Source organism: Hungatella sp. L36, from assembly GCF_014288035.1.
Map to the genome: position 1 here is coordinate 749,349 of NZ_JACOPC010000001.1, position 115,343 is coordinate 864,691.

The 115,343-nt window shown below is 49.1% G+C and carries 102 protein-coding genes, 1 pseudogene and 1 riboswitch (1 of these 104 only partly in view); of the genes and pseudogenes, 88 read left to right on the forward strand and 15 right to left on the reverse strand.

Annotated features, from left to right (window positions below; all coding sequences use genetic code 11):
* The 4 genes from H8S80_RS03235 to H8S80_RS03250 all read left to right on the forward strand — a co-directional run.
* Positions 1-724, forward strand: partial view of a glycoside hydrolase family 38 N-terminal domain-containing protein gene (locus H8S80_RS03235; RefSeq protein WP_117630224.1) — the 3' end only. 1,874 nt of this gene lie to the left of the window's left edge; the window shows 724 of its 2,598 coding nt (coding positions 1,875-2,598); its start codon lies off the left edge, out of view; the stop codon is at positions 722-724.
* A gap of 43 nt (positions 725-767) precedes the next feature.
* Positions 768-1,700 carry an ROK family protein gene (locus H8S80_RS03240; RefSeq protein WP_117630225.1) on the forward strand — a complete coding sequence of 311 codons (933 nt, stop codon included), beginning with the start codon at positions 768-770 and terminating at the stop codon, positions 1,698-1,700.
* Between the two features lie 166 nt (positions 1,701-1,866).
* Complete coding sequence (locus H8S80_RS03245; RefSeq protein ID WP_002600334.1) at positions 1,867-2,676, forward strand: Cof-type HAD-IIB family hydrolase; 810 nt, start codon at positions 1,867-1,869, stop codon at positions 2,674-2,676.
* 88 nt (positions 2,677-2,764) lie between these two features.
* Positions 2,765-3,064, forward strand: coding sequence for a YerC/YecD family TrpR-related protein (locus tag H8S80_RS03250; protein ID WP_002600333.1), 300 nt, complete (start codon positions 2,765-2,767; stop codon positions 3,062-3,064).
* 282 nt (positions 3,065-3,346) lie between these two features.
* On the opposite strand, the gene H8S80_RS03255 is transcribed toward H8S80_RS03250, so the two are convergent.
* Positions 3,347-3,961 (reverse strand): DUF1836 domain-containing protein, encoded by a 615-nt coding sequence (locus tag H8S80_RS03255; protein ID WP_117630226.1) that lies wholly within the window; start codon positions 3,959-3,961, stop codon positions 3,347-3,349.
* Positions 3,962-4,138: 177 nt separating this feature from the next.
* Between H8S80_RS03255 and H8S80_RS03260 the strand changes: the two genes are divergently transcribed.
* The 13 genes from H8S80_RS03260 to spoVAE all read left to right on the forward strand — a co-directional run bounded on the left by H8S80_RS03260 (position 4,139) and on the right by spoVAE (position 12,791).
* Positions 4,139-4,522: a RidA family protein gene (locus tag H8S80_RS03260; RefSeq protein ID WP_117630227.1), complete on the forward strand. Its 384-nt coding sequence runs from the start codon at positions 4,139-4,141 to the stop codon at positions 4,520-4,522.
* Positions 4,523-4,800: 278 nt separating this feature from the next.
* A complete protein-coding gene (locus H8S80_RS03265; RefSeq protein WP_117630228.1) occupies positions 4,801-6,123 on the forward strand; it encodes a bifunctional folylpolyglutamate synthase/dihydrofolate synthase in 1,323 nt (440 codons plus the stop codon).
* Positions 6,116-6,256, forward strand: coding sequence for a hypothetical protein (locus tag H8S80_RS03270; protein ID WP_002600329.1), 141 nt, complete (start codon positions 6,116-6,118; stop codon positions 6,254-6,256). The genes H8S80_RS03265 and H8S80_RS03270 overlap by 8 nt, the downstream gene beginning before the upstream one ends.
* A gap of 11 nt (positions 6,257-6,267) precedes the next feature.
* Positions 6,268-7,581, forward strand: a complete 1,314-nt coding sequence (locus tag H8S80_RS03275) for a tetratricopeptide repeat protein (RefSeq protein ID WP_002600328.1) — start codon at positions 6,268-6,270, stop codon at positions 7,579-7,581.
* A 265-nt stretch (positions 7,582-7,846) separates the two neighbouring features.
* Complete coding sequence (locus tag H8S80_RS03280; RefSeq protein ID WP_002600327.1) at positions 7,847-8,188, forward strand: STAS domain-containing protein; 342 nt, start codon at positions 7,847-7,849, stop codon at positions 8,186-8,188.
* Positions 8,189-8,198: 10 nt separating this feature from the next.
* Entirely contained in the window at positions 8,199-8,633 is a 435-nt protein-coding gene (spoIIAB, locus tag H8S80_RS03285; protein ID WP_002600326.1) for an anti-sigma F factor, read from the forward strand.
* Between the two features lie 5 nt (positions 8,634-8,638).
* Positions 8,639-9,352 (forward strand): RNA polymerase sporulation sigma factor SigF, encoded by a 714-nt coding sequence (gene sigF / locus H8S80_RS03290; protein WP_025530535.1) that lies wholly within the window; start codon positions 8,639-8,641, stop codon positions 9,350-9,352.
* A 63-nt stretch (positions 9,353-9,415) separates the two neighbouring features.
* The gene (locus tag H8S80_RS03295) at positions 9,416-9,577 is read left to right on the forward strand and encodes a hypothetical protein (protein WP_002600324.1); all 162 of its coding nucleotides are present in this window, start codon (positions 9,416-9,418) and stop codon (positions 9,575-9,577) included.
* Positions 9,574-10,200: a stage V sporulation protein AA gene (locus H8S80_RS03300; protein WP_002600323.1), complete on the forward strand. Its 627-nt coding sequence runs from the start codon at positions 9,574-9,576 to the stop codon at positions 10,198-10,200. Before H8S80_RS03295 ends, H8S80_RS03300 begins: the two co-directional genes overlap by 4 nt.
* Entirely contained in the window at positions 10,190-10,615 is a 426-nt protein-coding gene (locus H8S80_RS03305) for a stage V sporulation protein AB (protein WP_002600322.1), read from the forward strand. Before H8S80_RS03300 ends, H8S80_RS03305 begins: the two co-directional genes overlap by 11 nt.
* Before the next feature lie 23 nt (positions 10,616-10,638).
* Entirely contained in the window at positions 10,639-11,091 is a 453-nt protein-coding gene (locus H8S80_RS03310; protein WP_002600321.1) for a SpoVA/SpoVAEb family sporulation membrane protein, read from the forward strand.
* Between the two features lie 303 nt (positions 11,092-11,394).
* Positions 11,395-12,408, forward strand: a complete 1,014-nt coding sequence (gene spoVAD, locus H8S80_RS03315) for a stage V sporulation protein AD (protein ID WP_117630501.1) — start codon at positions 11,395-11,397, stop codon at positions 12,406-12,408.
* 29 nt (positions 12,409-12,437) lie between these two features.
* On the forward strand, positions 12,438-12,791 hold the full coding sequence (spoVAE, locus tag H8S80_RS03320; RefSeq protein ID WP_002600319.1) for a stage V sporulation protein AE: 354 nt from the start codon (positions 12,438-12,440) through the stop codon (positions 12,789-12,791).
* 464 nt (positions 12,792-13,255) lie between these two features.
* Here spoVAE and H8S80_RS03325 read toward each other — a convergent pair whose 3' ends face one another.
* On the reverse strand, positions 13,256-15,943 hold the full coding sequence (locus H8S80_RS03325) for a transglycosylase domain-containing protein (RefSeq protein ID WP_002600318.1): 2,688 nt from the start codon (positions 15,941-15,943) through the stop codon (positions 13,256-13,258).
* A gap of 197 nt (positions 15,944-16,140) precedes the next feature.
* On the opposite strand from H8S80_RS03325, the gene H8S80_RS03330 reads away from it, so the two are divergent.
* The 22 genes from H8S80_RS03330 (at position 16,141) to H8S80_RS03440 (ending at position 42,894) form a co-directional block, all read left to right on the forward strand.
* Positions 16,141-16,836 carry a YigZ family protein gene (locus H8S80_RS03330; protein ID WP_117630229.1) on the forward strand — a complete coding sequence of 232 codons (696 nt, stop codon included), beginning with the start codon at positions 16,141-16,143 and terminating at the stop codon, positions 16,834-16,836.
* Between the two features lie 211 nt (positions 16,837-17,047).
* Positions 17,048-22,672, forward strand: a complete 5,625-nt coding sequence (locus H8S80_RS03335; protein ID WP_243007799.1) for a polysaccharide lyase family 8 super-sandwich domain-containing protein — start codon at positions 17,048-17,050, stop codon at positions 22,670-22,672.
* A gap of 163 nt (positions 22,673-22,835) precedes the next feature.
* A complete protein-coding gene (locus H8S80_RS03340; RefSeq protein WP_110324804.1) occupies positions 22,836-23,345 on the forward strand; it encodes a DedA family protein in 510 nt (169 codons plus the stop codon).
* 13 nt (positions 23,346-23,358) lie between these two features.
* Entirely contained in the window at positions 23,359-24,618 is a 1,260-nt protein-coding gene (locus H8S80_RS03345) for a glycosyltransferase (protein WP_117630230.1), read from the forward strand.
* A gap of 226 nt (positions 24,619-24,844) precedes the next feature.
* On the forward strand, positions 24,845-26,686 hold the full coding sequence (gene typA, locus H8S80_RS03350) for a translational GTPase TypA (RefSeq protein WP_002600313.1): 1,842 nt from the start codon (positions 24,845-24,847) through the stop codon (positions 26,684-26,686).
* A 408-nt stretch (positions 26,687-27,094) separates the two neighbouring features.
* The gene (locus H8S80_RS03355) at positions 27,095-27,721 is read left to right on the forward strand and encodes a single-stranded DNA-binding protein (protein ID WP_002600312.1); all 627 of its coding nucleotides are present in this window, start codon (positions 27,095-27,097) and stop codon (positions 27,719-27,721) included.
* Positions 27,722-27,850: 129 nt separating this feature from the next.
* Positions 27,851-28,357: a cob(I)yrinic acid a,c-diamide adenosyltransferase gene (locus tag H8S80_RS03360; protein WP_002600311.1), complete on the forward strand. Its 507-nt coding sequence runs from the start codon at positions 27,851-27,853 to the stop codon at positions 28,355-28,357.
* 20 nt (positions 28,358-28,377) lie between these two features.
* Positions 28,378-28,555: riboswitch (Lysine riboswitch) on the forward strand.
* Positions 28,556-28,739: 184 nt separating this feature from the next.
* The gene (gene dapA / locus H8S80_RS03370; protein ID WP_117630231.1) at positions 28,740-29,624 is read left to right on the forward strand and encodes a 4-hydroxy-tetrahydrodipicolinate synthase; all 885 of its coding nucleotides are present in this window, start codon (positions 28,740-28,742) and stop codon (positions 29,622-29,624) included.
* 112 nt (positions 29,625-29,736) lie between these two features.
* Positions 29,737-30,492: a 4-hydroxy-tetrahydrodipicolinate reductase gene (gene dapB, locus H8S80_RS03375; protein ID WP_002600309.1), complete on the forward strand. Its 756-nt coding sequence runs from the start codon at positions 29,737-29,739 to the stop codon at positions 30,490-30,492.
* A gap of 13 nt (positions 30,493-30,505) precedes the next feature.
* Positions 30,506-31,036: a GNAT family N-acetyltransferase gene (locus H8S80_RS03380; protein WP_117630232.1), complete on the forward strand. Its 531-nt coding sequence runs from the start codon at positions 30,506-30,508 to the stop codon at positions 31,034-31,036.
* A gap of 203 nt (positions 31,037-31,239) precedes the next feature.
* Positions 31,240-32,031: a class I SAM-dependent methyltransferase gene (locus H8S80_RS03385; protein WP_181987852.1), complete on the forward strand. Its 792-nt coding sequence runs from the start codon at positions 31,240-31,242 to the stop codon at positions 32,029-32,031.
* A gap of 91 nt (positions 32,032-32,122) precedes the next feature.
* On the forward strand, positions 32,123-32,905 hold the full coding sequence (locus H8S80_RS03390; RefSeq protein ID WP_117630234.1) for a sugar phosphate isomerase/epimerase family protein: 783 nt from the start codon (positions 32,123-32,125) through the stop codon (positions 32,903-32,905).
* A 70-nt stretch (positions 32,906-32,975) separates the two neighbouring features.
* The gene (locus tag H8S80_RS03395; RefSeq protein ID WP_181987853.1) at positions 32,976-33,749 is read left to right on the forward strand and encodes a carbon-nitrogen hydrolase family protein; all 774 of its coding nucleotides are present in this window, start codon (positions 32,976-32,978) and stop codon (positions 33,747-33,749) included.
* A complete protein-coding gene (locus tag H8S80_RS03400) occupies positions 33,730-34,302 on the forward strand; it encodes a GNAT family N-acetyltransferase (protein ID WP_117630236.1) in 573 nt (190 codons plus the stop codon). Before H8S80_RS03395 ends, H8S80_RS03400 begins: the two co-directional genes overlap by 20 nt.
* Positions 34,303-34,429: 127 nt before the next feature.
* Positions 34,430-34,741, forward strand: coding sequence for a hypothetical protein (locus tag H8S80_RS03405; RefSeq protein WP_002600304.1), 312 nt, complete (start codon positions 34,430-34,432; stop codon positions 34,739-34,741).
* A 109-nt stretch (positions 34,742-34,850) separates the two neighbouring features.
* Entirely contained in the window at positions 34,851-35,519 is a 669-nt protein-coding gene (locus H8S80_RS03410; RefSeq protein ID WP_034533972.1) for a SanA/YdcF family protein, read from the forward strand.
* Positions 35,512-35,931 (forward strand): hypothetical protein, encoded by a 420-nt coding sequence (locus H8S80_RS03415; RefSeq protein ID WP_117630237.1) that lies wholly within the window; start codon positions 35,512-35,514, stop codon positions 35,929-35,931. Before H8S80_RS03410 ends, H8S80_RS03415 begins: the two co-directional genes overlap by 8 nt.
* Positions 35,932-36,098: 167 nt before the next feature.
* Positions 36,099-36,806: a phosphoribosylaminoimidazolesuccinocarboxamide synthase gene (purC, locus tag H8S80_RS03420; protein ID WP_002600301.1), complete on the forward strand. Its 708-nt coding sequence runs from the start codon at positions 36,099-36,101 to the stop codon at positions 36,804-36,806.
* 23 nt (positions 36,807-36,829) lie between these two features.
* Positions 36,830-38,272: an amidophosphoribosyltransferase gene (purF, locus tag H8S80_RS03425; RefSeq protein WP_117630238.1), complete on the forward strand. Its 1,443-nt coding sequence runs from the start codon at positions 36,830-36,832 to the stop codon at positions 38,270-38,272.
* Between the two features lie 561 nt (positions 38,273-38,833).
* Positions 38,834-40,264 carry an adenylosuccinate lyase gene (gene purB / locus H8S80_RS03430; RefSeq protein ID WP_207729782.1) on the forward strand — a complete coding sequence of 477 codons (1,431 nt, stop codon included), beginning with the start codon at positions 38,834-38,836 and terminating at the stop codon, positions 40,262-40,264.
* Between the two features lie 145 nt (positions 40,265-40,409).
* On the forward strand, positions 40,410-41,315 hold the full coding sequence (locus tag H8S80_RS03435) for a LysR family transcriptional regulator (protein WP_110324789.1): 906 nt from the start codon (positions 40,410-40,412) through the stop codon (positions 41,313-41,315).
* 304 nt (positions 41,316-41,619) lie between these two features.
* On the forward strand, positions 41,620-42,894 hold the full coding sequence (locus tag H8S80_RS03440) for an adenylosuccinate synthase (protein WP_002600297.1): 1,275 nt from the start codon (positions 41,620-41,622) through the stop codon (positions 42,892-42,894).
* A 78-nt stretch (positions 42,895-42,972) separates the two neighbouring features.
* Here H8S80_RS03440 and H8S80_RS03445 read toward each other — a convergent pair whose 3' ends face one another.
* Positions 42,973-43,188 carry a hypothetical protein gene (locus tag H8S80_RS03445; RefSeq protein WP_002600296.1) on the reverse strand — a complete coding sequence of 72 codons (216 nt, stop codon included), beginning with the start codon at positions 43,186-43,188 and terminating at the stop codon, positions 42,973-42,975.
* 185 nt (positions 43,189-43,373) lie between these two features.
* Between H8S80_RS03445 and H8S80_RS03450 the strand changes: the two genes are divergently transcribed.
* Positions 43,374-44,585, forward strand: coding sequence for a cell wall-binding protein (locus tag H8S80_RS03450; RefSeq protein WP_117630239.1), 1,212 nt, complete (start codon positions 43,374-43,376; stop codon positions 44,583-44,585).
* A gap of 470 nt (positions 44,586-45,055) precedes the next feature.
* Entirely contained in the window at positions 45,056-45,817 is a 762-nt protein-coding gene (locus tag H8S80_RS03455; RefSeq protein WP_002600294.1) for an SDR family NAD(P)-dependent oxidoreductase, read from the forward strand.
* Positions 45,818-45,899: 82 nt separating this feature from the next.
* Here H8S80_RS03455 and H8S80_RS03460 read toward each other — a convergent pair whose 3' ends face one another.
* Positions 45,900-47,837 carry an ABC-F family ATP-binding cassette domain-containing protein gene (locus H8S80_RS03460; RefSeq protein WP_117630240.1) on the reverse strand — a complete coding sequence of 646 codons (1,938 nt, stop codon included), beginning with the start codon at positions 47,835-47,837 and terminating at the stop codon, positions 45,900-45,902.
* 349 nt (positions 47,838-48,186) lie between these two features.
* On the opposite strand from H8S80_RS03460, the gene H8S80_RS03465 reads away from it, so the two are divergent.
* The 8 genes from H8S80_RS03465 to H8S80_RS03500 all read left to right on the forward strand — a co-directional run bounded on the left by H8S80_RS03465 (position 48,187) and on the right by H8S80_RS03500 (position 57,610).
* A complete protein-coding gene (locus H8S80_RS03465) occupies positions 48,187-48,888 on the forward strand; it encodes a redox-sensing transcriptional repressor Rex (RefSeq protein ID WP_002600292.1) in 702 nt (233 codons plus the stop codon).
* A gap of 175 nt (positions 48,889-49,063) precedes the next feature.
* Positions 49,064-50,578 (forward strand): NAD(P)H-hydrate dehydratase, encoded by a 1,515-nt coding sequence (locus H8S80_RS03470; protein WP_117630241.1) that lies wholly within the window; start codon positions 49,064-49,066, stop codon positions 50,576-50,578.
* A gap of 30 nt (positions 50,579-50,608) precedes the next feature.
* On the forward strand, positions 50,609-51,793 hold the full coding sequence (gene alr, locus H8S80_RS03475) for an alanine racemase (RefSeq protein ID WP_117630242.1): 1,185 nt from the start codon (positions 50,609-50,611) through the stop codon (positions 51,791-51,793).
* Between the two features lie 153 nt (positions 51,794-51,946).
* Positions 51,947-52,294, forward strand: coding sequence for a type II toxin-antitoxin system PemK/MazF family toxin (locus H8S80_RS03480; RefSeq protein WP_002600289.1), 348 nt, complete (start codon positions 51,947-51,949; stop codon positions 52,292-52,294).
* 370 nt (positions 52,295-52,664) lie between these two features.
* Positions 52,665-54,071: a hemolysin family protein gene (locus H8S80_RS03485; protein WP_117630243.1), complete on the forward strand. Its 1,407-nt coding sequence runs from the start codon at positions 52,665-52,667 to the stop codon at positions 54,069-54,071.
* 84 nt (positions 54,072-54,155) lie between these two features.
* Positions 54,156-54,884, forward strand: coding sequence for a YebC/PmpR family DNA-binding transcriptional regulator (locus tag H8S80_RS03490; protein WP_002600287.1), 729 nt, complete (start codon positions 54,156-54,158; stop codon positions 54,882-54,884).
* 78 nt (positions 54,885-54,962) lie between these two features.
* A complete protein-coding gene (locus H8S80_RS03495; protein ID WP_243010327.1) occupies positions 54,963-57,005 on the forward strand; it encodes a M28 family peptidase in 2,043 nt (680 codons plus the stop codon).
* Positions 56,978-57,610: a GNAT family N-acetyltransferase gene (locus tag H8S80_RS03500; RefSeq protein WP_002600285.1), complete on the forward strand. Its 633-nt coding sequence runs from the start codon at positions 56,978-56,980 to the stop codon at positions 57,608-57,610. The genes H8S80_RS03495 and H8S80_RS03500 overlap by 28 nt, the downstream gene beginning before the upstream one ends.
* A gap of 74 nt (positions 57,611-57,684) precedes the next feature.
* Here H8S80_RS03500 and H8S80_RS03505 read toward each other — a convergent pair whose 3' ends face one another.
* A complete protein-coding gene (locus H8S80_RS03505; protein ID WP_117630245.1) occupies positions 57,685-58,446 on the reverse strand; it encodes a GNAT family N-acetyltransferase in 762 nt (253 codons plus the stop codon).
* 176 nt (positions 58,447-58,622) lie between these two features.
* On the opposite strand from H8S80_RS03505, the gene pepF reads away from it, so the two are divergent.
* Both pepF and H8S80_RS03515 read left to right on the forward strand, forming a co-directional pair.
* Positions 58,623-60,404 carry an oligoendopeptidase F gene (pepF, locus tag H8S80_RS03510; protein WP_117630246.1) on the forward strand — a complete coding sequence of 594 codons (1,782 nt, stop codon included), beginning with the start codon at positions 58,623-58,625 and terminating at the stop codon, positions 60,402-60,404.
* A 19-nt stretch (positions 60,405-60,423) separates the two neighbouring features.
* On the forward strand, positions 60,424-61,188 hold the full coding sequence (locus H8S80_RS03515) for a nitroreductase family protein (protein ID WP_002600282.1): 765 nt from the start codon (positions 60,424-60,426) through the stop codon (positions 61,186-61,188).
* 175 nt (positions 61,189-61,363) lie between these two features.
* On the opposite strand, the gene H8S80_RS03520 is transcribed toward H8S80_RS03515, so the two are convergent.
* Positions 61,364-61,777, reverse strand: a complete 414-nt coding sequence (locus tag H8S80_RS03520; protein ID WP_002600281.1) for an Hsp20/alpha crystallin family protein — start codon at positions 61,775-61,777, stop codon at positions 61,364-61,366.
* A gap of 240 nt (positions 61,778-62,017) precedes the next feature.
* On the opposite strand from H8S80_RS03520, the gene pyrF reads away from it, so the two are divergent.
* The 8 genes from pyrF to H8S80_RS03560 are packed head-to-tail and all read left to right on the forward strand — an operon-like array spanning position 62,018 to position 68,389.
* On the forward strand, positions 62,018-62,935 hold the full coding sequence (gene pyrF, locus H8S80_RS03525; RefSeq protein ID WP_002600280.1) for an orotidine-5'-phosphate decarboxylase: 918 nt from the start codon (positions 62,018-62,020) through the stop codon (positions 62,933-62,935).
* An 8-nt stretch (positions 62,936-62,943) separates the two neighbouring features.
* Complete coding sequence (locus H8S80_RS03530) at positions 62,944-63,720, forward strand: dihydroorotate dehydrogenase electron transfer subunit (RefSeq protein WP_002600279.1); 777 nt, start codon at positions 62,944-62,946, stop codon at positions 63,718-63,720.
* Positions 63,720-64,622, forward strand: a complete 903-nt coding sequence (locus H8S80_RS03535) for a dihydroorotate dehydrogenase (RefSeq protein ID WP_002600278.1) — start codon at positions 63,720-63,722, stop codon at positions 64,620-64,622. The genes H8S80_RS03530 and H8S80_RS03535 overlap by 1 nt, the downstream gene beginning before the upstream one ends.
* Before the next feature lie 27 nt (positions 64,623-64,649).
* Complete coding sequence (gene pyrE, locus H8S80_RS03540; protein ID WP_025529316.1) at positions 64,650-65,324, forward strand: orotate phosphoribosyltransferase; 675 nt, start codon at positions 64,650-64,652, stop codon at positions 65,322-65,324.
* Between the two features lie 12 nt (positions 65,325-65,336).
* A complete protein-coding gene (locus H8S80_RS03545; protein ID WP_002600276.1) occupies positions 65,337-65,486 on the forward strand; it encodes a hypothetical protein in 150 nt (49 codons plus the stop codon).
* An 11-nt stretch (positions 65,487-65,497) separates the two neighbouring features.
* Positions 65,498-65,989 (forward strand): VanZ family protein, encoded by a 492-nt coding sequence (locus H8S80_RS03550; RefSeq protein ID WP_002600275.1) that lies wholly within the window; start codon positions 65,498-65,500, stop codon positions 65,987-65,989.
* The gene (locus H8S80_RS03555) at positions 65,958-66,278 is read left to right on the forward strand and encodes a DUF6142 family protein (RefSeq protein ID WP_002600274.1); all 321 of its coding nucleotides are present in this window, start codon (positions 65,958-65,960) and stop codon (positions 66,276-66,278) included. The genes H8S80_RS03550 and H8S80_RS03555 overlap by 32 nt, the downstream gene beginning before the upstream one ends.
* Before the next feature lie 2 nt (positions 66,279-66,280).
* Positions 66,281-68,389, forward strand: a complete 2,109-nt coding sequence (locus tag H8S80_RS03560) for an aminopeptidase (protein WP_117630247.1) — start codon at positions 66,281-66,283, stop codon at positions 68,387-68,389.
* Between the two features lie 203 nt (positions 68,390-68,592).
* Here H8S80_RS03560 and H8S80_RS03565 read toward each other — a convergent pair whose 3' ends face one another.
* Both H8S80_RS03565 and H8S80_RS03570 read right to left on the reverse strand, forming a co-directional pair.
* Positions 68,593-69,081, reverse strand: a complete 489-nt coding sequence (locus H8S80_RS03565) for a hypothetical protein (protein WP_002600272.1) — start codon at positions 69,079-69,081, stop codon at positions 68,593-68,595.
* Positions 69,082-69,084: 3 nt separating this feature from the next.
* The gene (locus H8S80_RS03570) at positions 69,085-69,282 is read right to left on the reverse strand and encodes a helix-turn-helix transcriptional regulator (RefSeq protein WP_002600271.1); all 198 of its coding nucleotides are present in this window, start codon (positions 69,280-69,282) and stop codon (positions 69,085-69,087) included.
* A gap of 265 nt (positions 69,283-69,547) precedes the next feature.
* Here H8S80_RS03570 and purE point away from each other — a divergent pair, with 265 nt between their 5' ends.
* From purE to H8S80_RS03600, 6 genes and pseudogenes are all read left to right on the forward strand, one after another.
* Positions 69,548-70,066, forward strand: a complete 519-nt coding sequence (purE, locus tag H8S80_RS03575) for a 5-(carboxyamino)imidazole ribonucleotide mutase (RefSeq protein WP_025529317.1) — start codon at positions 69,548-69,550, stop codon at positions 70,064-70,066.
* Positions 70,067-70,153: 87 nt separating this feature from the next.
* Positions 70,154-71,179: a phosphoribosylformylglycinamidine cyclo-ligase gene (gene purM, locus H8S80_RS03580; RefSeq protein WP_117630248.1), complete on the forward strand. Its 1,026-nt coding sequence runs from the start codon at positions 70,154-70,156 to the stop codon at positions 71,177-71,179.
* Positions 71,173-71,772, forward strand: a complete 600-nt coding sequence (gene purN / locus H8S80_RS03585) for a phosphoribosylglycinamide formyltransferase (protein WP_055655285.1) — start codon at positions 71,173-71,175, stop codon at positions 71,770-71,772. Before purM ends, purN begins: the two co-directional genes overlap by 7 nt.
* A 146-nt stretch (positions 71,773-71,918) precedes the next feature.
* On the forward strand, positions 71,919-73,193 hold the full coding sequence (purD, locus tag H8S80_RS03590; RefSeq protein WP_117630249.1) for a phosphoribosylamine--glycine ligase: 1,275 nt from the start codon (positions 71,919-71,921) through the stop codon (positions 73,191-73,193).
* Between the two features lie 239 nt (positions 73,194-73,432).
* Positions 73,433-73,873, forward strand: a complete 441-nt coding sequence (locus H8S80_RS03595) for an AlkA N-terminal domain-containing protein (RefSeq protein ID WP_117630250.1) — start codon at positions 73,433-73,435, stop codon at positions 73,871-73,873.
* Positions 73,874-74,090: 217 nt separating this feature from the next.
* Positions 74,091-74,361: pseudogene (locus H8S80_RS03600) on the forward strand (methylated-DNA--[protein]-cysteine S-methyltransferase); the annotation flags it as partial.
* A 172-nt stretch (positions 74,362-74,533) separates the two neighbouring features.
* Here H8S80_RS03600 and H8S80_RS03605 read toward each other — a convergent pair.
* A complete protein-coding gene (locus H8S80_RS03605; protein ID WP_117630251.1) occupies positions 74,534-75,742 on the reverse strand; it encodes an ROK family transcriptional regulator in 1,209 nt (402 codons plus the stop codon).
* 13 nt (positions 75,743-75,755) lie between these two features.
* Positions 75,756-77,762, reverse strand: coding sequence for a DUF4838 domain-containing protein (locus H8S80_RS03610; protein WP_147338518.1), 2,007 nt, complete (start codon positions 77,760-77,762; stop codon positions 75,756-75,758).
* A gap of 174 nt (positions 77,763-77,936) precedes the next feature.
* On the opposite strand from H8S80_RS03610, the gene H8S80_RS03615 reads away from it, so the two are divergent.
* The 6 genes from H8S80_RS03615 to H8S80_RS03640 all read left to right on the forward strand — a co-directional run bounded on the left by H8S80_RS03615 (position 77,937) and on the right by H8S80_RS03640 (position 83,341).
* The gene (locus H8S80_RS03615; protein ID WP_117630253.1) at positions 77,937-78,842 is read left to right on the forward strand and encodes a carbohydrate ABC transporter permease; all 906 of its coding nucleotides are present in this window, start codon (positions 77,937-77,939) and stop codon (positions 78,840-78,842) included.
* Between the two features lie 19 nt (positions 78,843-78,861).
* Complete coding sequence (locus H8S80_RS03620; protein WP_347562413.1) at positions 78,862-79,701, forward strand: carbohydrate ABC transporter permease; 840 nt, start codon at positions 78,862-78,864, stop codon at positions 79,699-79,701.
* Positions 79,702-79,723: 22 nt separating this feature from the next.
* Positions 79,724-81,205 (forward strand): ABC transporter substrate-binding protein, encoded by a 1,482-nt coding sequence (locus H8S80_RS03625; protein WP_117630254.1) that lies wholly within the window; start codon positions 79,724-79,726, stop codon positions 81,203-81,205.
* 71 nt (positions 81,206-81,276) lie between these two features.
* Positions 81,277-82,587, forward strand: a complete 1,311-nt coding sequence (locus H8S80_RS03630) for an RICIN domain-containing protein (RefSeq protein WP_117630255.1) — start codon at positions 81,277-81,279, stop codon at positions 82,585-82,587.
* A 260-nt stretch (positions 82,588-82,847) separates the two neighbouring features.
* A complete protein-coding gene (locus tag H8S80_RS03635; protein WP_117630256.1) occupies positions 82,848-83,135 on the forward strand; it encodes a hypothetical protein in 288 nt (95 codons plus the stop codon).
* The gene (locus tag H8S80_RS03640; RefSeq protein ID WP_117630257.1) at positions 83,135-83,341 is read left to right on the forward strand and encodes a hypothetical protein; all 207 of its coding nucleotides are present in this window, start codon (positions 83,135-83,137) and stop codon (positions 83,339-83,341) included. Before H8S80_RS03635 ends, H8S80_RS03640 begins: the two co-directional genes overlap by 1 nt.
* A gap of 296 nt (positions 83,342-83,637) precedes the next feature.
* On the opposite strand, the gene H8S80_RS03645 is transcribed toward H8S80_RS03640, so the two are convergent.
* Positions 83,638-84,465 carry an AraC family transcriptional regulator gene (locus H8S80_RS03645; protein ID WP_118090513.1) on the reverse strand — a complete coding sequence of 276 codons (828 nt, stop codon included), beginning with the start codon at positions 84,463-84,465 and terminating at the stop codon, positions 83,638-83,640.
* A gap of 224 nt (positions 84,466-84,689) precedes the next feature.
* Here H8S80_RS03645 and H8S80_RS03650 point away from each other — a divergent pair, with 224 nt between their 5' ends.
* The 3 genes from H8S80_RS03650 (at position 84,690) to H8S80_RS03660 (ending at position 87,561) form a co-directional block, all read left to right on the forward strand.
* Positions 84,690-86,171: a sulfatase family protein gene (locus H8S80_RS03650; protein ID WP_117630258.1), complete on the forward strand. Its 1,482-nt coding sequence runs from the start codon at positions 84,690-84,692 to the stop codon at positions 86,169-86,171.
* 84 nt (positions 86,172-86,255) lie between these two features.
* Positions 86,256-87,038, forward strand: a complete 783-nt coding sequence (locus H8S80_RS03655; RefSeq protein WP_117630505.1) for a helix-turn-helix transcriptional regulator — start codon at positions 86,256-86,258, stop codon at positions 87,036-87,038.
* A gap of 85 nt (positions 87,039-87,123) precedes the next feature.
* Entirely contained in the window at positions 87,124-87,561 is a 438-nt protein-coding gene (locus tag H8S80_RS03660) for a hypothetical protein (protein WP_243007801.1), read from the forward strand.
* 268 nt (positions 87,562-87,829) lie between these two features.
* Here the strand turns inward: H8S80_RS03660 and H8S80_RS03665 are convergent, their stop codons facing one another.
* Entirely contained in the window at positions 87,830-88,525 is a 696-nt protein-coding gene (locus tag H8S80_RS03665; RefSeq protein ID WP_243006254.1) for a Crp/Fnr family transcriptional regulator, read from the reverse strand.
* 78 nt (positions 88,526-88,603) lie between these two features.
* Between H8S80_RS03665 and H8S80_RS03670 the strand changes: the two genes are divergently transcribed.
* From H8S80_RS03670 to H8S80_RS03720, 10 genes are all read left to right on the forward strand, one after another.
* Positions 88,604-88,954: a TIGR04076 family protein gene (locus tag H8S80_RS03670; RefSeq protein WP_002600260.1), complete on the forward strand. Its 351-nt coding sequence runs from the start codon at positions 88,604-88,606 to the stop codon at positions 88,952-88,954.
* Between the two features lie 47 nt (positions 88,955-89,001).
* Positions 89,002-90,207 carry a response regulator gene (locus H8S80_RS03675; protein ID WP_025529328.1) on the forward strand — a complete coding sequence of 402 codons (1,206 nt, stop codon included), beginning with the start codon at positions 89,002-89,004 and terminating at the stop codon, positions 90,205-90,207.
* Positions 90,208-90,381: 174 nt separating this feature from the next.
* Positions 90,382-91,449, forward strand: a complete 1,068-nt coding sequence (locus H8S80_RS03680) for an ABC transporter substrate-binding protein (protein WP_002600258.1) — start codon at positions 90,382-90,384, stop codon at positions 91,447-91,449.
* 80 nt (positions 91,450-91,529) lie between these two features.
* Positions 91,530-93,059, forward strand: a complete 1,530-nt coding sequence (locus H8S80_RS03685) for a sugar ABC transporter ATP-binding protein (protein WP_002600257.1) — start codon at positions 91,530-91,532, stop codon at positions 93,057-93,059.
* Positions 93,043-94,074: an ABC transporter permease gene (locus H8S80_RS03690; protein WP_002600256.1), complete on the forward strand. Its 1,032-nt coding sequence runs from the start codon at positions 93,043-93,045 to the stop codon at positions 94,072-94,074. Before H8S80_RS03685 ends, H8S80_RS03690 begins: the two co-directional genes overlap by 17 nt.
* The gene (yjfF, locus tag H8S80_RS03695; protein WP_002600255.1) at positions 94,071-95,051 is read left to right on the forward strand and encodes a galactofuranose ABC transporter, permease protein YjfF; all 981 of its coding nucleotides are present in this window, start codon (positions 94,071-94,073) and stop codon (positions 95,049-95,051) included. The genes H8S80_RS03690 and yjfF overlap by 4 nt, the downstream gene beginning before the upstream one ends.
* A 65-nt stretch (positions 95,052-95,116) precedes the next feature.
* Positions 95,117-96,898, forward strand: coding sequence for a cache domain-containing sensor histidine kinase (locus H8S80_RS03700; protein ID WP_117630259.1), 1,782 nt, complete (start codon positions 95,117-95,119; stop codon positions 96,896-96,898).
* 9 nt (positions 96,899-96,907) lie between these two features.
* On the forward strand, positions 96,908-98,764 hold the full coding sequence (locus tag H8S80_RS33990; protein ID WP_207662618.1) for a substrate-binding domain-containing protein: 1,857 nt from the start codon (positions 96,908-96,910) through the stop codon (positions 98,762-98,764).
* 421 nt (positions 98,765-99,185) lie between these two features.
* Complete coding sequence (locus tag H8S80_RS34105) at positions 99,186-99,746, forward strand: hypothetical protein (RefSeq protein ID WP_243007802.1); 561 nt, start codon at positions 99,186-99,188, stop codon at positions 99,744-99,746.
* Between the two features lie 256 nt (positions 99,747-100,002).
* Positions 100,003-100,335 (forward strand): sporulation initiation factor Spo0A C-terminal domain-containing protein, encoded by a 333-nt coding sequence (locus H8S80_RS03720; RefSeq protein WP_002600251.1) that lies wholly within the window; start codon positions 100,003-100,005, stop codon positions 100,333-100,335.
* Here the strand turns inward: H8S80_RS03720 and H8S80_RS03725 are convergent.
* The 3 genes from H8S80_RS03725 to H8S80_RS03735 form a co-directional block, all read right to left on the reverse strand.
* Positions 100,332-100,706, reverse strand: coding sequence for a hypothetical protein (locus H8S80_RS03725; RefSeq protein WP_002600250.1), 375 nt, complete (start codon positions 100,704-100,706; stop codon positions 100,332-100,334). The two genes, H8S80_RS03720 and H8S80_RS03725, sit on opposite strands and share 4 nt — an antisense overlap.
* Positions 100,707-100,817: 111 nt before the next feature.
* Positions 100,818-101,918: an O-antigen ligase family protein gene (locus tag H8S80_RS03730; RefSeq protein WP_243010326.1), complete on the reverse strand. Its 1,101-nt coding sequence runs from the start codon at positions 101,916-101,918 to the stop codon at positions 100,818-100,820.
* A gap of 663 nt (positions 101,919-102,581) precedes the next feature.
* Entirely contained in the window at positions 102,582-103,178 is a 597-nt protein-coding gene (locus H8S80_RS03735) for a TetR/AcrR family transcriptional regulator (RefSeq protein WP_002600248.1), read from the reverse strand.
* Positions 103,179-103,322: 144 nt separating this feature from the next.
* Here H8S80_RS03735 and H8S80_RS03740 point away from each other — a divergent pair, with 144 nt between their 5' ends.
* The 4 genes from H8S80_RS03740 (at position 103,323) to H8S80_RS03755 (ending at position 115,169) form a co-directional block, all read left to right on the forward strand.
* Entirely contained in the window at positions 103,323-103,847 is a 525-nt protein-coding gene (locus H8S80_RS03740; RefSeq protein ID WP_055655264.1) for a nitroreductase family protein, read from the forward strand.
* A 140-nt stretch (positions 103,848-103,987) separates the two neighbouring features.
* Entirely contained in the window at positions 103,988-104,698 is a 711-nt protein-coding gene (locus tag H8S80_RS03745; RefSeq protein ID WP_117630261.1) for a LytR/AlgR family response regulator transcription factor, read from the forward strand.
* Between the two features lie 31 nt (positions 104,699-104,729).
* Positions 104,730-106,094 (forward strand): ATP-binding protein, encoded by a 1,365-nt coding sequence (locus H8S80_RS03750; protein WP_181987854.1) that lies wholly within the window; start codon positions 104,730-104,732, stop codon positions 106,092-106,094.
* A gap of 330 nt (positions 106,095-106,424) precedes the next feature.
* Entirely contained in the window at positions 106,425-115,169 is an 8,745-nt protein-coding gene (locus H8S80_RS03755; protein WP_117630263.1) for an InlB B-repeat-containing protein, read from the forward strand.
* Positions 115,170-115,343 lie beyond the last annotated feature (174 nt).

The window sequence follows — 115,343 nt, forward strand, 5'->3', positions numbered from 1 at the left end:
GGAATCCATTTACTTCGCATTTCCCCTTAAAATGAAAAAGAATTGGGACTGCAGTTTCGATACGATGGGGACGTATGTGCGTCTGGATGAAGAGCAGCTCGGAAATGTCTGCCGGGACTGGCTGACTGTGGATAAGAGCATTTCCATGTATGATGACTCGGTCTGTATGACCCTGTTTTGTCCGGATGCGCCTATGGTTCAGCCTGGCGGCTTTCATTTTGGACATGAAAGCCGGGTAATTGCGAGGGAGAAAGATCCTCTGCTTTTAGCATGGCCGTTAAATAATTACTGGGATACAAATTTTAATGCCGACCAGTCAGGAGCCATGGAGTTTTCGTATGGGTTTGAAGCATTTGATCATTTTGAGCCTGAACGAATCTATGGAGAAAGTCTGGCAGCGGAAAATGCCTGTGTGATAGGCGCGGCAGTTCAATGTAAGGAATCAGAAGGCTGTCTCTTAAAAGGTAAGGGAGATGTGGCCGTTCTCTATGTACACCCATCGCGGTTTATCCAGGCAGGCAGAAAAACAATGGTGGTTTTGTTGAAGAATATGACGAAGCAGGATCAGAAATATGAATTTACCGTACCGGATTGTCTGGACTTAAACGCATGGGAGGTTACAGTGCAGGAGCGGGAAAAAGAAGTCCTTGAGGTATGCGGACTTACTGGAACGATTGAAATGCCGGCAGGTGCGCTTAAGCTTATACGGATCAGCTGCAAATGAAATATATCAATGGCAGAATAGAAAGAGAGAAGGGAGGCAGCAGATGAAGATAGGAATTGATTTGGGCGGAACTACCATGACTGCTGGTCTTGTAGACGATGCAAACTGTATCAGGCTAAAAACTGGCACGGATACGCTGAGCCTGCAGGGTGCAGACAGTGTAATTCAGAGAATGGCAGGGCTGGTGCGTACTGTGATGGATCAGAGCGGAGGAGAACCTGTCACTCATATCGGAATCGGTTGTCCTGGAATGCTGGACCGTGCTAAAGGGCGCGTTATTTACTCCAACAATCTGGATTGGGGGGATTTGGATATCTGCGACAGAATGCGGACTATATTCGGTATCCCTGTTTATCTGGAGAATGATGCAAACAGCGCGGCAATCGGAGAATATATTGCAGGCGCGGGAAGTGAATATTCTCTGATGGTCATGATTACCCTGGGAACGGGGATTGGTGGCGGCATTATCATAGACAAAAAACTCTACCGGGGCAAAAGCGGAAATGCAAATATTCTGGGCCATCTTCTTCTTCATTCAGGAGGACGGCTGTGTACCTGCGGCAGAAAGGGCTGCTGGGAGGCGTACGCATCGGTGACGGCTTTTATACGCATGGCAGGCGAGGCGGCGGATCAAAATAGGGATTCCCTTCTCTGGCAGCTCAGAAACGAGGAGGATTTAGACGGGAAGAATATATTTACGGCCGTTAAGAAAAAGGATCCGGCGGCACTCAGGATGTTTGATCAGTATACCGGTTATTTGGCGGAGGGGATTACAGATATAGTAAACATGCTGGAACCGGAAGCAGTAATCATCGGGGGCGGAATCAGCCGCGAAGGGGATTTGCTCCTTGATCCGGTCCGCCGGATGGTTGCCCGGAATATCTACTGTGGTTCCGCAGCAATGCCCGTTATCACGGCCGCCCGTCTTGGCAACGACGCAGGAATTATCGGTGCTGCGTGTCTGGATCAATATTAGGAAAAATTTTATAGACGTGCCAGTGTAATAATGCTGTGCGGATATCAGTGCCAGATCCGTACAGCATTATTTTTTGATATATAATTGAAATTTCTAAATTTTGCATTTTACCCCGAAGTATGATATACTTTTCACGGAGAATTTTACGAAAGCAGGAGAAGGAATTATGGCATATCGAATGATCGTGCTGGATCTGGATGGCACACTGACAAACCGGGATAAAGTGATCACACCGAGGACGAAGGAAGCGCTGATGAAGCTGAAAAGCCAGGGGGGAACCATCGTGCTGGCCTCCGGACGGCCTACCTACGGGGTGATGCCGCTGGCGAAGGAGCTGGGACTCACAGAGGATGGCGGTTATATCCTGTCCTTCAACGGAGGGCGGATTATCGAATGCAAAACGGGTGAGACCGTGTTTGCAAAGGAGCTTCCTGTAACATCGAATAAAAGGATCATTGCGCTGGCCAGGGAGCACGGCGTGAACATCCTTACATACGAAGGGGACTGCATCATTACGCCGGACCCTGGAGATATCTATGTAAAAAAGGAGTCCGACATCAATAAACTGGAGGTCCGGCGGGTGGAAAACTTCGAGCAGTACGTGGATTTCCCGGTGGTAAAGTTTCTGCTTCTCGACGACGGGGATTACCTGGCTCTCGTGGAACCGAAGGTGAAGGCCGCACTGGGGCGTGATTACAGTGTGTACCGTTCGGAACCCCACTTTCTGGAGGTTCTGCCCAAGGGAATCGATAAAGCGGCGTCTTTAGAGCGGCTGCTTACGCGCCTTAACATGACGAAGGACGAGATGATCGCCTGCGGTGACGGATACAACGATTTGTCCATGATTCAGTATGCCGGTCTGGGCGTGGCCATGGAGAACGCGGTCCTGCCCGTGAAAAATGCGGCGGATTACGTGACGCTTTCCAACAACGACGACGGCGTTGCTCATGTCATCGAAAAATTTATGCTGTCATAAGTGTCCGGGGGTGGACTTTATGACTTTAATATGTTAAAATACTCCATAGATGAAGTAACAGCAAAAATAAAGGGGACTGATTGAAACCATGAATAAAAAAATTAAGACAGATGCGGTTGACCATCTGTTTCAGGCAATACTGACACTGAAGACACCGGAAGAGTGCTATACGTTCTTTGAGGATGTGTGTACGGTCAACGAACTGCTCAGCTTATCTCAGCGGTATGAGGTAGCCAAGATGCTTCGCGAGGGCCGCACGTATCTGGAGATTGCGGAAAAGACCGGGGCTTCCACAGCCACGATCAGCCGTGTGAACCGTTCCCTGAATTATGGAAACGACGGATATGATATGGTATTTAAGCGTCTGGAGGATACAGAGGCGAACTAGTACTGCTTTGCATAAATTCCTAAGTAATAGCACCCGCTATCTACGCCAGGAGCACGCCTGCGAAGCTAGCCGTAGGGTCCACTACGCCGTCGCTTCGCAGACGCACACCTGACGCAGATATCAGGCACTATTACTCAGTTATTTATGCAAAGTAGTACTAGTACCGCCCGGAGAGGCCGCAGCTTCAGACAAAATGGAGAGATAAATGCAACGCTCCCTTTCATGGGAACAGATTCCGCAGGGGACTGTTCCCATGAAAGGGAGCGTTTTATCTTCGCTTACTTACTTTTTCTTTTTGGACGGGTTCGCTTCCCGAAGCTCGTCGATCATCTGTTCCACCATCTGCTTCTTTAAATAGACGTCAAAGGATAACTCGCAGATTAAGGCGAAGAGCCGTAAGTATTCCCTGTCTTCCTCAGCCAGGTTCTCGTCCGTAAATGTATCGCCCGCGCGTTCATACTTTGCTATCACGTCTTCCCGCAAATGTTCCATCTCCTCCGATTCCAGGGAGAAGATCTCTTTGTAGATGTCCTCCAGTAAAAGGCCGTCCTTCAATGCGAAATGTCCGGTGGTGATCGGCCGGAACAATTCTTCGATGTCGTTGATGGAAAGAATATTCTTAAAATAATAGATAAAAATCAGAAGCAGGATATGCTCTCTGGAATACTTCTTTTTGTTGGGCGCAGGCAGCAGGTTGTTCTTGGCATAGTTGTTGATCATGGTTTTCGTCAGCACCTTATCCTCGGGGTAGCGCTTCGTGTTCTTCAGATGTTCATCCATAAATGTAGTAACCTGGTCCATGTAAAGATCAATGCCCGGAATCTCTTCAGGCCTGATATAACTTAAGGTATCCAGACGTTTTAGGATATCCTGTATTCTTTCGTCATTCGTCTTCATAGTTTCACCTCATATCCTATTATATAGTATTCAATACTAGATGACAAGAGGTAAATAAACGAAAAGAAAAACAGGTAAACTAAATATTTTTAAGATAACCTAAAAAACTTTCTTGACTTTTGCGGAATGTGTGATAATCTAGATATATAACGTGAAGAACGAAAGGAGATACATAGAATGAAAAAAGTATTGGCTACAGAAAAAGCACCGGCAGCGATCGGACCATATTCCCAGGCAGTGAGAGGCGGAGATTACGTATACGTATCCGGCCAGCTTCCGATCGATCCGGCAACAGGAGCATTTGCAGGCGAGGATATCGCTGCCCAGACGAAGCAGTCCTTAACCAATATCAAGGCGATCTTAGAGAGCGAAGGCTTATCTATGGCAAATGTGGTAAAGACAACTGTATTATTACAGAACATCGGCGACTTCGGCGCTATGAACGAAGTGTACGCAACCTTTTTCGAGGGTGCATGCCCGGCCAGAGCTGCATTTGAAGTAGCTGCTCTTCCAAAGGCAGCGCTTGTTGAGATCGAAGCGATCGCATACTGCGGAGAATAAATTGACAGATGATAACAGGGGTGTCCCGGATTGTGGTTCCGGAATACCCCTGTTTTTCGTTTTACAGGAGCGTTTGTCCCGGCGCTTTGTCCGCGTTTCCGTGAAAGAACCAGAGTAAAAATGTAGAAATCCGTCTGTATTTGCGAAAGAAAGAGGTTGCATAATGGCCGAGTTATATTATAATAAATAAGAAAGCCCGAATTGGCGTGCGGGAAAAGGCGCGCAGTAAGGCAGCATAAGGATTAAGATTACATAAAGAACGAAAGCCGGGGCGTAAGATGAGTTTGGAAAAAACTGCGGAAGAATATCTGGCCGATATCCCCATGTGGGCCAGAAAAAAGAATTCCCTGGAAGATATCAGGGCTTTTCTGGAGCGGATGGACAACCCCGACGAGAAGAGAAAGATCATTCATGTGGCCGGGACCAATGGAAAGGGTTCGGTCTGTGCATATATAACCTCCATGCTGATGGCAGGGGGATACCACACGGGAGCATTTATCTCGCCTCATCTGACCGAGGTGCGGGAGAGGTTTTTATTCGACGGTAAGCCGGTCGAATATGGGCCGTTTGAGAGCAGCTTTCGTGAAATCAGGGATTTATCGGAACGCATGACGGAAGAGGGATACTGCCATCCATCCTATTTTGAATTCCTGTTTTACATGGGTATGAAGCTGTTTGACCAGATGGACAATGATTTCACGGTTCTGGAGACGGGACTCGGCGGAAGGCTGGACACGACGAATGTGATCCGTCATCCGCTGGCAGTGGTCATCACTTCCATAAGTCTGGATCATACGGAATATTTAGGCGATACCGTGGAAAAGATCGCTTATCAGAAGGCCGGTATCATAAAGCCAGGCGTTCCCGTCATATATGAGAGAGGCGACCAGGGGACAGCCGCTGTGATCGAGGAAGAGGCCGCTGCCAGCCACAGCCCGCTGTATCCGGTGGACAGGCAGGACTATGTGATAGAGGCATGGGAAGAGCAGGGAATCCGGGCGGGACTTAAGCGGCTTGACGGCAGCGTTCTCCGCGTGCTGATTCCATCCCAGGCGGAATATCAGGTGATGAACGCTCTGACTGCACTCAGGACGGTGGAAGTACTGATGCGGCAGAGGGAAGATATACGCTTATCAGAAGAGGAGCTTAAGGCCGGACTGGAGTCCATGAGATGGCCGGCGCGCATGGAAGAGGCGGTGCCCGGGCTGTACCTGGATGGAGCGCACAATCCAGGCGGAATCGAAGAATTTATCAAGACAGCCGCGCGCCTCTGTGAGAAGAGCGGGAAGCGGGCCTGCCTTCTGTTTTCCTCGGTATCGGACAAGGCCCACGATACCATGATCCGTGAGATCGCGGCGGGTCTGCCGCTGGATTCGGTTGCGGTAGCCCATATCCATTCGGATCGAGGAATGGCGAAGGAAGTGCTGGAGGCGGAGTTTTTAGCCGTTTCCGATTGCAGAATATATGGTTTTGATACGGCAGAAGAGGCACTGAAGGCACTGCTCACATGGCAGGATGGGGAACATCTGCTGTTCTGCGTGGGATCCCTGTATCTGATGGGAGAGATAAAGACAATTCTTGGAGGTATAAAAGATGATTGATTTTGAAACCGAGATAAACGATTACAGACCGAGTCTGGAAGTAGATGCCATAGAGGATGCGATCGTGAGAAGCGATCTGACGGATATGAATGATTTGATGATGGAACTGATCAAGGAAGTCGGCAAGGAATAGGCAGGTAAGATATGGATTATGTAAGAAAAACCCGTGTCATTGCCAACAGCTATTATAACATGGGATTAGAGCGGGCGCGGCTGCGGGATTTGTCCGGCGCGGCCGAATGTTTAAAGAAGAGCCTACATTTTAATAAGTATCAGACGGATGCCAGGAACCTTCTGGGTCTCATTTACTATGAGGTCGGGGAGGTCGGGGATGCGCTTGTTCAGTGGGTCATCAGCATGAACCTGCAGCCGCAGGAGAACCGGGCGGACTACTATCTGGGTGAAATCCAGAGAAAAAAGGGGAGTCTCGACACGGAGCGCCACATGATCCGGCGGTTTAACCAGGCCCTCGTCTACGCCCAGAACGGCAGCGAGGACTTGGCGATCCTTCAGCTCGTCAAGGTGGTGGAGGCGAAGCCGAACTACGTGAAGGCCCAGCTGCTGCTGGCTATTCTCTGTATTGCGAGAGAGGATTACCAGAAGGCGGGAAAATCAGTCTACAAGGTATTACAGATAGACAGGAATCACCCGAAGGCGCTCTGGTATAAGTCGATCGTCAAGGCGAATACAGGCAGCCGCACCGAGCGTGAGCCTGAAAAGAGGAAGCTGAAAAATGTCCTGTCCCACCGGCAGATGGAGGATGACGATGTCATCATTCCGCCCAGCTACAGAGAGAATACGAAGGATATGGCGGTCGTCAATATCCTCGCGGGCCTGCTTTTGGGGGCGGCGGTCGTCTTTTTCCTGGTTATGCCGGCGAATACGAGGGCGATCAATGAAAAACATAACCAGGAGATGCTTAAGTACAGCGAGAGCTTAAGCCAGGCGAATCAGAAGGCGGACAGCTTAAGTGATCAGATCGCCGGCCTGGAGGCAGATAAGAAAACGGCGGAAGATTCCCTGTCCACATTTACCAATGACTCGGACAGCGTGCTGGCTCAATACCAGAACGTGATCGGAATTCTGCAGGCGTATAAAAAGGATGATTTCACCGCGGCGGTAAAGCTTTACGCCGATTTGAAGACGGAACTCATCGCGTCACCGGATGTGCTGGCCATCGTCGGAGAGATTAAGGCCGACATGGAGGAACGGGGATATCAGGTGCTGGAAAGCCTTGGAGACGAGGCTTCGGGCGCGGGAGACAGCCAGACGGCTCTCGATTACTATTTAAAGAGCCTGGCTGTGAAGCCGGATTACTGGGCTGCCAAGTATAAGGCGGCCGTCATTTACAAGGGAATGAATCAGAAGGAACAGGCGAATGAGATGTTTACGGACATCATAAATAACAGCAAAGATGAAACATTGATAGCGCAGGCCAGGACGGAACGGGGATTCTAGTACTGCCTTGCGTAAAAAGGAAGACACGACAGAAGAGAAAGAGAGCTCTTTTGCCGTGTCTTTTTTTGTGCAGCAGGAAAGTGCTCCTGTTACATAAAAAGCCCTTAGGGCAGGATGCGCACTCCGCGCTAAGGAAGTATGGTTGCTGAAGCAGCCGTACTCCGGCGCGAGAGTCCGGCGAGCCGGACTCTTTCTTGCTATAAAAAAGAGCTCTGTGATAGAACAAAGAGTCCGGCAAGCGGGATTCTTTTTGGAAAGGAGAACTATGAACAAGCCACTATTTACCTATGAGGCGGACGGCCATGTGCTGATTGTCCACCTGCCGGAGGAGTTGGATCACCACAACTGCACCGGCTTAAAATATGAAACCGATCTGATCCTTTCGGAAAATTATATTAACCGCATTGTGTTTGATTTCTCGGGAACCGGATTTATGGATTCTTCAGGGATTGGAGTGTTGTTAAACCGATACAAGCAGATGGCCCGGAGCGGAGGAAAGGTGACGATCTACGGAGCGGGAGCCCAGGTGCTCAGAATACTGAAAATGGGCGGCATTTTAAAATTAATGAAATTATATGACTCAAAGGAAGATGCAGTCACAGGTTGAGGAGGAAGACATGTTAGAAGAAAACAGACCAGAAGTTTTGAGAATGGAAATTGAGAGCCTGTCCCGGAACGAAGAGTTTGCAAGGGTTGTGGTGTCCGTATTTATGGCTCGGATGAATCCGACGCTGGAGGAGTTGGACGACGTAAAGACCGCGGTGTCGGAAGCTGTGACGAATGCGGTGATACATGGTTATCAGGGAAACGGCGGGATCATCTATCTCGAGGTGGAGATACTGAAACAGGAGCTGACCGTGACTGTGAGGGATACGGGAATCGGGATTCCCAATATTGTGCAGGCGATGGAACCGATGTTTACCACCGATCCAGAGGGAGAACGATCCGGCATGGGATTCTCCTTTATGGAAGCGTTTATGGACGAGGTGCGTGTGGAGTCAGAACCGGACAAGGGTACCGTTGTGACCATGAAAAAGAAGATTAACGGGTGAGTCCTATGGATGAGACCATGAGATTAATAGAAATGGCTCACGAAGGAGATAAAGAAGCACGCGACCGTCTCGTCACCGAGAATATGGGACTGATCTGGAGCATTGTGCGAAGATTTACAGGACGGGGATATGATCCGGAGGATTTATTTCAGATAGGAAGCATCGGCCTCATGAAGGCCATCGACAAGTTCGACATGTCTTTCGAGGTTAAATTCTCCACCTATGCGGTCCCCATGATAACAGGAGAGATCAAGCGCTTTTTAAGAGATGATGGCATGATTAAGGTCAGCCGCTCCATCAAGGAGATGGGCACCCGTGTAAAATGTGTCAGAGAGGCCTTAAACTTTACCCTTGGACGGGAACCGACCATCGAAGAGATTGCCGGAGAGATCGGGGCCAGCAAGGAGGAAGTGGCGGCGTCCATCGAGGCCGGAGCGGAGGTGGAATCGCTCTACCGGACGGTCAATAAAAATGATGAAAACAGCATTCTTCTCATCGACAAGATCGAGGAGGAAAATTCTGCCCAGGAGGAGCTGTTAAACCGTATGGTGCTGCGGGAGCTGCTGACAGAGCTCTCCGATAAGGACCGGGAAATCATTGTCAGGAGGTATTATTATAATGAAACCCAGAGCCAGATTGCAACGCGCCTCGGTATTTCACAGGTCCAGGTTTCCCGTCTCGAAAAAAAGATTTTAAAGCAGATGCGCGAAAAAATATAGAATAAAATACTTCATACGGCTCATACTACTCATGAAAAGTGAAAGAAAAGGATGTGAGCACGTATGGAATCCATGAAACATAAGCTGGGAATTGCACTCCTTGTCGTATGCCTGATCGCTGTGGCCGCCATTGTATGGTACTTAATCGCCGCGGTGCCGGACGGCGGCGAAATGGATGGAACGCTGGTAGAACTCATCCGGAAAGCGGGGCAGATGAGAATATGAGCAAGACTGTCTATCTAAACATCAGCCAGATTACTGAGGTCCATCATAAGGAGATTCAGTTAAAGGATGTGGCGACGGTCTACAGCGATGATTCCGCCGTAACAAACAAGTGCAGCGCCCTGCGCATTAAAACGATTCATTTGGACAGAGATAAACGTTACGTGGAGAGCACGCTGGATGTGATTAAGAAGATCACGGAGATGGATCCGACGATCACCGTCAATAATGTGGGTGAAGTGGATTTTATCATCGATTACCACCGGCCGAAGTCCCCGAATTGGGCCTGGGAATGGATCAAGACCATATTTGTCTGTATTATCTGTTTCTGCGGCGCGTCCTTTGCCATCATGACCTTTAACAACGATGTCAGTGTGACGGATGTCTTCAGCGAGATTTACCGGATCATCATGGGAAAGGAATCCACCGGATTCACGATCCTGGAGGTGAGCTATTCCGTAGGACTGGCGCTGGGGATCGTAGGATTCTTTAACCATTTTGCGAAGTTCAAGATCAATACGGATCCGACGCCGCTGGAGGTGGAAATGCGCCTTTACGAGGACAATGTCAGCAAGACCCTGATTCAGAATGACGGCAGAAAGGAGCAGGACATTGATGTTTCTTAAGCAGTTATTTCTCGTGTTTCTGGGGCTTAGCGCCGGCGGCGTCATAGCAGCCGGCGTTTTTGCATTTCTGGCAATCATCGGCGTTTTTCCGCGGCTGATTGGAAAGACCCATACAAATAAACACATTTTTCTGTATGAGACGGTCATTATTATAGGCGGTGTACTGGGAAACGTATCCGATATCTATGAGATCCCGATCCACATGGGCGGGAATGTGTTCCTTGGGATCTACGGGCTGGCGGTCGGAATCTTTGTCGGCTGCCTCGTCATGTCTCTGGCGGAGACTTTAAAGGCCCTGCCGGTTATCAGCAGGAGAATTCATCTGGCCGTGGGACTTCAGTACGTGATCCTGGCCATCGGTCTTGGCAAGCTCATAGGTTCACTCGTATATTTCACGGGCAATTTCGGACAGTAGAAAACAGGAATCGGAGGTAAAATATGGAGATTAACAAACAGGCATACGATGCCTATGTAAAAGAGGTCACACCGGTCCACAACAAATGGCTGAGTATCGTGAAGGCTTTCCTTGTGGGAGGCGCTATCTGCACCATTGGACAATTGGTGAGCACCTGGTTCATGAACAGCGGGATGGACAAGGATACCGCGGCCTCCTGGACGCTCCTGGTCTTAATCGCGGGAAGCGTTATTTTAACGGGGCTTAACATTTACCCGAAGATCGTGAAATTCGGCGGCGCAGGCGCCCTCGTCCCGATCACGGGCTTTGCCAACTCGGTGGTGGCACCTGCCGTGGAATTCAAGGCAGAAGGCCAGGTATTCGGTATCGGCTGCAAGATATTTACCATTGCAGGACCTGTTATCTTGTACGGAATCCTAAGCAGCTGGGTCCTCGGCATCCTCTATTGGATCGGCCGGTGGGTGGGCATTTTTTAGTCTTGTAAGCGAAAGCGGCTTCGTTATCAGCAGTCTCTGTCCCGGCGGTCCCGCCGGGGCATTTTCTTTTGGAGCGAGTGAAGTGAGACAGCCGGCTTTTTATGACTGGTTTATGGTGAATGATTTGCGGCGGATGAATAGAAAAAAAGGAAAATGGAGAAAGTAGCAGGGAAGAGAGAAACAGCGTACTGCCGCGCTGAGGAAATATGGCCGTTTAAGCGGCCGCGCTCCGGTGCAGGAGTCCGGGAAGCAGTACTCTTTTTTGAAAAATACGGTTTACAGAGAAATGGAGTGAATGACAGAATGCAGATAGGAAAAGCGAGTATCAAATTTGAGGAACCTCCGGTCATAGAAAGCATGGCCTCCATCGTAGGAAAGAAGGAGGGAGAAGGTCCTCTGGGAAAGCTGTTCGATGTGGTGGAGCAGGACGACATGTTTGGTGCGGACACCTGGGAGCAGGCGGAGAGCGCGCTGCAGAAGCAGACGGCAGATCTGGCCATTGAAAAGGGAGATATCCGGAAAAAGGATATCCGGTATCTGTTTGCCGGAGATTTGCTGGGACAGCTGATCGCCACCTCCTTCGGAACGGTGGATTTGGAAATCCCGCTGTTCGGACTTTATGGAGCGTGTTCCACCATGGGCGAGGCCCTGAACCTGGGCGCAATGACCGTAGCCGCCGGATACGCGGACAAGATCATCGCAATGGCCTCCAGCCACTTTGCGACAGCGGAAAAGCAGTTCCGTTTTCCACTGGCCTACGGGAACCAGCGGCCATTTTCAGCTACATGGACGGTGACAGGCTGCGGAGCCGTCGTGGTATCGAAGCATAAAAACGAGGGCATTGCGGCTATCACAGGCATTACCACGGGCCGAATGGTGGACATGGGATATAAGGATTCCATGAACATGGGAGCTGCAATGGCGCCGGCGGCGTTCCATACCATCGAGCAGAACTTTGAAGACTTTGGTGTGGATGAATCGTACTATGACAAGATCATCACAGGGGATTTGGGAGAAATCGGACGCACCATTCTCCTCGATTTTATGAAGAATAAGGACCACTTGCTGGAGGAAATCCATACGGACTGCGGAATCGAAATCTACGATCAGGAGACCCAGGACACCCATGCGGGCGGAAGCGGATGCGGCTGTTCGGCGGCCACACTGTGTTCCTACATTCTTCCAAAGATTAAAGATGGAACCTGGAAACGGGTGCTGTTTGTACCAACGGGAGCGCTGCTTTCCACGGTCAGCTTTAACGAGGGACAGCCGATTCCGGGTATTGCACACGCAGTTATGCTGGAGCATATCGGTTAAAACAGGCCTTTGGCAGAAAGGAGATAACGATGGAATTTGTAAAAGCATTTCTTGTAGGCGGAGTAATCTGCGCCCTGGTTCAGATCCTGATGGACAACACAAAGCTGATGCCGGGCCGGATCATGGTGCTGCTGGTGGTGAGCGGAACAATTCTTGGCGCTCTGGGCCTCTATCAGCCGTTTGCGGACTGGGCAGGCGCCGGAGCCACAGTACCACTGCTCGGCTTCGGAAACACGCTCTGGAAGGGCGTGTGGAAGAGCATGGGAGAGGATGGACTTCTGGGAATCTTTGAAGGCGGCTTCACCGCCAGTGCGGTGGGGATCTCGGGAGCGCTGATCTTTGGGTATCTGGGGTCGGTGATTTTTAAGCCGAAGATGAAATAGGCGATGAATTTTGAAGAAATATTCCAATCCCGCACAAATTGGACAGATTGTCCAGATGAAAAAAGAATAAAGTAAGAAGCAGGCAGAGCCGACAGGATTTAAGATCCTGCCGGCTCTGTTTCCGTATCTGTCCCTATTCCAGTCAATCGCTCTAAGTGTGAAAAAGGGAAGAAAAAAGGACGAAACAAGCTAAAAACAACGTATTTCCAAGGTTTTATGAGAATTACAGTTAGATTCTGTATCTGTCTCTAAGGGTAAATCTGAATCTGAAAACAGGAACGGAATCAGAAACAGAACCGGAATCGGACACATCTAAACATCTAAGAATCTGAAATAAGAAAGTCTATTTTAATCTGGACAAAAGAGCGGTTTTAAATCGCACTTGAACAAGAAAATAAAAAACACTGGAGAACAGCCGGGATTCGGACTGATAGTCTCCAGTGTTTTTTGTTGTATAAAAGTACTTACTGCGCCCCCGGACTCACCTGCATCGGAGATCCCGTAGTAGGTGCCGGACTGGTCTGTGTGTTTGGCGACACATAGCCGGGTCCGTAAGGCAGTGTTCCCGGAGCTACCGTCTCCGGCAGTCCGGTGTCATCCGTAGGCGGGATAATGACAGACGCCTCGGTGTGGATCGGGCAGTAGCCCGGCATTGCAAATACGGAATCGTCCGTGGTACCTTCTTCGCCGGCCGGCAGCGCCATGAATACGGCGGTCGTCCGTTCCGGACAGAATGGGGTGGGCAGACAGTGGGATTCCGCGCATACCGTGGCGCGCACGTGATTGTTGCACACGTCCGTGGGAACAGTTCCCTTGGCGAAATATTCCGTGTATACCGCGTTGCCCCTCGGGTCGTTGGTGCAGACACCGGAGACGGGGAGTTTGCCGGATTTACGGCAGATCTGTGCGGTCTCCACGCTGTCCGGAACCGTAAATCCGGGATCGGACATTCCTTCGTGAACACGGGTCATAATCTTTTTCCAGATGGCCTTATGGAAGGTCGTTCCGCCGTTTTGCTTGGTCAGCTTCTGGTTGCTGTCACAACCGCCCCAGATTCCGGCGGTGTAGTACGGAGTATATCCGACGAACCAGATATCATTGTTGGAAGTAGTCGTTCCGCTCTTACCGGCGTTGGACATGCCGGGAATATTGGCCGACGAGCTGGTGGAGCTGGGGCCGGCACCCGGACGGGCAAACTTTCGGCTGCTTTCCATGGAATCCGCCATGGCATCCGTCAACAGGAACGCCGTGGAATCTTTTAACACGCGGTGGGTCTCAGGCGTGTTGTCGATCAGCACCTTGCCGTCGTGATCAATAATCTTCGTAAAGAACACCGGCTTTGTGTAGACGCCGCCGTTGGCGATAGTGGCATAGGCCGCCGTCATCTCCAGGTTGGACACGCCGTCGGTGATTCCGCCCAGGGCCAGAGCCGCGTTGTAGTCCGTATCGGTCAGCGATGTGATGCCGAAGTTCTTCGCGTATTCCACACCGAGCTGCGGTGTAACGGTCTCCATCAGACAGCGGACCGCAATGACGTTCATGGAATAGATGATACCGTCCCGGATGCTGGAATAGCCCTGATAACCGGAGCTGTACCAGTTGGAGAAGGTCTTCTTGCCAACCGTGAAAACCGAATCGTAATAGACAGTACCCAGCGTCGCGCCGCACGTATCCATGGCGGGGGCAAACGCAGTCAGCACCTTGAAGGTGGAACCGGGCTGACGAAGGGTGTTGCTGGCACGGTTTAGGGTAAGACTCGCGGTCTTTTCCCCGCGCCCTCCGGCGATGGCCTTTACCTGCCCCGTCTTCTGATCCATGATCACGAAGGAGGCCTGAGGCTGAAGCGTCTTGTGAAGGGATTCACCGATGACAGTGTCGCCTTCCTTTAAAATACTGTTCTTGTAATTGTCTATATCGGCCTGTATCTTTTCTTCGCTGTCGTACAGACCGTCATAGCCGCTGTCCCCGTTGTCACGGTGGTAGCGTTTCAAATTCTCTTCGGAGTAGTGGGTGGTGGTACCGTCTGCCCCGGTGACGGAAAGTCTGTATTCGATGGAATAGCGGGCCGCCGAATAGTTGTCGGGGTTGTTGATCTCCTCATCTACGATGGACTGAATCGTGGGGTCCTGTGTCGTATAGATGGAGAGGCCGCCGGAATACAGCATGTTGTGGGCCTGGGTGTTGGTGTAGCCAAGCTTTTCCTTCATGGCATCCTGCACCTGTTCCACCAGCTCATCCGTGAAATAGCTGTAAGGTGTGGAAGTCTCTTTGGTGACGATCTCCACATCCTGAATCCTGGAATAGACGTCGTCCGCCAGCGCTTCCTCCTGCTCTTCCTTGGAGATATAGCCCTGATCCACCATATACTGCAGGATGACCTTCTGCTTGTCGGAGTTGGCCTTCTGTCCGGTAACCGGATTGAATTTTGATGGGTTCTGGGTGATGCCCGCGAGCACGGCGCATTCGGACAGCGTTAAGTCGGACACCTCTTTATTAAAATATCTCCTTGCCGCTACCTTGACGCCCAGAGAATTCTTTCCCAGGTTGATCGTGTTTAAGTAGTTGGTAATGATCTGCTCTTTTGACATGGCGCTGTCCAGTTTGACGGCCAGATACCATTCCTGCATCTTCCGTTCCAGCCGTTCCCCGAAGCTTTTTTCCATTCCCCCGCCAAAAACGCTGTTTTTAATCAGCTGCTGGGTGATGGTACTTCCGCCGCCGGCAGAGGAATCGCCTGTCAGCACGCCTTTTACCGCACGCATGATGGAGCGCAGATCAATTCCGTTGTGCTCCCAGAATCTTGCATCTTCATATGCTACGAACGCATTGATTAAGTTCTTGGGCAGTTCGTCGTAGCTTGCCTCCTCACGGTTGGAACCGGCGGTGACGAGAGTCTCGGTCACATTGCCGGCACTGTCATACACCGTAGTGGCGTATTCGTTTGGAACAATGGTTGCGATATCGACGTCAGGAGCATTGTCTATGATTCCTTTAACCATGCCAAATCCGATACTCCCGGCGACTACCAGGCAGAACAGGCACAGCACGAACAGACTCTTTAAAAAGGCAAGAAAAACCCGGCTGGTGTATTTCTTCGCTTTTGAATTGACGGATTTGATCTTTTTCTCCGTCTCATGTTTGCCATAGTTCATAGGAAACCTCCTTTACCGAATCATTATACCAGAGATTGAAAATCAATTCAACACTTACCAGTTTTGGAAGAAATTGCAAAGATTATACGTGGATCAGAAAAAAGAGTGGGGAAAACGTGCTTGATTAAGTCTGGAATTTTACCTATAATTATGAAAAAAGAAATACGCTGAAAAGGAAAAAAGAAACGAGGAATCCTATGAGAAATCCATATAAGATATTATACCAGGGCGGAACCGCCGAAATTGTGGAGAAGAAATCCAGATTCATTGCGTCTCTGCGCCCTGTCAAGACGGAAGAGGAGGCGCTTCTGTTCCTGGAAGAGACACGGAAAAAGTATTGGGATGCGCGCCATAACTGCTACGCCTGGATCATCGGAGAGCATGGGGAGCAGAAGCGGTGCAGTGACGACGGAGAACCTTCCCAGACTGCCGGCCGTCCCATGCTTGATGTGCTGGAAGGCGAAGGCGTATGCAACGTCTGTGCTGTTGTTACCCGTTACTTCGGCGGAACCCTGCTGGGAACCGGCGGATTGGTGCGGGCCTATTCTTCCGCTGTCCAGGAGGGGCTTAAAAACAGTACCGTGCTCTCGGTGATGCCTGCGGTAAAGACGGCTGTCACTACCGATTATAATGGAGTCGGCAAGCTTCAGTATCTGCTTGGACAGAGGGATATTACCATTCTGGACAGCCAGTATTCAGACCAGGTGATACTCACGGTGCTGATCCCGGAGGAGCAGAAAGAACGGATGCTTGCGGAGCTGACTGATTTAACCAATGGAAAGGCCGGGATCGAGGTGCAGGACGAGGTAGCTTTTGGTATTTTGGACAAACATGTGATTCTGTTGGACAACAAAGAAAGCGCAGCGGTAAATTCTGAATCGATGAAAATATAAAACATGGAATAATTTGACAATAACACGCATATAAGTATGAGACACAACTAAAAATAGTATTTTTATACAAATAATATAAAAATCTGAAAATAGTAATAGAATTATCGGGTGAAATCCTGAAATTTTATAAGAAATATAAAAATGTTCCATTTCGTTTTACATCAGAACTTTCTATAATTTTTTTATCTTATAGAAGGAAAGAGGGGATTGTGTGAAACGAAGGGGTAAAAACAAATGGAAACAGGCCGTCAGTATGTGTCTTGTATTTCAGATGGCGGTGACGTCGCCGGCCGCTGCGGTGACTCTGCCGGCGGGAAAACAACAGTCAAAGTTTAACACAGGGCAGTATGCTGCGGTACTCGATCCATCGGCAGGCGGCGGGAGTCTTGCCCTGTTTAACGGCAGCCAGCCGGATCAGGCCTGGAACACCATGGACGAAGCACTGGTTCCGGGGACGACGATGCTGTGGGACGGCAGCAGCGGTTTTAGGAAGCTGCAGATAACACCGGAGGCAGTCATGAGTGCAGGCTTAAACAGCGGCGCGGCCACCGGGATCAGGCTGGGAAATGAAGCAGAAGGGGTGAAATCCTGGTTCCTGTTTGAGGATGAGATCATCTGTGCAGGAGCAGGCGTAAAGGTGCGAAAGGAAGAAAGCGGCAGGCTCGTGACGATAGTGGATACCGTTCCGGTTACCGACACCACGAAGCTGGCACTGACAAATCCGAAGAATGGATTCCGGTTTGTACGTGCAGCCAGTAAAAAAGGCGGTTTGTGGGAATCGCTGATCGACACGGTGACCCAGGGGGTCCATACTGAGCGGAACTGGCTCAGCGCGTCTTCCGGATCAGGAGCTGCCAACAGTCTGGACTGGTCCTATGTATTCGGCAACGGTGAGAGCGGGTCCTATTTAACGAAGGAATCCGTTTATTACAGGCTCAATACAAAGGAAACAGATGCCGCTCAGCTTGCAGAACTGTTCCTCGCACCGCAGGAAACGTACCAGTATACGATGGTTGCCGGCGGGACGACGGATGATTATTCCAACAAGAGCCTGTATCAGACGGATGCCAGACTGCTCATCAATACGACTGCGGTCCAGGCGGCCGCCGATGTGGGGGAAGGCGCAGTAGCCATTACAAAGTGGGAACCGGGAAGTGTCCGGGTGGACAATCAGGTCGTTCCTGTTACTATGGATTACCCTGCGGCACTGGAACTGAAGAAGGATTCTTCCACAGGAAACATCGAACTCACGGCGGCAGTTATGCCGTCACAGCAGGATGGGATTCTGGAGGTGATCCTTGAGACCGCTGGTAAACAGATTTTAGCGAATTCGAATCCGGATGCGCTGCAGGAAGCGGTTATGGGAGAAAAGGTAATACTTAAGTTTGACACCGCGGCCATGAAGGGCAATGCGGCGACTGTAACCATTGAGGGAAAGGTTCCGGATACATTGACGGGCGAAGAGATTACTCTGGTCCGGGGATCGGATGGCAGAATAAAAGCGCCGGAATCCCTGCAGGGGGCGATCCGGTGGGAAGTAAAGATTCCGAAGCCGGATGGAAGCTTTGTCCGCAATGCAGGAAGCAGTAAAATCAAGCGGGAACTAAAGGAAGGAGAGACAGACGGGGACAGAAAAGCCGGTGATGCAGACGGCAGCCACATTGCCTCCGTTCGTGGGGCCGCCGATGGGTACGGCATGATCACCGCACGGGAAAAAGGAACCGTGACGATCGTAGCGACGGATGAACACGGAACGAGCGCAAAATGGCAGGTAACCGTTCTCTATGAGGATCCGGACAATCTGCCGGAGGCGGACTCAGCCGATTATGCTGCGATTCGCAAACGCTGGAAGGAATCGATCATTGGAGCCGATTTAACGGCTGTGGACGGCGGTACTGAAATTCTGGAAACGATCGACGGGCAGGCCATGGCGGCCTGGGAGGCGTATGCATACCGCGGACAGGATTCCTGCCAGGATATTCCGTGGCCGGAGGATGCCGGCGCAGCGGGAAATGCTGACATAGCATACGAGGACGATGCGGTCGAGTTCAGGCCGGCATTTAAAAAGGTACTGGCCATGGCAAGCGCCTATGCGGCGAAGGGAAGCCGGTATTATAAGGACAGCCAGATGCTGAGCGACATGAAGCATATTCTGAACTGGCTCTGTTCCAACTGTTATACGCCGAAGACGCAGACCGATAACTGGTGGACATGGGAAATCGGTCTGCCGAAGGATCTGATTCCGGCACTGGTGCTCTTATATGACGATCTGACTCCGGAAGAAACGGCGCTTTATACCGAAGCACTTTACTTCTTCCAGCCGGATCCCTATCATGAAGGGCTGATCGGAACCGGAAGCACTCATGCACAGGGATACCGGACAGCCCAGGGGGCCAATATCATCGACTGTTCCAGAACCGCGCTGGGGCTGGGGGTTTTAAGAGAAGACAATGAACTGGTTTACTTAGCTTCCAAGGCAGCCTCGGAGACGTTTGTCATCCAGTCGGTGGAAGACAGCACAAAGATTGCGGACCAGGGATACACCAGCGGATTCTATGCAGACGGTTCCTACCTCGATCACTCCCATGTGCCGTATCTCGGCTCCTATGGGATCGAATTCTTAAAGGGCGGTGTCGGTCTTCCTCCGCTGCTTGCAAAATCACCGTGGGATTTTCCAAGGGAAGTTCAGGAGAATCTGGAATTTTATCTGAAAGAAGGTTTTTTAAACGGTATATACAACGGTTTGATGATGGACAGCCTGAAGGGCCGTTCTGTATCCAGACCGGGGGCGAGTGACCGTGATTCGGGAAGAGAAGCCATGGCTCTGATGATTCAGCTTATGAATTCTGTCTCCCCGGAGGTGGAAGAAGAACTGAAGGGCGCTTTAAAGATGTGGATTGATCTCGATCCGGGCTTTTTGGATACCTTAACCGGTGCGGAGAATATGGCGGTAAAAGAGAAGGCCATAGAAATCAGAGATGATGATTCCATCGTAAGCAGTATACAGCCAGTCCATAAAAACATGCCGCTGATGGACCGGGCTGTTCACAGAACGGATGATTTCCAGCTGGCGCTGTCTATGTATTCCGAGCGCATTCAGAACACGGAGATCATGAACCATGAAAACCGTTACGGATGGCACCAGGGAAGCGGGATGACCTATTTATACAACCGTGACGTTCTGCAGTATACAGAGAATTTCTGGAATACGGTCAATCCGCTGCGGCTGGCAGGTACGACTGTGGTTTCCAAGGATATCGGCACAGGACAGCCTGACAGTTCCGGCTTTGCCCAGGGAGGGGATTTCCGGTCGAAAGAGTCCTGGGTAGGCGGCAGTACGATCGGCACGAACGGAATCAATGGTATGTCCATGACCGGAGAGGTCCGGGTGAAGGAGGGCGAGGGATCTCCTTCCATACCGTATGCCCCGGAGTTCTCGGCTAAAAAGTCCTGGTTCATGTTCGGCGGACAGATCGTGTGTCTCGGAGCAGGGATCACCAATTCCGGAGAGTCATATCCGGTGGAGAGCATCATTGAGAACCGGAGACTGAGACCGGAGGAAGACAATGTATTGACGGTCAACGGAGAAGCCGAGGACCTGCCGGTTCAGGAGGCTGATCTGGAAGATATTGTGGCCGGCAGCATCGACGTTTCAGGAACCAGAATTCCCGAGGTGTCATGGGCCCATCTGGAAGGCAATGTGGAAGGAAGCGATATCGGATACTATTTCCCGGGAGGAGACCAGACGGTATCCGTCAGAAAGGGAAGAAACGCGGGAGACTGGTCCCTGATCGGGACTTCGAAAGGCGAGGCTTTGGAGACTTACCTGGAGATGTGGTTTGATCACGGAGCCAATCCGGAGAATGATGCATATGAATACGTTCTCCTTCCTGGGCTGAGCGCCGAAGAGACGGAAGCCTATTCAAAAGAACCGGGAATTACAATATTGAAAAATACGCCGGAGATCCAGGCTGCTGCAACGGCAGACGGGCTTCTGACAGGAGTGAATTTCTGGACAGACGGACAGGCGGAAATCGGGGCAGTGGCGGCCAGCAGAGCGGCATCTGTCATGACAGAAGAGGATGAAGACGGCAAATTGACGATCGCTGTGTCTGATCCGACCATGAAGAATTCCGGATCGATCACTGTGGATATCAAACGCCCGGCCGAGGAAATCCTGACACACGATGAAAATGTGGACGTCCAGCTGACAGAAAACGGAGTGAGGCTCGTCGTACATACGAAAGGAACCAATGGAACCAGCTCTTACGCGTCCGTAAGGCTGACTCCGGCCGTGATACCGCCGTCCGTGGAGCACGTTGTGGAACTGATTACACAGGCAGCGGAAACAGCAGAGGCGGCCGGTGATTACGGAGCTTTCGATGTGGTAAAGGCAGTGAAGACGGCGGTCAGCGCAGTCTGGAGCGTATCAAACGAAGAACTGGCAGAGTACTGCATGAAAGATCTGCTGGTTTTGGAAGAACTGTACAGAGAGGTTATGGCGGCCCGCGGCAATCGCGTTGAGGTCAGGGTTGAGACGCCAGAGCTTATGGAAAGCCCGGTTACGGCGGCAGGACTTCTGCTGAGTGTCCCGTGGGATGACAGCTTAATGCCGGCGACCCCATCCCAGGCGAAGAAGGCTACGGCCTCCAATGCCGGTTATAAAGCGTTCGGAGCCGCACGCCAATCAGCGGCCCCATCAACAGCGGCCCCATCAACAGCGGCCCCATCAACAGCGGCCCCATCAACAGCGACCCCATCAACAGCAACCCCGTCAACAGCAGATTCCACGGCATCAGCCTCTTCCAAAGAGAAAAAGGAGGCAGGAGTGCGCGCCGCGGTACATTCCGTCATATTAACAGTGACAGAAAACAGCGATGCAGGCTGGCCTGAGGACAGACCGCGCAGGGACTGGAGCCAGTCGTATAAGTTCCAGCTCTGTCTGGAAGATGAAAATGGTGTGAGAAGCGGCCCTGTGGCCTGGAAGGCGCCTGCGAACGTCTGGATGCAGTTTTCTGAGGACGAGGTACAGACAGACACCATTCGTGCATACTCAGACACCGGCAGCGGAGAGGTACAGTCACTGTCAGTCAGCCTGGAGGAAGCCGGGAGAATCTGTTTTGTACTTCCGGACAGTGCCAGGGTGTATCTGACAGGAGATAAGACAACGGCCGCAGAAGAAATCTTCCAGGTGTCGATCGAAGAAGACTTGACAGGAGGCAGGATTACGGCCTCTCCCATGAGCGGAAAGAAGGGCACAAAGGTAACCGTGCAGGCAGTTCCCCAGAGCGGTTACCGTCTGGCAAGCCTGTCGGCCAATGGAAAATTGCTTACTGCCGGCAGCGACGGCCGCTGTACCTTTGTGCTTCGGGAAGATACACATCTGACTGGCGTGTTCAAACGATCCGGCAGCAGCAGCTCAGGTTCAGGCTCAGGCTCCTCTTCTGGATTCAACAGCGGCTGGAAGAAATCAGGCGAGGTGTGGTACTATTACGACACCAATGGAAGAAAAACTACAGGATGGCTTTTAGACAATGGAAAATGGTACTGGCTGGATTCCAGCGGAGCCATGAAAACCGGATGGATGCTTAACGAATCCGATGGCTTCTGGTATTATTTAAAACCGGATGGCTCCATGGCAGAAGGCTGGAATCCGATTAACGGTTTCTGGTATTACTTCGCTCCCCAGACCGAAGGAAGTCCAGGATGGAGTCTGGTAAATGGCCGCTGGGTCTACGAAAAACCGGAAACGTCTTATCGTCCTCACGGAGCGATGTACAGCGGATGCGTGACACCGGATGGGTATACGGTCGCGGAAGACGGTGCGTGGAAATAGAAGACAAATAACAGATAACAAATGGCAGAAAGAGATTTCCAGATCATCGGAAATCTCTTTCTGTTAAGATAATATTTATTTTTTATCCTTCTTTTTTTTATTGAAATCAGCAAGTGGTGTTAAGATTCCTCCTTTATGATTCTATCATCAAGGAGGTTTTTTTATGGATATACAGGCATTGACACAGTATTTTCTGCAGTACGGAGCAGTTTTTATATTTGTAATTGTGCTGCTGGAATATTTAAATCTTCCCGGCTTTCCGGCCGGTGTTATCATGCCGCTGGCCGGGATCTGGGCCGCAAGAGGGCAGATCGGACTTGGGATGGCGCTGCTGCTGGCGCTGGCTGCGGGACTGCTGGGAAGCTGGATACTGTACGGGCTGGGAAGGCTGGGCGGCCATGTGCTGCTGGAACGGTATTTAAAGAAGTTTCCGGCCCAGCGGCCGGTCATAGAGAAGAACTTTGCCATGCTGGAGAGGCGGGGTGCCATCGGAATCTTTATCAGCAAGCTGATTCCCATGGTCAGGACCGTGATCTCCATTCCGGCCGGAGTGATCCGCATGAATTTTATTAAATACAGCGTGAGCTCGGCGCTTGGAATTTTTGTATGGAATTTTTTCCTGATAGGAGCCGGTTACTGGCTGGGTGACAGGGCAATCAGTCTGTTTTCATAAGAGGAGGAGTAATATGAAGATCGCAATGCTGACAAACAATTACAAACCATTCATCGGCGGTGTTCCGATTTCCGTTGAGCGGCTGGCAGAGGGGCTTCGGAGCCTGGGGCATCAGGTGACCGTGTTTGCACCGGAGGGGGCAGGATGGGAGGAAGAACCGGATGTGGTGAGATTCCGGGTCCTTTACGAGTGGCGGGACAAGGGGCTGGTAATCGGCAATTTCAGCGACAGCCGCATTGAGAAGCGTTTCCGCGAAGAACAGTTTGACGTTATTCATGTACATCACCCGGTGGTAATCGGATTTACGGCCGTCTATTTAAGCAAAAAATACGGAATTCCGCTGGCGTATACGTACCATACCCGCTATGAGGAATATCTTCACTATTTTAAACTGTATGAGAGGATGGCGGCGGGGCGGGAGCCTGTGAGAAATGCAGCGCGTTTCAGCAGAGAAGTGCTGGTGCCAGGGTATCTGAATACATTTACGGATCAGTGTGACACGGTATTCGTACCGACGGCATCGATGAAGGAATGTCTGGTGAAACAGGGAGTTGCGACACCGCTGGAGGTCCTTCCCACGGGAATTGGCGAGGAGGCATTTAAACGGGACCCGGAACGTGAGAGGGAGATCCGATCCCGGTATTTAAACGGAGAACCGTGGCTTTTTGCCACGACCGCGCGCCTGGAAAAGGAGAAGAATCTCGATTTTCTGCTGCGGGGAGCCGCCCGTCTCAAGGAACTGGTGGGAGACTGCTTCCGCATTCTGATAATCGGGGATGGGACGAGGAAAGAGACGCTTAAGAATCTGGCAGAGGAGCTTGGAATCGGACGTCAGATTGTGTTTATCGGACGGGTTCCCAACGCTGAGGTTTCCCATTATCTCCATGCGGCCGACGGATTTTTGTTCGCCTCCAAATCAGAGACGCAGGGAATCGTTCTTCTGGAAGCCATGGCCGCAGGCTGTCCCGTAGTTGCGGTCCATGCCAGCGGAGTCGTCGATGTCGTCAGCCAGGGAAAGAACGGATTCATGACCGGAGAAGAGGAAGAAGAATGGGCGTCTGCCGCAGCACGCCTCATGACAGAACCGCAGATGTATCAAAAATTATCGGCGGGAGCCGCAGAAACTGCTTCCTTATATAAGGCGGAGACGGTGGCAAGGGAAGCGGAACACCAGTACCGGAAAATGATAGAGAGAAGAACTTCTCCGGAATGGGAATACAGTGGCAGGCAGCTGCCTGTGCCGTCTTTCCTGCGGCTGTTTAAGACTGCCTGACTATGCCTTCCGGGTGGGTGAGAGAACCGTCGGATCAGGAGGAATGTACCGGCGAAAGTGAAAAGACTGGAAAGGCAATAGCCAAATTTCTGAAAAATACCTTGCAATCTGGTATATAGGGTGCTATACTAATTTATTGTGAAGAGTGTAAATGAAACTAAGGACAGTATAGAGTCCTTAGTTTTTTATTGAGTTTTTATCCAAAGGAAAGAAGAGTACACATATTATGAAGATGAAACGAGAAGACGTCAGAAATGTAGCCATCATCGCCCACGTTGACCACGGCAAAACTACCCTGGTGGATGCCCTGCTCAGACAGAGCGGAATTTTCCGCGAGAACCAGGAAGTTGTTGACCGGGTTATGGACTCCAATGATATTGAGAGAGAGCGTGGTATTACCATCCTTTCCAAGAATACCGCTGTCAACTACAACGGTACGAAGATCAACATTATCGATACGCCAGGCCATGCGGATTTTGGCGGCGAGGTTGAGCGTGTCTTAAAGATGGTAAACGGAGTTATTCTGGTGGTGGATGCCTACGAGGGCGTTATGCCGCAGACAAAGTTTGTTCTGCGCAAGGCGCTGGAACTGGGCCTCTCCGTTGTAGCCTGTATCAATAAGATTGACCGTCCGGAGGCGAGACCGGACGAGGTTGAAGAGGAAGTCTTAGAGCTCCTCATGGACCTTGATGCGACAGAAGAGCAGTTAGACTGCCCGTTCTTATACGCATCCGCAAAGGGCGGCTTTGCAAAGAAGAATTTAGAGGACGCGGAAGAGAACATGAGCGCCTTATTCCAGACAATCATCGACCATATTCCGGCTCCGGAGGGAGACCCGGAAGCGCCGACTCAGCTTCTGATCAGTACCATTGATTACAACGAGTACGTAGGCCGTATCGGCGTAGGCAAGGTGGATAACGGAGCAATCCGTGTCAATCAGGAATGTGTCATCGTAAACCACCACGACCCGGACAAGATGCGCAAGGTTAAGGTAGGCAAGCTATACGAGTACGAGGGACTGAACAAGGTGGAAGTGACGGAAGCGGGAATCGGCGCGATCGTGGCCATTTCCGGTATTACGGATATTCATATCGGTGATACACTCTGCTCTCCGGAAAACCCGGAAGCCATTCCGTTCCAGAAGATATCCGAACCGACTATCGCCATGAACTTCATGGTAAACGACAGTCCGCTGGCAGGACAGGAAGGTAAATTTATCACCTCCCGTCATATCAGAGAGCGTCTGTTCCGCGAACTGAACACCGACGTCAGCCTTCGCGTGGAGGAGACCGATTCTCCTGACTGCTTTAAGGTATCCGGCCGCGGCGAGCTGCATCTTTCCGTTCTGATCGAGAACATGAGAAGAGAGAATTTTGAATTCGCAGTCAGCAAGGCTGAGGTTCTGTACCAGTATGATGAAAGAAACCGTAAACTGGAGCCGATGGAGATCGCCTATATCGACGTACCGGAGGAGTTTACCGGCGCGGTTATCCAGAAGCTGACCAGCAGAAAGGGCGAACTGCAGGGCATGAGCCCGGCTAATGGCGGCTATACAAGGCTTGAATTCTCGATTCCGTCCAGAGGCCTGATCGGCTACCGCGGTGAGTTCATGACCGATACAAAGGGTAACGGTATCATGAATACGGCATTTGACGGCTACGCTCCTTTCAAGGGAGATTTATCCTACCGTAAGACCGGCTCCCTGATCGCTTATGAGTCAGGTGAATCCATTACCTACGGTCTGTTCAATGCGCAGGAGCGAGGCATCCTGTTCATCGGAGCCGGCGTGAAGGTTTATTCCGGTATGGTAATCGGTCAGAACCCGAAGGCAGAGGATATCGAGATTAACGTCTGCAAGATGAAGAAGCTGACCAATACCCGTTCCTCCGGCGCGGATGATGCCCTGAAGCTGACGACGCCAAAGGAGATGAGTCTGGAGCAGTGTCTGGACTTTATCGATACGGATGAGCTCCTTGAGATCACACCGTTATCCTTGAGAATCAGAAAGAAGATCCTGGATCCGACGATGAGGAAGAGGTCTTCCCTGAACAAGAAATCATTGGGTTAATGGAATTATATTAGCTATACCGACAACGGCTGTATATAAGATTATGCTCTGCGGGAGGAAACTTTCGCAGGGCATATTTGCATCCTGGAAATAGTGAAATCCGCTTACTGTCAATAAATGTCGAAAACGGAAGGAAAAGAGAATCTGCCTGTATCCGGCATCCGGTATTTCGGGGAAATATGGGGGTAACTGATTTTTTGTGAGGTTTGACAGGTATTTTCTGTCGATATTTTTGGATGTGTTCTTATCATTTCACGGAATCCCTTTTCATACACTTAATATTAGCTGCAAAGCAAATTGTAACCATTCATCCGTGCATCTTTCTGTTTTCAAAAGCAGGAAAACAGAATACGCAGGACGCCCGGCTGAATCGTTACGGCAAATTAGTGAAAGAAGAGGAGAAATACAATGTCGGAAAAAATGATTGAGAACAACAAAGTAAGCGTAATCGGGGAGATCATCTCCGGCTTCACCTTCAGCCATGAGGTATTCGGAGAAGGATTCTATATGGTGGACGTTGCAGTAAATCGTCTTAGCGAGCAGGCTGATGTCATACCTCTTATGATATCGGAGCGGCTCATCGATGTAGAAGCGAATTACATAGGCTGTACAATGGAAGCCCTGGGACAGTTCCGTTCCTATAACCGGCATGAAGGGACGAAAAACCGCCTGGTTCTGTCCATCTTCGTGCGTGAGATCCATTTCCTGGAGGAATTTACGGATTATACGAAAACAAATCAGATTTTTCTGGATGGATATATATGTAAGGCCCCTATATACAGAAAGACTCCTCTGGGCAGAGAGATCGCGGATCTTCTGCTCGCCGTAAACCGGCCTTATGGGAAGTCTGACTACATTCCGTGTATCGCGTGGGGAAGAAACGCCAGATACGCCTCCGGCTTCGAAGTCGGCGCGCGGGTGAAGGTCTGGGGCCGCGTGCAGAGCAGAGAGTATACGAAGAAGCTCAGCGAAACCGAGTGTGAGAAGCGGATCGCTTACGAGGTATCTGTCAGCAAGCTGGAATGCGCGGAATAACGAAGGATAAGGCGGGAATTAAGAAAACGGTAAGAAAACTTGCAAAAATTTAAATTTTGTGATACGATAAGCGGGTTCTAACGTAGTATATCAATATATTGCTTTTTTGCTGGTATGAGGTGCAAAAGGATGAGTAAAGGTACAATACAGGTTATATGTGGCGAAGGAAAAGGAAAGACGACGGCTGCGCTCGGCATGGGGATCTCCGCTCTGTTAAAGGGGCAGACGGTAATCATGATACAGTTTTTAAAGGGCTGTCAGGAGCTGGCCTCCTGTGAGATTTTAGAGCGGCTGGAACCGGAACTGAAGATTTTCCGGTTTGAAAAGTCCGATGCTTTCTTCGAGACATTATCGGAGGAGCAGCAGAAGGAAGAACGGATGAATATCCGCAACGGCATGAATTTTGCAAGAAAAGTACTTTCGACCGGTGAGTGTGACCTGGTTATTCTCGATGAGGTGCTGGGACTTTTGGATCAGGGAATTATCGAGATGGATGAGATGACGACGCTGCTTCAGTCCAGGGTTGAGGAAATCGACCTGATTCTGACTGGAAAGGTATTCCCGAAGGAGCTGGATCCCCTCGTGGATGGTATCAGAGAAATTGATCATCTTAAAGTTGACAATACAAAGCAATAATGGTAGTATGGTAACATACATAATAAAGTAGAGGTTGCGTTGATTATGAGTATTCTGCCTGATGCATCAGGGTGCATGTGAGGGTGGAGGAAAGGATGAGACGCCGAAGGACGGTACGGCCCGGGACGTATCTGTTCTGGGCATATGATGAAGAATCATATGACTGTCATCCTGCATGGATGGGGCGCTGCTTGAAGATAAGAAGTATTTACCGGATTCTGAACTTTAAGAGCTGACCCCGCTGTCAGCTCTTTTTCTCTGTCAGGAATGATCGTTTTGCAGGCAAAAGGATAAGAGCAGGATAATGGCACGGGGCGGGCGCATGATTTTATGTAGCGGAAGCGTTGGCAACAGGAACAGATTGAATCAGGAGGATAAGACTATGGCACTTTTTGAAGGAGCGGGTGTAGCGCTGATTACACCATTTAAGGACAACGGAGAGGTGAATTACGAGAAGCTGGAAGAACTGCTGGAAGAGCAGATTGCCGGCGGTACGGACAGCATCGTCATCTGTGGAACCACAGGTGAGGCATCCACCATGACCCATGAGGAACATTTAAGCGTAATAAAGTATACGTGTGAAGTGGTAAATAAGAGAATACCCGTAGTGGCCGGAACAGGTTCCAACTGTACGGAGACAGCCATCTATCTTTCAAAGGAGGCGGAGAAATTCGGTGCAGACGGTCTGCTTCTCGTGTCCCCGTATTATAACAAGGCGACTCAGAATGGCCTGATCGCACATTTTACTGCGATTGCGGATGCGGTGAAGATTCCGATCATTCTCTATAATATCCCGGGACGTACCGGCGTGACGATCGCTCCGCAGACGATTGTAACACTCTGTAAGAACGTGCCGAACATTGTCGGTGTGAAGGAGGCCAGCGGAAATCTCACGAATATCGCTACGATGCTTGCGATGGCAGACGGCTGTGTGGATGTATATTCCGGCAACGACGATCAGATTGTGCCGCTTCTCTCTCTCGGAGGAAAGGGCGTCGTTTCGGTTCTGTCCAATGTAGCGCCTGCACAGACCCACGAGATCTGCGCTTCCTATTTCCGCGGCGATGTGAAAGAGAGCGCAAGACTTCAGCTGGAAGCGATTCCGCTGATCAACGCCCTGTTCTGTGAAGTGAACCCGATTCCGGTCAAGGCGGCCATGAACTTAATGGGTAAGAAGGTTGGCCCGCTTCGTCTGCCGCTCACCGAGATGGAGCCTGCAAACCAGGAACGTTTAAAGAAAGCTATGGAAGAATACGGAATTTTATAAACCCCGTTAATCATTAAATGCAGGGCCGGACGCATCGGTATCAGGGCGTCCGGCCTGTTGAGCACTCTCAGAAACTTCCCTGCACTCATTATAAAATGGAGGAAAAATACTTATGGTAAAGATGATTATGCACGGCTGCAATGGAGCCATGGGACAGGTGATTTCTAAAATTGTTGAAGAAGACGAGAATATCACGATTGCTGCAGGAATTGATGTAAATGACACCATACAGAATTCCTACCCGGTATTTCCCTCTCTGGAGGCGTGTACCGTGGAGGCGGATGTGATCGTGGACTTTGCATCGGCAAAGGCGGTAAACGGCCTTCTCAGCTACTGTTCCGAAAAGAGGATTCCTGTGGTAGTGTGTACGACAGGACTTTCAGAAGAACAGATTCAGCTTGTGGAAGAGACTTCCCGCCAGGTGGCGGTACTTCGTTCCGCCAATATGTCGCTGGGAATCAATCTGCTGTTAAAGCTGGTGAAAGAGGCGGCAGAGGTTCTGGCAGAGTCCGGTTTCGACATCGAGATTCTGGAAAAGCACCACAATAAAAAGGTGGACGCGCCCAGCGGAACCGCTCTGGCGCTGGCTGACTCCATCAATGAGGCGATGGACAACCACTACCACTATCAATACGACCGCTCCCAGACGAGGGAGAAGCGCCAGAAGGATGAGATCGGAATCCAGGCTATCCGCGGAGGCTCCATCGTCGGTGAGCACGACGTGATCTTCGCCGGACAGGATGAGGTGATTACCTTCCAGCATACCGCCTACTCCAAGGCTATTTTTGCAAAGGGCGCAGTATCGGCAGCAAAGTTCCTGGCGGGAAAAGAACCGAGACTTTATACCATGGCGGATGTGATCGGCTAAGAGAGGGGTACGGATGAGGACTGTCATTTACCGTCAGCTGCGGGAGTCTGAGCAGGCAGAGGCCAGCAGGCAGCTGACGGCCAGCTACCGCGCCGCCTACCGGGGACTTATGGACGAGGCGTATCTGACCTCCCTTCAGGAAGACCACTGGGTGGAGATCCTGCAGGCCAGCATGGAAAGAGGCGATATCTGCTTAGTCGCAGTAGACGGTGATACGATTGTGGGAGCCGCGGTCTGCGGCAGATCCGAAGGGCGCGGGGATCAGGACTGTGCCGAACTTTACGCGATTTATCTGCTGCCCGAATATACAGAACATGGCGCGGGGCACGGGCTTTACTGTGAAATTGAGGCCCGAATGAGGGCGCAGGGGTTCCGGAGCTGTGTCCTGGAGGTGCTGTCCTCCAATGCCCGGGCGATCAGATTCTATGAAGCACACGGGTTTGAGAAGATCTGTTCCTTTATGGTGGAGGAGAACGGGATGAATCTTTCCTGTGATTTGATGCAAAAGGCGCAGTTGCAGCTTATTTCCCCCAAATCAGTTTGAAGGAAAAAGCATCTTTAGATAATTTCGTGTAAAGGAGATTCTTATGGACAGAAATACCAGTGGATCAAACAGTTTCGGAAGCAGAAAGATAATCATATTAGTGATGGGGAACTGTCCGGGCTGGATATAAAACGTGATGAAAATTAAGAATGATGATCGAAGGAAGCGCGAAGTGGAGAACGGGTTGAAAACGAGGAATGCACATGTCTAGCAATGAAAATAAAGTTAAAGAAAAATATCAAGATGCCGGTGAGGAAAAGAGAGCTGCTCAATCAAGGTATTCGGGACTTGAGTTTCACTATACAAAAAAGCATATCAGTGAATACATAAACCAAAACACAAAAGTAGTAGAGCTTGGTTGTGGAACTGGATATTATGCCATGCACTTTTCTGATAAATGTAAGGAGTATGTTGGCGTGGACATTACTCCTGAAAATATTGCCCTTTTTAATGAAAAAGTTAAAGCGCAGGGGCTAAGGAACGTAAAAGGTTTAATCGGAGATGCCACAAATTTGAGCAATATTTCTGACAACTATTTTGATGTGGTTCTGTGCCTCGGACCTCTATACCATCTGCCGCCCGATGAGAGAGAACTTGTTTTTGCTGAATGCAGGCGAATCTGTAAAAATAACGGAATTGTTGTATTTTCATATATAAGCAAAATCGGTATTTATACGGGTGCCTGTGTACACGACAAACTGAGAGAATATTATCCGAACGAAAACGCCAACGAAATTATTTTGACGCAAAATAAAGATGACTCAAATCCTGATTTATTCTTCTTTGCGATGCCTGAAGAAATGGAATCCATTGCAAGAAAATACGGATTTTCCAAGATAAAAAATTTAGGGACGGATTTTTTTGTAACTATGAGTATCGTGGAAGCGATGAGCGATGAAAGATTTGAAATCATGAAACCGCTGCTTGATCAAATGGCAAGTTATGAATCATGCACAGGAATGAGCAATCATGCCGTGTTGATCTGTAGAAGATAGTATTTTGGCCGGAGCAATCAGGCTATTTTGCTAAATTCGCATTAGTCAAATAAGGCGTACTTAACAAATTGGAAGCTGTTGGGGGATTTATATGATAGGAATATATGATTGCTTTGGGTATGGTGCAGGTTATAATGTTCCTTTTGAGGAAAGATATAAATTGATAAAAAATGCTGGTTTTGACTGTGTGATGCTTTGGTGGAGCGACAGGTTTGGCAGGGGGAGTGATTATCAGAAAGATGTTCAATATGCAAGAAGTGCCGGATTGTATATAGAAAATATTCATACGCCAGTTCATGAACAGAACTGTTTGTCATTAGACAATTTGGATGGAGAAAATGTATTTCACACTTATCTGCAATGCGTAAAGGACTGCTTTCAATATAATATAACAACAATGGTTATTCATTTACCTGATGATGAGCATCCTGTCAATGATTTAGGTATTAAAAGATTGGAAAATGTTATTAGTGAGGCAGAAAAGAAGAATATTCAGGTTGCTTTTGAAAATTTGAATAATATTTTAAATTTGGCATTGGTATTAGAGGCATTTCAATCAAAAAATGTAGGATATTGTTACGATAGTTGTCATCACCTGAATTACGCTCCTGATGACGACTTGTTGAAACTATATGGAAATCGTTTAATGGCGCTACATTTACAGGATAACGGTGGAAAGCATAATCAACATCAGTTGCCGTTTGATGGCAATATAGATTGGGTCAATGTGATGAAAAAAATTGCACTTACAGGATATCAAGGTGCCACCTCCTTGGAACCTATGAATTGGGATTATGAACATCTATCGATTCAGCAGTTTTTGGATTTGGCATATCAAAAAGCTAAAAAAGCAGATGAAATGAGAACCATTTAAATCACAGTTTAATTATAAAATGTATATGACTCGGAAATCGACAAAGCCGAATTTGAGGAGGAACCTTGATTTGAGAATAGGTGCATATCAATTTGCTGTTGGTTCAAATATTACAGATAATTTTCACGCTGTATGCAGAGGTGTTGAAGAGGCAGTGAGACAGAATATCCGGCTGTTGGTTTTCCCAGAGTGTGCATTAACAGGATATCCGCCCCGAGACATAAAATCTGCTGCGGATGTTAATTTTGAAGAGTTAAATGTGGCATATCAGGAAATTAAAAAAATGTCGGAAAAATACGATATGTATATTCTTGTTGGCACAATTACAAAAGAGCAAAATAAATATTATAACAGCGCAAGGCTAATATCGCCTGGTAAGACAACAGAAAACTACCATAAGAGAGCCTTGTGGGGATGGGATAAAGATAATTTTACTATAGGTAATAAAGAGGGCATATTTGCAATTGACGGCATAAAAATAGGTGTCAGAATATGTTTTGAAGTACGGTATCCTGAATATTTTAGAGAATTGTATCGTGAGAATACAGTATTAAATATTATACTATTTTATGATGTGGCAGATAGCGATGACATCGAACGGTATGCGTTAATAAAATCGCACATTAGAACGAGAGCTGTTGAAAACGTAACATATACAATGTCAGTAAACAGTATTCGTCCGTATCAAACTGCTCCGACAGGGATATTTGATAAATCCGGTCGCACAATTAATGAGCTTAAACGAAATAAGGAAAATCTATTGATATATAATTTTGACAACATAGCAGATGATTTTGGCGAAAAAGGGAGACGGTCGATTTCCGATGTTCTCACAGAAAAATAAGAATTTGTGGAGGTGCCATTTGGCAAGCGGGAAATTTTTCATAGAAACGGAACGTCTTTTGATCAGAGAAATGCAGCAATCCGATTTTGATGCATTGTGCAGAATCTTGTGTGATGAAGAAGTGATGAGGGCTGCTTATGAAAGTGCGTTCAGCCCAGATGAAGCGCAAAATTGGCTGAACAGACATTTAAAAAGATACGAAGATTATGGCTTTGGACTTTGGGCTGTTGTATTAAAAGAAAATAATGAGATGATTGGCCAGTGTGGCTTGACACTACAGCAGTGGAAAGAGAAAGAGCTTTTGGAAATAGGATATTTGTTTCAAAAGGCGTATTGGCACAGAGGCTATGCAGCGGAAGCGGCAATTGCGTGCAGGGAATATGCGTTCACGGTTCTCGATGCAGACAGCGTCTGCTCTATGATTCGGGACACACATATAGCTTCTCAAAATGTTGCTGTTCGAAATGGTATGAAAATTATTGATAAAGCTGCAAAGAATTTTAGGAATACGGAAATGAACTTTTTTTTATATTCTGCAGAACGGACAAAATGACTTTGAGGCAAGAACTTTTAAGCTGCTTTTCCGGCTTTAGGCCATTAAAAAAATTAGAAAAATTTCCCACCATAATTTTTTCTCCTCTAACACATACTAAGCATAGAAAATGAAAGGAGAATGTATTATGAAAAGAATAAAACCATATGTATTTGCAGTACTTGTCATTATGACAGTGATGTGTCTGTCCGCATGCGGCAGCAATAAGAACACAACAAATGAGACCACCGGAGGCAGCAGCGCAGCTACAACGCAGACAACGGCAATGGAGTCCACAAAAGATATGGGGACTACAAGAAATGCTGATGAAGACGCTGAGGAAAGCACCGGAGTCATCGATGGCATGATCAATGATGTTGAGAGAGGTGTCGATGATATAACTGGCGAGAGCAACGGCCATCCGACCAACAGTGCTGATATGAGCTCTGCAGCAGAATAAGTATTTTTATACAGAGACGAAAAATAAAATGGCTTTAGGCCCGGAAAGGCTTGAAGCCATTTTTTCCTTGTTATATAATGGAGCGTATAACAGAAATGAGGACAAAAGAATGAAAAAACTGATAAAAAAGGCATTTATTGCACTGGTCGTTCTGGGCGTTGCCGGTATTGTCTGCCTGGCGGGCGTCAATACATATATGATCAAATCTACGGAAAAACGGATTCTCACACAGGAGGAAGCGGCCGCGCTGGGAGTGGACTGCATCCTTGTCCTGGGAGCGGGTGTCCATCCGGATGGAAACCCCAGCAACATGCTGGAGGACCGTCTTCTTCGCGGGATCGAGCTGTATGACGCAGGCGCTTCTCAGAAGCTGCTGATGAGCGGAGATCACGGCCGGAAAAATTACGACGAGGTGAACGTGATGAAGCAGTTCGCCGTGGCCCGCGGCGTGCCTTCCGAGGATGTGTTTATGGATCACGCCGGTTTTTCCACCTATGAGAGCATGTACCGGGCCCGCGATGTGTTTCAGGCGGAGAAGGTGATCATCGTGACACAGCGCTACCATCTCTACAGGGCACTGTATGCCGCGAAACAGCTGGGACTCGACGCTTATGGCGTGGCTTCCGACCAGAGGACTTACGCCGGTCAGAAGCGGCGTGATGTGAGGGAGCTGCTGGCCAGAGGGAAAGACTTTATGACCGGAATCTTCAAGCCGGAGCCGACGTACCTGGGAGAAGCGATTCCGGTGAACGGCGATGGAAATGCAACGAATGACTAATGCGGAGAAAGAAGGGACAGGCTTTTTGAAGATTACCCTGTTTGCAGAAAAACAACGGATGAAACGTTATAACCGGAGTAAGAAGCCGTGGAGAAGCCGCGGCTTTCTCAGGGCGTCTATGGGAAGACGTATACACATTTTCAGAAACTGCTTAAGCTGTATGGCTCTGGCGGAGCTGATCGTTATAGTTGTAAATGATCCCGGTATTTTTACGGAGGCCGCGCGTCGATTTCATATCGGCTGCGTGAAGGAAGAGACGGTGGAGACGGCGGATTTTGGAACTTTAGAAGATGTGCCCCCATCTGACAAAAAGGACAGCGGAGTTACAATTGACTGGAAAGAGGGCAGGGTGGAATTCTGGCGGACAGAGGAGAAGCTTCGCCGTGAAAATGTGGAGAACAGACCGGATTAATGCGGCGTCCGGCGCATTTATATGTGAATACAGCCATCGCCCATAAGAATTTATAATATATAAAAATGTTGCAATCGCATTTTCACTGTATTATAATTTCTACTGAAATACCTTGGTTATATTCATAAAACTTATAAATTAATTCAGGAAAAGGACTGGTGGATACCATGGAGAAAAAAGAATTACTGTATGAAGGAAAAGCGAAAAAGGTTTATACAACAGAGGATCCGGACGTATTAATTGTGGATTATAAAGATGACGCTACGGCATTCAACGGTTTAAAGAAGGGTACCATCGTAGGAAAAGGCGCGATCAACAACCGCATGACAAACCACATCTTTAAGAAGCTGGAAGCAGAAGGCGTTCCGACTCATTTCATCGAGGAATTAAGCGACCGTGAGACCGCTGTTAAGAAAGTAGAGATCGTTCCGTTAGAAGTAATTGTAAGAAACTTCTCCGCAGGCAGCTTCGCAAAGAAGATGGGCATGGAAGAGGGCATCAAGTTCGCTTGTCCTACACTGGAATTCAGCTATAAAAATGATGATCTGGGCGATCCGTTCATCAACAGCTACTACGCACTGGCACTGAACCTGGCAACTCAGGAGGAGATCGACGCGATCACTAAGTATACCTTTAAGGTAAACGAAGTGATGAGAGAGTATTTTGACAGCCTCGGCATCGAGCTGATCGACTTTAAGATCGAATTTGGCCGTTACCATGGACAGATCATTCTGGCCGACGAGGTTTCTCCGGATACCTGCAGACTGTGGGATAAGGAAACGCATGAAAAACTGGATAAGGACCGTTTCCGCCGCGATATGGGTAACGTAGAAGACGCTTATGAAGAAGTATTCCGTCGTCTTGGTATCCAGTAAACAGCACAGAAAGGCATTACTACATGAGACATGACTTGAATATTACTGCGGGGGATGAGTTACATGAGGAGTGCGGCGTCTTCGGAATGTATGATTTCGATCACGGGGACGTGGCGTCTACCATTTATTACGGATTATTCGCATTGCAGCACAGGGGGCAGGAAAGCTGTGGAATCGCGGTCAGCGATACGGCGGGCCCCAAGGGGAAAGTAAACGCGTATAAGGGGATGGGTCTGTGTAACGAAGTCTTTACTCCTGAGATATTAGAAGGTCTTCACGGCAATATTGGAGTGGGTCATGTTCGTTATTCGACGGCGGGCAGCAGTACCAGGGAAAATGCCCAGCCGCTGGTTTTAAACTATATAAAAGGCACTCTGGCTCTGGCGCATAACGGCAATCTTGTCAATGCGCCGGATCTTCGCCGGGAGCTGGAATATTCGGGGGCGATTTTTCAGACTACGATTGATTCTGAAGTCATTGCCTACCACATCGCAAGGGAGCGTGTGAAGACATCTTCTGTGGAAGAGGCGGTTGCCGGAGCCATGAAGAAGATTGTAGGAGCATATTCCCTTGTTGTCATGAGTCCCAGAAAAATGATTGGGGCCAGGGATCCCTTCGGATTCAAGCCCCTCTGTATCGGAAAACGGGACAACGCCTATATTCTGGTGTCGGAAAGCTGTGCGCTGGATACGATCGGAGCAGAATTCGTCAGGGACGTCAAACCGGGTGAGATCGTTACCATTACGAAGGATGGTATCGCATCGGATACGAGGCTGTGCTTTCAGGACCGGAGCAGGGAAGCGAGATGTGTATTTGAATACATTTATTTCGCCAGACCGGACAGCGTGTTTGACGGAGTGAGCGTCTATCAGGCCAGAATTCTTGCCGGCCGTGCTCTGGCTGTAGATTCACCGGTGGAGGCTGATCTGGTGGTCGGAGTTCCGGAATCCGGCAATGGAGCGGCGCTGGGCTATTCCATGGAATCCCAAATTCCCTATGGCACTGCCTTTGTCAAGAACTCCTATGTGGGCAGAACCTTTATCAAGCCGAAGCAAAGCAGCCGGGAGTCGGCCGTTCGGATTAAACTGAACGTCTTAAAGGAGGCTGTGGCGGGCAAACGCGTCATCATGATTGATGACTCCATTGTCCGGGGAACCACCAGCGCTCTGATCGTCGGGATGCTGCGGGAAGCAGGGGCGAAGGAGGTCCATGTCCGGATCAGTGCTCCGCCATTTCTCCATCCGTGTTATTTTGGAACAGATATTCCTTCCGAGGACCAGCTGATCGCCCACGGCCGGACGGTACAGGAAATCTGCGACATGATCGGTGCGGATTCCCTGTCCTTCTTAAGACAGGAACGGCTGACGGAAATGGCGCAGGGACTGCCAATCTGTACTGCGTGCTTTTCCGGTGCGTATCCGATCCAGCCGCCTGAGGAGGATATCCGGGGCGAGTACGTACAGTAGTTCAGAAGTCTGCGAACGTGTACGTGCAGTAGCTCAGAAGTCTGCGAACGTGTACGTGCAGTAGTCCGGAAATCTGCGAACGTGTATGTGCAGTAGTTCAGAGATTCCGCAGAAGAAAAGAGGCGCTGCACCGGATTGTGTCACCATCCGGCCCGGCGCCTTTTATGCGGGGAGGGCGGCAGTGAGATGGAGAAGATTCGGCATGATCCGGCACAACCGTAAATTTTGTGATTTTTTGCTTTTAACTGTGAGCATATTATGATATGATATTTAACAAAAATCAACGAGAATTCTCCCAGCCTCTGCAGGTGGGAGATGAATCGCAAAAACAAACTTAGCGGCAGTGGCGGGCAGATATCCCCCACTGACATGAGGTCAAAACAATCCGGGCAACCGGATAAAATGGCAGCATAGCTACTATGTCACTCTGGGTTATGTATTCTGGGCTCAGAATGTGGATTGAAATAAAATCAAATGAAAGGGTGGAGACGTGGAAACGGTATCAGTCACATGCCGGTTCCTCCGTATGACGAAAGCCATCAGTCTCCTTGGTATATTTTTATGAACGACCGCTATCAGAGTCCTTTGTCTGAGCGCTATGCCAGCAAAGAAATGCAGTATATATTTTCACCGGATAAGAAATTCCGCACATGGAGGAAGCTCTGGATCGCTCTCGCCGAGACGGAGATGGAACTGGGGCTGCCGGTTACACAGGAACAGATTGATGAGCTGAAGGCCCATCAGGATGAGATCAATTACGATGTGGCGAAGCAGCGCGAGAAAGAAGTGCGTCACGACGTCATGTCCCATGTGTACGCTTACGGCGTACAGTGCCCGAAGGCAAAGGGAATCATCCATCTGGGAGCGACTTCCTGCTACGTGGGCGACAATACGGATATTATCGTTATGACCGAAGCGCTGGCGTTAGTCAGGAAAAAACTGGTCAACGTGATTGCGGAGCTGGCGAAGTTTGCAGACAGGTACAAAGATCAGCCGACGCTGGCATTTACCCATTTTCAGCCGGCACAGCCGACTACGGTTGGAAAACGCGCTACACTGTGGATACATGAGCTGGTCATGGATTTAGAGGATTTAGACTATGTGGCAGGCTCCATCCGTTTATTGGGCTCCAAAGGCACCACCGGCACACAGGCCAGCTTCCTGGAGCTGTTTGACGGCGATATGGACAAGGTAAGAAAGCTGGATCCGATGATCGCAGAGAAGCTGGGCTATCCGGGCTGCTATCCGGTTTCCGGCCAGACGTATTCGAGAAAGGTGGACAGCCGTGTCTTAAATATACTGGCCGGCATTGCTCAGAGCGCGCACAAGTTTTCCAATGATATCCGTCTGCTTCAGCATTTGAAGGAGATCGAGGAGCCATTTGAAAAGAGCCAGATCGGCTCTTCCGCCATGGCCTACAAGCGCAATCCGATGAGAAGCGAGAGAATCGCCTCTCTGTCAAACTATGTGATGTCCGATGTGATGAACCCCATGCTGGTGGCTTCCACCCAGTGGTTCGAGCGCACGCTGGACGATTCCGCGAATAAGCGTCTCAGCATTCCGGAGGGATTCCTGGCGATTGACGGTATTCTGGACCTTTACTTAAATGTAGTTGACGGACTCGTCGTTTATCCGAAGGTGATTGAGAAACACATGATGGCGGAACTGCCATTTATGGCTACCGAGAATATTATGATGGATGCCGTAAAAGCAGGAGGCGACAGGCAGGAGCTTCACGAGAGAATCCGTGAGCTGTCCATGGAGGCCGGAAGAAATGTGAAGGAAAACGGTATGGACAATAATCTCCTGGAGCTGATTGCCGCCGATCCTGCGTTCAATTTAAGCCTTGATGAGCTTAAGCAGAACATGGATCCGAAGAAGTATGTCGGATGCGCGCCGGCTCAGGTGGAGATCTATCTGGATGAAGTGATTCGGCCGCTGCTTTCCGCGAATCAGGATGTTCTTGGGATGACGGCTGAGATTAATGTCTAAAAATGTGTAAGATAAATGAGTAAGATAAATGTGTGCCAGCGGAAGACCATTTAGACGGGTATAAAAACAGTGATCTTCCGCAGAATAAGAATGGATTCAGAGCAGAGGCGATCGATAGTCTCTGCTCTTTTCAGGAGGATACGGTATGAGCAGCAATCTGGAATATTACAAGGTGTTTTATTATGTAGGACAGTTAGGCAGCATCACGCTGGCCGCGGAGAAGCTGTGCATCTCCCAGCCGGCTGTCAGCCAGGCGATCCGCCAGCTTGAGCTTTCCGTCGATGCGAAGCTGTTTATCAGGACCTCCAAAGGTGTCAGGCTGACGAGAGAGGGAGAGCTTCTCTATTCTTATGTAAAATCGGGTTTAGATGATATCTGGTATGGGGAGAATATGTTAAGGCGGATGCAGGATCTGGATACGGGAGAGGTTAGAATCGGAGCCAGCGATATGACGCTTCAGTTTTATTTACTGCCGTTTCTGGAGCGTTTTCACGAGAAATATCCGAAGGTTAAGGTAACGGTGTCCAACGGCCCCACACCGGAGACACTGGGCTTTTTAAGTCATGGAACCATTGATTTCGGCGTGGTCAGCTCCCCGGTCGATGCGAGGCCGGAGGTCTCTGTCACTGAGGTAAAGAAGATCCGGAATATTTTTGTGGCGGGAGAGCAGTTTAAGCATTTAAAGGGGAAAAGGCTGGAATACGGTATTCTGAAAGAACTTCCCTGTATTTTTCTGGAAAAGAATACGAGTACGAGACGGTTTATGGATGATTATTTAGAGAAGCTGGGTATCGTCGTGGAACCGGAATTCGAGTTGGCGACCAGTGATATGATTGTCCAGTTTGCCATGAGGAATCTTGGAATCGGCTGCGTGATGTCGGAGTTTGCAGAGAAGGAAATCGAAGCAGGCCATTTGTTTGAACTGGAATTTAAGCAGGGAATGCCGGAGCGGAGTTTCTGCATCATCACAGACCGAAAAAATCCCATGTCTCCCGCCGGAGGCCGTCTGCTGGAACTATTGATGGAAAAACCGGAAAAATCAATGATATAACTGAAACTTATGGAAAGCATAAATAATATTGACTTTACTTATGATGTGCTTTGAGCTATGATATACGCGGTGGCAATGAGCAGTGTGGAATCCGGTAAGCGGCAATCTGCGTCATGCTTGCATGAAAGCAGATTGCCGCTTACCGGATTCCATAGGGCGAAGCCCGTGACCGAGATGGAGCGGAGCGGAATCGAGGTCCACTGCGGGATAGAACGAAGCAAGATCGAAGCCCACTGCGGGATAGAACGAAGCAAAATCGAAGCCCCCCCGCAAACCGTAGTGAAGTAAAGGAGGAAACAAACAAATGGTAAGAGCAATAGTAGGCGCCAATTGGGGCGATGAGGGAAAAGGAAAAATCACGGACATGCTGGCGAATGAGTCCGACATTATCATCCGTTTTCAGGGAGGCAGCAATGCAGGACATACGATCATCAACAACTATGGCAAGTTTGCGCTCCACCTTCTGCCGTCCGGCGTTTTCTACAGCCACACGACGAGCGTAATTGGAAATGGCGTGGCGTTAAACATCCCGTTCCTGGTTAAGGAAATTGACGAGCTGGTAAGCAAGGGCGTTCCTAAGCCGCACATTCTCGTCTCTGACCGCGCGCAGATTCTGATGCCGTATCATATTCTGTTCGACCAGTATGAAGAGGAACGTCTTGGGAAGAAGTCCTTTGGCTCTACAAAGTCGGGTATTGCTCCATTCTATTCAGATAAATATGCAAAGATCGGATTCCAGGTCAGCGAGCTGTTTGAAAGTGAATCCTTAAAGGAAAAAGTAGCGCAGGTGTGCGAGACGAAGAACGTGATGCTGGAGCATTTATACCACAAGCCGGTTCTCGACCCGGAGGAGCTGTTTCAGACAATGCTTCAGTATCGTGATATGGTGGCTCCTTACGTCTGTGATGTGTCAAAATACTTATATGATGCCATCAAAGAGGGAAAGAATATCCTGCTGGAAGGCCAGCTTGGCTCTTTAAAGGATCCGGACCACGGCATTTATCCGATGGTTACATCCTCCTCCACACTGGCGGCTTATGGGGCCATCGGCGCAGGAATCGCGCCTTATGAAATAAAGAATATCACTACCGTTGTGAAGGCATATTCCAGTGCAGTTGGAGCAGGTGCATTTGTCAGCGAGATCTTCGGTGAGGAAGCCGATGAACTGAGAAAACGCGGCGGCGACGGCGGTGAGTTTGGAGCTACCACAGGACGTCCGAGACGTATGGGCTGGTTTGACGCGGTTGCGAGCCGGTATGGATGCCGGATTCAGGGATCCACAGAGGTGGCCCTGACCGTTCTCGATGTACTGGGATATTTAGATGAGCTTCACGTCTGCGTCGGTTATGAGATTGACGGTGAGGTTACGAAGGATTTCCCGACTACAGTCCGTTTGGAGCGAGCAAAACCGGTCTACGAGACACTTCCTGGCTGGAAATGTGAAATCCGTGGTATCAAAAAGTACGAAGACCTGCCGGAAAACTGCCGGAAATATATTGAATATATTGAGAAAGAGATTGAGACTCCAATCACCATGGTTTCCAATGGACCGGGTAGAGACGAGATCATATACAGATAAGACTGTCCTTACTAATTGGCAGAAAATGAAAGACGGCCAAATCCGAGAAAGAACCATCCGGATATGGCCGTCTTTTTTCTATTCGTTGTTTCTGTCTTTTTCCTCAGGATTTAAGAGCCTGTACACCAGTTGAAAAGCATACAATATGACCGGTATGACGACAGTTGAGAAGATAGCGGCCATCAGCCAGTTATTTGCGGACGGACTTTTGGAGAAAGCCGAAACGATGGCGATAACATACATGGCCAGTATGAATATAACTCCGGCCATGGCCAGAGGGCGTTTCCATTTCATGGGGACACCTCGCTTTCTTTGGGATGGTACTTCCCTTTATTATAACAGAAAACTTCGGAAACTCAAGGTAAGGATTTGGGATTTGTTCACAAAAACTTCAGATTTGCAACCTGTACTTTTTTACCAGATTATAGTACAATCAGAGGGAGATAACGTGTGAAAAGACAGGGAAGGAGTGTGTATTCTTGAAGAAAAGATGGGCAGCGGCGGTTGCAGTGAGCATGCTCTTAAGCCTCGGAAGCGTCATGGCGGCCGCGGCAGATGAGGCGGGGGCCGTTCAAACAGAGAACACAACTTCAGAGAGCGGAACTGCAGAGAATGGAACCGCGGAGAAAGGGAACTCGGCAAACGGAACTGCAGAGAATGGAACTGCAGAGAATGGAAACTCGGCAAACGGAACGTCAGAGAACACAGCCGGGCAGGTGTCGGAGGCAGACTCCGGGAATGAAGTAAAGGGAACCTGGAAGCAGGAAGACGGCGGCTGGAGATATTATGACGAAGCCGGAACGTATAAGAAGAACAGCTGGGAACAGATCGGCGGTTACTGGTACCATTTTGGCAAGGATGGCCTTATGGCTGTGGGCTGGCAGAAGATCGGCGGATATAACTATTGTTTCCGGGAGACGGGAGATCTGGCAATCGGCTGGTGCTATAATGATGACGATGAGAAATGGTACAATTTTGATGCGGATGGCACTGCGAAGAAGGGCTGGTTTCAGGATGAAGACGGAAGCTGGTACTGGTTCTCCACAAGAGGGGAGATGGCTTCTTCCGGTTATAAGTCGATCGACGGGAAACGGTATTATTTCTTCGAGGATGGCCAGATGGCGGCCAATCAGTATGTTGGGCTGTTCTACATGGACGAGAACGGCCAGAGGGATAAGCGCTATGACATCGTGATAGAAGGAAAGAGCAAGGAATCATCTGTGGCATCTGAGACGAAAGAGGAGATCACAGCAGCCCTCGAACATATTCCGAGAGGCTGGATCAAGTATTTTGTGGATCACGGATGGGAGATTCTCTATTATCCGGATAAGGAATATTTTTCCGCGCCAGAGTCCGACGGCAGTACATACTATGTATATCATAAGCTGGATACGAGCTACCGGAAGATTAAGTTCTGCAGGCCGGAGGGATTGACCCAGGCCTTTGGAGAATACATCGGATACGCGGCTGACTGCTTTGACAGCGACAGCCAGTTCGCTGTGGATCTGGCCATGAATAAGGGGAATGTGGATGAGTTCGTCGATGTCCCCGATTATTACACGAACAATATGCAGTTTTATTTCGGTAAGCTGGTGGAGGCATACTTAAGCGACAACGATACGAGAACCGCTATGGAAGCGGATTCGCCTCAGGTCTGTGAGATTTTGAGGAAGGTTTTGTATGCGCGGTAAGCGGCTTTAACAAAACAAGCGAGAATTCCCCCACTGACATGAAGTCAAGCCGCGCATCTACAAGATGTAGTCGCACTCTGTGAAATGATCGAGCGTGGATTGAAACAACAAAATAGACGGCACTTTGCGAAATGACTAAGCGTGGAATGAAACCTATATACGAAAAATAATAAGAACGATAAAAAAGCAGGAGCAATCCTGTTTTTTTATTGCTTCTGAAAGGATAGGGAGACAGAAGACAGGAGATAATAGACGCAGAAAACAGGATACGAATAACCGAAGCGGTGTAAAAGACATCATTACAAATCAATCGATAAAAAAATACTTATTTACTCTTGACTCCTGGAGGCAACGGGTATATACTAACCATAGAACGTTAATTATTTAACAAAATAGAAAAAACTTATAAATGAAAAGCTTATCTTAGTTCAATCTAAATCGTTTTTATTATTAATGAGGAGGCGGCATATATGAAGAAGATGGAAGGTAAAGTCGTACTGATTACCGGCGGTGCGAGAGGGATCGGTTATGGTATTGCAAAGGCATTTGCAGAAGAGGGCGCCAATATCGTTATTACGGGACGTACGGCGAGTACACTGATCGAGGCAAGAGAGAATCTGGAAGCAGATTACGGCATCGAGGCGCTGTTTGTAGTCGCGGATGGCGGCGATGAGGCGGCAGTAAAGAACGTGGTAAAGCAGGCGGTTGACCGTTTTGGCAAGCTGGATTGTCTTGTTAATAACGCACAGGTTTCCAAGTCCGGCACAATGCTGGTGGACCACACGAAAGAGGATTTCGACCTTGCGATCTATTCCGGTCTGTATGCGACGTTTTTCTATATGAGAGAGGCATTCCCGTATTTGAAGGAGACAAAAGGCAGCGTAATCAATTTCGCCTCCGGAGCGGGCCTGTTCGGCAAACTGGGCCAGTCTTCCTATGCGGCAGCCAAAGAGGGAATTCGCGGTATGTCCCGTGTGGCAGCGGCAGAGTGGGGCGAGTTTGGAATCAATGTGAATGTAGTCTGCCCGCTGGCCATGACACCTGGTCTGGAAAAGTGGAAAGATGAGTATCCAAAACTGTATGACCAGACGATTCAGAGCATTCCTCTCAAGCGATTTGCAGATCCGGAGAAGGATATCGGACGTGTCTGCGTATTTCTTGCATCGGACGACGCGAGTTATGTGACGGGTGAAACAATTACACTTCAGGGTGGAAGCGGATTGAGACCATAAATGAAAAGAATCCATCGGAGACGATACGTCTTCCGGTGGATTCTTTTTATTCCCGCAAGCAGCGAGTCGGGTGGAACTGTTCCTATTCAGCAAGCGTTTCCCATATTTCATAGAGTTCTTCCAGCCTTGTCTGAATCTCTTCTTTCTCTTTGTTGAGTTCCATGAGGCGGGAGACATCGGTGAAGACTTCTTCCCGGGTGAGAAGCCCGTCGATTTCGCCGTCCCTCGTCTCCAGCTGATGAATCTCATCCTCGGTCTTCTTTAAGTCGTTCTGCCGTTTGCGGATTCTGGCCTGTTCCTCTTTAAATGCCTTCCAGTCCTGTTTAACTTCGGAACCCTCGGGAGTCTGTGATGCACCGCCTTCCGCTCCATTTTCCTGATTTCCAGACGGCTCTGAGGCGTAAAGCTCTGTCATCAGCTCTTTCTTTTCCAGATAATAATCGTAATTGCCGATGTAATTGACCAGTGTGTGACCCGTCAGGTCGAGAATGCGGGTGGCCGTTTTGTTGATGAAGTAACGGTCGTGGGACACGTAGAGAACTGTGCCCGTATAGCTGTTCAGCGCATCCTCCAGAATTTCCTTGGAGGTGATATCCAAATGGTTCGTCGGCTCATCGAGGATCAGGAAATTGGCCTCGGACAGCATCAGCTTCGCCAGAGAGACGCGTCCCCGTTCCCCGCCGCTTAAGTCCTTGACCCGCTTGAACACATCGTCTCCAGTGAATAGAAACGCGGCAAGAATGTTCCGGATCTGCGTGTTGTTCATGTTGGGATACGTATCAGAAAGCTCGTTAAAGAGCGTCTTTTCCATGTGCAGAACCTGATGTTCCTGGTCGTAATAGCCGATATGCACCTTGGAACCGAGACGAATTTCCCCGGTATCCGCAGGCAGCAGGTTGTTCAATATCTTTAAAATCGTAGTCTTTCCGGTTCCATTGCCTCCGATAATGGCAACCCGTTCCCCCCGTTTGATATCAAAATCCACATGGTTAAACAGATGGTTGGGGCCGAAGGCCTTGCTTAGGTCACGGATGGTCAGCACATCGTTGCCGCTGATGATGTTAGGCTCTAAGCGGATTCGCATCTCGTCATTGACTTCCGCCGGTTTTTCCAGGACCTCGATCTTATCCAGCATCTTTTCACGGCTTTCCGCCCGTTTGATGGATTTTTCCCTGTTGAAGGATTTCAGCTTCGCAATGACCTCCTCCTGGTGGCGGATTTCCTGCTGCTGGTTTAAATAAGCCTTCATCTTCGCGTCCCGGATCATGGCGCGCTTTTCGCTGTACGCAGTGTAATTGCCCTGATATACGGCGAGATTGCCGCTGTCCATCTCGATGATCTTTGTGACGACGCGGTCGAGGAAATACCGGTCGTGGGCGACGATGATGACGCTTCCGTCGTAATTGGTCAAATAACCCTCCAGCCAGGCGATGGAGTTCATGTCTAAATGGTTGGTAGGCTCGTCCAGAAGAATAATATCGGGCTTTGTTAAAAGAAGCTTGCCCAGGGAGACTCTGGTCTTCTGGCCTCCGGACAGGGCCGACACCGGCTTCGTGAATTCTTCCTCCGTAAAGCCCAGACCTTTTAACACACCGGTTACCTCACTCTGGTAGGCGTAACCGTTTTGAAGTTCAAACTCATGGTTTAAACGGCTGTAGACGGAAAGCATGTTTTCCAGCTCATCTCCGGAGGCGTGCTTCATATCAAGCTCCAGTCTGCGGATTTTTGCTTCCATCTCAATCAGCGGCCGCTTTACCTCCAGCACCTCGTCAAAAATGGACTTATCGCCGCCCAGCTCCTGGTGCTGCGCCAGGTATCCCAGTGTCTTTCCCTTGGAAATGACGACCTCTCCATCATCGGCGGCCAGCTCTCCGATGATGATTTTTAACAGTGTGGATTTGCCGGCGCCGTTGATGCCGACGATGGCTGCCTTTTCATGATCCTCTATATGAAAGGAAGCATGGCGGATAATTTCCGTGCTTCCAAAGGCCTTGCTTATGTTGCTGCATGATAAAATCATGGTAGTTCCTCCCCTTGAATGGCTCGAATAAATGTTGAATAACACGAATAGTATAATATAGGTTGGAATTTTTTTCAACTGCAACTGGTTGGAGTGAGTGTTGCAGTTCACAACCCTGCCGGCCTCTGCTTCCCGGTCTGCCCCGGCAGACCGGGAAGCAGAGGCCGGCAGGGCTGTGTACTGCAGCGATTAAGAGGAACGCCCAAGCAAGAAAAATAAAACCTGTTTGACATTATTTTGTCATGACTGTATAATAGTAGTTAATTTAACAAAACAAGCGAAAAGTCCCTCGCCGCTGTAAGACAGAGGGATGAAAAGGAATAAACAAACTATTGAAGAAGGTGAAGATGTGGCAGAAAAAGAGATATCAAAAGCAGTGATTGCGAGGTTACCGAGATATTACCGGTATCTTGGAGAACTGATGGAGGATGGGGTGGAAAGAATTTCCTCCAATGACTTAAGTGTCCGTATGAAGGTTACTGCGTCTCAGATCCGCCAGGATCTGAATAATTTTGGAGGCTTTGGACAGCAGGGCTATGGCTATAATGTAAAGTATTTATATACGGAGATCGCTAAGATCCTTGGAATCGACAGACAGCATAATATTGTGATTATCGGTGCGGGTAATCTGGGACAGGCAATTGCCAATTATGCGAATTTTGAGAAGAGGGGCTTTCTGATCAAGGGAATGTTCGATATTAATCCCCGTCTTATCGGGCTCGTCGTACGAGGGATTGAGATCAGAAGTGTTGATGATCTGGAGCAGTTTGTGAGGGATAACGACGTTCAGATTGCAGCTTTGACGATACCAAAGACCAAGGCGCCGGAGATTGCGGACCGTCTTGTGAGCGCAGGAATCAAGGCAATCTGGAATTTCGCCCATACGGATCTGGTGGTACCGGATGACGTGGTGGTGGAGAACGTACACCTTTCTGAGAGCCTGATGCGCTTATCCTATAAGGTTTGCAGCATGCAGGACAAGGCAGAGGAAGAAAAGGCGGAGCGGGAAAAAGGCAAATCTGCCAAAGCAGATACGGGTAAGAAATCATAAGATTTGATCCGTTGCCTTTTGATCCATTTCGTTTGTGAAATGAGTGCCGGCAGGCAAAGGAGAAATTCTTCTTTGCCTGCCGGCAGTTTTGTATTATAATATAGAGAACATGCAGAGATGAGTTTCAGATCGTTAAGACTGAGGGATGAGTTTTTAGTCGGAAAGGCGAATGGGTATGAGATATCTGGTATCGGGAAGCCAGATGAAGGAAGTGGACAGCTATACCATCCAGTCCATAGGAATCCCTTCACTGGTGCTTATGGAGCAGGCGGCCGCGGCCGTTGTGCGTGAAGTGCAGAAAAAGGCGGAGAAAAAGGACCGTATCTGGGCAGTCTGCGGGACTGGGAATAATGGGGCGGACGGGATTGCAGCCGCCAGGCTTCTCCATTTAAAGGGGTACACCGTGACCGTGATTCTGGCAGGGACGAAGGAGAACGGGACGGATGAATACAAGAAACAGCTGGCCATTGCGGAGCGGCTGGGCCTGAATCTGATTGAGTACAGCGATTTTATACCGGGGCGCTGCGAACTTATTATCGACGCCGTGTTCGGCGTGGGGCTGTCCAGAGAGGTAGGCGGAACGTACCGGGACTTACTGGCCACGCTCCCCGGATGCGGAGCGGCTTACGTGGTGGCTGTGGATATTCCGTCCGGAATTCACTCCGACACGGGGGAGGTCATGGGAATTGCCTTGAAGGCCGATGTGACGGTGACCTTTGGCTATGAAAAGCTGGGGACGCTTCTCTATCCGGGACGCGCTTACAGCGGTACCGTTGTTGTGGCGGATATCGGTTTTCCGCCGGTCAGCTTAGAGAGGCTGAGCCCGGAACTGTTTACCTATGAAGCTGAGGATATCCGCATGATTCCAGCCCGGCCGGCATATTCCAATAAGGGAACCTTCGGCCGTGTCCTGATTGCCGCGGGTTCGAAAAATATGAGCGGAGCGGCCTATTTAAGCGCCATGGCGGCATACCGGATGGGGGCCGGTCTGGTGAAGATCTTTACCGTGGAGGAGAACCGGGCGATCCTGCAGACTGCGCTTCCTGAGGCGATTATCACCACCTACGACCCGGAGGAGGCACAGACGCCTACCGTGCGTTTCCAGACGCTTCTGGAGGCTCAGTGTGAATGGGCCAGCGTCATCGTCCTGGGCCCCGGAATCGGCCAGGAGCCGTATACGAGAAACCTGGTGGAGACGGTGCTGGCCAATGCCTACGTCCCCATTATCCTCGATGCGGACGGCCTCAATACCATTGCGGCATTTCCGGAGCTGACCAATTATTTTACGGAGAATATCATCGTGACGCCTCATCTCGGTGAGATGGCGAGGCTGGCAGGAAGTTCGGTAGAGGCGATCAGAGGGTGTCTGATCCCCACCGCGAGGGAATACGCGGATCGTTATGGAATTACCTGCGTGCTGAAGGACGCGGTGACGGTGGCGGCCTTAAAGGACCAGCGGACCTACATCAATACCAGCGGCAACAGCGCCATGGCGAAGGCGGGAGCGGGGGATGTCCTGACCGGAATTATCGCAGGACTTCTGGCGCTTGGCATGGAGGAATCGGACGCCGCGGCCATGGGCGTGTACCTGCACGGACGGGCGGGGGATCTGGTAAAGCTTCAGTCGGGAGAGCACGGCCTTCTGGCCCGGGAACTGACGGAAGTACTGGCAGACATTATAAAATTATGAGACAGAATAATCTGAAGGAAGTATAGAGAAATGGAACGATACAGCAGAGTTTATGAGACGGTAAATCTGGACGCCATCAGACAGAATATGGAAGCTATGAGGGCCAATCTAAAGGAAGGAACTGAGATGATTGGCGTGGTAAAGGCGGATGGATACGGTCATGGCTCAGTACCGGTGGCGTGTGCCATCGACTCTTACGTTAGCGGATACGCGACGGCCACCCCGGAGGAGGCTGTCATATTGAGGAAACACGGTATTACGAAGCCCATCCTGATTCTCGGAGTGAGTCCGGAGAGCAGCTTCAGCCAGCTGATCGAGTACGATCTCCGCCCGGCCATCTTCCGCTATGAAAGCGCGGAGCGACTGTCGGAACTGGCAGTACAGGCGGGGAAAAGGGCGTCCATCCACATCGCCCTGGATACCGGCATGAGCCGGATCGGCTATATGGTGACTGCAGCGGCGGCGGATGAGACAGCGCGGATCAGCCGTCTTCCGGGAATCCGCATCGAGGGCCTCTTCACTCATTTCGCAAGGGCGGATGAGAAGGACAAAGGTGCCACGGACCGCCAGATGGAGCTGTTTGCCACGTTCGTTTCCATGCTTTCTGAGCGGGGCGTTACGATTCCGGTTCTGCATTGTTCCAACAGTGCGGGAATTTTAGAGCTTCCGAAGGCGAACTTTAACGCGGTCCGCGCGGGAATCTCCATTTACGGCCTCTATCCGTCGGATGAGGTGGAGAAGGAGCAGGTTCGTTTGATACCGGCCATGGAGTTAAAGAGTACCATAACCTATTTGAAGACGATTGCGCCGGGAACTCCGGTCAGCTACGGCGGCACCTTTACGGCAGAGAGAGAGACCTCCATTGCGACTATCCCGGTAGGGTACGGGGACGGTTATCCCCGGGCGTTGTCAGGCCGGGCGGATGTCCTGATCCGCGGCCGCCGCGCCAGAATCCTGGGCCGTGTCTGTATGGATCAGCTGATGGTAGATACGACGGATATCCCTGAGGCGGAGGAGGGCGACGAGGTCACTCTGATCGGAAAAGACGGAGAGGAAGAGATTACAGTAGAGGAGCTGGCGCGCATTGGCGGCGGATTCCATTACGAAATTCTCTGCGACATCGGCAAGCGTGTCCCAAGAGTCTACATAGAAGCAGGAAAAGTGGTCGGAAAAAAAGATTATTTTGATGATATTTACGAAGGATTCGGAAAGTAATCCGAAAAGGAAGTGAAGGGACGAATAACGTCATCCATGTCCGTATCATATCATAGAATATGCGGCAAAAGAACTTGAGCGAATAACTTAAGTGAATACACGAGTCAAAAAAGGTCAATAATAGACGTAAATCAATTGACGGAGTGTGAGAAAGTGATAATCAGACGTGGAGACATTTTTTATGCAGACCTAAGACCGGTAGTAGGCTCCGAGCAGGGAGGAATCCGGCCGGTCCTCATCATACAGAACGACATCGGAAACAAGCACAGCCCCACCGTCATCTGCGCAGCAATCACGTCCCGGATGAACAAGGCAAAGCTTCCCACTCATGTCGAACTCGATACCAGAAGATGCGATATGATAAAAGATTCCGTAATCCTGTTAGAGCAATTAAGGACCATAGACAAGCAAAGACTGAAAGAGAAGATTTGTCATATCGATGAGGAACTTCAGGAGAAAGTGGACTATGCGTTAAAAATCAGTTTGGAACTGGATACATAGTTCAGGAATACGAAAGAGACAGGATAAACTTGTAAACCTGCAGAATTATTAAGAATTGTGGTTCCTCATAAGGCTGAGAGAGATTTCGGGATTTTCGTTCCGCCAGGGAGCCGGGGCCGGAGCACTTCCCACAGTTTCAGCTCATGGTTTCGGCCGGGAAGTAATTTACGAAAGCAGCCTTTCATAATTCTGCAAGTTTACAGTTTATCCTGTGAAGGAAGCGTAAATACTTGACAAATGAGGGGGAGGAGGGTATCATCTTTCATAGCTATGAGCAGGGATAAAGAACACCCAACACCTGGTGCAAAGCTGTACTGGTCCCCCAAAAACAACAACCAATGACAATCAATTAAAGGAGTAAAACAAGACAATGGACGATGGCAACCCGCTTCCCAGCGTGGCAATATTTTTACTATTCATCCTGTTAGACGCCATATTCTACGGATTTGGCGCTGCAATTCAAAACGTCAACACGAATGACTTAGAGCATCAGATGGAAGAAGGCAGTGACAAGGCAAGAAAGCTGCTACATATCGTTAACAGGCCTACCCGGTTTGTAAACACGATACAGGTATCTACCAATATCATAGGCATAATCACCGGTGCCTTTATTTTAGAGCAGCTGGGCGGCCGCCTTACCCTTATTCTGGACCGCCGGGCCAGCATGTCCGCTCCCTGGCTTTCCATCTTAAGCCTTCTGATCGTAGGCATTCTCCTGATCGTGCTGCTTATCAGCTTCGGCATCGTGATTCCGAAACGCTGTGCGGCCCAGAACCCGGAGAAATGGGGCTATAACATGCTTCCGGTCGTCACCTTTTTCATGGTTCCCCTAATGCCGTTTACCTGGCTCATCAACGCTGTGGCATTTCTGTTTTTAAAACTGATCGGGATCGATATGATGTCGGACAATGAAAATGTGACAGAAGAAGACATCATGTCCATGGTCAATGAAGGCCACGAGCAGGGCGTCTTAGAGGCCAGAGAGGCGGAGATGATCACCAATATTTTCGAACTGGACGACAAGGACGCCGGCGACATCATGACGCACCGGAAGAACCTGGTTGCCCTGGACGGTTCCATGACCTTAAAGGAGGCGGTGAATTTCATCCTGAAGGAAGGCTATAACTCCAGGTACCCGGTTTACGAAAAGGATATTGACGACATTACCGGCATCCTCCATATGAAAGATGCGCTCATTGCCGCGGAAAACGGCGGTAACGCGTCGGTTCCGATCTGTGAGATCGAGGGACTTCTGCGGGAGGCCCATTTCATTCCGGAGACGAGAAACATCGATTCTCTCTTCAAGGAGATGCAGTCCCAGAAGATTCACATGGTTATCGTGGTCGATGAATACGGGCAGACGGCCGGTATCGTCACCATGGAGGACATTCTGGAAGAGATCGTCGGCAGCATCATGGATGAATACGACGTGGATGAAGAATTTATTGCCGAGTCGGAGGACGGCTCCTATATTGTCAGCGGCATGACCCCCTTAGACGAGGTGGCCAAGACCCTGGATATCGAATTTGAGGAGGACGATTACGACTCCTATGACACCATCAACGGGTTCCTCATCTCGAGGCTGGACCGCATTCCGCAGGAAGGCGAGCAGACAGAGGTGGAATACCAGGGGTACGGATTCAAGATTCTCCAGGTGGAGAACAAGATGATTCACACCATCCGCATACAGAGGCTCGCTCCTCCGCCGGATACCCCGTCAGGGCCGGAAAATGGCGGGGAAAGCCCGGTGGAGAGCGAAAATTCCTTGCCAGATTAACAGAATGGTGTTAAAATGGAAAAGATGCTGATTTTTAGAATATTTTCAGGACGAAGAAGATAAAGGAAAAGGAGTGTTATAACAATGTCAGGACATTCAAAGTTCGCAAATATCAAACACAAAAAAGAGAGAAATGATGCTGCAAAAGGCAAAGTTTTCACCGTGATCGGAAGAGAACTTGCAGTGGCAGTGAAAGAAGGCGGACCGGACCCTGTGAATAACAGCAAGCTGCGCGATGTCATTGCAAAAGCCAAAGCCAACAATATGCCGAACGATACGATTGACCGTGGAATCAAGAAGGCGGCCGGCGACGCTAATGCTGTGAATTATGAGACCATTACATATGAAGGATATGGTCCGAACGGGGTAGCGATTATTGTTGACACCTTAACCGACAACAAAAACAGGACGGCAGCCAATGTGAGAAGCGCCTTTACCAAGGGCGGCGGAAACGTAGGAACGCCAGGCTGTGTATCTTATATGTTCGATAAAAAGGGCCAGATCATCATTGACAAGGAAGAGTGTGAGATGGACCCGGATGAACTGATGATGATGGCTCTGGATGCGGGAGCCGAGGATTTCTCCGAGGAGGAAGACAGCTACGAGGTAATCACGGCGCCGGAAGATTTCAGCGCGGTGCGTGAAGCGCTGGAAGCGGCCGGAATTCCGATGGCAGAGGCCGACGTAACCATGATCCCGCAGACCTGGGTAGAACTGACCGATGAGGACGCGATCAAAAAGATGAACCGGACTCTCGATCTTCTGGACGAGGATGACGACGTTCAGGCCACCTATCACAACTGGGAAGAATAATATTGAAATGAGAAGCCGGCTTAAGAAAATAATACTTTCTGAGCCGGCTTTTTGCATAAAGAAGAGGGCGAATGCGAATTGAAGGAAGAAGAGGCATACATAAGGGCCGTTGACGTGGATTACTCCTTCCATCTGGCAAAGCGGATGGAGCAGTATAAGTGCAACGAGGCGCTGGGATACCGGACGGCCGGTTCCAGGGCGGAATGGGAGACCGGGGAGATGATTCGGCGGGAGATGGAGGCCATCGGGCTGGAACGCGTGAGAAAGGATGAAATCTCACTGGATTCCTGGGAGTTTAAACAGGCCATCTTAAGATTTTACGACGCCTCCGGTCAGCTGAAGGAGTGTCAGCTGGGGGCGTATCAGACGGATTTTCACACCGATGGATTCGAGGAGTTCACCATCGTCTGCGGCGGTAAGGGGACGGCGGCGGATTACGAGGGCGCCGATGTCTCCGGCAAGCTGGTTTTGGCAGAGATCAACCAGAGGGAGGAGTGGTGGATTAATTTTCCCGTGTATGAGGCCCATATTCGGGGCGCGGCGGCCTTAATCGCCGTTCAGGGCGGCGGCTACGGGGAGGTGGATGATACCGCCTTAAATGCCCAGGATATCGGAGGCCCGGCCGATGCGCCTGCATTTTCCATGTCACGGGCGGATGCGCGCGCACTGAAGGAAAGCATGGCCGGTACGGACGAAAAGAAGGTCTGGTTCTGCGCGGATTCGACGGTTAAGACGGGGGCGGTCTCCTACAACATTGTGGGGGAGATACCGGGACGGGACCGGGAATCCATGATTCTGCTGTCGGCCCATTACGACTCCTATTTTTCGGGGTTTCAGGATGACAACGCGGCGGTGGCCCTGATGCTGGGAATCGGCAGGGCTCTCATACAGAGCGGATACCGCCCGGAAAAAACCATTGTCTTCTGCGCCATGGCGGCTGAGGAGTGGGGGATGGCGGATTCGAAATACGACTGGTCAACCGGTGCGTGGCAGCAGGTTTCCGTCGTCCATCCGGAATGGCGGGGGAAGGTGGCGGCAGATTTTAATTTTGAACTGCCGGCTCACGCACATGGAAAAAAGGACGCCATACGCACGGTGTACGAGTATGCGGATTTTCTGGAGTCCCTGCTCGGGGGCACCGGTGTGGGAAAGGACGTGTATCCGGAAGGCGTGGCTGTGCTCTGTCCCGTCGAGACCATGTCGGACGATTTCTCCATGGCGATCTCGGGCATTCCATCCATGGTCAACGATTTCACGTCGGGCCAGTTTATGGAGACCCACTACCATACGCAGTTTGACAATGACGACTATTACGACGAGGCGGTATACCGGTTTCATCATGAGCTGTATGGATGTCTGGTCATGGCATTCGACCGGACGGCGGTAGCGCCCCTTAATTTTGAGAGGCTGTTTCTGGCGCTTAAGGACAGCCTGGATCTCGACTATTCGGAGAAGACCGGAGCCGGCGGAGAACGGCTGAAGGAGCTGACGGAAGAGGCGGCCCGGCTGGGAAAAGCGGTTTATGAGCAGGTGCGCCGGATTAATGAGAAGTGCCGGAATCAGGAGCAGCCCTGGAAATACCGGGAACAGTACCGTGAGCTGGAAGCCGTCCTGATGCAGCTCTTTAAAATGGAGCAGGACAGCTTTGTAAGGCTGGACTGGCACGACGAGGTCTGTTTTCCGCAGGAAGCTGTGCGGAGAAATTTAAAGCTGGTGCGGACCGCTGTCGAATGCCTGGAAAACGGCCATGGGCGGTGTGCGCTGGAGGCCATCTACGGGATCGACAATAACCGGTATGCATTTCAGTTTGACGAGGAGGTGTTCCGCCATTTTACGGATTACGTGATGAATCAGGAGGCGGGGCGTCTGCAGTGGGGAGCCGGCCGGATCGTCCACCACGAAAATCTGTTTCATCTGGTGCAGCTTCTAAAGGGCAAGCTGGAGGAAGAGGATGAGGATTTTACGGAAGAGCTTCTGATCCTTAAGCGGGTGGAGGAGAACCAGCTGGCCTGCTATTTGGACGATATTGAATATATGAACCACGCAATAGAAAAAATGATACAGAAATTAAAGGAGATAACAGAGAACGAATCATGGAAAGTGACCGATTGTACCGAGTGAAAAGAGAAGATGTGGAGAAGCTTAAGGAGCTGCTGACAGCATGTTTTGCCAGGGACCCTCTGTACTGCAAGCTGATCCCTGATGAAGACACGAGGAAACGGCTGATGCCGGAGCTGTTTGAATGCGATATGGAGGAATTCTTTGAGACGTGTGAAATCTACGCGGACAGCCCGGAAATTAATGGAATCATTGTAGTGGATGACGAATCGGAGCCCTATAATCCGGTGCATTACTATCTGACAGAGGCGGCCGCGACGCTGCGGACAGACGGGTATCTGATCAAGGAGGACCCATCACTGAAGACGTTCTGGAATTTTGCCATGGGACGGGACTATTTAAATTCCAAATGGACGGACCAGCTCCACCAGGAGGAGCGGTTACATATCATTTATCTGGCCGTGAGGCCCAGGATGCAGCACCACGGAATCTCGGCTCTGCTTTTAAATGAGGCGATCGATTACGCGGACCGCCACAGGCAGATGATCTCACTGGAGACGCACAATGAAAAGAATGTGGCGTTTTACCAGCACTTTGGATTTAAGGTGTTCGGGGTGGTGGAGAAGCATTTTGATTTGAAGCAGTATTGTATGATACGTGAAGTATAGAGAAGCTGGCGGGAGCCGGTGCAGGAACAGACATCTGTCCTGCGCCGGCTCCCGTTTATCGCTGCTCCAATCCGTTAATACACGTAATACGACAGGGTCTCTGTAAAAGCAAAGCCCAGTTTCCGATAAAGTGCAAGCGCCGGTTCGTTGTCCCCGGATACCTGAAGCAGGACGCGGCTGACCGGAAGGTCCTCCGGCTGCGGCCTGGCCGACCGGTTTAATTCCTCAATGAGCGCGGCGGCGGCACGGGTTCCGATTCCCTGATTCCGCAGGGATTCCTGAATCTCGAGACCATAGAAGTAAACGGTTTCATTTTGAAAAATGAGGTGGAAGGAGCCGGCAGGCTGATCATTAACGTGGATGGTATAGAGCGTGTCCTCATCCCGGGGGCTGAGTGCGGGGGAGAATTTGACCGCCCGGCTGTCCAGGCCGGGAGACGGCGCGGGTAGGCGCAGCTCCATCATGTGTTCCTGGTTTAATAGCTCCGCCCCGATGGCGTCCAGCGTATGCTTCGCGTCGGCGCAGGAATCATCGGCCAGGAAGAGGAGATCGCATTCGCCCGACTCCTTCAGCAATTCTTCCAGCAGCCGGGTAAAATGCCCGCGTCTCCGGCAGGACGGGAGCGTGAAGGCGCTGCAGCTGCATGTCTCAAATTCGTTAAAAATTGCAGAAAATGCGGATAAGAGCGTTTCTTCGTCGTATAATAGAAAGAAAAGACAGCCGTCTTCCGTGGGAAAGGTGAGTGAAGTCTGATCGTGCGACCGGCATGCGGTTTCTAGGGCATGCAAGTCTTCCAGCTGATGGAGGTCTAATTGTTTTGTGCGTATGATTTTCATGGTGTTCTCCCTTTTCTTTTCCGGAGGAAATATCAGCACTGCACTGCGCAGTACTGGTGTATACAGTATAGTACAAGAAACCATGTGATTTCAATCAAATATTTTCCATATTGCTGATTGTTTCTTTGAAATATGGGTGATAGAATAAAACCAGTGGATATAGTGGAGGGATTATTTTGAAAAAGAGAGATGAGATACCGGTTTGTGATACCTGGAACCTGGCGGACATTCTGCCGTCCGATGAAGCTTGGGAAGCGCTGTTTCTCGAGACTGAGAGAGAACTGGCCGGTTATAAGGAGTTTGAAGGACATCTGGCCGAATCCGGCGAGGTGCTGTTTCAGTGTTTGAAATTCGATGAAGACATTTCACTGAAGATTGAGAGGCTGTTTGTATACGGAAGAGAGAAATCCGATGAGGATACGGCAAAGGCGAAGTATCAGGATTTTTCGGCAAGAGCCCAGGCGCTCTCCTATAAGGCAGCAGGACTTTCGTCTTATATTGTTCCGGAGATTCTGGCCATGGATGAGTCTGTGCTGAACGGATTGATCCGCACGGAGAAGGAGCTCCGCCGGTATGCCCGGACATTTGAAATCATCATGAAGAAGAAGGCGCACACGCTTTCTGCAGGAATGGAAGAGCTTCTGGCAAGGTCCATGGAAGCGACCCAGAGCCCTTCCGATATTTTTAACATGTTTAATAACGCGGATGTGAAATTTCCGTCCATCACAGACAGTGAGGGAAAGGAAATTCCCGTCACCCACGGAACGTATATTCCGCTCATGGAGAACCGGGACCGCCGTGTGAGAAAAGAAGCATTTCAGTCCATGTACAGCGTCTACGGCCAGTTTGCCAATACGCTGGCTGCGACGTTCGCGGCAAACGTAAAGCAGGCCTCCTTCTATGCGAAGACCAGAAGTTACGCCTCCAGCCGCGCCTATTATCTGGCGGAGAACGAGGTGCCCGAGAGCGTCTACGACAATCTGGTGGCGGCGATTCAGGAAGGCTTACCACTGCTCCATGATTATGTCGCCGTCAGAAAGAATGTGCTGGGGCTGGATGAGATCCACATGTACGATTTGTATACGCCCATGGTCAGCCGTGACGACAGCCGGATTCCCTATGAAGAGGCGAGGGAGATGGTGAAAAAGGGCCTGGCTCCGCTGGGAGAGAAGTATCTGTCCCTTTTACAGGAAGGCTTTGACAACCGCTGGATCGATGTCTATGAGAATGAAGGAAAACGCAGCGGCGCGTACTCCTGGGGCGTCTACGGAACCCACCCGTATGTGCTGCTCAATTACAGCGGCACTCTGGACAGTGTGTTTACCCTGGCCCATGAGATGGGGCATTCCCTGCACTCCTGGTTTTCCGATCAGGCGCTGCCTTACGTAGATGCGGGATACAAGATTTTCGTCGCGGAAGTGGCGTCCACGTGCAATGAGGCGCTGCTGAACCGTTATCTGCTGGCCGTGACGGAGGATAAGAAGGAGCGGGCGTATCTTCTGAACCATTTTATGGAGAGTTTCCGGGGAACGGTGTTCCGTCAGACCATGTTTGCGGAGTTTGAGGCCGAGACCCACAGGAGAAGCGAGGCGGGAGAACCGCTCACGGCGGAGCTGCTCTGCAGGCTGTACCATGAGCTGAATGTAAAATACTTCGGACCGGAGATGGTGGTCGACAGCGAGATCGATTATGAGTGGGCGAGAATCCCTCATTTCTATACGCCATTTTACGTATATCAGTATGCGACGGGCTTCTCGGCGGCCATGGCGATCAGCAGCAGGATCCTGGCCGGTGATGAACAGGCCCTGGAAGGCTATTTCAAGTTCTTAAGCGGCGGCAATTCCATGCCTCCGATCGAACTTTTAAAGCTCTGCGGCGTGGATATGTCCACAGCCCAGCCGATCAGGGAGGCTCTGGCCGTATTTAAGGAACTGCTGGAGGAATATAAGACGCTGTAGCGAAAAGAGGGGAGCAGGGATGAATCTGTATCAGATGATCTTCAAGAGAAGATCCATTCGAAAATTTAAATATGAAGCGGTACCGGAGCAGCTGTTAAAGGATATTCTGGCCTTTGCAGGCTGCGTGGCGACGCTCTGCCCGGAGATTTCCATAAAGATGGAGATTAAGGAGAATATAGAGAAAGACCTTCACGTCAAGGGCTTGTGGAAGGTGGAAGCGCCGTATTACCTGGTGTTTTATTCGGAAGATAAGGAAGGCTATATGATGAATGCCGGATATGTTCTGGAGCCGGTCCTTCTCTATATGACCGGAAAAGGCCTGGGAACGTGCTACCTCGGCAGCACCCGCATCCCCGGAGCGGAACCGGCCGGGATGAAGGCGGCCATAGCCGTTGCGTTTGGATACCCCAAATCCCTGCTGTACCGCGATCCGGCTACGGCAAAGCGTCTGCCGTTAAAAGAACTCTGCGTGTTTAAGGATGAGATCGGCGAGCCGGTGAAGAATATCCTGAAAGCCGTCCGTCTGGCACCTTCGGCCATGAATACGCAGCCCTGGCGTTTTATCGTCTACCATGACAGAATCTATATTTTTTCCTGCAAGGAATTTCTCCCGTCCCAGACCATGGTGGCGATGAGGGATTTGAGCATGGGAATCATGCTGTCTCATCTGTCCATCGCGGCGGAGGAGCTGTGGCTGAATTTAAAGATCGAAGTGGAAGCGCAGATGGTAAAGAAGTCTTATAAGAGCGGCGCCTACGTGGCAACTGCATTTCTGCTGGAATAATGCCGGACTGTGTTTCAGGCATGGATACAGAGAATGGATAATAGAAGAAAATCGAGACATCAAGATAAAAAAGGGACAGCCCCTTCGGAAATCGCTGCCGTTATGAAACGGCAGACGGATCGCTCCGGGGGGCTGTCCTCATTTTCTATTCTAAAGGGGGCTGCGGGGATATGTGTTATTCAATGGTGATGTAGTGGTTTTCTTCAATCTGCTTTGGAGCTTCCTTCGGAACGGTCAGCTTCAGGATGCCGTTGTCGAAAGCAGCCTTTATGTCTTCCTGGCGTAACTGGGATCCAACGTAGAAGCTTCTCTTGCAGGAGCCGCTGTAGCGCTCTTTGCGGAGGAAGTTCCTGCCCTCGCTGTCTTCGGAAGAGCCTGACGCCTCGGCAAAGATGGTCAGATAGCCGTCCTTTAATTCGGCACGCACATTCTCCTTTTTGTAACCCGGAAGTTCCACGTCGATGATGTAATTGGTTCCGTCATCTTCAATATCGGTTCTCATAAGCGTTGTTCTGTTCTGAACAGAGTCGTTAAAAAATGGATCGTTGAAAAATTCATCGAATAAGTTGTTTCTTCTGGATAATAACATAGGTTCTTCCTCCTTATTTATCTGCACCGCTTTTGATGCGGTGTTGTTGTTTGATTTGTTCTAGGTGTAATATAACACAAATTGTTAGCACTGTCAATAGGTGAGTGCTAATTTTTCTTGCGATTTCTTTTATTACCTTATATAGACCGGTGGTACGGCGAGAAAGACGCTTGAAACAGCCCCTTACTTATGATAGAATTGGTAAGAATAGAGAAAATGTGAGGAACGAAGGAGGAGACTATGATTAATCAGTTGATTCAGAGGATTCAAAAAACAAAGGCACCCATCTGTGTTGGACTGGATCCGATGCTTGGCTATATACCGGAGCATGTGACAAGAAAGGCATTTGATGAGTTTGGTGAGACACTGGAAGGCGCAGCGGAGGCCATCTGGCAGTTTAATAAAGAAATCGTGGACCATGTCTATGACATTATTCCATCTGTAAAGCCGCAGATCGCCATGTATGAGCAGTTTGGGATCGAAGGACTTAAAATATACAAGAGAACCGTCGGCTACTGTCAGGAGAAGGGACTTCTCGTGATCGGCGATGCGAAGAGAGGGGATATCGGTTCCACCTCCGCGGCGTATGCCACGGCGCATATCGGCCATGTGAAGGTGGGGAGCAGCGTGCTTACCGGTTTCGGTACCGATTTCCTGACTGTGAATCCATATCTTGGCACCGACGGGGTAAAACCGTTTGTCGATGTCTGCAGGGAGGAGGACAGAGGCCTCTTCGTGCTGGTAAAGACCTCCAACCCTTCCAGTGGTGAATTCCAGGATCAGCTGATCGGCGGCAGACCGCTGTACGAGCTGGTAGCAGACAAGGTAGTGGAATGGGGAGCAGACTGCATGGATGGCGCTTACAGCAACGTCGGAGCCGTAGTGGGTGCGACTTACCCGGAGATGAGCAGAATCTTAAGGAAACTGATGCCGAATACCTACTTCCTGGTACCGGGATACGGTGCGCAGGGCGGCACCGCCGAGGACTTAAAGTACTGTTTCAATGAAGACGGACTCGGCGCCATCGTCAATTCCTCCAGAGGCATCATCGCCGCCTACAAGCAGGAGAAATACGCGAAGTTTGGCGCGGAGCATTTCGGTGAAGCGTCCAGACAGGCCGTGATCGACATGGTTTCCGATATCAACAGCGTACTGTAGGAGGAATCATGGCGCAGAGAAAAGTAACAGCCTTTGTGGATAGTCAGGAAAGGCTGACAGAAGATGTATACAGCATGTGGATCCGGGAGGAGGAGATGGCTGCCCAGGCAAAGCCGGGACAGTTTATTTCTGTGTATACAAAGGACGGAGCAAAACTGCTTCCGCGCCCGATCAGCATCTGTGAGACGAATAAAGAAACCGGTATGCTGCGGATCGTATATAGGACCGTCGGAGCGGGAACGGAGGAGTTCTCCCGTTACCAGGCGGGAGATACGGTCGATATTATGGGACCTCTCGGCAACGGATTCCCGCTGGAGGAAGCAGCAGAGGGAAAGACCGCCTTCTTAATCGGCGGCGGAATCGGGATTCCCCCCATGCTGGAGCTGGCGAAGCAGTTACACTGCAAAAAAGAAGTGATTTTAGGATATCGTGATGTCCTGTTTTTAAATGAGGAATTCGCCCCTTACGGGGAAGTGGTTCTTGCGACAGAGGACGGAAGCGCCGGAACAAAGGGCAATGTCATTGATGCCATCAGAGAGCACGGTTTAAAGGCGGACGTAATCTTTGCCTGTGGTCCGACTCCCATGCTGCGCGCGTTAAAGGCCTATGCCGCCGAGGAGAGCATCACCTGCTTTCTGTCTCTCGAGGAGAAGATGGCCTGCGGAATCGGCGCATGTCTGGCCTGCGTATGCAAGACAAAGAACGTGGACGAACACTCCCAGGTTCACAATGCGAGAATCTGTAAAGACGGGCCGGTATTTCGGGCAGAGGAGGTAGAACTCTGATGAATATGAAAGTAAACTTAGCTGGTGTGGAGCTGAAAAATCCGGTCATGACGGCTTCCGGTACCTTCGGATCCGGAGCGGAATACGGCGAGATGGTGGATTTAAACGGTCTGGGCGCAGTAGTGACCAAGGGCGTGGCCAATGTGCCGTGGCCCGGCAATCCGACTCCCAGGATCGCAGAGACGTACGGCGGCATGATCAATGCCATCGGCCTGCAGAATCCGGGAATCGATGTGTTTGCAAAGCGCGATATTCCATTTTTAAAGCAGTATGATACGAAGATTATTGTCAATGTCTGCGGCAGAACCACGGAGGACTACGTGGAAGTGGTAGAACGGCTCGGGGATGAACCGGTGGATATGCTGGAGATCAACATTTCGTGTCCCAATGTAAAGGAGGGCGGCATTGCCTTCGGACAGGATCCGAAAGCGGTGGAGGCCATTACCAGAGAGGTAAAGAAGCATGCGAAGCAGCCGGTCATCATGAAGCTGAGCCCCAACGTGACGGATATCACCGTCATGGCGAAGGCGGCGGAGGCGGGCGGCGCCGATGTGATCTCTTTGATCAATACGCTGACAGGCATGAAGATTGATATAAACCGCAGAACCTTTGCGGTGGCGAATAAGACGGGCGGATTATCCGGTCCGGCTGTGAAGCCGGTGGCGGTCCGCATGGTGTATCAGGCGGCAAATGCCGTAAAGATCCCCATCATCGGCATGGGCGGCATCATGAACGCGGAGGATGCGCTGGAATTTATCCTGGCGGGAGCCACGGCAGTTTCTGTGGGAACGGCCAACTTCCATAATCCGTATGCCACAGCCGAGGTTGTGAGCGGAATCGAAAGCTATATGAAGAAATATAACGTAGAAGATATCAATGATTTAGTCGGAGCCGTACGGTAAGAGGCCGGCGAAAGGAAGGACGATAAGATGGAGCAGTATAAGCAGGAATTTATAGAGTTTATGGTAGACAGCAGCGTGCTGAAGTTTGGAGATTTTACCTTAAAGAGCGGAAGAAAGTCTCCATTTTTTATGAATGCGGGCGCCTATGTGACAGGCGCGCAGTTAAAGAAACTGGGTGAGTATTATGCGAAAGCGATCCATGATAATTTCGGGGATGATTTCGATGTGCTGTTCGGACCGGCGTACAAGGGAATTCCGTTAAGTGTGGCGACCACCATCGCTTACCATGAATTATACGGGAAAGAGATCCGATACTGTTCGAACCGGAAGGAAGCAAAGGACCACGGAGACGCAGGGATTCTTCTGGGAAGCCCGATTAAGGACGGCGACCGCGTGGTGATCATCGAGGACGTAACCACATCCGGCAAATCAATTGAAGAGACATTTCCAATTATCAAGGCACAGGGTGATGTGACAATTCTTGGCCTGATGGTTTCCTTAAACCGTATGGAGAAGGGAAAAGGAGAGAAGAGCGCTCTCGACGAGATTCATGACAAGTATGGTTTCAACGCAAAAGCCATCGTTACTATGGCAGAAGTAATCGAATATCTGTATAATAAGGAATATAACGGAAAGATTATTATTGATGATACTTTAAAGGCGGCAATTGACGCCTATTATGAAATCTACGGCGTAAAGTAAGGAGAGCTGAATATGGAGAGAGTTTATAAGACCATGAGAAATGCGGGCGCGCTTAACATTGTAATCGGAATCATTATTACAGTAGCAGGCTTAAGCGTTGGAATCATGTCTATCATCAATGGCGCTGTTCTGCTTAAGAGAAAATCCGAGATCACTTTTTAAATGGGGCATTTATGATAAAAAATACAACAAAACGACAAAAGCTGGGTTGGGTGATTTTTATCGTTTACCTGATTTTTTTGGCGTACTTCCTGTTCTTCTCCGAGGACTTTGGCCGGGGAAGCCATCTGCAGGAGGAGTACGCCTATAATCTGGTGCCGTTCAAGGAGATCAGACGCTTTATTGTGTACTGGCACGTGGTAGGAATCCGGTCGTTTTTGCTGAATATTGTGGGAAATGTTGTTGGATTTATGCCATTCGGATTTTTTCTTCCGGTTATCAGCCGCAGAAGCCGTCACTGGTATAACACCGTGCTGTTAAGCTTTCTGTTCAGCCTCTGCATCGAGACGGTGCAGCTGGTGTGGAAGGTCGGCAGCTTCGACGTGGACGATATGATACTCAACACCCTTGGCGGTTTACTCGGCTTTGTGTTCTACAAAATTGTACAGACGATAAGAGTGAGGAGGAAGCGGCGTGCAGCAGCAGAAAAAAGTATCCTACATTAGGAAACCATTTGCGAGGAGAAGCTTCATGGCCCTTGGGCTTGCTGTCGCCGCTTTGATTCTTGCGGTCATCGGTGTGGCGAGCTCGGTCATGACGGCAGGGAACGCGGAGCTTAATGTGGCCGCGGTGTGCTTCTGCAGCTTCCTGATTGCCATAGTCTCTCTGATTTATGGGGCGCTTTCTTTTTTTGAAAAGGAAAAGAAGTACATACTGTCCAAAATAGGGATGGCCGTCAGCGGCTTTCTGGTTATTGTATGGGCAGTTCTGATTATCATTGGATTTGGAGGATGACAATGAACGTTTGTGACAGATTCAAAGAAGAAAATGAAAGTGTGATGGAACGGTATCAGCTTTCCATGGAACGGCTCCAGGCCATCCAGAGCGAGGAGACGGTGGAAGAACCGTACCGCTCCTATTTCCGTAAGATGGCATCCTTTATCGGCATGATCGGCGATTATCGGGAAATGGTGGCAGGCGGACTGGCGGAAAACGCGCCGCTTAAGGAGTTAGAGGACTGGAACCACAGGCTTTATGAGGACATTCTTCCGGAGAATTACGAGACCAGCTATGGCAATCCGCAGTACGCTGTTTCCGCTCTGGGAGAAGAGTATGGACAGCTGCTTTCTTACCTTTATAAGGAAATCCGGGGCGATATTATCTTTGCTGCGGAAAACAGGCTGACGGATATCACCATTTTAAATGAAACACTGATTGAGATTTATAATATGTTTGAGGATACGGTTCCTTCCGCCGCCAGTATTAAGGATGTGCTCTACTGGTTTGTCAGTGATTACTGTGACTATACGGTGGCATACCGCATCCGGGAAGGTGTGGATCCCACGCTGACTTTTGCGAAGGACATCATCCTGGACAGCGATTTAAGCGACCTGCGGTATTTATACCGGTTTGGCGATTATATATCCGAATCCGAGCTGTTAGTGGCGCAGTTTATGAATTCACTTCCGGAGGAGACGGTGCGGCTTATGGCGGACACCTATACGGAAGGGTACCGGAAGGGCTTCGAGGTGATGGGGCGCGATCTGTCAAAGAAGAGCGCGGTGCAGATCCGGTATGAGCTGGGCTTTGAGCGTATGGTGAAGGCGGCAATTCAGAACTTCCGTGAGATGGGGCTGGATACGATCCTTTGCCGCTCTGCGGTGTGGTCTGTAAATCAGAAGGCGGGCAGAAAGGTGGGCTATTACGGCAGGCCGGCCAACCGCCAGTATGAGTACGATCACCGCTACGACGAGGCTATCTACTTAAACAAGGCGTTTACCGACAGGAAGGCTTCCGTTCTGCGGGTGGCCTATGAGCAGTATAAGAAAGAAGCCGCAGCCTACGCGGGTCCTGCTGTGATCGAGACCTTCGGACAGGAGGGCTTCCAGCCGGTCAATAAGCCGGAGGCCAACCGCCTGGACGCAAAACAGGAAAAGCTGAGCGCCAGGGCAGCCAATGAGACGGCTGTGATTACCAACGAATATATGCCGGGTGATGAGACCAGCTTTACGATCATCGCATTTCCGGTTCCGGAGATCGGACGCGACAGCCGCGGCGACTTAAGCCCGGAGCAGGCAAGAGAACGTTTCGAGAAGATATTCGAGGAGACCATTGCGATCAATACGCTGGATTATGAAAAGTATAAGACGATCCAGCAGACGATCATCGATGCGCTGGATGAGGCGGATTACGTGGAGGTGAAGGGAAAGGGAGACAACCGGACCGATCTGCGCGTAAGCCTGCATGAACTCGGAGACAGGGAAAAGGAGACGAATTTTGAGAACTGCGTGGCGGATGTCAACATTCCGCTGGGCGAGGTGTTCACGTCGCCGAAGCTGTCCAAAACGGAGGGGACTCTGTTTGTCGGAACGGTGTATATCGGGGATTTCCAGTTTAAGAATCTCTCCATGACGTTTGAAGATGGGATGATCAGAGAGTACGCCTGCGATAATTTTGAGAATCCGGAAGAGGGGAAGGCGCTGGTAAAACAGATGATTCTGAAGAACCACGACACGCTTCCCATGGGAGAGTTCGCCATCGGAACGAATACGACGGCGTACGCCATGGCCGGGAAATACGGAATTCTCGACAAGCTTCCGATACTGATCGTGGAGAAGATGGGACCGCATTTCGCGGTCGGCGATACGTGCTACAGCTGGGCCGAGGACAGCGCCGTGTATAATCCCAACGGCAAGGAAATTATAGCCAGAGACAACGAGATCTCCATTTTGAGGAAGGAAGATTTGTCGAAGGCGTATTTCAGCTGCCATACGGATATTACGATTCCTTATTCGGAGCTGGATACGATCGACGCGGTGCGGGCGGACGGCAGCAGGATTTCAATTATCGCCGACGGAAGATTCGTACTTCCGGGAGTGGAGGAGCTGAATGTTCCGCTGGACTGAACGTGGAACAAATTGCCGGGCCTGGGGCCTGGACTCAAAGAAATGCAGAAAATGGGAGATAAATTTGCGTTATAAATTTTAGAGCCTAAATAAAAACACAGAATATGCCGAAGGGTCAGGCCCGACGGCGTATTCTGTGTTTATTAATTTAATCCATGATCCTGATCAGATACCGCTGCCTTTTACCAGGCTGTTATAAATCCTTACATTGTTTTCTGCAGTATCATTCGAAAGATAAACAGGACCAGTACATAGACAGCCAGTATTACCAGGAGTGTCTTAAGTATAATGATACTGATGAAACCGCTGACCAGGATTCCGATGTAAAGTATGAACAGCATGGCGTAACCGGCGTAAGCCCAGCTGCGCAGCCCCAGCATACGGTTCCTCTCGTCCGTCTCATATATTTCCCGTTCTTTCTTTAAGTCTGGTTTCTTTAAATAACGGACATTTTTGATGATCGTCGCGATGGCGGCGAAAAGCAGTCCGAATCCGGTTCCCATATAGAAGCCCGGGATGAAGTCATAGTGGTCGGCGGTCATGTACAGCACAGGAATATGGTCGCCTGCCAGGAAGGAGAGGGCGATCGTGACTGCGCCCAGCACCAGAAGAAGACAGCTGGCGATGATTCTGGTCTTGCATCTCTTCTCAAAATTGATCGGATTATCAATAAATAAATTGTTCAGCAACATAGTTTATTCCTCCTCGAATAAGAATATTTCTTCAATGTTCATGTGAAAATATACTGCAATTTTGTGGGCCAGCTGGAGAGAGGCATTATACTTGCCGTTTTCCAGGGAGATGATGGTCTGTCTCGTTACGCCCAGAGCATCCGCCAGTTCTTCCTGCGTGATTCGCGATTGCTTTCTCAACTCCTGTATTCTTGTTTTCACTTACACAACACTTCCTTTTCTTTTTTAAAAGTAATGTTTCCTTTACATTTTGAGTATAGCACGCTTTACATTAAAAGTAAAGTGTATTTTACAATTTTTGTAAAGGAAGTTTTACATTATTTTATATATGAGGATTTTCAAGAAAATTATTGACGGGAACATAAAAAGCTAGTATTATAATTATAAGTAAAGACTGATTTGTAAGCTTTATATATTAATATAACTAATGAGAAACATAACCGTTAATAATGAAAGGAGATTTACTATGGCAAAGGCAGCAATTGTTATGGGTAGTGATTCCGATATGCCTGTTATGGCGCAGGCCGCGGACGTTCTTGAGAAACTGGGTGTTGATTTTGAGATTACGGTTATTTCGGCTCACAGAGAGCCTGATATATTCTTTGATTACGCGAAGACAGCAGAGGCAAGAGGAGTGAAGGTGATCATCGCGGGAGCCGGCAAGGCGGCTCATCTTCCGGGCATGTGCGCAGCACTTTTCCCGATGCCGGTTATCGGAATTCCGATGAAGACTTCCGATCTCGGCGGTGTGGATTCCCTCTATTCCATCGTACAGATGCCATCCGGTATTCCGGTTGCCACAGTTGCGATTAACGGAGGAACAAACGCGGGAATTCTTGCAGCTAAGATTCTTTCTACGTCTGACGAAGCTCTGCTCGGCAGATTAAAGGAGTATTCAGAGAATTTAAAGAACGATGTGGTGAAGAAAGCGGACAAGCTGGAGCAGATCGGATATAAGGAATATCTTGCGCAGATGAAGAAATAAGACAGAGTCACTAAGTGGAGATGACATGCATCGCACGTAAGCGCCTGAAATACAGGCGCCAAGTGCTCATAGCGAGGAGGAAGAGAAATGGATTACAAGAATGCCGGTGTGGATATTGAGGCTGGATATAAGTCAGTAGAGTTGATGAAGGAACACGTGAAGGGAACCATGAGACCGGAGGTGTTAGGCGGAATCGGCGGCTTTTCGGGAGCATTTTCCATGAGCGCATTTAAGGATATGGAGAAACCGACTCTGGTTTCCGGCACCGATGGCGTAGGTACGAAGCTGAAGCTTGCATTTCTTATGGATAAGCACAATACCGTGGGCATTGACTGTGTTGCCATGTGTGTCAACGACATTGCCTGCGCAGGCGGAGAACCTTTATTCTTTCTGGATTACATTGCCTGCGGAAAGAATTTTCCGGAAAAGATTGCTGAGATCGTCGGCGGCGTAGCGGACGGCTGCAAACAGGCCGGCGCGGCCTTAATCGGCGGTGAGACGGCCGAGATGCCGGGCTTCTATCCGGAGGATGAGTATGATCTGGCCGGTTTCGCGGTCGGTGTTGTCGATGAAAAGAACCTGATCACAGGGAAAGACTTAAAAGCCGGCGATGTGTTAATCGGCATGGCTTCTTCCGGTGTGCACAGCAATGGCTTCTCTCTCGTACGTAAGGTATTTGAGATGACAAAGGAGAGCCTTGATACGTATTACGATGAACTGGGCGGAACTTTAGGTGAGACACTGATCGCTCCGACCAAGATTTATGTGAAAGCCTTAAAGAGCGTAAAGGACAGCGGCGTTACGATCAAGGCATGCAGCCACGTGACGGGCGGCGGCTTCTATGAGAACATTCCGCGTATGCTTCCGGACGGTGTCAAAGCAGTCATCAAAAAGGACAGCTACGAGGTACCGGCGATCTTTAAGCTTCTGGCTGAGAAGGGCGGTATTGAAGAGGAGATGATGTACAATACCTATAATATGGGTATCGGCATGGTTCTGGCAGTCGATCCTTCTAACGTTGATACAGCCATGAAGGCCGTCCGTGAGGCTGGCGAGATTCCGTATGTAATCGGTTATACGGAGGCAGGAGAAAAGGGAGTGACCTTATGCTGAGAGTCGGCATTCTCGTATCCGGCGGCGGAACGAATCTTCAGGCCATCTTAGACAGGATGGACGACGGCCATCTCACCAATGTAAGCGTGGAAGTGGTAATCAGCAACAACCGCAACGCGTATGCGCTGGAACGGGCGAGGAATCATGGAATAAGGGCTGTTGCCATTTCTCCGAAGGAGTTTGAAACCAGAGAGGCGTTTAATGAGGCATTTCTGGCAAAGGTAGATGAATACAAGCTGGATTTGATCGTGCTGGCCGGTTTCCTCGTAACGATTCCGGAGGCTATGACCAGGAAATATAAGAACCGTATCATTAACATTCATCCATCTCTGATCCCCTCTTTCTGCGGCGTGGGCTATTACGGCTTAAAGGTTCACGAGGCGGCGTTAAAGCGGGGCGTAAAGGTTACCGGGGCAACGGTACATTACGTGGACGAAGGCGTGGACAGCGGCCCCATCCTTTTACAGAAGGCTGTAGAGGTGAAGGACGGGGATACGCCGGAGATTCTGCAGCGGCGTGTGATGGAAGAGGCGGAGTGGGTTATTCTGCCGCAGGCCATCCAGCTGATTGCAAACGGCCAGCCAAACAATTGACAGGATTGGAATTAATATTCCCCACCAGATGTGGTGGTCCGGATAAGAGCATGCTTCTGGACCGCCATATCAAGGATGGGGCGTTTTGGATGAAATTTAAATTTTGTAAAAGCAGACTTACTTATTAGAATATCAGGAGGCGGATGATGAAGGTACTGATTGTAGGAAGCGGCGGAAGAGAGCACGCGATCGCGTGGAAGGTGGCAAAGAGCGCGAAGGTGGATAAGATTTACTGTGCTCCGGGCAATGCGGGAATCGCTGAATTTGCAGAATGCGTGCCGATCGGCGCCATGGAGTTCGACAAAATGGCAGCGTTTGCGAAGGAACACCAGGTGGACTTAACTGTGATTGGTATGGATGATCCGCTGGTGGGCGGCATTGTGGATGTATTCGAGAAAGAAGGACTCCGCGTATTTGGACCGAGAAAGAATGCGGCAATCCTGGAAGGCTCTAAGGCATTTTCCAAGGATCTGATGAAGAAATATAAGATTCCGACGGCAGGCTATGAGACCTTTGATACCCCGGAGGCGGCGCTTCTGTATCTGGAAACGGCCGAAATGCCCATCGTATTGAAAGCGGATGGCCTCGCTCTCGGTAAAGGTGTTTTAATCTGCAATACAAGGGAAGAGGCGAAGGACGGCGTCAAGACGCTGATGCTGGATAAGCAGTTCGGCTCCGCTGGTGACCGGATCGTGGTGGAGGAGTTTATGACCGGCCGCGAAGTATCCGTGCTGTCTTTTGTGGATGGAGATACAATCAGGATCATGACTTCGGCTCAGGACCACAAGCGGGCGAAGAATGGTGACCAGGGGCTTAATACGGGCGGCATGGGAACCTTTTCCCCGAGCCCCTTCTATACGGAAGAGGTGGATGCATTCTGCCGGAAATACGTGTATCAGGCCACTGTGGACGCGATGAAAGCCGAGGGAAGACCGTTTAAGGGAATCATTTTCTTCGGTCTGATGCTTACGGAGAAGGGGCCAAAGGTCCTGGAATACAATGCGAGATTCGGGGATCCGGAGACTCAGGTCGTACTGCCTCGTATGAAGAATGATATCGTGGAAGTGTTTGAGGCCTGTGTGGACGGCACGCTGGATCAGATTCAACTGGAGTTTGAGGATAACGCGGCGGTCTGCGTTGTGCTGGCTTCCGACGGGTATCCGGAGCACTACGAAAAAGGATATCCGATCAGCGGATTTGAGAATTTTAAGGATCGTGACGGATACTACGTGTTCCACGCCGGAACGAAGTTCGACGACGAAGGCAGAATCGTGACCAACGGCGGACGTGTGCTGGGCGTGACGGCAAAGGGGGAGAATCTAAAGCTGGCGCGGGAGAATGCGTATCGGGCGACGGAGTGGATTGAATTTGGGAATAAGTATATGAGGGATGATATAGGGAAGGCGATTGACGAGGTGTAATCAATGATATGGATGACACTTGTGGTATTTGGATAAAAAAGTGCATATAACCACAATATGTGGTGGTTTTTGGCCTGGAAATGGGCTGAAATCATGGAATTTTCGGCTGTGTTTTATGGGACTGAAAATGGAAAAGTGTGGATGACATACCCCGGTTCGAGGATTTTGGACCGGGGTTTTGCTGTGTAAGGAGGAGGGATGATCGCGATAACCAAAAAAATGAAAGATAGTGGTAAGTGATGAAAATAAGGTTTATCTGCTATGGAGCAGGCTATAATAGAAAAGATGAAAATATTACAGCTTATCTGGGCTACCGTCCACCTTATCGCTGGAATGAGATACTGACATTTTTCAAAGAACATTCTATTCCAGGTATTGATCTTGTCAGAGATCATGCATATTGGAGAACCGTACATATGGAACGCATAAATAAAGAGCCTGTTTCGAGATGGGTTAAGATCAGTAACTGTGCTGTCAAGAACGCGTTAAGTATTACAATCTGCGAAACATTAGTGCCGGTTTTGCCGCAGGTCCTCGGCAGAATAAAAAATATGTTCGATCTATCCTGCGAGCCGGAAATCGTTTACAATAGCCTTTCAACCATGAATGATATTTGTCCTGGCCTTTGTGTGTTGGGAACACGTATGCCCGGTTGTTTGATCCTTTTGAAACATCGGTAAGAGCGGTTTTAGGCCAGCAAATCACTGTAAAAGCTGTAAATACACTGGCAGGCAGAATAGTTCAATCATTTGGAAGACCTGTACAGACACAAGTCGACGGCCTGACTCATATATTTGGAAGCTGGACTGCACAATATATCGCAATGCGGATAATGGCTTGGCCAGATGCGTTTCTCGAAATGGATGTCGTAATAAAGAAAGCTTTGCCGGGGTAAGAGATATTGCAAAGAAAATGGCAGATAAAATGAATAAAAAAACCATGTCGGCTCAAGCAGTGGGCGGAGCAGTGGGACTCAATCCGGTTTCAATTATCATACCTTGCCATAGAGTTGTAGGTGCGGGTGGCAGCTTGACAGGATATTCTGGTGGTATTGAGAAAAAAAATATGGCTGCTGACACATGAGGGAATGAGCATGAAACAATTTACTATTCCTAAAAAAGGGAACTGCACTTTAAGTTGTCGGGGCACTTCCGGAAGAATAGTTTAATGAGAGGCAGGCCACGTTTGACTATGAGGATTCCTTCCGTAGAATTTAATTAAATGAAGGAGGCAGCGAATAAGCGGAGTTAATTTACCTCGTTTATTCGCTGCCTCCTGATTCATTATAGGGAAGACAGATTTTGAATATCTATGGACTCTGTATAAATGACGATCGGTAATTATGGCTGCCGATAGATGAATAAACGGTCGATAGCCAAGGCAGCAGCGCCTGCCGCCGCTCTGGAGGAATCAAAATCAAGAATGTTAATTTCTTCCGTGCAGTGTTTGTCAAGAAACGTCAGCTGACTTTCAATATAGCGCTGCAGCTCATCCCGCAGAAGCGTATGCTGAAACATGCGGCTGTGAATATAAAGCTTTTGAGGATTCATAATAATTGAAATGTTTGCAATTGCAATACCCAGATAACGAACTGCGTCATGAAAAATGTGGGTAACGATCTCGTCTCCTAAACTGTATGCTGCAAGTGCCGTTTCCAGCGTTATGTCATCTTCGCTGGAGACCAGACCGTGTAATAGAGAATGGGGAGCAGTCCGATACAGGGTCCGAATCTTTTGCAGGATCCAGCTTTCGCTGGCGTAAGTCTGAAGACAACCGCTTTTTCCGCATTCACAGCGAGGGCCATCCGGATTAGAGATAGTATGTCCGATTTCACCGGATATATAGCTGCCTTGGGTCAACTGCCCGGCAGTAAAATTTGCACAGAAAATACCTACTCCAACATGGATAAATACGAAATTTTCAGGACATGTCTTATAATCGAAAAGGTATTTTTGATATGCCATGGACCGGACATTATTTTCCGCCGCTACGCCCATGTGAAGTGTTTCTTCCAGCGCATGGGCGTTAAAGTTGACCCAGTTGGAGGAAAGGGTGACCATGTGGCCATCCAGTGGATCGAGATGGCCGGGAAGGGCTACACCAATACCCGCCACTCGATCCCTGGGAACTCCGGTGTCTTCGATTAATTTCAGAACGCCCTGTTCAATCGAGATATTGACATTGATAATTTGCTCCCGCGTCGGAACGTAACTAAATTGTTTGAGAACATTTCCGGACAGGTCGGTGAGACAGAAACGGAAATGTTCAATCCCTATTTCAACTCCGATGCTGTACTTTGCATCGGCACGAATCCCCAGCATTAACCGTTTCCGGCCGGAGGCTTTTGATTCTTTATCCAGTGATTTTTCCAGTTCAGTTATGATATTATTTTCAATTAATGATGAGATGACAGTCGTCACCATAGCGGGTGAGAGACCGAGGTGCCTGGCAATCTCAGAGCGTGAAACCGGCTGGCGGCGAAAAATATACCGCAATATACGGCCGGAAGTGGTTAATCGATCAACACCTTCCCCTGTTTCCATATACATAATAAAATCCTTTCTAACGTTCTATATCCAATGAAAATCCCGTATATTTCGTTCCAACCTCCAGAACGCGGTAGACATCCAGATAAGGTTGAAATTCTGGTTCGTGCATCCGGATAAAATTCATGAAGGTATTCCATAATTCAGGAACCTCTGATACACGGCCTGCGGCTTGTGCTTCTAATGCTTTTGTAATCAGTATACAGTATTCTGTATGGTAGTCAAGTAAACTAAAAAATATTTTTCGGAATGGCTCCGCGGTATCCAGGCGCTGTCTGATATATAAATGAAATTCCCCGGAAAGAAATTGTACTTCTTTATAACGTGCGGCCTGTTCCGGGTTAAAACGCGGTCCAATGCCGTTAAAGTAATCGCAGGAAGTCAGAGAAGAAAGTTTTAATAAATACTCCTTAACCGTACTCCAGTCAGAACCGTATAGTGCAGAATAGTATTCCTCCTCCAGAATTTCAAATGAAAGATTTTTATTCCATAATGTGCGTCCCATAACGTAATTGGGGAAAGCATTCGGAAGAGCGGCACGCAGTTCCTGACAGCTTATGTATCCGTTAAGCTTGAGAGAAGAAAGCTCTTTAATATCGGAGGATATGATCCTGGCTATGTGGTGATATCCCAAGTCTCCATAGTGAGCCCTGCCCAGCGGATAATCGTAAACAAATGAATCTGTATCATACCCTGCTTTCCACGCCTCCAGGAATGCGATATTCTCTTCCAGCGTATGGGGAAGCACAATCTGGTTTCTGCGGTAAGGCATAAGATTTGGTATTGGTCCGCGGCAGGAGTAGGAACGGTTAAATGTACGGCTGATTGGTGCAAACATCAGTGTGAAACGTTCCGGATGCACAAGCTTTTGACGAACAGGGGGCCAAAGCAGTTCCTGGTAGAGCAACAGAACAATATGCGTGCTGATGCCTGACTGGACCAGCGCGCTGTCTATCTCATTTAACAGGCTGATGTACTGATCCGTCAGCGAGGTGCTTCGACAGCTGTGGCATTCACACACATTGTTGTATTCGTCGGCTAGCCAGACATGCAGATAATCGACCTCCGGATGATTCGCGGCGTATTCGGTTACACCTTTTATAAAAGCGCATTGTGCCATCGGATTGGAATAGCAGAGATTTGTATTAGAGGGAATCTCCTCCCAGAAATCTCGGACGCCGTTTACCTGGGCTAGCAGCAGCCTCTGCTCTTTGGAAGGGGCCATTTTTGCTGGTGCGCAGGCGTAAGGAATCCCCATGGCTTTTGAGGTCCAGCCATGGCCGACACGATGATGCAGAAGTCCACGGCATGCTATGGCCTGATCGATTTGGCGGCACATTTGTTCCATTTTATCCTGACTTAGAGTTTCAGCTTTGAGTAATGGATTATATTTATGTGAGTACCAGTTATTAAGAAATACCTCAGGTTCAAAGTGCTGGACAAAAAAAGAATTGCAGCCTGTTTTGGGCAGCCAATCAATAAAATCAAGAATATTCTTGAGGCTGTCGGCGCCCTCAATACAGACGCCTCTGTGTCGGAAGGAGGCGGATTCACAGACGTACACGTTGATTTCTTCCAAACGGATCTGCGGTATATACTCATGCTCAATGCCCGGCATTGGAAAACGACAGCCTAATTCGGTGAGCAGCCTGTAAACTCCCAGCAGAATGGAACGAGGGTTGGAAGCGGATATTTTTAGATGATAAGGTGTGGCTATGATTTGATACTGATCATCCAAATCATAGGAAGCCGGTGTGGCTAGATCCGGAAGGGGAATACCAAAAGTTAATTCAACCGGGATATGGCGTTCTGTTTTATCTTCCTTTAATAAAAGGTGGAAATAGTTTGAAAGTTGCTTCTGAGTGTAATCTGCAATAGGGCTTGCCGCAGCATGGATAAAATCTAAATGAATCATGAATCCTCCTTTTTCAAGCTGAACGATTTGAAATATGTTTGGTATATAAAGTAATATTCCAAAAAATAATGGGTATGAGTTTAATGGTTGAAATAATATATACGTCAATTATAAAGTAGGCTAACAGCGTTGTAAATCGAATAATTAGCTATAATGCACATAAAAAACTTGTATAAAACGCTGAAAAACTAAAAATATGTTGACATTATTTAAGAAAAGCAGTACATTGAATTTATGAAACAACAAAATATATAATTCAAAAACTAAAATTATGGAGGAGACATGTACAAAAAAAGAAGAATACGTCAATATATCTGGTGCTGGATTTTTATTTTACCGACTACGCTTTTTTATCTGGGTTTTCAAGGCTGGCCTATACTTTCCAGTATTTATTATTCTGCATTGAACTGGTCTGGAATCAGTTCGGATAAAGCGTTTGTTGGACTGGGCAATTTTAAGGAGCTGTTGTCGGATCACTGGTTCTGGAACGCATTTGCAAACAGTTTTAAATATATGTTATATTCTGTTCCCCTTTTAATTATCCTGTCTTTGTTTCTTGCTGTTCTTTTAAATGAAAAAACACTGAAAATGAGGGAAGTCTACCGCACTCTGTTTTTTCTGCCGGTTATCACGACCGCATCGATTGTAGGAATTATTATGCTGTTTATATGGAGCCCTACGGGCGCGATCAACGGAGTGTTGAGGCTTTTTGGCGAAAAACAGACGATTAATTTTTTAGGCCAGGCAAAGCTGGCACTGCCGACGGTTGCTGTAATCGGTGTTTGGAAAGATGTGGGAATTTATATGATTTACTGGCTTGCAGCCCTTCAAAGCGTTCCTCAGGATGTGGTCGAGGCCGCGAAGATTGACGGCGCGGGCAAGTGGCAGGAATTCCGCTACATAACGGTACCGATCATACTGCCGATTGGGGGAGTCATTGTCCTGTTGGCGGTAATCAACTCTCTAAAGGTATTTGATATTGTGCAGACTATGACGGGCGGAGGACCTTTTTTTGCAACAGATGTTATGGGAACTTTTGTATATCGGACTGCATATGCAAGCTCAGTCGGAATGCCGCGTCTCGGATATGCCAGTGCAGCCGCTATGCTGTTCGGCATTTGTGTTATTCTGATCGGATTTGTATTGAATACACTAAAGAGTCTGATCAGTAAGAAGCGCGTAGACTGAGGGAAGGAGTACATTAAATATGAACACGAAAATGAAACATATGGCAGGAAGAAGCGTCTTGTATATAATCCTCAGTATTTTTGCATTTGTCTGGGTTTATCCGTTTATTTGGATGATTACCGCTTCTTTTAAAACCCAGGACGAATTTTGGGGCAGTGGACTTAATATATTTCCACACAATCCAACGTTGGATAATTTTATCCGCTCATGGAACAATGCCAATTTCAGCCAGTATTTCTCAAATACAATTATCGTTACGGTAAGTTCGGTTATCATTGTGCTGTTATGTACGTCGGCTGCCGGATACGCCCTTGGCCGTTACATGTTCCCGGGGAAAAAGGTGGTCCTCGGCATATTTATGGCCAGCATTACAATACCGCTGACCTTTACAATCATTCCCATCTATGAACTGCTGAATGGTTTACATATGACAAACAGCCTGCTGGGACTCATTATTGCTGAATGCGGTGGAAGCCATATCCTGTTTTTAATGCTGTTTTCCAGCTTCTACACCTCTATTCCAAATGAGATGGAGGAGGCCGCGATTGTAGACGGCTGCGGATTTTTGCAGACGTATTTTAAAATCATGTTTCCTTTGGGAAAGCCGGTAATTGTGACGGTGGTTATCATGCAGTTTATCTGGACGTGGAACAGCTTTCTGCTTCCGTTAGTCCTTACACTGAGTAAGCCAGAACTGAGAACTCTGGCGGTGGGACTGTATGCTCTTAAGGGAGAACATGTGGTGGATTGGACTGGCATTGCAGCAGGAGCGAGTATCGCAGTTATCCCTGTTATCATCCTTTTCATCTGCCTGCAGAAATATTTTGTTGATGGTATTGCCGGCGCCGTAAAAAGCTGAGCATAAAATATAGGAGGTTACTATGAAAAAGAAGAACTTATTGAGAATCAGTATGGTATTGGCTGTAGCAGCCGGATTAACTGCGTGTACAACCAATAATACAGCAGAATCAACAGAAGCACCCAAAACCAGCACTGAGAGTACAAAGGCAGCTGCAGTAGAGGAAAAATCAGGGGAGAGCCTCGTGCTTCGGATTATGGACAGCAGCGACAGCACACAGGAACGACGTAAAGTATTTAATGAAGAATTTATGCAGCGCCATCCGGAAATTAAAATTGAATATACCATGATGTCAGGGGATCAGATGACGCAGACCTTGACTACTGCCATTAAATCCGGAGATGCTCCTGATCTGTTTGCCCTTCCAAGCGGAGTGAAATTAAGTACGGCAGTATCGGAAGGCTGGTATCAATCCATGTCTCCTTATTTGACTCGGGAGTTTATTGATTCCTTTGAAACCGGCTCTTTGAACGAAGGTGTTACCACTTTTGACGGGGAAATCTATGCGCTTCCGGAAGCGGCCAACATTGTAAATTCTCTCATGTTTTACAATAAAGATATTCTTGCAGAGGCGGGCCTTGACCCGGAAAATCCGCCAGAAACATGGTCTGATTTTGCAGATGCCTGTAAAAAGATTACAGAAGCGGGAGGCGGACAGTATTACGGCCTGATTGAAAGCGGAGCAGCGGCCGTAAGAACTGAGATTGAACTCAGGTCCTTTGCCAATCTGGCAGGTGCAAAGAGTAATTACTATGGAGTAATTACTGTCGTGGATGGAAAAAATCCTTTTGCAAGTGAAGGAATGAAGGAGGCACTGAAATTGTACGCAGAGCTGACGAAGGCTGGTTCTATTCATCCTGATTCCATCAATTTAGATGCGCCTTCTGCCCGAGCCATGTTTGCGCAGGGAAAAGCAGGATTTCTGATTCAGGGTTCCTGGTGTATCCCTACCTGGCGTGAAGAAAATCCGGATTTGAATTTTGGCGTAATGGCCCTGCCGGTTCCGGATGACGGGGCGAAAGGCGGCAATCCTTATATTGGTGCACAGCCATGGGTAGGAATATCCGCGAAGTGCCAACATCCTGAGGCAGCAGCTTTATATCTGACTGAGCTATTCGGAAAAGAATATCAGGGCAGGGTGGTATCAGATGGAGGCTTTGTATCATGTATAAAGGGTGTCAATGAAGAGGCTATGAAAGATGATGCCATGCTGGAATACTATAATTTGGCAATGTCCAGTGGAAAATTATGCCCGGATCCCCTGGCGCTGAACCCGGAAACTGCAAATGTTTATGCTAAGGTTAAGGAGGTTACTCCGAATCTGGGACAGATTATGCAGGGAGTAATGGCCGGTTCCATCAGCGATACGGATGCGGAATTAGACCGGTACTCCGAAGCTGTTGAGAAGGAATGGGAGAGTGCAATGAGTGAGGCCGGAGTAGAGAAAGTAAAATTTCAGTTTGACGATTGGGATCCAGTGAAGGATTATAACTATTCGAAATAATACGTATCACAGGGGAGTGCTAATACTTTTCAATTGATTTAAGACGCAAATATGTGCGAAGTGGAGGAAAAATGAGAAATAGCATAAAGAAATTAGTACTTAAGGGGGTATTTACTTGCCTGATGGTATGCTCACTAACCGCATTACCGGTTCAGGCAGCGGTTTCTTCCAATACAAAGGATGATAATGAATGGAATTTAGTATTTAGTGATGAATTTAATGATGATACTGTTAATGCACAGTATTGGAATCGTTATCCGGCTGCAATTGACAGCGAGGACTATTTTTTCTATGGAAGTACTCCTGAAACCGTTGTTTGCCCGGAAAATGTTTCGGTAAGTGATGGCAGCCTTCATATCCTGGCCGAAAATAATCCAATTGATCTTGGTGATGGAGTTGACCACAAGTATCGTACCGGCATTCTTCAGTCAAGGGATAAAATAGAATTGGCTTACGGACGGTTTGAGGCCAGAATAAAAATGCCGGATTTGCCGGGAAGTAATCCGGCGTTTTGGCTTATGCCCCATAAATACGAAGACGGCTTCTCTTTTATTGGTTTAAATAATTCAAAAGGAGAAGAAGGATATGGCGCCGAAGTAGATATTCTCGAGCATATCTACACGGATGGAAATGCTTATCAGTCTACGGTACATTGGGGAGGATATGAAGCCCAGCACAAAAGCTGGACAGCTTCCCCTAAACCGGTAATGGAGGGAAATCCCTATGATTGGCATATTTTCGCAGTAGAATGGACTCCTTCTTCCCTTAAATTTATGGTTGATGGAAAAGTGACGGCCGCTTACTCCGGGACAGCAGTACCGCAGGGACCTGAGTTCATAATTCTGAGCCTTGGTATGGGAGGCGGCTGGATTGGAACACCGGATGTAACGAAAATGCCTGCAGAAATGCTTGTTGATTACGTACGGGTCTATCAAAAGGATTCCTATGAGGAGCCTGAACTGTCAGACGGGACTTATACTATAAAATCGGCGTTTAGCGGAAAATATCTGGATATATCGCCGGAAGAGTCCAGTTCAAAAGTTGTTCAGATGGAGGGAAATACAGGGGATTCACAAAAATGGATTGTAACTACAAATAAAGACGGTTATAGAACAATAAAAAACAAGGCGGATGAGTCTGTGCTGGACATTTTTGGACGTCAGACAAATCCTGGTGCAGATGCAATTCACTGGAAGTATACAGGCGGAGATAATCAATTATGGACAATAGAAAAGTCAGGTGATTACTATAAAATAGTGAATAAGAACAGCAGTCTTGTTCTGGATATAGAAGGCCGTCTGACTACTGATCATGCACCTATTATTCAGTGGAATGATACAGGACATGATAACCAGCAATGGATTTTCACTATAGTGGATTAATGAATGGGCAGCCCCCCTTTTTGGTCGGGAATCCGAGAATTCGTATTGTTGTCGTTACCAAATCACACTGATAATAAGCCTTCAATATAATGGCTAAGGCTTCTCGAAGTACTGATTGTGTGACAAAAGGCATTGTATAGTGAATCTACAATAGCAATGCCTTTTGCCATACAGGAATTCCAATGGCTATGACAAAATCGTTCATCGCATACCCCGGTTCGAGGATTTTGGACCGGGGTTTTGCTGTGTAAGGAAGAGAGATGATCGCGATAACCAATAAAACATATTTTATTAGAGGAGAGGGGCTGATATCAAGAGAAATATTCCTGAAGACAAATGAAAATGGGGAACTAATTATTGGCAAGCATATTCTTATACAGATGGAAATCGGGAAAGGTGAACAAATATATATAACATATTTATATCCATCGGAAGAGGACAGGAAAAACGAGTTACGGGAATTCGTTCTGACAAAGGAAGGAATAGAGAACTTGCAGCAGGATGTGGAGTTAGAAGAGGAAGTACCACTGACAATCCCAATGAGTTAATGATTGATGCGGAAATACCTTTGGACGCTGATCTTGATGTGATATGTAAAAAGGGTAAGATACTGATTCAACAAGTTGAATCGGCAGAAATGATCATACCTAAAGAAGTATTGGAAGCGTGTTCTGAGGTGGGAATTGATTCAGAAAATATTAGGCAGTCATTGCAAACAGAGGTTATCATACCAATAACCGATAAAATTTCTTAAGTGCAAACGGCATTTAGACGAAAGAGTAGGAAATGAAAAAGTGAAAAAAGAAATATTCCGATTTTTCTATGTCCTTTATCCAATAGTAGTTTTGTTGCCTGGTATGCAGCGTTGCGATTGTCGCATGGAATAGACATCGGCTACATTGGAAATATTGTTTTCAGAAATAATCTGTCAAATTTGTTCTTTCGCTACCGGTATCATAATACTCCTTTTGATAAGAAGTGTCATAGCTATCATTTTTAGCAGAAAGGAGCCATTCTTTACCAAATTCGTAAACTATTGTACACTACCGTCTAGAAATCCGGCAGTTCAGGTATTCGGGACAGTGCAGCTTTGCGGTACTGTGACGGTGTTTGCCCTGTATGCTTTTTAAAAATGCGGCTAAAATATAGAGCATCCACATATCCGATAGCTTCGCTGGCCTCTGCCACGCCGGAGCCGGAGGCCAGCAGTTCGCAGGCGCGGGAGATCCGGATATTCATCAGGTACTGCTGTGGACTGACACCAAGCTGGCGTTTGAACAGCTGGGTGAACCAGCAGACACTCATATTACAGGAAGCAGCATATTCTGCCAGACTGCCGGGATGATCAAAATGTGTGTGGAACAGACGGACAGCCTGTTCGATTTCCCTGGTATGTGGGGCGCCCATCTCGTCATGGACAGCAATTTCTCTGGACATCAGGCAGAGAAGTTCCTTAAAACGGGAGTCTGCTATGCTATAATAATATTGCTTTTTTTGCTGCAGCTCCTGAATGATCGTATTAAATATCTGGGGAAAGATATCGCGGGATTTTGGATAATAAATACGTTTTGAAAACAGGTTCAGATTCTCCAGTTCCCTTGGAACATCATTTCCGGTAAAATGGATCCAGTATGCATCGGGTGTATCTGCACTGTCATAGTGATAGAACTGCGGTTCATTGGGATGATAGAAGATCATTTGTCCTGCAGATAACTTCTGCTCTTTCCCATGGAGCATATAATAGGCCAGGCCGGAATGGACATAGAGGAGCTGATAATCTCTTCGCCCTTCCGGCCGGGCAGTAGAGATTATCCCCTGATTCGCAACGACTATGTGTCCGCAGGCAGTGACCATGAGAGGCCGCTCTGTCCGCGGCATATCGATTTCTCCTACTGGGTAGATGTGTCCGGCCACCTGAAACATAGGTATAGTCCCCCTTTTCTGATCTGAAATCCACAATTTATATTTTTGTATTAAATTATATCATGCTAGTAACGATTAGTCCATAAATCAAAAGTAATCATATATAGACGGAACCGGGAAATGACTTTAATATATAGCTATAGGTTTATCATAAAAATAAAGAGGAGAAGGAATATATTATGAGTCAAAAAGTACCACGTAATGTAGTTATTGTCTATGCAGATGACTTGGGATTCGGTGATTTAAGCTGTTACGGCAGCCATCAGATTTCAACTCCAAATATTGACCGTCTATGTGAAAATGGTTTGAAATTTACCAATGCATATTCGACCTGTGCAGTCTGCACACCGTCCCGATACAGTATTCTGACTGGCTGCTATCCGTTCCGCAACAAGGAGGCCCATATCCTGCCGGGTGATGCCAGCTGCATCATTGGTCCGAAAACTGATACCATAGCCAAAGCATTTAAACGGGTCGGATACCATACCGGCGCGATAGGCAAATGGCATCTGGGATTAAGCGACGGCTCCAGCCCGATTGACTGGAATAAAGAGATTAATTATACTCCGTTAGACTGCGGATTTGATGAATCCTTTATTTTTCCGGCGACAGCAGACCGTGTTCCATGTGTATATCTGGAAGGGCGCTCGGTTGTAAACCTGGATCCGGATGACCCGATTGAGGTTTCCTATGCTAAGGAATGTCCGTTTGAAGACATTTCAACCTGTCATAAGAATCCGGAACTACTGAAGATACATTCTTCAAAGGGGCATGATATGAGCATCATAAATGGAATCGGCCGAATCGGCTACATGCGGGGCGGTGAAAAGGCAGTCTGGAAGGATGAAGAACTTGGTGAGACCTTCCTGAATCGTGCATGTAAGTTTGTGAATGACTGTCATGAGAATGACCAGCCGTTCTTCCTGTATTATGCCCTGCATCAGCCGCATGTACCACGTGTACCGGCACCGCGTTTCTTGGGAGCTACAAAACTTGGAGTACGCGGGGATGTGATAGTTGAGATGGACTGGTGTGTTGGTGAATTCATGAAGGAGTTAGAGCGTCTGGGAATTCTGGATGAAACCATGATCATTTTCTCCAGTGACAACGGGCCTGTGCTGGATGACGGATACAGGGACCGTGCATATGAACTGACCGGAACCCACCGTCCGTCCGGACCGCTGCGCGGCGGGAAATACAGCAAGTTTGACGGCGGTACACGGATTCCCTTTATAGTAAGCTGTCCCGGAATTGTGCATAAGGGGGTTTCTCAGGCGCTTGTCAGCCAGGTGGACCTTTTTACATCCTTTGCCAGTGCATTGGGGTATGAGTTCGCAGAAGATGCTGCGGCAGACAGCCAGGATGTATATGAAGCTCTGATTGGCGAAGACCCAGTGGGCAGAAAAGAACTGATGGTGGAAGATGTCGGATGCGGAAAGATGCTTCGTCGCGGTAACTGGGCATATCTTTCTCCAAGCGAGGGCAGTCCGTTCATGGCAGATGTCAGCATTGAGACCGGCGTATCAAAGGATCCGCAGCTATACAATATGGAGTATGATATTGGCCAGCAGCAGAATATTGCATATGCTTATCCCAAAGTGGTATGCGAGATGGAAGCACGCATTCAGGAAATTATGAAGAGTGCGCGGACAAGAACATAGCAAATAAGTTTGAAACAAAGAAGCGACAGTGTTCGAGCAGGCATAATCACCCATATGCTTGACAAAAACAAGGAGCAGACCGCCATGACAACAATTTGCACAATGCCGGACCACATTTTTTTAGACACAGAATACAAGCAGCCGGCCATACACCAGCATCTCGCAAAGCACATCATTATTTCCCTGTCGGATGATCTGACTGTGACGTTTGAGGGCGAGCGAAAGGCCGTGTGTAAGGGGATTATGATTGATGCCAACGTGCCGCATACCGTGGCGGGCAGAGAGAACCGGATGCTGGTTTTTCTGATTGATGCCACAAGCACGGTGGCACGGAATATGAACCATGATCCGTTGGCGGGAGAGCCCTTTAAAGTGATAGACGGACGGATCGTCGAACAGATCCGCGAAGCGTATAAGGCCTGTCTGCCGGATCGTTTTGAATCGGAATATGCGGAGTTTTCGGAATTCGTTTTTTGCCGGCTGTCCTTAAATGGAAAAAGTACCATAATTCCCGATCCCAGAGTACAGACAGCCCTCGGCTTTATATCGCAGTCTGCGGATATAGACGGCGCCATGATATCCCGGCTGTGTGAGAACGCGCATTTATCGCAGAGCCGTTTTTCCCACTTGTTTAAAGAGCAGACGGGAGTGTCACTCAACAGTTACCTGACGCTGGCGAAATTGCGCAAGGCCTATCAGCTGATGCTGGAAGGGGAGACGATCACCGCGGCGGCGATGAATGCGGGATTCGGAACACCGTCCCATTTTTCAGCCGCCAGCAGAAAATACCTTGGTATAGCCGCCAGCGATATAACGGGACGGTGTAATGTGTATGATATAAAATGTCAGCGTCTATTTGAAAGCTAATCAATCCCGGATCTATTACAATGAGGACATGGAGGAAAACAATATTTTCTGGAATCCATGTCTTTATTTTTAGGGAGGTGATGGCTTGAAAGCAAGCGAATTTTCATTTAAGAAAGGGCTGTATCATTTGAATCCACAGCCGAATTTCAATTTTCAGTTAAACCGGGTCATAATGTGGGACGGCGGGCGTTTGGAGGATGTTCAGAAAGCAGGCTCCAGGATTACAGACAGCCAGAGCTGGAAGCATGAACTGACACGGATGGCCCAGGAGGCCGAGAGCGAGGGACGCACAGAAAACGCAATTGCTTACTACCGAATGAGCGAGTTCTTTATGTATGACGGCGACCCGGACAAAATTGCGGCTTATACCAGGGCGGCCAATCTGTTTTACGATTTCTACGCAGAGTATTTTACGAGCGGTGAAGTGCAGCTTTTTCATGTACCTTATGAGGACGCTGTGCTGGCAGGATATTCTTATCCTGGGGGCCTCGCAGGATCACTTTGTCGACTATCGCACGGTTGACAAGCTGATCCGGATGCTCACCAATGTCCGCTCGCTGACCTTCCGCCTCATGACGGAAGCGGAACAGGCGAGCAACCACTGTAATTGCGGAAACAGCAGGCTGGTTTTAGATACTGTGACGGACTGGATTTTCATGATGAAGCGGAAACGATGAAAATAAAACCTGACTTTCTTGTAATGTCGTAATAAAAAATTTCTTTGTGTATATTTGTATACAGAAAAATCTCCCGCCTTCCGATATACTGATACCAGGAAAGGGGAGATCAGATTATGATTTTAATGTTTCCTGAGAGCAGTAAGCTTCCAGGGCCTGTGGGTTGATGATTTCGATCCATTTGCGGTGTGAGACGATGATCTGCTCATCCCGCAGGCGCGAGAGATTGCGGGCGGCGTTTACGCGCGTTACCGTGAGGATCTCCGCGATATTTTCCTGGGTCAGACTGATGCGGCGGCCGTTTTCTTCCGGGGAATTCTGGGAGAAAAGGTAGAGTAAGTTGCACAGCTTTAAAAAGGAATTATTGTAATCCTGATGGGCGCTCTCGTACAGGAGTAAATTGATGTAGGAGGCATTCCAGTCCAGCGTCCGAAGCGTCAGCTCCTTATTCTCACAGATCATCTGAAGAAAGTATTCATTTGGGAAGCACAGGGTTTCCATGTCGGATAAAGCGATCGTGGATATGGAGTGTTCTATTTTAAAAACGGACCGGTGACTGCCTGGGAATACGGTGCCGGCACTGTGCAGGGATGAAATCTTGCGGGAGCCGTTTTCATGCTCCAGAACCGTTAAGGCGATGCCGGATATGATGTAGTAGACGTGAGTCACGGGTTCACCGGGATTCCAAAGACAGTCATTTTTACGAAATGTCTTTCTGGTATGGGGCTGTGTGAGAAAATACTCATAAAAATCAGTATAGTCATTGGAAAAGTAGTAGCGGGGAATCAGCATTGGCACACCTTCTTTCATGGATATGGGTCCATCATACCATAAACGGAGGAGGGCGGCAATGGATTGTCCTGCCAGACAGAAAGGAAGGAATTTGATATGAAAAAATGCAGAATAACAATCTTAAAAACAACTCTGGATAAGGAACTGGCGGAGGAATACGGTGTTCCCGGGCTTAAGGCCTGCCCGCTGATGCAGGAGGGCCAGGTGTTCTGGGCCGATTATGCGAAGCCGGAAGGCTTTTGCGACGAGGCGTGGAAGGCGATTTACCAATATGTGTTTGCACTTTCCCACGGCGCAGGGGACGGGCTGTTTTATTACGGCGACTGGATTCGGAAGCCGGGAGTGGCCATATGCAGCTGCAATGACGGCCTGCGCCCTGTGATATTCAAAGTGGAGGCGACCGATGAGGAGTCGGAGGTTTACATTTCAGGGGGAAAGGGTGTATGATAAAACAAGAATGATATGGGGCGGAAGGATGCCGGAAGGGGTGTGCGATGGCGTACAGGGTGTTGGTAGCAGATGATGAATACATAATCAGGAGGGGGATTATCCGCTTCCTCCGCAAGTATGAAGAGATGGAAATCGTGGCGGAGGCAGAGGATGGGGAGGTAGCCAGGGAATTCATTGAAAATCAGGAGATAGACGTGGCCTTCGTGGACATCAATATGCCCTTCTTAAACGGCCTGGGATTTATCCGGCAGCTGAAGGAGATAAGCCCGAAGACGGTGGTAGTCATCATAACCGGGTATGACGATTTTGAGTATGCGCGGGAGGGAATCCGGCTGGGCGTGTTTGAATACCTCTTAAAGCCTGTGATGGAACAGCCCTTTGACGAGATGATCCAGAAGGTCTTAGGCAAGCTTCGGGAGGATAAGGCTGCTAAGGACTATCTGGAATGGGCCAGGCAGACGCTGAAACAGAATATGGACATGCTGACTGCGGATTTTCTGGAAAAATGGCTGGACGGCCACTATTCCGCCGAGGAGGCCGAGGAACGCATCCGGTATCTGGGACTGGAATTTCCCGAGGAGTTTCTTCTGGTCTATGTGCATCTGCAGTACCGGGACATGGCGCAGATCGACGGGCAGTGGGACGATGACCTGCTCTATTACGCCGCGCGCAATATCTGTAATGAGATCTACAATGAACTGCAGGGGATCACGACGCTCAGGAACGATTCAGGTGACCTGATAGCCATTACGGCTGACTGCGCGGATTCGGAGGAGAAAAAACGGAAATTTTCGCAGGTCTTGGAGGAAATTCTGCCGGTCAAGGCATTGATCATGCAGAGGAAGGGATACGGGCATGAGACATTTCCGGAGGTGTGCAGGGCGCTGTCGGAGGAGATCGGCCAGCTGAAGGGATGCTCGTCGGCCGTGCAGAGCGTGAAGGATGTGATCGAGAAGCATTATATGGAAGCGGAATTTTCCCTTCAGGACGCGGCGGAGGAGATGCATCTGTCTCCCCAGCATCTAAGCAGGATGTTTCACAAGGAGATGGGAATCACCTTTATTGACTATCTGACCCGGGTGCGGATACGAAAGGCCATCGGGCTGCTCTATCAGGACGATTTAAAGATGTACGAGATCGCAGAGAACGTGGGCTATGCGACGCAGCATTATTTCAGCAATGTGTTCAAGAAAAACATGGGAGTCAGCCCGGCAGAGTACCGGAAATCCATAAAAAATACGAATTTATAATATTTTAATTTCAATATGTGATATTTTAGCACGTGTCAGGAGAGGCCTCCGGATGCGTGCTAATTTTTTGTATGTTCCTCCCTTTTTATTGTAAATACTTTTTTGCGCAGTTTTACTACAATAGATACATAACAAAGGGAAAGAAAACCCGGGAAAATGAAGGAGGAAATGGTAATGAGAAAGAAAACATGGAGTCTGGTTTTATGTGCGGCAATGGCGGCGTCAATGATGGCAGGGTGCGGAGCAAAGCAGGAGACAGCGGCCACAACGGCAGCCACGACGGCGGCTCCGGCAGCGGATACGGCAGCGGCAGCGACCACAGCTCCGGCGGCTGAAGCAGCGAAACCGGAGAGTAAGGGCAATGATAAACTGGTAGTCGGTTTTGCACAGATCGGACAGGAATCCGGCTGGAGAGACGCGGAGACGGCTTCCATTCAGTTTTATGCAGGACAGAATTTAGATACGATTGATTTAAAGTTTGCAGATGCGCAGCAGAAGCAGGAGAACCAGATCAAGGCCATCAAGTCCTTTATCGATATGGGCGTAGACGTAATCGGCCTGGCGCCGGTGGTTGAGACCGGATGGGACGCGGTATTTACGGAGGCAAAGGACGCGGGAATCCCCATCGTGCTGGTAGACAGAAAAGCGGACGTGGACGAGAGCTTATATGAGACCTTTATCGGTTCCGACTTCATCGAGGAAGGCAAAAACGCAGCGATTGAGATGTCCAATTTACTGGGCGGCGAAGGCAAGATTGTGGAGCTGGAAGGAACCGTCGGCGCATCTGCGGCCAATGACAGAAAGAAAGGCTTTGACGACGAGATCGCCGCAAACCACACGGGCATCGAGATTCTGGAATCCCAGACCGGCGACTTTACAAGAGCCAAGGGCAAGGAAGTTATGGAATCCTTCTTAAAGACATACGGCGATCAGATCAAGGGCGTCTATGCACACAACGACGATATGATGTTAGGCGCGATCGAGGCCATCAAGGAAGCCGGATTTAAGCCGGGTGTTGACATCAAAACCGTGTCTGTGGACGGCGTAAAGGGATTATTCGAAGCGATGGCGGCCGGTGAGGCGAATGTGACGGTTGAATGCAATCCTCTTCTGGGCGAGCAGTTCTTTACCACCTGCATGAAGTTAAAGAATGGAGAGCCTGTTGAGAAATGGGTAAAATCCGATGAAGGCATCTATCGCCAGGATACGGCGGCAGCAGATCTGCCAAACCGTAAGTATTAATCGATACCATTTGAGTACGGGGACGCAGCGGAACACTGTTGCGTCCTTTTATCATGAAGGGGAAGAAAGAAGGAGGAAGCATGGAAGAGAAGAAAGAGCTTCTAACAATGAACCATATATCAAAGCATTTCTCTGCCGCCGTGATTGCCCTGGATGATGTAGAATTCCGGCTGAACCGTGGAGAGATCCACGCGCTTTTAGGGGAGAACGGCGCCGGCAAATCCACTCTGATCAAGGTTTTGACCGGGGTCGAGGAGCGGACTGCCGGGACGGTATTCTTAGAGGGCAATGAGATTTATCCCAAAAGTCCCCAGGAGGCGCAGCAGGCCGGGATCAGCACCGTATATCAGGAGGTTAATCTCTGCCCCAACTTATCGGTGGCGGAGAATATCTACATCGGCAGGGAACCGGTAAAGGGAGGGCGGATCGACTGGAAGACCATCAACGCCAATGCAGCCGCCCTCTTAAAGAAGTTTGATTTGGATATCAGCGTCACAAGGACGCTGGACAGCTATTCCGTGGCAATTCAGCAGATGATCGCCATAGCCAGGGCGTGCGACATATCCGCCAGGGTGCTGATCCTGGACGAACCGACCTCCAGTTTATCGACCGCTGAGGTGGAAAAGCTGTTTGAGATCATGAAGAAGCTGAAAAGCCAGGGGATGGGGATTGTCTTTGTCACACATTTCCTGGATCAGGTCTATGAGGTCTGCGACAGGATTACGGTGCTCCGGAACGGAAAGTACGTGGGGACTTATGAAACGGAGCATCTGCCGCGGGTGGAACTGGTCGGAAAGATGCTGGGCAAGGATTACGACAAGCTCAATGCAGTGACGGCTTCGGAGGACGGGAGCCGGGAGGACGGGGAGATTCTCGTGGAAATGGATCATGTCTCCGGCCTTGGCACGATCGAGGACTTTGACCTGACCATCCGGCGGGGCGAGGTGCTGGGTCTGTCGGGGCTGCTGGGCTCCGGCCGCTCGGAAACAGCCAGGCTGATCTTCGGCGTGGACCAGGTGGAAAAAGGCCAGCTGAAGATGAAGGGCAAAAAAGCCGCTCTGAAAACTCCGCTGGACGCCATCCGGGAAGGGGTTGCCTTTTGCCCGGAGAACCGGAAGACGGAGGGGATCATCGGCGATCTGTCCATCCGCGACAACATCATTCTGGCGCTTCAGGCAAAGAAAGGGATGTTTGCCGCCATTACCAGACAGGAGGCGGAGCGCATTGCGGATGAATACATTGAAAAGCTGGAGATCAAGACGCCGTCCAGGGATCAGCTGATTAAGAATTTAAGCGGAGGTAACCAGCAGAAGGTGATTCTCGCCCGATGGCTGGCCACCGACCCGGATTTACTCATGCTGGATGAGCCGACCAGAGGAATTGACATTGGAACAAAGGCGGAGATCCAGAAGATCGTCGTGGATTTAGCACGGAAGGGCATGTCGGTCCTCTTCATTTCGTCGGAGATCGACGAGATGCTCCGCTGCTGCAAACGGATGGTAGTGCTGCGGAATTTGAAGAAGGTTACGGAGTTAAAGGGGCAGGAGATCTCGGAGGGCGAGATCATGCGCTATATAGCGGGAGGTGAAGCAAATGAAAAAGTGGAGTAAGCTGACGAAATACCAGGCGTTCTGGCCATTTGTCATTCTGCTTGCCATCATTGTGTTTAACGGAATTATCACAGGAGGCAGCTTTTTCCAGATGAAGATCGTGGATGGCCATCTCTACGGGCGGGTGATCGATATCATCCGGAACGGAAGCAAGCTGATGATTCTGGCGGCAGGGATGACCATGGTGCTGGCCACGGGTGGAACCGATATCTCCGTAGGCTCTGTGATGGCCATCAGCGGAGCGGTTGCGTGCAGTATTATCAGCGGCAGCCTCTTCCCGGCGGTTGGAGGCAGTGTGGCTGTAGCCATCTGCGCGGCGGTGGCGGCCGGGGTGCTCTGCGGGCTGTGGAACGGCTTCCTGGTAGCTAAAATCAAGATACAGCCCATTGTAGCTACCATGATCCTGATGGTGGCGGGGCGGGGTATCGCCCAGCTGATAACGTCGGGCAAGATCATTACGGTCAATTCAGGCGCCTATTATTTCATTAACGGCGGCTATATTCTGGGACTTCCGTTTCCGGTATTTATCGTGCTGTTCGTCGTAATCATTCTGATTCTCTTTACGAAGAAGACCGCATTTGGGCTTTTCCTGGAATCCACGGGATGCAATTCTCTGGCCAGTAAATTTGCTGGAATCCATGTGGATAAAATCAAGCTGCTGGTGTACACCTGCTGCGGAACGCTGGCAGCGGTGGCGGGGCTGATTGAAAGCGCAGGAATCAAGGGCGCGGACTGCAATAACGCGGGACTGATGATCGAGATGGACGCGATTCTGGCGGTAGCCATCGGCGGGACTTCACTGAACGGCGGGCGGTTTTCGATACCGGCCAGCATTGCAGGCGCTCTGATTATCCAGAGTATCACGACAACCGTCTATGCGCTGGGCATTGCCCCGGAGATCACACAGGTGGTAAAGGCAGTTCTGGTTGTCATTATCTGCCTGTTCCAGTCAAAGGAATTCAGGGAACAAATCGAAAATCTGCTTCATAAGGGAAAGGCGGTGCAGGGAGCATGAAGGAACGGTCCGGAAAGAAAGTAAAGATCAATAATATATCGCTGCTGATTACCATCATTCTGTTTGTGGCGCTGTTTTCGTTTGGCGCGGTCCGGTATGACCGGTTTTTATCCCTCTCTACGCTGTTTAATCTGATCAATGACAATTCGTATCTGATCATAGCGGCCATTGGGGTTACGTTTGTGCTTCTCACAGGCGGAATTGATATCTCCATTGCGTCCACCATCGCGTTTACCTGCGTTCTGTCGGCGTATATGCTGAAACGGGGCGTTCCGGCGCCGGTCGTGATCGCGCTCGTGCTTATCATCGGCCTTCTGCTGGGAGCCTCTATGGGATATATCATCCACTACTTCAAGCTTCAGCCATTTATCGTGACGCTGGCGGGACAGTTCCTGATGCGGGGGCTGTGCGCGGTGATCAGCACGGAGTCCATACCCATCAGCAACTCCTTTTATAAGAAAATGGCCCTTACGAGAGTCATGATTGGAAAGGGAAAATTATACTCCTATGCCTTTATCGCCTTCGCGGTAATCGCGGTTGCCTTTTACGTGCTCAAGTACACGAAGTTCGGCCGCAGCGTTTACGCTCTGGGCGGAAATGAACAGTCGGCCGTTCTTATGGGGCTTCCGGTGGCCAGAACCAAAATCGCTGTCTATGCCATCAGCAGCTTCTGCGCGGCGCTGGCCGGCGTCGTCTTCAGCTTCTATACGCTGGCGGGCTATTCCCTCCAGAATATGGGCCTTGAGCTGGATGCCATCTCCTCCGCCGTAATCGGCGGCACGCTTTTGACCGGCGGAGTGGGCAGTATTATCGGAACCGCCATCGGCGTGCTGATCCAGGGCATTATCCAGACGATTGTCATCTACCAGAACCTCAATACATGGTGGACGAAGGTGACGATCGCGGCGCTGCTGTGCATCTTTATCGTTATCCAGAGGATCATCTCCATACGTGCCGAAAAAGCGAAGGGAAGGTAGGTTCTAATTGTAAAACAGTACCATTGCTGTTATACTGGTAGAAGAATGATACAGGGGTGAGTGCAATGAAATTTGTGAAGAATAAAATCATGAATCTGTCTATCCGAAACAAGATGATTTTATCCTACATTTTAATTGCACTCATCCCTTTCTGTATTTTCGGGATCGTGGTCATCAGCATTTTTGCCGGACAGGCGGAAAATGATATCTCGGAGCACACGGGCCAGATGATCAGCCAGGTGAGAACCTCCATCGATGTCTATATCAGCAGTATTGAAAAAATCTCCAACTATGTGATCGAAGAGCTGAGAAGCGTGGATTTCAATGAGATGTATACGGAAGACGACATATTCTGGATGCAGGAGAGCTCAAAGGCAGTCGCCAGGCTGAAGCATGTGGCCAATACCCATCCGGAGGTGGCAGGAATTCTGTTTGCCACGGAGAATGACCTGTATATCAGCACGGGGATGACCCGTATCTCCAGGGATTCCTTCGTGAATGAGGAGTGGTACAGGCTGGCGGTCAGCAATCCGGACACCGTCTGTCTGATCAGCGACACGTCGGGCCGCAATATTGTGACCAATGAAAGCTACAGCATCGACAATGTATTTTCCATGGTGAAGGCAATCTATAAGGAAGGAACCACGGAGGTCATGGGCGTGCTGCTCATGGATATCAAGCACGATATCATTTCCCAGTCCATCGACAATATTACGATCGGACAGAAGGGGTTTGTATTCGTGATCGATTCGGAGGACCGTGTGGTCTACACCCCGGCCAATCCCATTACCTACCGGGTGAATCCCGACTGGATCCGGAAGGAAAATGCGCCTGTGACCGCCAGAATACGGGGAGAAAAGTACCAGATCCGCAGCGAACGTTCGGATTACACGGGCTGGCGTGTGGTCGGGGTATTCTCCATCGACGAGATTATGGGGCACATGAATACGCTGATTTTCGCGCTTACCTGCGGATTGCTTCTGCTTCTGGTGTTTGTCTTTGTGATTACGGTGAAGATATCCCAGACGATCACGAATCCGGTGGTGGAGCTGGAGCAGCTGATGAAAAAGGCGGAGTCCGGGGATCTGGCCGTCCGCTTTCAGGGAGATTACCATGACGAGGTCAGCGAGCTGGGGCGTGATTTTAACCATATGCTTGTGCGGATCGAGGACCTGATCCAGCAGGTATACATCGAGCAGAAGAACAAGCGGATGGCGGAGCTGAAGGTACTCCAGGAACAGATCAAGCCTCATTTCCTGTACAATACCCTGGACACCATAAGCTGGATGGCCAGGGATTACGGAGCCGGGGATGTGGTGCGGCTGGTGGATGCGCTGACCAATATGTTCCGGATCGGGCTGAGCCGCGGCAGGGACTATATCAGCGTGGAGCAGGAGCTTTCCTATGTGGCCAACTATCTGTATATCCAGAAGATCCGTTACGGCGGCAAGCTGAATTACCAGATCGTCAAGGATGAGGAAATCTTAAATGAGGAGGTTCCCAAGCTGATGCTCCAGCCTCTGGTGGAGAATGGAATCTACCATGGGATCAAGACCAGAAGGGGGGAAGGGCATCTCACCATCCGGGCCGTAAAAACCGCGGATGGGCTGCTGGAGTTCTCCGTGGAGGACGACGGATCAGGCATGAGCGCACAGCAGGCGGAGGAACTGAACCATCTGTTAAATGAACCCTGCGAGCTGGAGGAGCGGCAGAGCTTCGGACTGTTCTATATCAAGGAACGGCTGCGGATCAAGTACGGAGACGGATTTAAGATCCGGGTCAACAGCATCGAGAATGTGGGAACGAAGGTTGTGATCCATATTCCGATCCAGGAAGACGGTGTATAGGAGATGGCGATGAAGAGAAAATGGATGGCGGCAGCGGCAGCAGTCCTGATTCTGCTGGCAGCAGGAGTCTGGTGGCTGTATACGGAAAGAGGCCGCGGCCAGATCGAACAGGTGGACTATGTGATCGGAGTCTCCCAGGCCAATATGCGTGAGACCTGGAGGCTGGCATTAATCAGTGAGATCGAGGATGCGGCAGCGGAATATCCCAATATCAGGCTGATCATGACCGACGCCACTTCTGATGGGGAAAAGCAGAAGAAGGATGTGGAGAGACTCATGCAGTTTGATATCGACCTTCTGATTATCTCCCCCGGAGATGCCAGGGAGATGACGGATGTGATTGGCCAGGTGTACCAGAAGATTCCGGTTATCGTCATGGACCGCGGCGTGGAGGGCTTTGATTACACTCTGTTTATCGGCCCGGATAACGAACTGATCGGACGGCAGGCAGGCGAAGGGGCCGCGAAACGGCTCGCGGGAAAGGGAGGGACTGTGTTCGAGGTCTGCGGAAGCGAGAATTCCATTTCCAGTGCCGAGAGAAGCAAGGGATTTGACCTGGTGCTTTCCAGGGAGCCGGGGATCGTCAGAGAACAGTTTCGTGTGGAGCAGGAGTCCAGGGACCAGGCGGAGGACTTATTTCTGGAGCTGGGACAACGGCTGGCGGGGGTGGACGTGGTGTTTGCCCACAACGATTACATGGCATCCGGGGTCTATGAGGCGGTGAAGAAGCTGGGGTACTCCCCGGAAATTATAGGAGTGGACGGATTTTCCGGCCCCAATGGAGGCATGGATCTGGTGCGGCAGGGAAAGCTGAGCGAGACCATTACCTGCCCCACCGGCGGCAAGGAGGCGATCCGGTATGCCATGGATATCTTAAACGAAGTCTCCGGAGTTCCCAAACAGGTTATTCTGCGGAGCCACAACATTACCATCGACAATGTGGACAGCGAGGTGAAGTGGGAGCAGTATAAAAAGAAGGACAGGAACACGATCCAGGTGGGATACTCCCAGGTGGGAACCGAGAGTGCCTGGCGTCTGGCCAATACGGAGTCCATCAAGAGCGCGGCCAGGGAGGCCGGGATCAGCCTTCATTTTGAGGATGCGGATCAGCAGCAGGAGAGGCAGATCGAAGCCATCCGCACGTTTATCAGGGAGGAAGTGGATGTGATTGTTCTGTCGCCGGTGGTGGACAGCGGCTGGGATAAGGTCCTGACGGAGGCCAGGGAAGCCGGGATTCCCGTGCTGCTGTCGGACAGAAGGATTGAGACAGAGGATGACGGGCTGTACCTGACGTACATCGGCGCGGATTTCATGGAGGAGGGCAGGCGCGCCATGCGCTGGATCGCCGCTAATGTGAAGCCGGAGCATGGGCCGGTGAAGATCATGGAGCTCCAGGGAACTTTAGGCGCATCGCCTACCGTGGAGCGCAAGCGCGGTTTCGAGGAACAGATGGCCGGAAATCCCGGCTATCGGATTGCCTACTCCGAGTCGGGAGACTTTACATATGAAGGCGGCCGCCGGATCATCGAAGATTATACTGAAAACTACCTATGGGACATTGATGTGATCTACGCCCACAACGATGATATGGCTTTAGGCGCTGTGAACGCTTTGGAAGAGCATGGAATCCACGCGGGCAGTGACGTGGTAATCGTATCGGTGGACGGCACGAAGGATGCCTTTCAGGCCATGATAGACGGCAAATTGAACTGCGCCGTGGAATGCAACCCTCTTCTCGGCCCGCAGCTGATGAAGGCGGTGCAGGACCTGATGGAAGGGAAGGAACTGCCGCTGCGGATTATTACGGAGGAAAAAGTGTATGATCAGACGGATGCGCGGGAAGTGATGAAAGAGAGAAGGTATTGAGGGGATAATCAAAAACTCTGAAAGCCGGTTGTATGCCGCCGGTTTTCAGAGTTTTCTATTAATCATGTTCTTTATTCATACCGGCATCCTCATAGGCTGGAACTCCCGATCGGTTGTAATATGGTGATTTTAGCAAATATTCTTTGGGAATACAAGGGAATAACCGTGCTTTGGAGGGGATGGTAATTATGGTAAGCAAAGGAAAAAGAGATTTACGAAAAAGATATTTAAGAAAAAAGAAAGGTAATGGTGTGGACAATCGATTATAATGAAATAAAGTATTTTTATGGGATGAAGCAGATAAACCTGTACTGGCCGGACGCAGCCACTTTGTGAAATCGCAGATGGATACGAATTCAGAATAATCAATGGGATAGTAATGTGGGATGGATAAGACGTAAAGAACAGGAGGCTCTATAAGATGAAAAATAAAATGACATATAGAATGAGAAATAGAATGAGAAATCAAACGAAAAAATTACTGCAGCCTGCATTTCTAATAGTATGCGTACTCGCATTAACCGGATGTACCGGGAAAACCGACAGTACGACGAGCCACGAACCACTCATCCAGCATACCGATACCGGCGCGACCAGTAATCCGGCCGCGGACAATAAAAAGGATATGGAACGCACATCTGCTGAAACGGAATCTGCTGCCTCAAACCGTGAAACGGTCAGCTCCGACATCGAAGCGTGTATACGTGAGAAGATGGATACCTTTGAAGAGGACTGTACGCTGACTGGTTTGTGGTATGACAGAGAGCGGTCTGAGAGGATCATCGATTCGTATATGGAATACGGCCGCGGCGCTTCGAATGGAGTGAAACGGGACGATGTCATTGTCATTCTGTCCGATTTAAAAACAGGAGAAAATACCTGGAGTTTTGAACCGAACGCTGTGTATACGGACTGGAACTGGATTTTGATCCGGGATGGCGAGACGTCTGAGTGGGTTGTGGATGATTATGGGAATGAATAGAGAGGAAATTCGGGGCTGAACCGTATAGCGGTTGTTTCGATGGGGGCTGTTGGCGGTATATGATTTGACAGGGATGCTGTTTCAGACGGTATCCCTTTTTTATTTTAATATCGATGTTTTTGATATTCTTCCATCAGGCGTTATAAATAAAAACTCTCAACGTTTATATATACGTCGAAAAAAGTCGAGATATATCGATTGATTTGCCATAAATTTCCATAGTATGATTGAAGGTGATAGGGAGAGGAGAAAAGCCATGAGAGAAAGAGAGATAGAAAATCTTTTGCTACGGCTTGGAGCGAATCGATCATATACAGGATTTTACTATGTAATATCTGCAGTACAATTATCCATAGAAGATGGAGATAAGTTACAATTAATATCGAAATGGTTATATCCAGAGGTAGCAAAGAAATACCATACATCAGTACAATGCGTAGAGAGAAATATCAGAACGCTGGTTGCATTAATATGGAATAAAGGTGACCGGTCACTGCTCGAACATATTGCCTATACCCCTTTGAGAAAGAAACCGAATAATGCTGCATTTATTTCTATATTGGTTTCCTATCTTTGCGACGAGAACTAGGGCGGAGTTATATTTTTTCTGCTTTTTACTAACTGCCAGATGAATTGATGCATCCAATCTACGGTTCCCTGTAATTTTACATTTTCAGTGTTTAATTCGTCGATTTTATAAGTGAGAATTGCAATGATTTCACGAGTGTTATTTATCTTATGCGGAGCAATGATTCTTCGAACAATGGGAGAGGATGAAGCAATCATTTGATCAGCAAGTAATTCATCGCGTTCATAACAGTTTAGATTGACGAATTCTTTATATTCTATTGGCAGCAGCACCATATCAAGATCACATCTCGGACAGACCGCATATTTGGCTAAAGGATAATAAGAATAAAACCCGCATTTTTTACAAAAATATACTGATAAGTCGCGCATAAGAAATCTCCTTTTAAAACTTTTTTATAGTTAGATTATAACTCTAAAAAAGTTTTTAAGGAGCATACAGTAATTCGACAAAAAACGACGTATGCTCTGCAGACCGGTGATTCAGACCGGTTTGCAGAGATTATAATCCTTATTTTTCCGTATACCAAGCTCGCCTAGCATGAGAAGCATCCACATAATCGGTGTAGCAATTGGCAGATTCAGGTTTACAAATGCCTGCGCCGAGTAACAGAGCACTGCAAAAAAAGCCGCTGTGACATACTGGTTTTTGTTGGCTCTGCGAATGACTCTCACTGCAAAAGAAATCAAAAAGGCAAGGTACGCAATTAATCCGGCAAATCCTACTGTGACGAGATAATGCAAATACTCATTATGCGCGTTATCAAATGTCTGACCGTAAATGTTTCCTTTTGTCTTATTTAATAACACAATTCCAAAAGTATCAGGGCCGAAGCCAATGATTTTTTTCCTCAATGGAAACTGGTTAAAGCATTCCATGGCATTGCGCCATATGTAACCCCTGTGAGTCCCCCAGTCATCATTAAACAGCAGATAACTGCCAAGAGCTCCATACCGTTCTGCGTTTCCTTGGAAATTAACGTCAACGAGTGCGTATCCGACACCCAGAATGCAAAGTACCAGAAGTGCCATCCAGGTTCTTTGCAAGCCTCTGCAGCCTGTCGGCTTATATTCATTTTTACTGAAACTATGAGTCTGCATAGAGGCGGACATGTTTTTCTTGTGGGCATTTACAAAATCTGGTCCGTAAACGAAGGCGCAGAGAATCCAGAGAAGTAATATGAGAAAGAGAAGGCCATCGCTTTGGGATATGATCTGAAACGCGCTGTCGATCTCCGGCACGCTGGTTCCCAGCCCGGTATTAATCCAGTCAATGCATTGGATCACCGAGAAAAATGAAGTGATGATTAATAAATAGGCTTTGACACCCTTCTTGTTCTGAAACAGATAAAGCGGAAGAAAGCCGAACAACGCGGCCAGTGACAGGTAGGCATTATCGCTGATCCCCATGACCAATGCAAAGATGCTGATAATGAGACTGACAAAGTACAGACACTTCTTTTTCCATCTGCCTTCTGCTGCAAACAATACGGCCGACACCGCCGTTACCATTCCGACCAACGCAGTATACGTATTGATATTACCAATTGTTGAGGTAAACATAAACTTTTCGTTTTCTGCCATTCCCACTTTAAAGTGCAGGAGATCCAACTGAAAGTAATCCGTAATACCAAATATACAAACGAGTAAATTTGCGGCTAAAAATGCATCAAGGTACCATCTTTTAAAATTCCCCAATCTTGTTACACAAAAGTATGATGCTCCATATAGACTGAGTAGGAAGAGTCCGGAAAAACGCCCCTCATTTCCCCAAAAAGATTCATACACGTAATCGGAACGGATCGTTGAGATGCCTGCGATGAGCAGAAAGACCAAAAGTGCGGTATCAATGGTGGAAAACGTCTTTATAAAATCCTTCCATTTAAAAGATGCAAAATACGTTTTCAGACTACTCTGCCCGATAGTACCGGCGATTAATGCAGCTGTCAGCAGAAAAATTACTGACCCGATATAAAAATAATATTTTACCTTCAATAGTTCATAATACTGATTCACAACAAAAAGGGGAAAACAACACAGAATCAAAAACACATAAACATCGATGATATGCGGCAACAACATGGAATCACTGCTCCTGTTTGTTCCCTTACCCGTTTTTACTGACGACATAAATACCCCTCTCCACGCTGTATAAAACCATAACTTATCTGTTAATGGCTCGTTTTTTATATTCCAGTATAGTATTTCCGGCGTTCTCCCGGTATTTCCTGCGGACTACAAGGCAATTCAGCCGGACAATAATTGAAGGATTGTACTGGTAACCTGTTCCTTAAAAATGAAAAAATTCAGGCCGATATGTGAGAATGAGGACTGTTCCTGCCTCAATGCATCGATCAAAATACAACAGGTATAAATCGTCTCCATAAGATCGGCTCGTTCCACACCATTTTTATTCAGCAGCCGGATCAGCTTCATAAAATATTCATTTTCTAAATCTGAAAAATGACGGTTGATCTCTTCGTCTTCTAATATCATCATTCTTAACTGTGCTAACGCGTGCCCGGAGTCTGCATACAATTCGAGATATACAGTGACCCAGTTTTCCACGAAATCCGGTAATGGAAGCGTCTGAGATTGTTCCAGTTCTTCAAATAAACGTCCCGAAATCTCTTCGAGATAGCTGTCAAATGCTGCAATATATATTTCCCGCTTATCTTTAAAATAACTGTATACGGCTCCGGTTGAAACACCGGCGTGTTTTGCAATCTCGATGGTATTTGTTTTGTAGTAGCCGTGTTCACAAAAAAGTTTAAAACCGGAGCTTAAAATCTTTTGTTTTCTTTCTATGGACCGTCTCTGGACGGGAATTCTCTTATCAGCCATATCCTCACCTCTTTTTTATTATACATGGGGTCCTGCCCCAGGTCAATAAAATGTGAATTATTATTCGCATTTTATTGACGTCTGCTGAAATCCCTGCTATGATTATAAACGTGAAGTATTATTCATGTTTTGAAGGAGGATATTATGGACTTTTTAACTTTAGCGAAAAAACGTTGTACGACACGTGGATTTATGGAGAAAGAAATACTGTCAAAAGATCTGGAACAGATATTGTCAGCGGGACGGGTTGCCCCAACTGCCTGCAACAGGCAGCCGCAAAGAATCATCGTTGTCCGGAGAAGAGAAAACATGGTAAAGGTAGAAAAAGCGTACCGAACCTTTGGCGCTCCATGCGCACTCATCGTCTGCCGGGACAGGCGCGGAGAATTGATCCGCCCCTATGATAAAAAGTGTTCCGGAGATCTGGATATAGGTATTGTCTGTGACCACATGATGCTGGCAGCGAGAGAGTTGGAAATTGGAAGTGTCATGGTAGGCTTGTTTGATCCTGCTGTTATAACAAAAGAATTTATCCTGCCGGAATATTTAGAGCCGACAGCGCTGTTGTTCCTTGGGTATCCCAGCAAAGGCTTTTTGGACTCAGAACGGCACGCAGAGGAGAGAAGGCCGCTGTGTGAAACGGTGTGGTATGAAGCGTACGCTGAGTGATCCAACAGGATAGCAATACCAGTTCATCCGTTCCGCATTTTATAATCCGCAATTTTATGTCAGAAAGCAATTAGCGTCTACCCATAACGGAGTTTGTAAGGTATAATAAAAGATACCAAAAAATGGGGGAGAATTGATGCATGAAGAAATATACGGTGTGTATCTGTGACGACGAACAGCTGATACGCGACAAACTGAAAAAATATATATTACGGTATTCCTTCGCATATGACGTGGAGATCGATCTCATCGAACTGGATGCCGCCGAAAAACTGTATGACCTGACGAATCCTTATGACATCCTGTTTCTGGATATCCGGTTCGGGAACAGAAGCATCGGCATCGATATTGCCGAGGAACTGCGAAAACGGGGAAATACGTCGATTATCATTCTGACTACGGCTCTGAAATCCATGTCCATAGACGGATACCGGGCGGAACCGTTTCGGTTTATTGTGAAACCATTTACGGAGGAGGAGATCATAGCCGTCCTCAACGCCTGCTCCCATAAGCTGGACCGCTCCGTATCCTATATAAAGATTACGAATGACTCTCATACCAATCTGCTCCGGACGGATAAAATCATGTATATTTATTCGAAACTCCGCAAACGGCATATCGTGTGCCAGGATGGAGCGCAGATCGGCACATGGCAGAGTCTCCGTGAGCTCATGGACAGTCTGCCGTCCGACAAATTTGCGTATTCACACAAAAGCTACATTGTCAATCTGGATATGGTGGATACGGTCAACGACAGCAAAATCTTACTTACAGACCACAGCGCTGCGCCGTTGGGCCTCCATTTCCGGGATTCATTTATGAAAACGCTGCTTCACAATTCAGATATCTGAAGCACAACGCAGATACAAAGGTGGTATGAGTATGCTTGACACGATTTTAGCCTATGGCAAATGTATTCTGGATTTTGCTTTACTTTTCTGGTTCACCATGCAGTTCTTCACACTCAGATGGGAGAAACGCCGGCTGGTCTCCTGGGGACTGCTGTTAGGCCTGTCTACAGTTCAGTTTCTCATAAATTTACTGTACATACCGGAGCTGAATACAATGACTGCTCTTCTCTGCAGTCTGATCTTAAACCTGATGCTCTTCAAGGGCAGTATCGCCGCGAGGCTTCTCTGTTCCTTCTTTGAGGTTCTTCTGCTTTTAATCTGTGAAAGCATCCATGTTTTGATCTACGCCTCCATGATCAGGGTGAATATGATTGCCGTCATAAATGATACCATTAAAAATGCAGGCTTTAACCTCTGCAGCACCGGCATGTTCTGTGTTATCCTCCTGGTTGTCCGCTATTTCCATTGGCTGAAACAGAGAAAGGAGAACACGGAGCTTACGATAACGGAAAATCTGTCGATTATCACAGTCCCCGTAGTCAGTATTTTTGTTATATACTATGTATTTAATATTCTCGGTTTGAATACGAAGCTGGGGAACCGTGCCGATTCCCTAAGCATGATCTTTTTTCTGGGCGTCTTATTCATGAACCTGGCGGTGATTCTGGGGGACAACCATTGGCGGAAACGCTGCCAGCTTCAGCACGAATTAGACAGACTGTCCCGCATCGAACAGCTGGACCGGGTGGTGATCGGACAGCAGGATGCGTTTATTGAAGAGTTAAAAGGACTGGCTCACGATTATACGAAACAGATCGACGGCATAAAACACCTGCTGCAGGAGGGGGCGGGCGGCGGGGAGGGAGAGCTTGTGGAGCGTGATATCCGGTCCTATGCGGATGAAATGCTTCATTATATCGAAGACAGTTACCGGTTCGCCTTTATCCCCTCACCGGCTCTGCGGTCGATCCTGTGCCAGATACAGCTTAGCTGTGATTCCGCGCAAATCCAATTTGATACGAATATCCTGTTCTCTGACTTTTCTTTTATGGCATTTCCTGATATCTACACCATCTTTGAAAATCCGCTGGAAAATGCGGTCAGGGCCTGCGGCGAGATAACAGACAGCAGTCTGGCACGCCGGATCGCTTTAACCATATCCAGAAAGAAGAACCTGATCTGGGTGGAAATAAAGAACACCAAAACGAATCCGGTCAGGGTGAAGCATGGCAGCATCCAGACCACAAAGCCGGATGAATCGAAGCACGGACTGGGAATTAAGAACATGAAGCGGGTGGTGAAGAAGTATGGCGGATATAGCCATGTGGAATATACAGAGGAAGAATTTGTTGTTACCATGGCGCTGCCGGTTTCATTTCCGGCTTCAGGCAGCTGAAACACAGGAAAAATGTATTAAAATCAGAAAAAAGCGGATTGAAAAAGATAATTGTATATAGTATAATAGGAGACGCATTGGAAAATTTAACCAGTTCTTATAATCACAATTATTGGAACTAATCAAAACATGAAACTCATATAGAATACAACGGGTCTGTGAAATTGGGCCTGTTGTATTTTTTTTCTTTCCGGTATGCAGAAATCCCCCCTTTCTTCCGGTTATTTGATGAAGATAATTGTGATTATCAGATATAAACCTAATGAAGAAGGGAGAGCAGGCACATAAAAGAATAGCAGTGTTATAAATTTACCATGAAGGAGAAAAAGTATGAAAAAGATCAAGCGGATCACAGCGTTTTTGCTGTGCTTCTGTATGGTATGGAATCTTTCAGTACCGCAGGCATTTGCAGCGTCAGGACTGGATACTGATATCAATAATGAGAAACAGGCTGCTGAAAAGGCGACAGATTCCAATGCAGGGAAGGAACAGGGGGAAGACAGCAGATCAGAGAAGGATGCGGCAACAGCCACATCGTCCAATACACCGCATAAGAGTGAAACGGCAACTGCAGCCGACGCTGTGAAACGGTATTCCGGAAATGTAGAATTGGTGATTGTCAATAATAATAATGGAGAGGCAATTCCGATTACGAAAGGTGACAGTTATCAGTTAGACGTCGAGATTACTCCTGCGGATGAAGGAATTCAACCGGAGTTTGAGAGTAATGATACATCGGTTGCCACGGTGGATGAGAATGGTCTGATCACGGCGCTGGAGACAGGGGGAACATCTGTCACGGCTTCTGTCAAGGATTCGGATGGGAACTTCCTGGATCTTGCATCTGTTCGAATTAATGTCGTTGAACAGGAAACGGTAACCATTACGCTTCATGGAAATGGCGGTCTGTTCCAGGACGGAAGTTCAGAGAAAAGTCTGGTGGCTAAAATAGGGACATCTTTATGGGTTCCATCAATCACATATGAAGGCATGTCTTTTACCGGCTGGTATTCCGATGTCGGATGCAGTCAGCTGGTAACAGACAACTCCTACATAAATGCACAGGAAGATCTGGAGTTATATGCTGGCTGGACTGAAAGCTGTACCGTTACCTTTGACTTTGGAGGCTATAAAGACAGCAATCAAAAGACTGAAAAGACGTATGAGGTCGGAAAGGGCCTCAGGCTGACGCATGTTCCGAGTATGCCGGCTGAACCGTCAGATAAGACGAATAACAAGATGTTTGCCGGCTGGAAGACACCGGATGGGACGATCCTCTCTGCATCGGATATTTGGAATTACAAACCATCCGGTAACGAGACCATAGTCGCCCAGTGGGTGGATTATTATACCATCACCTACGACTACGGCGGAATTTACTATAACGGGAGTGATTCCAGCACCGAATTTGTTATGCCGGGAGAAAAGGTAAAAAGATATCCCTACCTGCCGGATGGCCCATCACAGGAAACGAACCAGAAGATGTTTATTGGATGGAAGAATTCTGAAGGCAGGGTGATTAGCAGAAATGACATCTGGAATTATATTCCGCAGAGGAGTGAAAACCTGACGGCCCAGTGGTCAGGATACTATGAGATCAACTTCGATTATAACGGAGTTGAGTACAATGGGGCGACGAACTATATCAGGCAGATTATAGCTGGAGACAGAGTTTCGGCGCCGTATATACCCAATGACCCGTCACAGACCGGAGGAAAGGCGTTCATAGGCTGGAAGATTCCTTCGGGAGAGATTTTAACCGGTTATAATGTGAACCGATACTGTCCGGCTGGAAACGAGACGATTGTTGCCCAGTGGGGAGAATACTATACGGTTACCTTCGATTATAACGGAGTGACCTATAATGGAAACCAGAAGCAGACGTATCAGTTGGCAGTCGGTCTGCCGTTGGAAAACAATTACAGCTACATACCGGAAAATCCGGAGAATACGGAAGGAAAGATGTTTACCGGCTGGAAGAATGCGGAGGGAACAATCATTTCAGGAAACGACATCCGCGATTACATACCAGCAGGCGATGAGGTGCTGACTGCCCAGTGGACGACCGATTTTTATACCGTCCTCATGGACTATAATGGGGTGACGTACAGCGGACAGACCCAGTCAAACGCGTACGCCATGCCGGGAAGCACACTGAAAAATTATCCGTATTTTCCGTCAGATCCGTCACAGACAGAAGGAAAGTCATTCCTGGGATGGGAATCGGAAGCGTCAGGAACATTTATCCCGGAAAATAATATTTACAGCTACGTACCTTCCGGCAATGAGACGCTGACGGCAAAATGGGCGGAGGCCACTCTGGAGATTACGTTTGACTATAGCGGAATCACGTACAACGGGAAGACGTCGACGACTGTTTTAACGGTACCAGGGACGGAGCTGGGATACAAGATCCCGTCATTTTCCCAGAATCCTGCGGATACAGCGGGAAAACTTCTGAAAGGGTGGAAAGCAGACGGGAAGTTTTATACCGAAGCTGAGGTAAGGGAGATGGTTCCTGCGGCCGCCATGACATTTCTGGCATGCTGGACGGAGGAGTATTACAAGGTAACCTTTGATTATAACGGAATTGTCTATGATCAGAAGCGTTTTGAGGAGAAATACGCACTTCCGGGCAGGTCGATCGGCACGACGCCGGGGATCCCCAATGAACCGTATGAGGCATATAACCAGGTTCTGTTAGGGTGGCAGACGGAAGGCGGCGAACTGATTTCCAACGATGAGGTGAGCCGGTACATTCCGTCGGGAAACGAGACTCTGACGGCCAGATGGTCAAAGTATGTGACGGTCACCTACGATGCCAATGGAGGAAAAGCAAACAGCAAAAAGGAATACGTACCGCTCGGCGAAGCGGTCAGGAGGGCGAACAATCCGACGAGGACAGGCTATAAGTTTGCCGGCTGGTTTGAGAAGGAAACCGGGAAGCGGGCAGAGAACGATGTCTATCTTCCGACCGCGGATGTCACACTTGTTGCCCAGTGGAAGGAATTCTATACACTGACGTATGATGCCAACGGAGGAAGCTACACCTATGACAGCTATAAAACGGCTGAAGTCATAAAAGGTGAGGGAACGTATTTAAACGGCGAATACGGGTACAAGAAGGAAGGCTTCACGCTGGAAGGCTGGTGTGAGGATCCGGAGTGTGAAGGACCTGTGCTGACCGGTAACTATATACCAGAGCGCGATACGGTCCTGTATGCAAAATGGACCACCTATTACACGGTTACGCTGGATCCGGGCATCGGTTCGGTCAGCAGTAATACCGTGATTGTCAAGGCAGGGGAATCCATTGGATATTTAAACAATCCGCAGAGCCGGGAGGCGGCATTTGATGGCTGGTATCTGGATCAGGAATGGACCAGACGGGCCACAAAGGGCTACATTCCGGAAGCGGACGTAACGCTCTATGCAAAATGGAGCAGCAATACGTATCGGGTGACCTTCCATGCGGGAGGAGCCTGGATATACGACAACCAGTCACAGGAGTATGCAGGGGAAGTCACGCGGCAGGCAGAAAAGAACAGGCCTCTGGCGGAAAGCTCAATTTCCACCAACCGCAGCGGCTACGAATGCATCTGGTATCTGGATCAGGAGTATCAGACTCCGTTTAACTGGTCCTCCGCTGTTGAAGCGGATTTGGATCTCTACGCGGCCTGGAGAAAGACTATCAAGGTATACTGGGACGCGGATGGCGGAAGAGATACTTCAGGTAAGACAAACGGCAGCTTTATCGTGAGGCAGGGGGAAGCGTACAGCCTGCCGAAAGTAGAGAGAGATGGCTATGGATTGGCCGGCTGGGTGACGGATGATGGCACGGAAGTGACCGGCCAGACCAGATTCTATGAGAATAACAGCATAAAGGCTGTCTGGACAACGGGATACCGGGTGAGCCTCGACGCGGCGGGAGGAGCGTTTGCGAAGAGTGATTACTATAAGCCGGTGTTCTATGTAAAACCGGGAGAAAAGTGCGGTTACAGGCCGGCTCCAACCAGGGAAGGCTGTGCGTTTGCAGGCTGGTTTGATGAGAACGGCCGGGATATCGGGATGATCTACTCCTATCAGCCGCAGAAGGATACGAAGCTGACGGCTCACTGGACGGAGGATTACGTTACCGTGCGCTTCCATGCGGGCGGCGGCGAGCTCTATGACGACAGCAAGGGGACATATGTCCAGATGATGGAAGTCAGGGTACCGAGAAACCGGAGTTACTACGAAGTGACAGGGACGGTGCCGAGTGAACAGGAGCTGGATGGAATGGTGTCCGACGGATGGGCGCTGACAGAAGGAGGAATGGAGAGCATTGACCTGGTCAGCTATCCGTTTGCGGCAGACGCGGACCTCTATCCTGTCTGGAAAGAGTGCTGGTATATCGGTGTCGAACTGATGGGCGGCTTTCTCAACGGGAACAGGGATCAGCATGACAGAGGCTATCTGGTGCCACGGGGAGCCGATCTCGCTTCATCGCAGCTGACAGCCAAATATCTGTCGAAGCCGGGCTATATTTTCGGCGGCTGGTATGCGTCAGTCGACTACAGCGGTCAGAAGTATGAGATTCCATTTAAACCGGAAGGCAATATGACCCTCTATGCGAAATGGCTGGAAGGAGACGGTTCCTTATTTACGGTTTCCTTCGATGCGGCCGGAGGCAGCGAGGTGGAGAGCCAGAAGGTGATGGAAGGCTCCATGGCATCAAAACCGAAGGATCCGGAAAAAGCCGGCTGCATTTTCAACGGCTGGTACCGGGATTCTGAATATAAGTATCTATACCGCTTTACCGATCTGGTAAACCAGGATCTTACCCTGTATGCCAGATGGATCGAGACGACCGATGTCAATGACGCCTCGGTGGTGGTGAATGGGGAGTATATTTATACGGGAGAACGGATCGTCCCGGATATCACTGTGAAGATGGGGAACCTGACGCTGGTGAAAGATACGGACTACACGGTGAGCGGAGGCGGAATCGACGCCGGACCAGCCAGTGTGACCATTCAGGGTGCCAATGGGTATAAAGGAACGCGGGAAGTGCCTTTTGTGATAAAGAAGGCTGCTTCTGAAGCGGAAGTACCGGAAGGGCCATTTGTATTTACGTATGGCCAGAAATATAAAGATGTGGAGCTTCCGGCCGGATGGAGCTGGAAGAATCCGGAGGACAGCGTCGGTGAAGCGGGAAGCCGTCAGGCGGGTATTTTTTACGCCGCGGCTGACTCCAACCATGAGGATAAGACTGCGTTCGTATCCGTTGTAGTAAAGCCGCTGTCCATATCCGGCGCGGTGGTGGTGCTTAAGCAGGAGTCGATGGAATACGACGGGACCGCAAAGGAGCCGGAGATTCTCTCTGTTACACTGAATGGGACGAAGCTGGCGGCCTCCGCCTATGATGCCCTCTATTCCAACAATACGGAACCGGGAACCGCAATGGTTACTGTGAAAGGAAAGGGGAATTACGAGGGAACGGTCTCCCTGGAGTTTACCATCGAAAAAGGAGACCCGGAGCTGATAATCGGGCAGATGGTATTTGAGGCTGTCTATGGCAGTTCCCTAAAGGACATCGAGCTGCCGGAGGGCTGGTCCTGGAGAGCGCCGGATACCTCGGCAGGCGGAGTAAGCACGGGCAACAAAGTGTTCAGAGCCGACTATAAGGCGCCGGCCGATTCCAAATATAAGGACAAGGAAAATGTTGGCCTGAAGGTGCACGTTGTGCCCCGGCCGATTGCGGCAGGCGAGGTAACACTGGAAGCACCGCCCTACATTTTCAGCAGCAGTCCGGTGGAACCGGAGGTAACTGTAATCTGCGGCGGCATGACGCTGGTGGTGAAACAGGACTATACATTGGAGTACAGAAATAATCAGGGCGTGGGAACGGCAGAGGCTGTCGTAACCGGAACAGGCAATTACAGCGGAACAGTGACGAAGGAATTTAAGATTATAGCAGATCCCTATGATATCGGCGGCGCGGAGATCACTCTGACTCCGGGTGTGGCTGGTTATACGGGAAAGGCCATCGAGCCGTCTGCCTCTGTCGTGATTGATCCCGTTGTGTTAGTCAGAGATACGGATTATACCGTTGCCTACAGCCATAACGTCGACCCGGGACAGGCAGATGCGGTGGTGACGGGCACAGGCAGGTATCACGGTTCCCAGACAGTACACTTTTTCATCGAACCGGAGAAATTCGAAATAACCGCCATTTACGGAAATCATCTGTCAGAATATCAGACAGATCTCCCGGACGGCTGGGAATGGAAGAATCCGGACGCGTATGTGGGCGATGTGACAGAAAACGGGACACCGGTTCCCGCTGTCTATACGGCAGGCGGCACGGAGAAGGAAGGGTTCTTCACGGTTAAGGTACTGCCGAAGGACATAAAGAATGAGACCGTTAAGACGGTAATTGACAGAAGTAGTCTGGTATATGACGGCACGGAACTTGTGCCGGAAGTAACGATCACGGATGAGGCTCTGAACGCGGTTCTGGCAGAAGGCACTGATTATGAGGTGAAATGCGAGAATAACAAGGACGCGGGAAAAGCCGGCATTACGATTACAGGTAAGCATAATTACACTGGCATGATCTCAGACGGTTTTACGATTGATCAGGCGGATTCAGAGGCAGAAATTCAGACAGATAAGCTTCAGGATCACGTCCTACATCTGACGATTAAGGAGGAACCATTCTTCCTGCTGGCAAGCTTTGCAGGGGATGGGGAAATCAGTTTCACCTCCAGTGACAGCACTGTATTTACGGTGGAGAAGAAGGTCAATGATTTTGGCGAAACCGATGGCTTTATTACTGTAAAGAACATAGGCGAGGCGGAGCTGACCATCAATGTCCCGGAGACAAAGAACTATAAAGGCTCCCGGCTGATCTGCCGGGTTGAGGTAGAGCCGGTGACGCTGCTGGATTCCGACATCAGGCTGGAAAAGACATCGTACGTTTATACCGGACAGCAGATAAAACCGGAACTCACCGTAGTGTCGCTTGAAACAGAACTGAAGGAAGGTACCGATTATACCGTTACCTACGGCCCCAACACGGAAGCTGGAAAAGAAGCGGGAAGCGTCACGGTTACCGGACAGGGAGACTACAGCGGAACGGTGACAGCAGTCTTTACGATTGAGAAAGCGGTGAATCCGGCGGAGGCTCCGAAGGCGGCAGAGGCGGTCTACGGGCAGAAGCTGGAGGAGATTACTCTCGCAGGAGGCTGGAGATGGAGTACGCCGCAGGAACGCGTGGGCAATGTGGGAAAGAACATCCACGAGGTGACTCTGGCAGAAACCGGTAACTATCTGGAAAAAACGGCAGAAACGGAAGTTGCCGTGTCCGCGAAGACGCTTGCAGATACCATGATCACGCTGGAATATGAGGAAACTTCCTACAGCGGAGGTGCGAAGGAACCGGGCGTCACCGTATCGGATGACGGTCTGATCTCAGAGGAAGATTACACGGTAAGCTATGAGAACAACAGAGATCCGGGAACTGCCGCTGTGACGGTTACCGGACAGAACAATTATACCGGAACGGTGGAAAAGCATTTTGCCATCAACCCGGCGGAACTGAAGGAAAGCGATGTAACTATCGAAGAAACATTTGTATACGACGGCACTCCGAAGACACCGGAACCGGTGGTTAAAGCCGGAGATAAGCTCCTGGAGCGCGGTACGGATTATGAGGTGAGCTACAGCGAGAATACGAATGCCGGCCACGGCCGCGCGGAGGTAACCGGAAAAGGAAAGTATCAGGGTACCGTCACAGCGCTGTTTGTGATTGAAAAGGCAGTGCCGGTCGTTGCGACACCGTCAGAATTAAAGGCGGTATACGGCAGTAAATTAAAAGAAGTGAAGCTGCCGGAGCATTTCTCGTGGAGCGACCAGGAGGCGTATGTGGGAGCTGCCGGAGACAATCTGACGGCGGCGAAGTATACGTCACCAGATTTCAATTATAAGGATCTGGACCTCACACTGACGGTGACGGTCGGTAAGCGGACGCTGGAGGAGGGAACATTTCTTCTGGAGACGCTGTCATACGTCTACGATGGATCGGGCAAACTGCCGGGTGTGAAGCCTCTGGCAGAGTATCTGACGGCTGAAGACTACAAGGTATCCTATGAGAGTAATGTAAATGCAGGAACGGCCTATGCGGTGGTAACCGGAACCGGTAACTGCCAGGGCTGGATCCGTCTGCCGTATCTCATTAAAAAGGCCGCTTCCGTAATCACAGTGGAAGCGGGAACCGAGATAACCAGATACGTATCGGAAGGCGCCGTAAACCTTGGAGCCGCTGTAACCAATGGCGGACAGCTGATTTATGCATCCTCCGACAGCTCTGTTGCCTCAGTCGATGAGACGGGCACGGTAAAACCGGTACGCCCGGGAACCGTGATTATAACAGTCAGCTATGAAGGTGACAGCAACCATCGGGCGGCAAAAGAGGAAGTGACGATGATTCTGAAGCGGTCCGGATCCTCCGGCGGCAGCTCTTCCGGAGGAAGCTCAGGAGGAAGCTCCGGCGGTTCCGTGGCGGGAAAGGGAAATACGCCTTACCGCGACGTGCCGCAGGGATATACAGGACCGACGAAGGTGATCGGCAGCGTTACGGTTCCGGAGTATGTTACGGAAGGAACGTGGCAGCAGCAGGCCGACGGCAGCTGGAGGTTTACAGACCAGTCTGGAAAGCGCTGTGCGGACAGCTGGGTGCCTGCGTATAACGGCTATGGCGACCCGTCGAAGGGACAGGGCGCGTTCAGCTGGTTCCGGTTTGATAAGGAAGGCAATATGATCACCGGATGGTTTGTGGATGAGAATGGAAATACCTTCTATCTGAATCCGGTATCTGATGGAACCCGTGGAAGCATGGTAACTGGCTGGGTATGGATTCCGGACAAGAACGGCGTCCTGAAATGCTATTATTTTAACTCGGTATCCGACGGAACCTGCGGCAAATTAATGAAAGACAGCGTCATTGACGGCAGTACCGTCAATGCAGATGGTGAGTGGACCGTAAATGGCGTTGTTCAGACGAAACAGGCAGATAACCAGAAGCAGAGTTAAGCCTGTAAGAGAAGCAGTTATGTGATAAAAATACCGGAATTTGTAAGAGTTTAATATGCAGTAAGTAAACTGGAATATCTTCACAATCTGAAGATATTCCAGTTTTTCTTATTATCGTGTATGATAGACATGAATAAAGTCCATAAAAAACTGAAGACCTGCTATGGGGGATTC

Coding starts and splice junctions, on each gene's coding strand:
- H8S80_RS03240 (WP_117630225.1), top strand. CDS start 768: ATGAAGATAGGAATTGATTTGGGCGGAACTACCATGACTGCTGGTCTT.
- H8S80_RS03245 (WP_002600334.1), top strand. CDS start 1,867: ATGGCATATCGAATGATCGTGCTGGATCTGGATGGCACACTGACAAAC.
- H8S80_RS03250 (WP_002600333.1), top strand. CDS start 2,765: ATGAATAAAAAAATTAAGACAGATGCGGTTGACCATCTGTTTCAGGCA.
- H8S80_RS03255 (WP_117630226.1), bottom strand. CDS start 3,961: ATGAAGACGAATGACGAAAGAATACAGGATATCCTAAAACGTCTGGAT.
- H8S80_RS03260 (WP_117630227.1), top strand. CDS start 4,139: ATGAAAAAAGTATTGGCTACAGAAAAAGCACCGGCAGCGATCGGACCA.
- H8S80_RS03265 (WP_117630228.1), top strand. CDS start 4,801: ATGAGTTTGGAAAAAACTGCGGAAGAATATCTGGCCGATATCCCCATG.
- H8S80_RS03270 (WP_002600329.1), top strand. CDS start 6,116: ATGATTGATTTTGAAACCGAGATAAACGATTACAGACCGAGTCTGGAA.
- H8S80_RS03275 (WP_002600328.1), top strand. CDS start 6,268: ATGGATTATGTAAGAAAAACCCGTGTCATTGCCAACAGCTATTATAAC.
- H8S80_RS03280 (WP_002600327.1), top strand. CDS start 7,847: ATGAACAAGCCACTATTTACCTATGAGGCGGACGGCCATGTGCTGATT.
- spoIIAB (WP_002600326.1), top strand. CDS start 8,199: ATGTTAGAAGAAAACAGACCAGAAGTTTTGAGAATGGAAATTGAGAGC.
- sigF (WP_025530535.1), top strand. CDS start 8,639: ATGGATGAGACCATGAGATTAATAGAAATGGCTCACGAAGGAGATAAA.
- H8S80_RS03295 (WP_002600324.1), top strand. CDS start 9,416: ATGGAATCCATGAAACATAAGCTGGGAATTGCACTCCTTGTCGTATGC.
- H8S80_RS03300 (WP_002600323.1), top strand. CDS start 9,574: ATGAGCAAGACTGTCTATCTAAACATCAGCCAGATTACTGAGGTCCAT.
- H8S80_RS03305 (WP_002600322.1), top strand. CDS start 10,190: ATGTTTCTTAAGCAGTTATTTCTCGTGTTTCTGGGGCTTAGCGCCGGC.
- H8S80_RS03310 (WP_002600321.1), top strand. CDS start 10,639: ATGGAGATTAACAAACAGGCATACGATGCCTATGTAAAAGAGGTCACA.
- spoVAD (WP_117630501.1), top strand. CDS start 11,395: ATGCAGATAGGAAAAGCGAGTATCAAATTTGAGGAACCTCCGGTCATA.
- spoVAE (WP_002600319.1), top strand. CDS start 12,438: ATGGAATTTGTAAAAGCATTTCTTGTAGGCGGAGTAATCTGCGCCCTG.
- H8S80_RS03325 (WP_002600318.1), bottom strand. CDS start 15,943: ATGAACTATGGCAAACATGAGACGGAGAAAAAGATCAAATCCGTCAAT.
- H8S80_RS03330 (WP_117630229.1), top strand. CDS start 16,141: ATGAGAAATCCATATAAGATATTATACCAGGGCGGAACCGCCGAAATT.
- H8S80_RS03340 (WP_110324804.1), top strand. CDS start 22,836: ATGGATATACAGGCATTGACACAGTATTTTCTGCAGTACGGAGCAGTT.
- H8S80_RS03345 (WP_117630230.1), top strand. CDS start 23,359: ATGAAGATCGCAATGCTGACAAACAATTACAAACCATTCATCGGCGGT.
- typA (WP_002600313.1), top strand. CDS start 24,845: ATGAAGATGAAACGAGAAGACGTCAGAAATGTAGCCATCATCGCCCAC.
- H8S80_RS03355 (WP_002600312.1), top strand. CDS start 27,095: ATGTCGGAAAAAATGATTGAGAACAACAAAGTAAGCGTAATCGGGGAG.
- H8S80_RS03360 (WP_002600311.1), top strand. CDS start 27,851: ATGAGTAAAGGTACAATACAGGTTATATGTGGCGAAGGAAAAGGAAAG.
- dapA (WP_117630231.1), top strand. CDS start 28,740: ATGGCACTTTTTGAAGGAGCGGGTGTAGCGCTGATTACACCATTTAAG.
- dapB (WP_002600309.1), top strand. CDS start 29,737: ATGGTAAAGATGATTATGCACGGCTGCAATGGAGCCATGGGACAGGTG.
- H8S80_RS03380 (WP_117630232.1), top strand. CDS start 30,506: ATGAGGACTGTCATTTACCGTCAGCTGCGGGAGTCTGAGCAGGCAGAG.
- H8S80_RS03385 (WP_181987852.1), top strand. CDS start 31,240: ATGTCTAGCAATGAAAATAAAGTTAAAGAAAAATATCAAGATGCCGGT.
- H8S80_RS03390 (WP_117630234.1), top strand. CDS start 32,123: ATGATAGGAATATATGATTGCTTTGGGTATGGTGCAGGTTATAATGTT.
- H8S80_RS03400 (WP_117630236.1), top strand. CDS start 33,730: ATGTTCTCACAGAAAAATAAGAATTTGTGGAGGTGCCATTTGGCAAGC.
- H8S80_RS03405 (WP_002600304.1), top strand. CDS start 34,430: ATGAAAAGAATAAAACCATATGTATTTGCAGTACTTGTCATTATGACA.
- H8S80_RS03410 (WP_034533972.1), top strand. CDS start 34,851: ATGAAAAAACTGATAAAAAAGGCATTTATTGCACTGGTCGTTCTGGGC.
- H8S80_RS03415 (WP_117630237.1), top strand. CDS start 35,512: ATGACTAATGCGGAGAAAGAAGGGACAGGCTTTTTGAAGATTACCCTG.
- purC (WP_002600301.1), top strand. CDS start 36,099: ATGGAGAAAAAAGAATTACTGTATGAAGGAAAAGCGAAAAAGGTTTAT.
- purF (WP_117630238.1), top strand. CDS start 36,830: ATGAGACATGACTTGAATATTACTGCGGGGGATGAGTTACATGAGGAG.
- purB (WP_207729782.1), top strand. CDS start 38,834: ATGAACGACCGCTATCAGAGTCCTTTGTCTGAGCGCTATGCCAGCAAA.
- H8S80_RS03435 (WP_110324789.1), top strand. CDS start 40,410: ATGAGCAGCAATCTGGAATATTACAAGGTGTTTTATTATGTAGGACAG.
- H8S80_RS03440 (WP_002600297.1), top strand. CDS start 41,620: ATGGTAAGAGCAATAGTAGGCGCCAATTGGGGCGATGAGGGAAAAGGA.
- H8S80_RS03445 (WP_002600296.1), bottom strand. CDS start 43,188: ATGAAATGGAAACGCCCTCTGGCCATGGCCGGAGTTATATTCATACTG.
- H8S80_RS03455 (WP_002600294.1), top strand. CDS start 45,056: ATGAAGAAGATGGAAGGTAAAGTCGTACTGATTACCGGCGGTGCGAGA.
- H8S80_RS03460 (WP_117630240.1), bottom strand. CDS start 47,837: ATGATTTTATCATGCAGCAACATAAGCAAGGCCTTTGGAAGCACGGAA.
- H8S80_RS03470 (WP_117630241.1), top strand. CDS start 49,064: ATGAGATATCTGGTATCGGGAAGCCAGATGAAGGAAGTGGACAGCTAT.
- alr (WP_117630242.1), top strand. CDS start 50,609: ATGGAACGATACAGCAGAGTTTATGAGACGGTAAATCTGGACGCCATC.
- H8S80_RS03485 (WP_117630243.1), top strand. CDS start 52,665: ATGGACGATGGCAACCCGCTTCCCAGCGTGGCAATATTTTTACTATTC.
- H8S80_RS03490 (WP_002600287.1), top strand. CDS start 54,156: ATGTCAGGACATTCAAAGTTCGCAAATATCAAACACAAAAAAGAGAGA.
- H8S80_RS03500 (WP_002600285.1), top strand. CDS start 56,978: ATGGAAAGTGACCGATTGTACCGAGTGAAAAGAGAAGATGTGGAGAAG.
- H8S80_RS03505 (WP_117630245.1), bottom strand. CDS start 58,446: ATGAAAATCATACGCACAAAACAATTAGACCTCCATCAGCTGGAAGAC.
- H8S80_RS03515 (WP_002600282.1), top strand. CDS start 60,424: ATGAATCTGTATCAGATGATCTTCAAGAGAAGATCCATTCGAAAATTT.
- H8S80_RS03520 (WP_002600281.1), bottom strand. CDS start 61,777: ATGTTATTATCCAGAAGAAACAACTTATTCGATGAATTTTTCAACGAT.
- pyrF (WP_002600280.1), top strand. CDS start 62,018: ATGATTAATCAGTTGATTCAGAGGATTCAAAAAACAAAGGCACCCATC.
- H8S80_RS03530 (WP_002600279.1), top strand. CDS start 62,944: ATGGCGCAGAGAAAAGTAACAGCCTTTGTGGATAGTCAGGAAAGGCTG.
- H8S80_RS03535 (WP_002600278.1), top strand. CDS start 63,720: ATGAATATGAAAGTAAACTTAGCTGGTGTGGAGCTGAAAAATCCGGTC.
- pyrE (WP_025529316.1), top strand. CDS start 64,650: ATGGAGCAGTATAAGCAGGAATTTATAGAGTTTATGGTAGACAGCAGC.
- H8S80_RS03545 (WP_002600276.1), top strand. CDS start 65,337: ATGGAGAGAGTTTATAAGACCATGAGAAATGCGGGCGCGCTTAACATT.
- H8S80_RS03550 (WP_002600275.1), top strand. CDS start 65,498: ATGATAAAAAATACAACAAAACGACAAAAGCTGGGTTGGGTGATTTTT.
- H8S80_RS03560 (WP_117630247.1), top strand. CDS start 66,281: ATGAACGTTTGTGACAGATTCAAAGAAGAAAATGAAAGTGTGATGGAA.
- H8S80_RS03565 (WP_002600272.1), bottom strand. CDS start 69,081: ATGTTGCTGAACAATTTATTTATTGATAATCCGATCAATTTTGAGAAG.
- purE (WP_025529317.1), top strand. CDS start 69,548: ATGGCAAAGGCAGCAATTGTTATGGGTAGTGATTCCGATATGCCTGTT.
- purM (WP_117630248.1), top strand. CDS start 70,154: ATGGATTACAAGAATGCCGGTGTGGATATTGAGGCTGGATATAAGTCA.
- purN (WP_055655285.1), top strand. CDS start 71,173: ATGCTGAGAGTCGGCATTCTCGTATCCGGCGGCGGAACGAATCTTCAG.
- purD (WP_117630249.1), top strand. CDS start 71,919: ATGAAGGTACTGATTGTAGGAAGCGGCGGAAGAGAGCACGCGATCGCG.
- H8S80_RS03595 (WP_117630250.1), top strand. CDS start 73,433: ATGAAAATAAGGTTTATCTGCTATGGAGCAGGCTATAATAGAAAAGAT.
- H8S80_RS03605 (WP_117630251.1), bottom strand. CDS start 75,742: ATGTATATGGAAACAGGGGAAGGTGTTGATCGATTAACCACTTCCGGC.
- H8S80_RS03615 (WP_117630253.1), top strand. CDS start 77,937: ATGTACAAAAAAAGAAGAATACGTCAATATATCTGGTGCTGGATTTTT.
- H8S80_RS03620 (WP_347562413.1), top strand. CDS start 78,862: ATGAACACGAAAATGAAACATATGGCAGGAAGAAGCGTCTTGTATATA.
- H8S80_RS03625 (WP_117630254.1), top strand. CDS start 79,724: ATGAAAAAGAAGAACTTATTGAGAATCAGTATGGTATTGGCTGTAGCA.
- H8S80_RS03630 (WP_117630255.1), top strand. CDS start 81,277: ATGAGAAATAGCATAAAGAAATTAGTACTTAAGGGGGTATTTACTTGC.
- H8S80_RS03635 (WP_117630256.1), top strand. CDS start 82,848: ATGATCGCGATAACCAATAAAACATATTTTATTAGAGGAGAGGGGCTG.
- H8S80_RS03640 (WP_117630257.1), top strand. CDS start 83,135: ATGATTGATGCGGAAATACCTTTGGACGCTGATCTTGATGTGATATGT.
- H8S80_RS03645 (WP_118090513.1), bottom strand. CDS start 84,465: ATGCCGCGGACAGAGCGGCCTCTCATGGTCACTGCCTGCGGACACATA.
- H8S80_RS03650 (WP_117630258.1), top strand. CDS start 84,690: ATGAGTCAAAAAGTACCACGTAATGTAGTTATTGTCTATGCAGATGAC.
- H8S80_RS03655 (WP_117630505.1), top strand. CDS start 86,256: ATGACAACAATTTGCACAATGCCGGACCACATTTTTTTAGACACAGAA.
- H8S80_RS03665 (WP_243006254.1), bottom strand. CDS start 88,525: ATGAAAGAAGGTGTGCCAATGCTGATTCCCCGCTACTACTTTTCCAAT.
- H8S80_RS03670 (WP_002600260.1), top strand. CDS start 88,604: ATGAAAAAATGCAGAATAACAATCTTAAAAACAACTCTGGATAAGGAA.
- H8S80_RS03675 (WP_025529328.1), top strand. CDS start 89,002: ATGGCGTACAGGGTGTTGGTAGCAGATGATGAATACATAATCAGGAGG.
- H8S80_RS03680 (WP_002600258.1), top strand. CDS start 90,382: ATGAGAAAGAAAACATGGAGTCTGGTTTTATGTGCGGCAATGGCGGCG.
- H8S80_RS03685 (WP_002600257.1), top strand. CDS start 91,530: ATGGAAGAGAAGAAAGAGCTTCTAACAATGAACCATATATCAAAGCAT.
- H8S80_RS03690 (WP_002600256.1), top strand. CDS start 93,043: ATGAAAAAGTGGAGTAAGCTGACGAAATACCAGGCGTTCTGGCCATTT.
- yjfF (WP_002600255.1), top strand. CDS start 94,071: ATGAAGGAACGGTCCGGAAAGAAAGTAAAGATCAATAATATATCGCTG.
- H8S80_RS03700 (WP_117630259.1), top strand. CDS start 95,117: ATGAAATTTGTGAAGAATAAAATCATGAATCTGTCTATCCGAAACAAG.
- H8S80_RS33990 (WP_207662618.1), top strand. CDS start 96,908: ATGAAGAGAAAATGGATGGCGGCAGCGGCAGCAGTCCTGATTCTGCTG.
- H8S80_RS34105 (WP_243007802.1), top strand. CDS start 99,186: ATGAAAAATAAAATGACATATAGAATGAGAAATAGAATGAGAAATCAA.
- H8S80_RS03720 (WP_002600251.1), top strand. CDS start 100,003: ATGAGAGAAAGAGAGATAGAAAATCTTTTGCTACGGCTTGGAGCGAAT.
- H8S80_RS03725 (WP_002600250.1), bottom strand. CDS start 100,706: ATGCGCGACTTATCAGTATATTTTTGTAAAAAATGCGGGTTTTATTCT.
- H8S80_RS03730 (WP_243010326.1), bottom strand. CDS start 101,918: ATGGCAGAAAACGAAAAGTTTATGTTTACCTCAACAATTGGTAATATC.
- H8S80_RS03735 (WP_002600248.1), bottom strand. CDS start 103,178: ATGGCTGATAAGAGAATTCCCGTCCAGAGACGGTCCATAGAAAGAAAA.
- H8S80_RS03740 (WP_055655264.1), top strand. CDS start 103,323: ATGGACTTTTTAACTTTAGCGAAAAAACGTTGTACGACACGTGGATTT.
- H8S80_RS03745 (WP_117630261.1), top strand. CDS start 103,988: ATGAAGAAATATACGGTGTGTATCTGTGACGACGAACAGCTGATACGC.
- H8S80_RS03750 (WP_181987854.1), top strand. CDS start 104,730: ATGCTTGACACGATTTTAGCCTATGGCAAATGTATTCTGGATTTTGCT.
- H8S80_RS03755 (WP_117630263.1), top strand. CDS start 106,425: ATGAAAAAGATCAAGCGGATCACAGCGTTTTTGCTGTGCTTCTGTATG.